108 protein-coding genes (2 of these 108 only partly in view) are annotated in these 113,041 nt (G+C 58.6%); 42 read left to right on the top strand and 66 right to left on the bottom strand.

The genetic code is table 11. From position 1 onward, the window contains the following. The 4 genes from CPPEL_RS01595 to pcaD all read left to right on the top strand — a co-directional run. Window positions 1-517: the 3' end of a solute symporter family protein gene (locus CPPEL_RS01595; protein WP_123959502.1), read on the top strand. It extends 1,109 nt beyond the left edge of the window; only the last 517 of its 1,626 coding nucleotides appear in the window; its start codon lies off the left edge, out of view; its stop codon occupies window positions 515-517. Window positions 518-687: 170 nt separating this feature from the next. Further along, entirely contained in the window at window positions 688-1,629 is a 942-nt protein-coding gene (locus CPPEL_RS01590; RefSeq protein WP_123959501.1) for a hypothetical protein, read from the top strand. Continuing rightward, the gene (locus tag CPPEL_RS01585) at window positions 1,626-3,542 is read left to right on the top strand and encodes a YhgE/Pip domain-containing protein (RefSeq protein WP_123959500.1); all 1,917 of its coding nucleotides are present in this window, start codon (window positions 1,626-1,628) and stop codon (window positions 3,540-3,542) included. The genes CPPEL_RS01590 and CPPEL_RS01585 overlap by 4 nt, the downstream gene beginning before the upstream one ends. Before the next feature lie 31 nt (window positions 3,543-3,573). Further along, complete coding sequence (gene pcaD, locus CPPEL_RS01580) at window positions 3,574-4,335, top strand: 3-oxoadipate enol-lactonase (protein ID WP_123959499.1); 762 nt, start codon at window positions 3,574-3,576, stop codon at window positions 4,333-4,335. A 1-nt stretch (window position 4,336) separates the two neighbouring features. Here the strand turns inward: pcaD and CPPEL_RS01575 are convergent, their stop codons facing one another. After that, entirely contained in the window at window positions 4,337-5,758 is a 1,422-nt protein-coding gene (locus CPPEL_RS01575; RefSeq protein ID WP_123959498.1) for an MFS transporter, read from the bottom strand. A gap of 16 nt (window positions 5,759-5,774) precedes the next feature. After that, complete coding sequence (locus CPPEL_RS01570; protein WP_123959497.1) at window positions 5,775-6,764, bottom strand: nucleoside hydrolase; 990 nt, start codon at window positions 6,762-6,764, stop codon at window positions 5,775-5,777. Between the two features lie 67 nt (window positions 6,765-6,831). Here CPPEL_RS01570 and CPPEL_RS01565 point away from each other — a divergent pair, with 67 nt between their 5' ends. Beyond that, complete coding sequence (locus tag CPPEL_RS01565; protein ID WP_164470344.1) at window positions 6,832-7,647, top strand: alpha/beta fold hydrolase; 816 nt, start codon at window positions 6,832-6,834, stop codon at window positions 7,645-7,647. On the opposite strand, the gene nagE is transcribed toward CPPEL_RS01565, so the two are convergent. After that, on the bottom strand, window positions 7,644-9,209 hold the full coding sequence (gene nagE, locus CPPEL_RS01560) for an N-acetylglucosamine-specific PTS transporter subunit IIBC (protein ID WP_123959495.1): 1,566 nt from the start codon (window positions 9,207-9,209) through the stop codon (window positions 7,644-7,646). The genes CPPEL_RS01565 and nagE overlap by 4 nt on opposite strands. 276 nt (window positions 9,210-9,485) lie before the next feature. On the opposite strand from nagE, the gene CPPEL_RS01555 reads away from it, so the two are divergent. Continuing rightward, entirely contained in the window at window positions 9,486-9,674 is a 189-nt protein-coding gene (locus CPPEL_RS01555) for a DUF4236 domain-containing protein (RefSeq protein WP_164470343.1), read from the top strand. Between the two features lie 7 nt (window positions 9,675-9,681). Here CPPEL_RS01555 and CPPEL_RS01550 read toward each other — a convergent pair whose 3' ends face one another. Beyond that, a complete protein-coding gene (locus CPPEL_RS01550) occupies window positions 9,682-11,097 on the bottom strand; it encodes an Hsp70 family protein (RefSeq protein WP_245990473.1) in 1,416 nt (471 codons plus the stop codon). Here CPPEL_RS01550 and CPPEL_RS01545 point away from each other — a divergent pair. Next, complete coding sequence (locus tag CPPEL_RS01545; protein WP_123959492.1) at window positions 11,090-11,422, top strand: hypothetical protein; 333 nt, start codon at window positions 11,090-11,092, stop codon at window positions 11,420-11,422. The genes CPPEL_RS01550 and CPPEL_RS01545 overlap by 8 nt on opposite strands. An 11-nt stretch (window positions 11,423-11,433) precedes the next feature. Here the strand turns inward: CPPEL_RS01545 and lysS are convergent, their stop codons facing one another. After that, window positions 11,434-12,990, bottom strand: a complete 1,557-nt coding sequence (gene lysS, locus CPPEL_RS01540) for a lysine--tRNA ligase (RefSeq protein WP_123959491.1) — start codon at window positions 12,988-12,990, stop codon at window positions 11,434-11,436. A gap of 121 nt (window positions 12,991-13,111) precedes the next feature. On the opposite strand from lysS, the gene CPPEL_RS01535 reads away from it, so the two are divergent. Continuing rightward, a complete protein-coding gene (locus tag CPPEL_RS01535) occupies window positions 13,112-14,389 on the top strand; it encodes a dicarboxylate/amino acid:cation symporter (RefSeq protein ID WP_123959490.1) in 1,278 nt (425 codons plus the stop codon). Here the strand turns inward: CPPEL_RS01535 and CPPEL_RS01530 are convergent. The 12 genes from CPPEL_RS01530 to dacB all read right to left on the bottom strand — a co-directional run bounded on the left by CPPEL_RS01530 (window position 14,386) and on the right by dacB (window position 24,433). After that, complete coding sequence (locus tag CPPEL_RS01530) at window positions 14,386-15,156, bottom strand: pantoate--beta-alanine ligase (RefSeq protein ID WP_123959489.1); 771 nt, start codon at window positions 15,154-15,156, stop codon at window positions 14,386-14,388. The two genes, CPPEL_RS01535 and CPPEL_RS01530, sit on opposite strands and share 4 nt — an antisense overlap. A gap of 4 nt (window positions 15,157-15,160) precedes the next feature. Next, window positions 15,161-15,778: a 6PGD fold domain-containing protein gene (locus CPPEL_RS01525; RefSeq protein ID WP_123959488.1), complete on the bottom strand. Its 618-nt coding sequence runs from the start codon at window positions 15,776-15,778 to the stop codon at window positions 15,161-15,163. Further along, window positions 15,775-16,527, bottom strand: coding sequence for a DUF6779 domain-containing protein (locus CPPEL_RS01520; RefSeq protein ID WP_245990472.1), 753 nt, complete (start codon window positions 16,525-16,527; stop codon window positions 15,775-15,777). Before CPPEL_RS01520 ends, CPPEL_RS01525 begins: the two co-directional genes overlap by 4 nt. Window positions 16,528-16,537: 10 nt before the next feature. Further along, on the bottom strand, window positions 16,538-17,005 hold the full coding sequence (locus CPPEL_RS01515; protein WP_123959486.1) for a DUF3180 domain-containing protein: 468 nt from the start codon (window positions 17,003-17,005) through the stop codon (window positions 16,538-16,540). After that, the gene (gene folK, locus CPPEL_RS01510; RefSeq protein ID WP_123959485.1) at window positions 17,002-17,484 is read right to left on the bottom strand and encodes a 2-amino-4-hydroxy-6-hydroxymethyldihydropteridine diphosphokinase; all 483 of its coding nucleotides are present in this window, start codon (window positions 17,482-17,484) and stop codon (window positions 17,002-17,004) included. Before folK ends, CPPEL_RS01515 begins: the two co-directional genes overlap by 4 nt. A 6-nt stretch (window positions 17,485-17,490) precedes the next feature. After that, a complete protein-coding gene (folB, locus tag CPPEL_RS01505; protein WP_123959484.1) occupies window positions 17,491-17,856 on the bottom strand; it encodes a dihydroneopterin aldolase in 366 nt (121 codons plus the stop codon). Continuing rightward, window positions 17,849-18,667 carry a dihydropteroate synthase gene (folP, locus tag CPPEL_RS01500; protein WP_123959483.1) on the bottom strand — a complete coding sequence of 273 codons (819 nt, stop codon included), beginning with the start codon at window positions 18,665-18,667 and terminating at the stop codon, window positions 17,849-17,851. Before folP ends, folB begins: the two co-directional genes overlap by 8 nt. A gap of 5 nt (window positions 18,668-18,672) precedes the next feature. Continuing rightward, a complete protein-coding gene (gene folE / locus CPPEL_RS01495; RefSeq protein WP_123959482.1) occupies window positions 18,673-19,239 on the bottom strand; it encodes a GTP cyclohydrolase I FolE in 567 nt (188 codons plus the stop codon). Further along, window positions 19,240-21,609, bottom strand: coding sequence for an ATP-dependent zinc metalloprotease FtsH (gene ftsH, locus CPPEL_RS01490; protein ID WP_123959481.1), 2,370 nt, complete (start codon window positions 21,607-21,609; stop codon window positions 19,240-19,242). Between the two features lie 96 nt (window positions 21,610-21,705). Then, window positions 21,706-22,290, bottom strand: a complete 585-nt coding sequence (gene hpt / locus CPPEL_RS01485) for a hypoxanthine phosphoribosyltransferase (protein WP_123959480.1) — start codon at window positions 22,288-22,290, stop codon at window positions 21,706-21,708. A 2-nt stretch (window positions 22,291-22,292) separates the two neighbouring features. Further along, window positions 22,293-23,192: a tRNA lysidine(34) synthetase TilS gene (gene tilS, locus CPPEL_RS01480; RefSeq protein WP_123959479.1), complete on the bottom strand. Its 900-nt coding sequence runs from the start codon at window positions 23,190-23,192 to the stop codon at window positions 22,293-22,295. Beyond that, window positions 23,192-24,433 carry a D-alanyl-D-alanine carboxypeptidase/D-alanyl-D-alanine endopeptidase gene (gene dacB, locus CPPEL_RS01475; RefSeq protein WP_123959478.1) on the bottom strand — a complete coding sequence of 414 codons (1,242 nt, stop codon included), beginning with the start codon at window positions 24,431-24,433 and terminating at the stop codon, window positions 23,192-23,194. The genes tilS and dacB overlap by 1 nt, the downstream gene beginning before the upstream one ends. 72 nt (window positions 24,434-24,505) lie before the next feature. On the opposite strand from dacB, the gene CPPEL_RS01470 reads away from it, so the two are divergent. Together CPPEL_RS01470 and CPPEL_RS01465 are read left to right on the top strand one after the other, a co-directional pair. Next, entirely contained in the window at window positions 24,506-24,982 is a 477-nt protein-coding gene (locus tag CPPEL_RS01470) for an inorganic diphosphatase (RefSeq protein ID WP_123959476.1), read from the top strand. A 1-nt stretch (window position 24,983) separates the two neighbouring features. Then, window positions 24,984-25,271, top strand: coding sequence for a rhodanese-like domain-containing protein (locus CPPEL_RS01465; protein WP_164470342.1), 288 nt, complete (start codon window positions 24,984-24,986; stop codon window positions 25,269-25,271). Window positions 25,272-25,303: 32 nt separating this feature from the next. On the opposite strand, the gene ppk2 is transcribed toward CPPEL_RS01465, so the two are convergent. Then, window positions 25,304-26,200, bottom strand: coding sequence for a polyphosphate kinase 2 (gene ppk2, locus CPPEL_RS01460; protein WP_123959472.1), 897 nt, complete (start codon window positions 26,198-26,200; stop codon window positions 25,304-25,306). A 152-nt stretch (window positions 26,201-26,352) separates the two neighbouring features. Further along, window positions 26,353-27,993 (bottom strand): chaperonin GroEL, encoded by a 1,641-nt coding sequence (gene groL / locus CPPEL_RS01455; protein ID WP_123959470.1) that lies wholly within the window; start codon window positions 27,991-27,993, stop codon window positions 26,353-26,355. A gap of 215 nt (window positions 27,994-28,208) precedes the next feature. Here groL and CPPEL_RS01450 point away from each other — a divergent pair, with 215 nt between their 5' ends. Together CPPEL_RS01450 and CPPEL_RS01445 are read left to right on the top strand one after the other, a co-directional pair. Beyond that, window positions 28,209-29,540, top strand: coding sequence for a dipeptidase (locus CPPEL_RS01450; RefSeq protein ID WP_123959468.1), 1,332 nt, complete (start codon window positions 28,209-28,211; stop codon window positions 29,538-29,540). 257 nt (window positions 29,541-29,797) lie between these two features. After that, window positions 29,798-30,274 (top strand): acetyl-CoA acetyltransferase, encoded by a 477-nt coding sequence (locus CPPEL_RS01445; RefSeq protein ID WP_123959466.1) that lies wholly within the window; start codon window positions 29,798-29,800, stop codon window positions 30,272-30,274. Here CPPEL_RS01445 and CPPEL_RS01440 read toward each other — a convergent pair. Genes CPPEL_RS01440 through CPPEL_RS01425 form a run of 4 tightly spaced genes read right to left on the bottom strand, consistent with a single transcriptional unit; the run spans window position 30,251 to window position 33,462 of the window. Then, window positions 30,251-31,480: a glycosyltransferase 87 family protein gene (locus tag CPPEL_RS01440; protein ID WP_123959464.1), complete on the bottom strand. Its 1,230-nt coding sequence runs from the start codon at window positions 31,478-31,480 to the stop codon at window positions 30,251-30,253. The genes CPPEL_RS01445 and CPPEL_RS01440 overlap by 24 nt on opposite strands. Beyond that, on the bottom strand, window positions 31,467-32,594 hold the full coding sequence (locus CPPEL_RS01435) for a glutamate--cysteine ligase (RefSeq protein ID WP_123959462.1): 1,128 nt from the start codon (window positions 32,592-32,594) through the stop codon (window positions 31,467-31,469). The genes CPPEL_RS01440 and CPPEL_RS01435 overlap by 14 nt, the downstream gene beginning before the upstream one ends. 51 nt (window positions 32,595-32,645) lie before the next feature. Further along, entirely contained in the window at window positions 32,646-33,203 is a 558-nt protein-coding gene (locus tag CPPEL_RS01430) for a LytR C-terminal domain-containing protein (protein ID WP_123959460.1), read from the bottom strand. Continuing rightward, window positions 33,196-33,462: a DUF3263 domain-containing protein gene (locus CPPEL_RS01425; protein ID WP_123959458.1), complete on the bottom strand. Its 267-nt coding sequence runs from the start codon at window positions 33,460-33,462 to the stop codon at window positions 33,196-33,198. Before CPPEL_RS01425 ends, CPPEL_RS01430 begins: the two co-directional genes overlap by 8 nt. Between CPPEL_RS01425 and CPPEL_RS01420 the strand changes: the two genes are divergently transcribed. Genes CPPEL_RS01420 through CPPEL_RS01395 form a run of 6 tightly spaced genes read left to right on the top strand, consistent with a single transcriptional unit; the run spans window position 33,461 to window position 38,835 of the window. Continuing rightward, window positions 33,461-34,042, top strand: coding sequence for a peptide deformylase (locus tag CPPEL_RS01420; protein WP_123959456.1), 582 nt, complete (start codon window positions 33,461-33,463; stop codon window positions 34,040-34,042). The two genes, CPPEL_RS01425 and CPPEL_RS01420, sit on opposite strands and share 2 nt — an antisense overlap. Continuing rightward, window positions 34,042-34,992, top strand: a complete 951-nt coding sequence (locus tag CPPEL_RS01415; protein ID WP_123959454.1) for an N-acetylglutamate synthase, CG3035 family — start codon at window positions 34,042-34,044, stop codon at window positions 34,990-34,992. The genes CPPEL_RS01420 and CPPEL_RS01415 overlap by 1 nt, the downstream gene beginning before the upstream one ends. Before the next feature lie 10 nt (window positions 34,993-35,002). Beyond that, on the top strand, window positions 35,003-35,779 hold the full coding sequence (locus tag CPPEL_RS01410) for an exodeoxyribonuclease III (protein WP_123959452.1): 777 nt from the start codon (window positions 35,003-35,005) through the stop codon (window positions 35,777-35,779). Beyond that, on the top strand, window positions 35,776-37,272 hold the full coding sequence (gene cls / locus CPPEL_RS01405; RefSeq protein WP_123959450.1) for a cardiolipin synthase: 1,497 nt from the start codon (window positions 35,776-35,778) through the stop codon (window positions 37,270-37,272). Before CPPEL_RS01410 ends, cls begins: the two co-directional genes overlap by 4 nt. A gap of 16 nt (window positions 37,273-37,288) precedes the next feature. After that, entirely contained in the window at window positions 37,289-37,837 is a 549-nt protein-coding gene (locus tag CPPEL_RS01400) for a hypothetical protein (protein WP_123959448.1), read from the top strand. Further along, window positions 37,837-38,835: a PrsW family intramembrane metalloprotease gene (locus tag CPPEL_RS01395; protein ID WP_123959446.1), complete on the top strand. Its 999-nt coding sequence runs from the start codon at window positions 37,837-37,839 to the stop codon at window positions 38,833-38,835. The genes CPPEL_RS01400 and CPPEL_RS01395 overlap by 1 nt, the downstream gene beginning before the upstream one ends. Here the strand turns inward: CPPEL_RS01395 and CPPEL_RS01390 are convergent. Continuing rightward, entirely contained in the window at window positions 38,783-39,988 is a 1,206-nt protein-coding gene (locus tag CPPEL_RS01390) for a multidrug effflux MFS transporter (RefSeq protein ID WP_245990471.1), read from the bottom strand. The two genes, CPPEL_RS01395 and CPPEL_RS01390, sit on opposite strands and share 53 nt — an antisense overlap. 60 nt (window positions 39,989-40,048) lie before the next feature. Between CPPEL_RS01390 and CPPEL_RS01385 the strand changes: the two genes are divergently transcribed. Next, window positions 40,049-40,996, top strand: a complete 948-nt coding sequence (locus CPPEL_RS01385; protein ID WP_123959444.1) for a Na/Pi symporter — start codon at window positions 40,049-40,051, stop codon at window positions 40,994-40,996. Window positions 40,997-41,018: 22 nt separating this feature from the next. On the opposite strand, the gene CPPEL_RS01380 is transcribed toward CPPEL_RS01385, so the two are convergent. Beyond that, window positions 41,019-41,522, bottom strand: coding sequence for an NUDIX domain-containing protein (locus CPPEL_RS01380; protein WP_123959443.1), 504 nt, complete (start codon window positions 41,520-41,522; stop codon window positions 41,019-41,021). A 60-nt stretch (window positions 41,523-41,582) separates the two neighbouring features. Between CPPEL_RS01380 and CPPEL_RS01375 the strand changes: the two genes are divergently transcribed. Genes CPPEL_RS01375 through CPPEL_RS01365 form a run of 3 tightly spaced genes read left to right on the top strand, consistent with a single transcriptional unit; the run spans window position 41,583 to window position 46,185 of the window. Further along, window positions 41,583-43,013, top strand: coding sequence for an MCP four helix bundle domain-containing protein (locus CPPEL_RS01375; protein WP_123959441.1), 1,431 nt, complete (start codon window positions 41,583-41,585; stop codon window positions 43,011-43,013). Then, window positions 43,013-43,969 carry a glutamate ABC transporter substrate-binding protein gene (locus CPPEL_RS01370; protein ID WP_123959439.1) on the top strand — a complete coding sequence of 319 codons (957 nt, stop codon included), beginning with the start codon at window positions 43,013-43,015 and terminating at the stop codon, window positions 43,967-43,969. Before CPPEL_RS01375 ends, CPPEL_RS01370 begins: the two co-directional genes overlap by 1 nt. Beyond that, the gene (locus tag CPPEL_RS01365; RefSeq protein ID WP_123959438.1) at window positions 43,966-46,185 is read left to right on the top strand and encodes a serine/threonine protein kinase; all 2,220 of its coding nucleotides are present in this window, start codon (window positions 43,966-43,968) and stop codon (window positions 46,183-46,185) included. The genes CPPEL_RS01370 and CPPEL_RS01365 overlap by 4 nt, the downstream gene beginning before the upstream one ends. On the opposite strand, the gene CPPEL_RS01360 is transcribed toward CPPEL_RS01365, so the two are convergent. Beyond that, on the bottom strand, window positions 46,182-47,213 hold the full coding sequence (locus tag CPPEL_RS01360; RefSeq protein WP_123959436.1) for an HNH endonuclease signature motif containing protein: 1,032 nt from the start codon (window positions 47,211-47,213) through the stop codon (window positions 46,182-46,184). The genes CPPEL_RS01365 and CPPEL_RS01360 overlap by 4 nt on opposite strands. 111 nt (window positions 47,214-47,324) lie before the next feature. Between CPPEL_RS01360 and CPPEL_RS11395 the strand changes: the two genes are divergently transcribed. Continuing rightward, a complete protein-coding gene (locus tag CPPEL_RS11395; RefSeq protein WP_123959434.1) occupies window positions 47,325-47,645 on the top strand; it encodes a DCC1-like thiol-disulfide oxidoreductase family protein in 321 nt (106 codons plus the stop codon). On the opposite strand, the gene CPPEL_RS01350 is transcribed toward CPPEL_RS11395, so the two are convergent. Both CPPEL_RS01350 and pta read right to left on the bottom strand, forming a co-directional pair. Beyond that, on the bottom strand, window positions 47,608-48,807 hold the full coding sequence (locus CPPEL_RS01350) for an acetate kinase (RefSeq protein WP_123959432.1): 1,200 nt from the start codon (window positions 48,805-48,807) through the stop codon (window positions 47,608-47,610). The genes CPPEL_RS11395 and CPPEL_RS01350 overlap by 38 nt on opposite strands. Further along, the gene (gene pta / locus CPPEL_RS01345) at window positions 48,808-50,205 is read right to left on the bottom strand and encodes a phosphate acetyltransferase (protein WP_425453817.1); all 1,398 of its coding nucleotides are present in this window, start codon (window positions 50,203-50,205) and stop codon (window positions 48,808-48,810) included. A gap of 189 nt (window positions 50,206-50,394) precedes the next feature. Between pta and CPPEL_RS01340 the strand changes: the two genes are divergently transcribed. After that, a complete protein-coding gene (locus CPPEL_RS01340) occupies window positions 50,395-51,747 on the top strand; it encodes an FAD-dependent oxidoreductase (protein ID WP_123959428.1) in 1,353 nt (450 codons plus the stop codon). Between the two features lie 90 nt (window positions 51,748-51,837). Then, complete coding sequence (locus CPPEL_RS01335) at window positions 51,838-52,332, top strand: GNAT family N-acetyltransferase (RefSeq protein WP_123959426.1); 495 nt, start codon at window positions 51,838-51,840, stop codon at window positions 52,330-52,332. Here the strand turns inward: CPPEL_RS01335 and CPPEL_RS01330 are convergent. Next, entirely contained in the window at window positions 52,322-53,440 is a 1,119-nt protein-coding gene (locus CPPEL_RS01330; RefSeq protein WP_123959424.1) for an ATP-grasp domain-containing protein, read from the bottom strand. The two genes, CPPEL_RS01335 and CPPEL_RS01330, sit on opposite strands and share 11 nt — an antisense overlap. Window positions 53,441-53,495: 55 nt before the next feature. On the opposite strand from CPPEL_RS01330, the gene CPPEL_RS01325 reads away from it, so the two are divergent. The 3 genes from CPPEL_RS01325 to CPPEL_RS01315 are packed head-to-tail and all read left to right on the top strand — an operon-like array spanning window position 53,496 to window position 56,345. After that, window positions 53,496-53,999 (top strand): phosphoribosyltransferase, encoded by a 504-nt coding sequence (locus CPPEL_RS01325; protein WP_123959422.1) that lies wholly within the window; start codon window positions 53,496-53,498, stop codon window positions 53,997-53,999. Between the two features lie 19 nt (window positions 54,000-54,018). After that, window positions 54,019-54,813, top strand: a complete 795-nt coding sequence (locus tag CPPEL_RS01320) for an ABC transporter ATP-binding protein (protein ID WP_123959420.1) — start codon at window positions 54,019-54,021, stop codon at window positions 54,811-54,813. Next, window positions 54,801-56,345, top strand: a complete 1,545-nt coding sequence (locus CPPEL_RS01315) for a hypothetical protein (RefSeq protein ID WP_164470341.1) — start codon at window positions 54,801-54,803, stop codon at window positions 56,343-56,345. Before CPPEL_RS01320 ends, CPPEL_RS01315 begins: the two co-directional genes overlap by 13 nt. Here the strand turns inward: CPPEL_RS01315 and CPPEL_RS01310 are convergent. Beyond that, a complete protein-coding gene (locus CPPEL_RS01310; RefSeq protein WP_123959416.1) occupies window positions 56,342-57,631 on the bottom strand; it encodes an adenylosuccinate synthase in 1,290 nt (429 codons plus the stop codon). The genes CPPEL_RS01315 and CPPEL_RS01310 overlap by 4 nt on opposite strands. Window positions 57,632-57,687: 56 nt before the next feature. On the opposite strand from CPPEL_RS01310, the gene CPPEL_RS01305 reads away from it, so the two are divergent. After that, window positions 57,688-58,470: a hypothetical protein gene (locus CPPEL_RS01305; protein WP_123959414.1), complete on the top strand. Its 783-nt coding sequence runs from the start codon at window positions 57,688-57,690 to the stop codon at window positions 58,468-58,470. On the opposite strand, the gene CPPEL_RS01300 is transcribed toward CPPEL_RS01305, so the two are convergent. From CPPEL_RS01300 to CPPEL_RS01225, 16 genes are all read right to left on the bottom strand, one after another. Further along, window positions 58,456-61,401 carry a choice-of-anchor M domain-containing protein gene (locus CPPEL_RS01300; protein WP_123959412.1) on the bottom strand — a complete coding sequence of 982 codons (2,946 nt, stop codon included), beginning with the start codon at window positions 61,399-61,401 and terminating at the stop codon, window positions 58,456-58,458. The genes CPPEL_RS01305 and CPPEL_RS01300 overlap by 15 nt on opposite strands. Next, on the bottom strand, window positions 61,401-62,237 hold the full coding sequence (locus CPPEL_RS01295; RefSeq protein WP_123959410.1) for an anchored repeat-type ABC transporter permease subunit: 837 nt from the start codon (window positions 62,235-62,237) through the stop codon (window positions 61,401-61,403). Before CPPEL_RS01295 ends, CPPEL_RS01300 begins: the two co-directional genes overlap by 1 nt. Beyond that, window positions 62,234-62,941: a metal ABC transporter ATP-binding protein gene (locus tag CPPEL_RS01290; protein WP_281270497.1), complete on the bottom strand. Its 708-nt coding sequence runs from the start codon at window positions 62,939-62,941 to the stop codon at window positions 62,234-62,236. The genes CPPEL_RS01295 and CPPEL_RS01290 overlap by 4 nt, the downstream gene beginning before the upstream one ends. Then, complete coding sequence (locus CPPEL_RS01285) at window positions 62,925-63,626, bottom strand: choice-of-anchor M domain-containing protein (RefSeq protein ID WP_164470340.1); 702 nt, start codon at window positions 63,624-63,626, stop codon at window positions 62,925-62,927. The genes CPPEL_RS01290 and CPPEL_RS01285 overlap by 17 nt, the downstream gene beginning before the upstream one ends. Before the next feature lie 70 nt (window positions 63,627-63,696). Then, on the bottom strand, window positions 63,697-65,136 hold the full coding sequence (locus CPPEL_RS01280) for an anchored repeat ABC transporter, substrate-binding protein (RefSeq protein ID WP_123959406.1): 1,440 nt from the start codon (window positions 65,134-65,136) through the stop codon (window positions 63,697-63,699). Between the two features lie 4 nt (window positions 65,137-65,140). Next, window positions 65,141-66,592 carry a choice-of-anchor M domain-containing protein gene (locus CPPEL_RS01275; protein WP_245990522.1) on the bottom strand — a complete coding sequence of 484 codons (1,452 nt, stop codon included), beginning with the start codon at window positions 66,590-66,592 and terminating at the stop codon, window positions 65,141-65,143. 88 nt (window positions 66,593-66,680) lie between these two features. Next, window positions 66,681-67,775 carry an FUSC family protein gene (locus tag CPPEL_RS01270; RefSeq protein WP_245990521.1) on the bottom strand — a complete coding sequence of 365 codons (1,095 nt, stop codon included), beginning with the start codon at window positions 67,773-67,775 and terminating at the stop codon, window positions 66,681-66,683. Window positions 67,776-67,856: 81 nt separating this feature from the next. Then, window positions 67,857-68,933, bottom strand: coding sequence for an FUSC family protein (locus tag CPPEL_RS01265; protein WP_123959400.1), 1,077 nt, complete (start codon window positions 68,931-68,933; stop codon window positions 67,857-67,859). 29 nt (window positions 68,934-68,962) lie between these two features. Next, window positions 68,963-70,591: an alkaline phosphatase D family protein gene (locus CPPEL_RS01260; RefSeq protein ID WP_123959398.1), complete on the bottom strand. Its 1,629-nt coding sequence runs from the start codon at window positions 70,589-70,591 to the stop codon at window positions 68,963-68,965. A gap of 9 nt (window positions 70,592-70,600) precedes the next feature. Next, window positions 70,601-71,746 (bottom strand): acid phosphatase, encoded by a 1,146-nt coding sequence (locus CPPEL_RS01255; RefSeq protein ID WP_123959396.1) that lies wholly within the window; start codon window positions 71,744-71,746, stop codon window positions 70,601-70,603. A gap of 122 nt (window positions 71,747-71,868) precedes the next feature. Continuing rightward, window positions 71,869-72,903 carry a class II fructose-bisphosphate aldolase gene (gene fbaA / locus CPPEL_RS01250; protein WP_123959394.1) on the bottom strand — a complete coding sequence of 345 codons (1,035 nt, stop codon included), beginning with the start codon at window positions 72,901-72,903 and terminating at the stop codon, window positions 71,869-71,871. A gap of 138 nt (window positions 72,904-73,041) precedes the next feature. Then, the gene (locus CPPEL_RS01245; protein ID WP_123959392.1) at window positions 73,042-74,172 is read right to left on the bottom strand and encodes a glycoside hydrolase family 76 protein; all 1,131 of its coding nucleotides are present in this window, start codon (window positions 74,170-74,172) and stop codon (window positions 73,042-73,044) included. A 59-nt stretch (window positions 74,173-74,231) separates the two neighbouring features. Then, window positions 74,232-74,897: a TrmH family RNA methyltransferase gene (locus tag CPPEL_RS01240; protein WP_123961182.1), complete on the bottom strand. Its 666-nt coding sequence runs from the start codon at window positions 74,895-74,897 to the stop codon at window positions 74,232-74,234. Then, window positions 74,884-75,417 carry an orotate phosphoribosyltransferase gene (gene pyrE / locus CPPEL_RS01235; protein ID WP_123959390.1) on the bottom strand — a complete coding sequence of 178 codons (534 nt, stop codon included), beginning with the start codon at window positions 75,415-75,417 and terminating at the stop codon, window positions 74,884-74,886. Before pyrE ends, CPPEL_RS01240 begins: the two co-directional genes overlap by 14 nt. Further along, a complete protein-coding gene (locus CPPEL_RS01230) occupies window positions 75,410-76,495 on the bottom strand; it encodes a type III secretion system chaperone family protein (RefSeq protein ID WP_123959388.1) in 1,086 nt (361 codons plus the stop codon). The genes pyrE and CPPEL_RS01230 overlap by 8 nt, the downstream gene beginning before the upstream one ends. Window positions 76,496-76,504: 9 nt before the next feature. Continuing rightward, window positions 76,505-77,335, bottom strand: a complete 831-nt coding sequence (locus tag CPPEL_RS01225) for a sulfurtransferase (RefSeq protein WP_123959386.1) — start codon at window positions 77,333-77,335, stop codon at window positions 76,505-76,507. A gap of 183 nt (window positions 77,336-77,518) precedes the next feature. Here CPPEL_RS01225 and CPPEL_RS01220 point away from each other — a divergent pair, with 183 nt between their 5' ends. Continuing rightward, window positions 77,519-78,775: a glycosyltransferase 87 family protein gene (locus CPPEL_RS01220; protein ID WP_123959384.1), complete on the top strand. Its 1,257-nt coding sequence runs from the start codon at window positions 77,519-77,521 to the stop codon at window positions 78,773-78,775. Between the two features lie 498 nt (window positions 78,776-79,273). Here the strand turns inward: CPPEL_RS01220 and CPPEL_RS01215 are convergent, their stop codons facing one another. The 3 genes from CPPEL_RS01215 to CPPEL_RS01205 all read right to left on the bottom strand — a co-directional run bounded on the left by CPPEL_RS01215 (window position 79,274) and on the right by CPPEL_RS01205 (window position 83,505). Beyond that, a complete protein-coding gene (locus CPPEL_RS01215) occupies window positions 79,274-79,468 on the bottom strand; it encodes a hypothetical protein (protein ID WP_123959382.1) in 195 nt (64 codons plus the stop codon). Between the two features lie 140 nt (window positions 79,469-79,608). Next, window positions 79,609-82,158, bottom strand: coding sequence for an ATP-dependent chaperone ClpB (gene clpB, locus CPPEL_RS01210; protein ID WP_123959380.1), 2,550 nt, complete (start codon window positions 82,156-82,158; stop codon window positions 79,609-79,611). 84 nt (window positions 82,159-82,242) lie between these two features. Further along, complete coding sequence (locus tag CPPEL_RS01205; RefSeq protein ID WP_245990470.1) at window positions 82,243-83,505, bottom strand: sodium/glutamate symporter; 1,263 nt, start codon at window positions 83,503-83,505, stop codon at window positions 82,243-82,245. Window positions 83,506-83,692: 187 nt separating this feature from the next. Here CPPEL_RS01205 and CPPEL_RS01200 point away from each other — a divergent pair, with 187 nt between their 5' ends. After that, on the top strand, window positions 83,693-84,751 hold the full coding sequence (locus tag CPPEL_RS01200; RefSeq protein ID WP_123959378.1) for an LLM class flavin-dependent oxidoreductase: 1,059 nt from the start codon (window positions 83,693-83,695) through the stop codon (window positions 84,749-84,751). Window positions 84,752-84,761: 10 nt separating this feature from the next. Next, window positions 84,762-85,787, top strand: coding sequence for a ferredoxin reductase domain-containing protein (locus CPPEL_RS01195; RefSeq protein ID WP_123959376.1), 1,026 nt, complete (start codon window positions 84,762-84,764; stop codon window positions 85,785-85,787). Here CPPEL_RS01195 and CPPEL_RS01190 read toward each other — a convergent pair. Continuing rightward, complete coding sequence (locus CPPEL_RS01190) at window positions 85,784-86,575, bottom strand: carbon-nitrogen hydrolase family protein (RefSeq protein WP_123959374.1); 792 nt, start codon at window positions 86,573-86,575, stop codon at window positions 85,784-85,786. The two genes, CPPEL_RS01195 and CPPEL_RS01190, sit on opposite strands and share 4 nt — an antisense overlap. Before the next feature lie 100 nt (window positions 86,576-86,675). Here CPPEL_RS01190 and CPPEL_RS01185 point away from each other — a divergent pair, with 100 nt between their 5' ends. Both CPPEL_RS01185 and CPPEL_RS01180 read left to right on the top strand, forming a co-directional pair. Then, window positions 86,676-86,921 carry a hypothetical protein gene (locus CPPEL_RS01185; RefSeq protein WP_164470338.1) on the top strand — a complete coding sequence of 82 codons (246 nt, stop codon included), beginning with the start codon at window positions 86,676-86,678 and terminating at the stop codon, window positions 86,919-86,921. Next, a complete protein-coding gene (locus CPPEL_RS01180) occupies window positions 86,918-87,994 on the top strand; it encodes an alpha/beta hydrolase (protein WP_123959370.1) in 1,077 nt (358 codons plus the stop codon). The genes CPPEL_RS01185 and CPPEL_RS01180 overlap by 4 nt, the downstream gene beginning before the upstream one ends. Here the strand turns inward: CPPEL_RS01180 and CPPEL_RS01175 are convergent. The 5 genes from CPPEL_RS01175 to dnaK all read right to left on the bottom strand — a co-directional run bounded on the left by CPPEL_RS01175 (window position 87,991) and on the right by dnaK (window position 93,050). Continuing rightward, window positions 87,991-88,884 (bottom strand): Dyp-type peroxidase, encoded by an 894-nt coding sequence (locus tag CPPEL_RS01175; RefSeq protein WP_123959368.1) that lies wholly within the window; start codon window positions 88,882-88,884, stop codon window positions 87,991-87,993. The two genes, CPPEL_RS01180 and CPPEL_RS01175, sit on opposite strands and share 4 nt — an antisense overlap. Before the next feature lie 73 nt (window positions 88,885-88,957). After that, window positions 88,958-89,338 carry a heat shock protein transcriptional repressor HspR gene (locus tag CPPEL_RS01170; RefSeq protein ID WP_123959366.1) on the bottom strand — a complete coding sequence of 127 codons (381 nt, stop codon included), beginning with the start codon at window positions 89,336-89,338 and terminating at the stop codon, window positions 88,958-88,960. 3 nt (window positions 89,339-89,341) lie between these two features. Then, a complete protein-coding gene (dnaJ, locus tag CPPEL_RS01165) occupies window positions 89,342-90,508 on the bottom strand; it encodes a molecular chaperone DnaJ (RefSeq protein ID WP_123959364.1) in 1,167 nt (388 codons plus the stop codon). Between the two features lie 143 nt (window positions 90,509-90,651). Beyond that, the gene (gene grpE, locus CPPEL_RS01160) at window positions 90,652-91,221 is read right to left on the bottom strand and encodes a nucleotide exchange factor GrpE (RefSeq protein ID WP_123961181.1); all 570 of its coding nucleotides are present in this window, start codon (window positions 91,219-91,221) and stop codon (window positions 90,652-90,654) included. A gap of 2 nt (window positions 91,222-91,223) precedes the next feature. Further along, window positions 91,224-93,050: a molecular chaperone DnaK gene (gene dnaK / locus CPPEL_RS01155; RefSeq protein ID WP_123959362.1), complete on the bottom strand. Its 1,827-nt coding sequence runs from the start codon at window positions 93,048-93,050 to the stop codon at window positions 91,224-91,226. 236 nt (window positions 93,051-93,286) lie between these two features. On the opposite strand from dnaK, the gene CPPEL_RS01150 reads away from it, so the two are divergent. Further along, on the top strand, window positions 93,287-93,907 hold the full coding sequence (locus CPPEL_RS01150) for an HAD family hydrolase (protein WP_123959360.1): 621 nt from the start codon (window positions 93,287-93,289) through the stop codon (window positions 93,905-93,907). A 120-nt stretch (window positions 93,908-94,027) separates the two neighbouring features. Continuing rightward, window positions 94,028-95,347 carry an AI-2E family transporter gene (locus CPPEL_RS01145; RefSeq protein ID WP_123959358.1) on the top strand — a complete coding sequence of 440 codons (1,320 nt, stop codon included), beginning with the start codon at window positions 94,028-94,030 and terminating at the stop codon, window positions 95,345-95,347. A gap of 59 nt (window positions 95,348-95,406) precedes the next feature. On the opposite strand, the gene CPPEL_RS01140 is transcribed toward CPPEL_RS01145, so the two are convergent. Beyond that, window positions 95,407-96,990: an inorganic phosphate transporter gene (locus CPPEL_RS01140; RefSeq protein ID WP_123959356.1), complete on the bottom strand. Its 1,584-nt coding sequence runs from the start codon at window positions 96,988-96,990 to the stop codon at window positions 95,407-95,409. A 104-nt stretch (window positions 96,991-97,094) separates the two neighbouring features. Continuing rightward, the gene (locus CPPEL_RS01135) at window positions 97,095-97,631 is read right to left on the bottom strand and encodes a nucleosidase (RefSeq protein ID WP_123959354.1); all 537 of its coding nucleotides are present in this window, start codon (window positions 97,629-97,631) and stop codon (window positions 97,095-97,097) included. 94 nt (window positions 97,632-97,725) lie between these two features. Here CPPEL_RS01135 and CPPEL_RS01130 point away from each other — a divergent pair, with 94 nt between their 5' ends. Further along, window positions 97,726-98,163: a hypothetical protein gene (locus CPPEL_RS01130; RefSeq protein WP_123959352.1), complete on the top strand. Its 438-nt coding sequence runs from the start codon at window positions 97,726-97,728 to the stop codon at window positions 98,161-98,163. Here the strand turns inward: CPPEL_RS01130 and CPPEL_RS01125 are convergent. Genes CPPEL_RS01125 through CPPEL_RS01095 form a run of 7 tightly spaced genes read right to left on the bottom strand, consistent with a single transcriptional unit; the run spans window position 98,066 to window position 104,203 of the window. Continuing rightward, window positions 98,066-98,965, bottom strand: a complete 900-nt coding sequence (locus CPPEL_RS01125) for a sulfite exporter TauE/SafE family protein (RefSeq protein WP_123959350.1) — start codon at window positions 98,963-98,965, stop codon at window positions 98,066-98,068. The two genes, CPPEL_RS01130 and CPPEL_RS01125, sit on opposite strands and share 98 nt — an antisense overlap. Then, window positions 98,962-99,552 carry a sirohydrochlorin chelatase gene (locus CPPEL_RS01120; RefSeq protein ID WP_164470336.1) on the bottom strand — a complete coding sequence of 197 codons (591 nt, stop codon included), beginning with the start codon at window positions 99,550-99,552 and terminating at the stop codon, window positions 98,962-98,964. The genes CPPEL_RS01125 and CPPEL_RS01120 overlap by 4 nt, the downstream gene beginning before the upstream one ends. Next, window positions 99,549-100,733, bottom strand: coding sequence for a sulfate adenylyltransferase subunit 1 (locus CPPEL_RS01115; RefSeq protein ID WP_123959346.1), 1,185 nt, complete (start codon window positions 100,731-100,733; stop codon window positions 99,549-99,551). The genes CPPEL_RS01120 and CPPEL_RS01115 overlap by 4 nt, the downstream gene beginning before the upstream one ends. Then, window positions 100,733-101,632, bottom strand: a complete 900-nt coding sequence (gene cysD, locus CPPEL_RS01110; protein WP_123959344.1) for a sulfate adenylyltransferase subunit CysD — start codon at window positions 101,630-101,632, stop codon at window positions 100,733-100,735. Before cysD ends, CPPEL_RS01115 begins: the two co-directional genes overlap by 1 nt. Beyond that, complete coding sequence (locus tag CPPEL_RS01105; protein ID WP_425453816.1) at window positions 101,629-102,345, bottom strand: phosphoadenylyl-sulfate reductase; 717 nt, start codon at window positions 102,343-102,345, stop codon at window positions 101,629-101,631. Before CPPEL_RS01105 ends, cysD begins: the two co-directional genes overlap by 4 nt. Further along, the gene (locus tag CPPEL_RS01100) at window positions 102,297-102,530 is read right to left on the bottom strand and encodes a hypothetical protein (protein WP_123959340.1); all 234 of its coding nucleotides are present in this window, start codon (window positions 102,528-102,530) and stop codon (window positions 102,297-102,299) included. The genes CPPEL_RS01105 and CPPEL_RS01100 overlap by 49 nt, the downstream gene beginning before the upstream one ends. After that, entirely contained in the window at window positions 102,527-104,203 is a 1,677-nt protein-coding gene (locus CPPEL_RS01095; protein WP_123959338.1) for a nitrite/sulfite reductase, read from the bottom strand. Before CPPEL_RS01095 ends, CPPEL_RS01100 begins: the two co-directional genes overlap by 4 nt. A gap of 289 nt (window positions 104,204-104,492) precedes the next feature. Here CPPEL_RS01095 and CPPEL_RS01090 point away from each other — a divergent pair, with 289 nt between their 5' ends. Genes CPPEL_RS01090 through CPPEL_RS01070 form a run of 5 tightly spaced genes read left to right on the top strand, consistent with a single transcriptional unit; the run spans window position 104,493 to window position 112,128 of the window. Then, a complete protein-coding gene (locus tag CPPEL_RS01090) occupies window positions 104,493-105,854 on the top strand; it encodes an FAD-dependent oxidoreductase (RefSeq protein ID WP_123959336.1) in 1,362 nt (453 codons plus the stop codon). Continuing rightward, the gene (locus CPPEL_RS01085) at window positions 105,809-109,081 is read left to right on the top strand and encodes a heterodisulfide reductase-related iron-sulfur binding cluster (RefSeq protein ID WP_123959334.1); all 3,273 of its coding nucleotides are present in this window, start codon (window positions 105,809-105,811) and stop codon (window positions 109,079-109,081) included. Before CPPEL_RS01090 ends, CPPEL_RS01085 begins: the two co-directional genes overlap by 46 nt. Continuing rightward, window positions 109,074-109,679, top strand: coding sequence for a DUF1707 SHOCT-like domain-containing protein (locus tag CPPEL_RS01080; protein WP_123959332.1), 606 nt, complete (start codon window positions 109,074-109,076; stop codon window positions 109,677-109,679). The genes CPPEL_RS01085 and CPPEL_RS01080 overlap by 8 nt, the downstream gene beginning before the upstream one ends. Before the next feature lie 9 nt (window positions 109,680-109,688). Then, window positions 109,689-110,936: a pyridoxal phosphate-dependent aminotransferase gene (locus CPPEL_RS01075; protein ID WP_123959330.1), complete on the top strand. Its 1,248-nt coding sequence runs from the start codon at window positions 109,689-109,691 to the stop codon at window positions 110,934-110,936. A gap of 13 nt (window positions 110,937-110,949) precedes the next feature. Then, entirely contained in the window at window positions 110,950-112,128 is a 1,179-nt protein-coding gene (locus tag CPPEL_RS01070) for a YibE/F family protein (protein WP_123959328.1), read from the top strand. 66 nt (window positions 112,129-112,194) lie between these two features. Here CPPEL_RS01070 and CPPEL_RS01065 read toward each other — a convergent pair whose 3' ends face one another. Together CPPEL_RS01065 and CPPEL_RS01060 are read right to left on the bottom strand one after the other, a co-directional pair. After that, window positions 112,195-112,353, bottom strand: coding sequence for a methionine/alanine import family NSS transporter small subunit (locus CPPEL_RS01065; protein WP_123932984.1), 159 nt, complete (start codon window positions 112,351-112,353; stop codon window positions 112,195-112,197). After that, window positions 112,354-113,041: the end of a sodium-dependent transporter gene (locus CPPEL_RS01060; RefSeq protein WP_245990468.1), read on the bottom strand. It continues 920 nt past the right edge of the window; 688 of the gene's 1,608 nt are visible here — the last part of the coding sequence; its start codon lies off the right edge, out of view; its stop codon occupies window positions 112,354-112,356. It abuts the gene before it with no gap.

The following is a 113,041-nucleotide window of genomic DNA, read 5'->3' as shown; positions in this document are numbered from 1 at the left end:
TTCGGTGGCGCACGATATTTACAACTCCGTGATCCGCAATGGCGAAGCTACAGAAGAAGAACAGGTTCGCGTTTCGCGCATCACCGTGGTGGTCATCGGCGTGCTCGCCATCGTACTGGGCATCGGCGCTATCGGCCAAAACATTGCCTTCCTGGTGGCACTGGCCTTCGGCATCGCCGCCTCTGCCAACCTGCCCACCATCTTGTACTCGCTGTACTGGAAGCGCTTCAACACCACCGGTGCCGTGTTCTCCATCTATGGCGGTCTGCTTACCAGCGTGATTCTGATTATCTTCTCCCCTGCTGTGTCTGGTACTCCCACTTCCTTCTTGGGCGAGAACATCGACTTTGCCTGGTTCCCGCTGACCAACCCCTCGATCATCGCCATCCCCATGGGCTTTATCTTGGGCATCGTTGGCACCTTCGTGGGCAAGCCCGATAACTTCCAGGGCAAGGCCTCTGAGATGCAGGTCCGTTCCCTTACCGGCGTTGGTGTGGAAAAGGCCGTGCAGCACTAAGCAGCACCAGCAAGCGCTAAGCAACACCAACCCTGGCGCACCTGCCCCGCTTCGGCGGGGCTTTTGCTTGCCAAAATATTGCTTTTGGGCACCTTAGAAGTTCTGATAATCGGGGGTTGGCGAGTAGCATGTCAGCAGATACCACTGCCCTTGACCTCTCGAGAGGAATTATGGATCGACAACGCACATCAACCTCGAAGATGCAGGCAGTCCTCCAAACCCGCGAGCTCGTCTTGGTCAATGGCGATACGGTGCCTGATCTCGATATCCTCCCGGGCTTAACCCTTATGCACTGCAACCCCCTGCTCGATGCCGCCACCCTTGCCATGACCATTGGCGGCAGGCTGGCCAGCAAAAGCGGCGAGGTGCTCGTTCGCAGTGGGCATAAGCGCCTGAGTAACAAGAAGGTTATTCAAAAAAGCATTGCCCTAGCCGGTGTGCCGGAGGTTGATTCCATTGAGCCGCGAGTACCCATCCGCAGCATCGTGCGCGAGCAGGTGGTGTGGACCTCGCATTGGTGGCAGCAAGTGCCCAAAGAGCTCAGCCAAATCGACCGCTATCAGCAGGCCGCCAAGCTCTTAGATTTTCACCTCGACGATGATCAAGCCAAGACCACTGCACCGGCTTCGCTTAATCCGCTGGAATCGTTTCAGCTTCGCATCGTCTTAGCCCTGATCGCACGCCCGGAAGCCTCGGTGTTATTGGTCAATGACATCGACGGGGTGCGCAATGTTGCTCTCCGACGCGAGCTGCTACAAAGGCTGCAAGGCGTGGCCGAAAAGATGGCGGTAGTGGTGTTAAGCACCAATGCGCTTGATAAAGAGCTGTGCCATCACTTCATTGACCTCGATAACAACCCTCTCGGCCAGGCTTTCCAAGCCCCGCCGCAAATCGAGGCTCCGAAGGAGCCAGCTCGGCCGAATAAGCAGATCGATGTGCCGAGCTTTCAAAAGCCGCACCTGGATTATCGCCGCCGCAGTGATGGGCGCGCTGGAACGCAGCGGCGTAGAAGCGATGGCGAGTTCCAAAAGCCCAAGCCGCAAATCGTTGCGCCACCGAAGCGTCGACAAGCTCCCCAATTCCCTCCAAGATTTAATGGACCACGCACATGAACCTCTTTCATATCGGATCTGAGCTTCGCCGCTTTGGCACGGGTAAATTCCCCCTGGCCACCGTGTTTGTGCTCATTTTGATTCCCCTGCTCTTTGGTGGCCTGTTTGTGTGGTCCTATTGGGATCCGGCTTCCAGGGTGAAGGATCTGCCCGTTGCGCTGGTGAATTCCGATGAGGGCGCCAAGATTAATGGCCAAGACGTAAATGTTGGCCAAAATGTTGTCGATACCCTCATCGATTCTGGGCGCGTGGAATTTGAGCAGGTCGATCCCGATGCTGCTCTCAAGGGCGTGAAAGATGGCACCTATTACTTCGCCATCGAGGTGCCCAAGGATTTCTCGCAGGCGGTGGCTACCGTTCAAGAAACCGGCACCCCTGATCGCACCACGCTCACGGCGTTATTTAATAACGCCAATGGTTATCTCGGTGCCGTCATGGGCAACACCATTGTGAGCAATGTGGTGAAAAACATCGATAGCCTGCTTGGTTCCCAAGTCACCGCCAGGCTGCTCGTGGGCTATTCCACGGTGCCCGACCCGGCCGCCCCGCCAGAAAATCCCTCTGCGGCCGAGGGCACCTGGTCGATTGCAGAAGGCATTGATCGACTCGACGATGGCGCGCATCAGCTTGCCGATGGCAGCGAGCAGCTCAAAGACGGTGTGGGACAAGCCAACGATGGCGTAGGCGCGCTTGCCGATGGCCTCAAGCAGCTTCAGGGCGCCACCGACAAACTCGGCGACGGCGCAGGTGAAGTAGCCGATGGCGTGCGCCAAGTGCAGGAAAATGCCGAGCAGCTCGCCGGGAAACAAAAGCTCCTTGCCTCCGCGCTGGTGGATATCGACACCGGTTTGCGCGAGATTGGCACGCCCGAGGCGATGAAGCTGGCCGATCAAACCAAAGGGCTCATCGATGCCATCAAAGAAGGCCAAGACCCCGAATCCTTGGAAAAACTGCAGCTCCTTGCCGCCGGCGCCGCCGAGGTGCAGCGCCAATTGCTTGACCCCCAGGCAGACTATCGCGGCGGTTTAATCAAGGTCCAAGGCGGCACCGATCGCCTGAAAAATGGCACCCAGCAGCTTTTCGACGCCTCCGAGCAACTCACCGTAGGCACCCGCCAGCTTGCCGACGGCACCACGCAGCTCGCCGAAGGCACCGACCGCATGGTGGTGGCCGCCTCCATGCTCTCTGATGGCCTGGTGGAATTAGGCACCGATGGCTCCCAATTAGCCTTGCAGGTAGCAGGTGGCGACGCCGACAAACCAGAACAAGCCACCAGCACCAACCCCGGCCTTCCCCTCTCCGGCATGGGCTTAGCACCCATCTTCATCTCCATGGGCCTCTTTGTTGGCGCAACCACCACCTACATGGTGTTTCGACCCCTGCAGCGCCGCGTGATCGAATCCGGTGCTGCCCCCTTCAAGGTGGTGATGGCCTCCTTCTTGCCCACCGTGATCATCGGCCTGGCACAAGCCACCGTGATGTACTTGGTGCAGCACTTCGCACTCGGGCTTGAGGCGCATCGCGGCCTTGGGCTGCTGGCAGCCATGTACCTATGGTCCATCACAGCCATGGCCATTGCCCAGGGGCTCAACGCCATATTCGGCGTGGCCCTTGGCCGCACCCTCGGCATGGCGCTGATGACACTGCAGATGGTCTCCTCCGGTGGCCTCTACCCTGCAGAAACCCAGCCGGCGCCGCTTCGCTGGTTCCACACCTTCGACCCCATGACCTACTCGGTGAATCTGATGCGCCAGATGATCTTCGAAACTGACCTCTCGGTGGATCACCGCATGTGGATCTCGCTTGCCGTGCTCGTTGGCATTCTGGTGCTCTTCCTCCTCGGCTCCACTTTCGCTGCTGCTCGCGAGCGTCAGATCAAGTACCAGGAGTTCAGGCCGCAGGTGACGGTGTAGGGTTGCCTAGCAACACACTAGGAGGTTCCTCATGGCTATTCTTCACAGCCTGCAATTTGGCTATGGCAACCCAAAAACCATCGTATTTTTGGGTTCCATCGGATCCACCGCACGCATGTGGACCCCACAGCTCGATGCCTTCGCCCCCACCCACCACGTGATCGCCCTCGATCACCGTGGCCACGGCGGCTCCAAGGTCATTGATAAGCCCTGCACCATCCAGGACATGGCCAATGATGTGCTCGATACCCTCGATGCCCTCGGCGTTCGCCACTTCGGGGTTGTTGGGCTTTCTCTCGGCGGCGCCGTGGCGCAATATCTTGCGGCCAATTCCGAGCGCGTGACCCGCTCCGTGCTCATGTGTACCTCGGCTAATTTCGCCGACCCGGAAGTGTGGGCAAAGCGCATCAAGATCACCAAGGAGCGCGGCACGAAAGCGCTGGCAGACGATATTGTGGCCCGCTGGTTTACCCCCAACTACACCGAGCAGCACCTCGCCACCGTGGATCTGTTTAGGCGGATGCTGGCCAATACCGATGACACTGGCTATATCCGCTGCTGCGAGGCCCTGGCCGACTTTGATTTCAGCGATCAGCTCAGCAGCATTAGCGCCCCCGTGCTGGCGATTGCCGGTGCCAATGATGAAGGCACCCCACCTGCAGAACTCGAGGCCATTGCCGATAACGTGGGCGGGCCTTCGATGCTGCAGGTGATTAGCCCCGGCTCACATATTCTCAACGTAGAGGCGGCGAGCGACGTCAACCGCCTGCTTCGCCGCCACTTCGTGGTCTAGGCTATTGCACCCGAGCTGCGCGCTCGCCGCGCACCTTCGGGATGAACAAGCTGGTTGCAACCGAGATACCAAGGATCACCGCACCTGCAATAAAGGCGGTGGTGTATCCGGCGGTGGAATCCGAGCCCTCGGGCGAGCCAGCCACCATGAATACCGGCAGCACCGCGAAGGAGATACCGGCACCGAGGTTAAATGCCGCGGAGTTCATGCCCGGCAAGAAGCCCTCATTATCTGCAGGCGAATTCACCACACCGAGGTTATTGAGCACGATATTGCCAATACCTGCGTAGGTAACACCGAGCAGAATCACCAGCGCCACCAGCATGAACTGCGAGTGCACGCCCACAAAGGCAAGCACTAATAACAGCAGTGCGGAGGCAATATTGCCCATGCGCAAAAGTCGGCCGTAGCCAATCTTTGGTGCAAGGCGGCCAGCAAACGGGCCTACTAGCCAGCCCACCAGCGCATAAGGGGTGAGCATGACCAGGCTGGCAAAGTCAGGCCGCATATCAAAGCCCGCATCGGGGTTCTGGGCCAGCGAGATAGCCACGCCGTTGACGGCGGCGAACACACCGGTCATGGTGAGCACGGTGGTAAGCAGCAGTGCCCAAGTTTCGCGGCGCTTGAGGTACTTTGGCGCCACCAGTGGTTGGGTGTGCTTGTTTTCGTAATTCCAGAAGACGGCAAAAACCACCAGCCCGAGGATGATCAAGCCGAGCACATAGATCCAGTTCGCGGCTCCTGCCTTACCAGCCTCATTTGCGGCCAGGGTGAAGGCCAAGACAGAAACCACGAGGATCGCAGCACCAGTCCAGTCCATGCGAACGCTATTAGAGGGCTTGGATTCAGGTGCCCACTTCACCACTACCAGGCAAGCAAGTGCGCCGATGATGGCGATCAGCCAGAACACCGAACGGAAGCCGTAGTGCTCAGCCATCCAGCCGCCGACGATCACGTCGATACCGGCAATACCGCCATTTACAGCGGCGATCAGGCCAAGCAGGGTGCCAAGGCGCACTTCGTCTTTAACCTGGCTGCGCAGCATGATCAGCGTCATGGGGATGGTCGGGCCTGCAATGCCCTGCAGTGCGCGGGCAAAGAGCAGCACCCAAATATTCGGTGCGAGCGCTGCGAGCACACCGCCTAGCGCCATCACGGCGAGCATGAAGCTCAGCACCTTCTTACGGCCTGCGATATCGGAAAAGCGCGGCAAGAAAAGTCCGCACATCGCACCTGCGGTAAAGAAGGCGGTCTGGGTTAGCCCCACCTTGGCTTCGGTGGTGTCGAGCTCTACTGCCATGGTCTTGAGCACCGGCGAAAGCATCGAGGCATTGAGCTGGAATGCGACGGCTGCGCTGAGCAGCACGAACATCAGCAGCGGCAACCCGCCTTTGCGGGTATCTACTGGGTCGGAATGTTTCATCAGCAGTCTTTCTTTTCTATGCGAAGTTGGTGTTGCCGATGCGCTCAAGAGCGTCCACGAGCAGCGTCCAGAATTTTTCGCGGTCTACATCCATTGCCACACGATGGCGCGGTGTGCCTTCCTGGGCATCGCGAACCCCAAGCCTTGCAGGTTCACCATCATCCCAGGTGGTGCGGAAATCGACGATTGTTTGGCCCCGGGCATAATCGCCTTGGGTTTCTACATAAATATCTGCGGCCACGGTACGCAGCACGCTGGGGTCTGCCACCGCTGCCATGGCCAGCGGATCATGCATGGGCGGGCCGGGATAGCCACGCTCTTGCATATAGGCCTGGCCAAAGAACTCAATGAGCTCAGCTACAAATTGGGATACATCAGTGCCAACGCCTTGAAGCTGCGCTAGACGCTCCGGCACGGCGAGCACCTGGTGGGTGACATCGAGGCCAACCATGGTGATCGGCCACGCAGCTTCAAACACGATGCGCGCGGCTTCCGGGTCGGCCAAGATATTGAATTCGGCTGCCGGCGTCATATTGCCGCTGTGGTGGCCTCCACCCATCAAGGTGATGCCGCCGACGCGCTGGATTAGCTCCGGGTACATGCGCGCAAACAGCGCGATATTCGTAAGCGCACCGGTGGGCACCAGCGTGATCTCGCCCGGGGCGTGCTCGCGCACGAGGTCGGCAATGAGGTTCACGGCGTGGCGTGGGTCAAGCTCTACGCCAGGTGCTGGCAGTTGCGGGCCATCAAGCCCGGAATCACCGTGGATTTCTTCGGGGATAAGCTGCGGGCCAAGCAAAGGCCGATCGGCTCCTGCGGCAAAAGGCACCCCGCTGATTCCTGCCACGCGGGCAAGGGCTCGGGCGTTATTGGTGACCTTCTCTAGGGTTTGATTACCGGCAACGGTGCTAACACCGAGTAATTCGATATCGGGGTTACCCCACGCCAAAAGGAGGGCTACGGCGTCGTCGTGGCCGGGGTCGCAGTCGTAGATGACCTTGGGCATGATGCTCCAATCGCGAAGTTTTGCGGAAAACGCGCGGCCTTCGCTGCGCCACGGCATACTAAAGGCTATGCACCTTCAGTCTCACCGCACGCAACACGAGCCTGGCGCAACCGTTCTCATCGCTCACGGTTTTGCCGAACATCAAGGCCGCTACACACAGCTTATCCATCAACTCAACCATCATGGATTCGACGTGGTCAGCTACGATCACGCCAACCACGGCAGCAATATTGAGCGCGAAAAAGATAAGGCCTGTGTTGATGTAGAAGCATTGATACAGACCCACCTCAAGGCCAGAAATGAGGTGGCCTCCACGATGCGCACCTCCACCATGATTCTGCTTGGCCATTCCATGGGTGGGCTCATTACCGCAGCTTCTACCCTGCAGCACCCCCACGGCATTGGTGGGGTTATTCTCTCTGCTCCTGCGCTTAGCCTGGGCAATGCCATGCCCAAGCCGGTCATGCGTGCTGCCCGCCAGGTGGCGCGGGTACTACCAAGGCTTGGTACTGCGGCGATTCCGCCGGAGCAATTAACTTCCGATGAAGACGTGCAGCGCAAGTATGTTGAAGATCCGCTGAATTGTGTGGGCAAGGTGCCACTGCTGAGCGCTTCTACGATGTATGCCCAAGGCCAGAAGGTCTTAGAACAAAAGCAGCAGTGGCCGCTTTGGGTGCCACTGCTTGCGATCCAGGGCACCTCGGATGAGATTGTGAACCCAGAAGGCACCCGCGAGTTGGTCAAAAGCGCAGAGCGTCGTGGTGTAGACGTGCAGTACTACGAGGTAGCCGGTGGGCGCCACGAGGTGCTTGGTGCACCCTATGACGCAGAAACCACCCCACTGATCATGGGGTGGTTGCGTAGGTTTACCCAGCAGTTCTAGGTGCGGGTTTTCATCTGTCGGCCTACTTCGTCGTAGACGAATTCAACATCGGGGCCGATCACCACTTGCACGTTGTCTTGGGATGGGCGCATCACGCCCACTACCCCGGCGCGCTTGATGGCGGGTTCATCGACCTTGGTGTAGTCCTCTACGTTCACGCGAAGGCGTGTGGCGCAGTGGTCGAGCACCTTGATGTTTTCTGCACCGCCAAGGCCTGCGAGGATCTGCGATGCGATCTGCTCGGTGGAGGCATCGGCTGGGAGTTCGGCTTCTTGTTCGCCTGCTACTTCTTCATTGCGCCCGGGTGTGGAGAGGTTGAACTTGCCAATGAGGAAGTAGAAGATGCCGAAGTACACGCCGAAGTAGATCACGCCGAGCACGATGAGCATCCACCATTGATGCGCCAAGGGGTTGCGGGCTTGGAGCACCATATCGATAAATCCTGCAGAGAAGGCGAAGCCCGAGGTCCACTCAAAGGCTGCGGCAAGGGCCAGGGACAGGCCGGTGAGCAGCGCGTGCACCACGTAGAGGGCTGGTGCGAGGAACATGAAGGAGAATTCCAGCGGCTCGGTCACACCGGTGAGGAAGGAAGTTAGTGCACCGGCGAGCATGAGGGAGCCCACCACCTTCTTGCGGGAGGCATCGGCGCGCAGGTACATGGCCAGTGCTGCACCGGGCAGGCCGAACATCATCACGGGGAAGAAGCCGGCGAGGTAGCGTCCGGTAATGCCTTCTACCTGGCAGACGTTGTTTTCCCACAGGCCTGGGCAGGAAGCGGCGTCGGTGGCGTTGCGTGCGGCCTCGATGGTTTCTGCGCCGCCGAGGAACTTGCCAATGTCGTTCACGCCGATCACGTCGAACCAGAAAATGGAGTTCAGTGCGTGGTGCAGGCCGGTGGGGATGAGCAGGCGGTTGGCAAAGCCATAGATGCCGGCGCCGAGCACGCCCATGCCCTGGATCCATTCGCCGAAGTTAAACAACACATTGTAGATGTACGGCCAGGCGATAAAGAGGATGCCTGCGAGCACGATGGAAAAGACGGAGGTCAGAATCGGCACCAGGCGCCTGCCGCCGAAGAACGCCAGGTAGGGAGGGAGTTTGACGGTGTGGAACTTGTTATAGGTCCAGCCGGCCAAAATACCCACGGCGATACCGATGAGCACATTTTTGCCGTTGATGGCGTCCCATCCGTGCGAGGCCCAGTCGAGGGCTGCGTCACCGGTGAGTTCTGTTGGGTCGCCTAGGCCTTTAAAGGTGGCGACGTTATCGGGCGAGATCAAGGTGGTCACTGTGGCAAAGCCAACCCAGCCTGAGAGTGCTGCGGCGCCGTTGGAATCTTTTGCCCAGCCAAAGGCGATGGCGATGGCGAAGATCCAGCCCAGATTATCCAGCACCGCTTTGCCGGAGGCGATCAACACCATGGATACGACGTTGCCGGAGCCCCAGCCTGCGGGGTCCACCCAGTAGCCAAGGCCAAGCAGGATCGCGGCCACCGGCATCACGGCCACCGCGCCCATCAAGGCTTTGCCTAGACGCTGCAGTTGCGCACTCACCGTCTTCATGGCACTTCCTTTCGTTGAGGGGAAATGCAAGCTTTTCGACGGGACGCGGCAAGAAACTTAAGCGACGCTCTCGCCGAAACCTTGCGCTTGTATTTCTCAGTTTAGCGCCCAAAAACATCAGTTGTCTGACAAATGCGCCAAACTCCTGCTCAAGGCGGTGCCGGGGAGGAATACTAGGCCCCGACCACCCCATGCTATGTACAGGGGAGAACTCCCGGTGCCAGCTTGAAGGATCGCAGTTACTTTCAATAAGTGAACTCGATAAGGAGGCACACAGTGTTTTTTAGTTTCCGTAAAATTCTTCGCCCCACCAGCCGATCAAGAATTATCGTGTCCAGGTCTGGCATTAGCTACTCCTATCGCTTAGGGCCAGTGCGATACACCCGCAATGCCAACGGCTCACGCACCAAGACCATCCATACACCAGTCAAGGGCCTCACCTACCGGCGCACGCGGCGTCGATAAGCTGCTGCTAACACGCATCTCCTGTGCTCACACGCATTCCCTTCAGGCTTTCTTTGGCCTTGGCAATCTCAGCTTCGGACATCACTCCGATTCGCACATTCGAGGTCATCGATTTTCCTGAAGGAAGGTGTGTTCCCTGCACGGTGATCAACCCATCTCCGGCCACATCCACTTCAATTTTGATTGGTTGACCTTTTGGCAGCGCAGGAATTCCAAGAAGCCGTGCTTCTGAACCAGTAATCACCTCGTTTAAGGCCGGATCTTCTGAGGCAATATCACTGGCTTGCTGGTACAAGGTCAGCTCCACTGCCTGCTGATCATCCTCAAGCGTGAGGTAATGGCGGCACGCCGTCTGAACAAGCGGGATGGTCGTGTTCTGTGCGATCACATGATCAATAAATGGCTCCCCGGTGCTGCTGTCATACACCTTGAACCCGATCGCCTTCGGGATCACATTCAATACCTTCTTGGTAGAAAGTGCTGCCAATTGTGCGGCGTCGATCCCCGATGCTCTGGCATATTCTGCAACAGCGGCTTCTGCAGAATCGGCTCCCTTACCTGCGAGCACCTGCAATTGGCTGATGGTCGCAGAAATCGCCGCCCCCTTCGCGATTGCTAAATCCGGCCCGAAGATCCGCGGTATTAGGCCAGTTGCTCGCTGCACCAGGTCACCTACTGCCGCCATCCTGGAAGAACCACCGACGAGGATTACTTCATCGAATTCAAATCCAGGTTGTTTTGCTTCAAACTGCTTAAACAACCGCTCCATGCACAGTTCTGTGCGCTCTAACAAGGGTGCGGTTAATTGCTCGAATTCCTCGCGCGTTACCTTGATCTTCGCCCGGCTCCCGGTATCGCTTGCAAGCCGCACGGTATAGGCCTGCGCTGCACTGAGTGCCTCTTTGCAGGCCACAGCCTGTTCCTGCAACTTGAGCCGGAACGTCTCATCCGCCTCAGCTTCTTCATCAGATGTTGCTTCTATGAACCTATCCAGCAGGTATTCAGATAACATCCGATCCCAATCGGCACCACCGAGTCGAGCGTCACCATCGGTAGCAACAATGTCGAATACATTGTCTTCACCTCGAACAGCAGTGACATCAAAGGTGCCACCACCGAGGTCATACACCAACAGGTTTTTCCCCTTAAGCGGAGCTTGAGCATCATAGAACAGCGCAGCAGCAACCGGCTCCGGCACCAAATTCAGCACCTCCAGGTTGGCAATCTCACCGGCATTCCGGGTAGCTTCACGTTCCTTCGCACCGAAGTACGCGGGCACAGTGATAACCACGGGGGTTTTCCCAGGGCCGTCTTCTACAAGATCAACTAGAGAGCGAAGAATAAGCGAAGAAATCGACTCCGCAGTGAATTCCTTGCCATGGAATTGCCACCGCCTATCTGTTCCCATCTCCCGCTTGACCAAGCCACTCCCTGAGGATGTACGCCTCGTCCTGGCAGCCATCGCCCAAGAGGTTCTTGAGTCGGGAACTCAAGACTATAGCTTGATGCTGAAAAACCAAGAGGTGGCAGAGCAGCTCGGTTGGACGAAGAAGCGCTTTGATCACAAGTTAGATGGCATCTGTAAATACTTTGCCTCTTTTGGTGTGGGTAACACCGTCGGTGCGAAGGATCTTGCGGCATCAAACCGCCGCATCAAGGTGATCCAACATGCGATCGAGGCAAAGCTCATTACTCGCGCTGATCTGAAACTTGTTCGCCAGGCTCAACAGCAAGCAGGTAACGCCTAGGCGCTGCCGGCTTAGCGCTGCTCGGGCTTGACCATCGGGAACAGCACTGTCTCGCGAATACCCAGGCCGGTTAAGGCCATGAGCAGGCGGTCGATGCCCATGCCGCAGCCGGAGGTGGGCGGCATGCCCTGCTCCATGGCGCTGAGGAAGTCTTCATCCAACACCATGGCCTCGTCGTCGCCGCCTGCGGCCAGGCGTGCTTGATCTTCGAAGCGCTCGCGCTGGATCACGGGATCTACCAGCTCGGAGTAGCCGGTGGCGAGCTCGAAGCCGCGCACGTACAGGTCCCACTTCTCGGTCACACCTGGCTTGGAGCGGTGCTGGCGGGTCAAAGGCGAGGTTTCTACGGGGAAGTCGCGCACGAATACCGGGCCGTAGAGCTGGTCGGCGCAGAGGTGCTCCCAGATCTCCTCGACGAGCTTGCCGTGGCCCCAGCCGCCCTTCTCGGGTACTTCCAGGCCGATTTCCTTGGCAATGCCTTTGAGTTCTTCCACGGAAGATTCCACGGTGACCTCGGGCTGGCCGGGGTGCTTGCGCTGTAGCGCCTCGTTTAAGGAGGGGTACATTTCCATGGTCTTCCACTCGCCGCCGAAGTCGTACTCGGTGCCGTCGGCAAGCGTGACGGTGGTGGAGCCAAAGACTTCCTTGGCAATGAACTGGATCATGTCCTGGTAGAGCTTGGCGCCGTCGTCGTAGGTGCCCCAGGCTTGGTAGGTCTCCAGCATGGCAAATTCGGGCGAGTGGGAGGAATCTACACCCTCGTTGCGGAAGTTGCGGTTGACCTCGAAGACGCGCTCCATGCCGCCAACCACGCAGCGCTTGAGGTAAAGCTCGGGGGCGATGCGCAGGTAGAGGTCGATATCGAGGGCATTGGAGTGCGTCATAAATGGACGCGCCGCGGCACCGCCGTGCAGGGTTTGCAGCATGGGGGTCTCGACCTCGTAGAAGTCCTTGCTTTCGAGGAATTTGCGCAGCGCGCGCATGACCTTGATGCGGGTCATAGCGTTGTTGCGGGCCTGTTCGCGCATGATCAGGTCGGTGTAGCGCTGGCGCACGCGGGTATCTTCGCTGAGATCGGCAAAGGCTACGGGCAGCGGGCGCAGCGCCTTGGAGGCCATGTGCCAGCTTTTCGCCATCACAGAAAGTTCGCCGCGCTTGGAGGCGATGACTCGGCCGCGGATGGAGACGATATCACCAAGGTCTACCAGTTGCTTCCACTGGGCGAGGGCGTCTTCGCCTACCTCTGCGAGAGAAAGCATGGCTTGGATATAGGTGCCGTCGCCTTCTTGAAGCGCAGCAAAGCACAGCTTGCCGGTGTTGCGGATAAACATCACGCGCCCGGCAATGGCTACCTCTACATCGGTTTCATCGCCGGCTTCAAGGTAGGTAACGCCCTCAAGCTGCGCTTCGCCTTCTTCGCGGATTTTGAACTTAGCGCGCAGATCCTTGATGGAGGTGCTGCGGTCTACCTCCACCGGGTAGGCATCGCTGCCCTGCTCGATGAGGCGTTCGCGCTTCTCGCGGCGAATTCTTAGCTGTTCTGGGACGTCGTTTTTCTGCTGGCTCACAGCGTTTAAGGGTAGTGCATGCGACAACGCCTACCAACTAGACTGGTTGGTCTTTTGGGAATAGACGTAGCTGTATTAGTGTTTGCACGGTTAACACCAAACATTTTCCAAGGAGCGAAATATGAAGCTCACCAGCTTCGGCGCACAGGTCATCTATGGCCTCATCGTTGGCGTCATCCTCGGCATCTTTGCCAAGAACATGGGTGATGGCAACTGGCTCGCCACCCTCTTAGACACCATCGGCAGCGATTACGTCAAGCTTCTCAAGCTACTTATTCCCCCACTGGTCATTACCGCCGTGATCACCTCGATCTCGAACCTGCGCCAGGTCACCAACGCCGCAAGGCTTGCGGCAAAAACACTGATCTGGTTTGCCATCACCGCCTTCTTCTCAGTGCTGGCGGGCATCGGCGTGGGCCTGATCTTCAAACCGGGCTTAAGCAGCGGCATCGACGCCAACCCCGAAGCCCCCAGCTCAGTGGGCTCCTGGTGGGCATTCATCAACGGCATTGTTCCCAGCAATATTCTTGGACTCGAGGCAAAAACCAAGCTTGTCGACGACACCGCAAGCACCGGCTTGAGCTTCTCAGTGCTGCAACTGCTGGTTATCTCCATCGCGCTTGGCATCGCAGCGATCAAAGTGGGCGAGAAGGCAGAGCCCTTTATCAACTTCAATAAATCACTGCTCGAAATCATCCAGAAGGTGCTCTGGTGGATCATTCGCCTGGCCCCCATCGGCACCGCAGCCCTGATCGGTACCGCCGTTGCCACCTATGGCTTTGATGCCATGGGCGCACTGGGCAAGTTCGTGCTCACCATCTACGTTGGCCTCGCCATCGTCCTAGGCGTGATCTATCCCCTGGCACTGAAGTTCAACGGCATCTCAGTCATGCACTTCTACCGCAAGGTCTGGCCTGTGACCTCGCTTGGCTTTGTTACCCGCTCCTCCATGGGTGTTATGCCAGTAACGGAGCAAACCACCGAGCGCATGGGCGTGCCCCAGTCCTATGCATCCTTCGCAGTACCCCTTGGTGCCACCACCAAGATGGACGGTTGCGCAGCGGTGTACCCGGCAGCGGCCGCGATCTTTGTATCCCAGTTCTACGGCGTGCCACTGAGCTTTTTCGATTACATCCTGATCGTGCTCGTATCGGTGCTCGGCTCTGCCGCCACCGCCGGCACCACCGGCGCAACGGTGATGCTCACGCTCACCCTCTCTACCCTGGGCCTCCCCCTCGAAGGCGTAGGCCTGCTGCTGGCCATCGAGCCGATCATCGACATGGGCCGCACCGCCGTCAACGTCACCGGCCAGGCACTGGTGCCCGTGATCGTGTCCAAGCGAGAAAAGATCCTCAACCAAGAACAATTCGACCGCGAGGTAGAACCAGTAAGTGCCTAAGCCTCAAGGTTTCTAAAACCAACACCCACCGGGACGCCAGCGCTATCGATTAGCCGCACACCACCAAAATCTGCGGCAATCAATAGCCTGGCGTCTCCCTCATCTGGGGCCTGCCCCATGCTCAAGCTGCGAAGCTCCACGTACTCCGGGCTCACACCAGCGGCATCGAGCACACCCCTTGCAGCCTCAAGCACACGCTCAGGGCCATCCTCTGCGGCATGGGCACCAGCGAGCAGCGCTGCAGAAAGCGCCAGCGCTTGGCTGCGATACTCAGGAGCAACCTGGGCATTACGCAAACTCACCGCCACGCCATCAGGCATACGCACCGTGGGCACCGAATGCACCCGCACATTGATGCGCAGATCCGTCAAGGCCTGCTGGGTACGAACCAGGGCCTCGAAGTCTTTTTCGCCAAAAAAGACATCACTTGGCCCAACCAAATTCACAAGCTGAATACGCCTGGTTACTTCCCTTGCCACATCTGGTTCAAGGCCTTGGATATCTAACACCGTGCGAGTAGAAAGCTCAGGGCTTAAAAGCACCGCATCTACGCCCTCGGCAGCAAAAATCTCATTGGGCTTATCAGCCACCACCACAACCACGCCACGATTCAGACGCTTGGCAGCGCGAATCAACGCCACATGGCCTGCATGAATATCAGCACCCAAGGGCACCAATGCCACCGGGCGGCCTTGTTTGGCAAAGGCACGGCCGAGCATAGCGATCTCGGTTTCGTCGAAAAGCTTGGCCTGGCCAAAAGCAAACACTGGGTTACTCCCCCTGGGCCTTCATCGCCCACAACTCGATCTCACGATTACGAAAAAGCTCAGCACTACGCCTGCTCAGCTCAATAAAAAGACGGCGACGCTCAGGCGATTGAATAGAGTTCAACGCCCGCTGCACCTCCTGCACGCTGCCGGGAGGAGCAAGCAAACCACTCGATTGCTCCATCACCTCCAAGGCCAAATCCGGATTGCCCAGCGCCTCAGTGAAAATTGCGTTGGCCTCCTGGGCCACCACCTGGGTATAGGCAGCAAACTGCTGCGCCACCAACAGGCGCTCACGCTGAGAATCCGGCACAAAGACCACCTGGCCGCCCGTTTCGGCGATGAGCAACTCAGCCACAGTGGCGGTGACCTCATCAGAAGCGCTCACCGCGAAGGTGTTCAAGGTCAGCTCACTCAGAACGAAGCGCATCGAAGAAGCAACGCCGTCTAAATCGCCAAGCGTTACGACCTCTTCCGAAGCCACCATCTGCCCCGCCCGCACCGGAACCACGGGGTTAATCACCAGCTCGGCGCGCTCTAAGCTCACAACCTGGTGGCCTACGGCCTCAAGGCGGTGCAGAAGCTCACCATGGCCGGCAATGCGCATCCGGGGTGCGTTCACCGGCGCTGCCTCTTGAGCAACTCTTCTACAGAAATTGCCTCGGAATGCTCATCGCGACGACGACGCCCATGGCGCACCGGCGCCTCAGGCTCGGGTTCAGGCTCAGGATCCTGCTGCACCTGCACCCACGGCACCGCGTGGAAAGAACCGGTATCGAAGTGGTGAGGCGTTTCAGGCTCCGGCTCTGGTTCTGGCTCTGGCTCTGGTTCGGGCTCTTTGAGCGCTGCTACATCAAACTCATGGGTTTCTTCCTCCGGCAAGAGGAAAGAAGAAATCGGCCCACTTGGGTGCGTTGCCCACTGCGAGGGATAGCCGGGTGTTTCTTCTGCTTCATCCTCGGCTGCTTCTTCTGCAGGTTCAAGCTCATGCACGCGAGTAGCGCGGGCTTCTAGCATGGTGGGCTCTTCAAATAACTGCCCGGTGAGATCTTCTAATTGGAAACGCAGCTCATCTAACTGCGCGCGGATCTCGGCGTAGTACTCGTATTCGCGGTGCTGCTCGAGCTCGCGCTCATAGGCCAATTCCTCTTCAAACTGTGCCCGAGATCGCGCCAGCTCCTCGCGAGCCACGATCGCCTGCTGACGGTAACGAACAACAAGCAATAAGCCCAGCGCAGCGGCCCAAAGCGCGGCCAGCAACGCCAGCTTCAACGCATTGAGGTTGCCGGTGACCATCATCACCACGCTGGCAATGAGCGCCAGCACCACTAAGGCGATGAGAACCTTTTGCCCGTTGTCCTTCTCATTCATGCACTCCAAGTTACCGCACAGTCTCACCCTGCGGCGGCGGTGGCACCGAACAGGCACGCTCCAACCACACCCCCGCAGCGCTCACCGCCACACCACCGAGGGCGGCAGCCACCACGAGCGGGGCATCTTCGCCGGCGGCAACCAATTCCTGGGCCTTGGGCAACACATAGAAAGCCCTGCCAATATAGGCGCCACCAAATAGCGCCCCAGTCCACGCAGAAGCCTTTGCCACCACCAATAATTTCGCCGCGGTGACGGGATTGAGCTGAGAGCGATCCTGGCCCACTGCATCTTCTTCCACGCGCTGACGCACCCGAATGGCAGCAAAGCCCACCACCGCTGCAAGCAACCACAAGGTCATGGCCACCGAGGCCGGCACCGTGGGCATATAGCTATAGAAGAATTTGGTCAAAATCCACATGGCCACCGCGGCGAATACGCCCACGGCAATCAAGGCGGGGATACTACTGCGCTTCATAATGGCTCCACCCGCTCAATGCCTGCACCATCGACCTGCTTGAGCAGCTTGGCAATGGGCTGCTCTGCAAGGGTGGCATCCGGTTGGATCTCAAGCCAGGGCAACAGCACGAAGGCCCGAAGGTGCGCACGCGGATGAGGCAGGATCAGGTGAGGATCCTCTTGACGCACCTCTGCCCCATCAACATGGACCTGGATCATGTCCACATCGAGGGTACGCGGGCCCCAACGCTGCTCACGCACACGGTGAGCCTGCGCTTCTAAGTCCTGGCAGCGCTGCAGCAATTGCTCAGGGCTGCCCTTAAAGCTGATGAGCAGCGCGGCGTTATAAAAGTCTGGCTGATCCACCACACCCCAAGGCGGGGTGCGATACAGCGAGGATGCGCCAAGCACCTGGTTGCCGAAGGCATCGCGCACACCGCGAAGCAAGGCGGGACTATCGCCAATATTGGATCCGATGGATAACAGTGCCTCGGCCATGGCAACCTACCTCCTTGAACGCCGCGCCACCACGGCTACATCGGCAAATTGCAGCGGGATCGGCGCCTGGGGTTTATGGATCTTCACCTCACACGCCATGAGCATGCCAAAGCGCTCCATGGCTGTATCGGCGATCTCTGCCGCCACCGTCTCGATCAAATCCCGAGGGGTGCCACTTAGCACCGCGTGGGCCATTTCTGCGAGCTGCCCATAGTGCACGGTGAGGTTGAGATCATCTTTAGCCGCGGCCTCGCGGCAATCGAGCCAGCAGGTGATATCACAAATAAAGCGCTGGCCTTCTCGGCGCTCGTGCTCGAATACGCCGTGATAGCCAAAGGCCTCTAAACCAGTGAGCTCAATGCGATCAGCCACCGAGACCTCCTTGGGTATTCCAGCAGGCAGCAACATCCACCGCATCGCGAGAAATTGCAACATCGTGCACGCGCACGCACCACACCCCGTGGTGGGCGGCAATCGCTGTGACCGCCGCCGTTGCAGGATCGGCATTTTGCTCCAAACCGCGTGCTTGAGGGATAGCCGCAAGGAAACGCTTGCGAGAAGCCCCTAATAAGATGCGGTGTTCGCGGGCCACAAAGCTCGGCAGCGCATGCAATAGTGCCCAGTTATCCTGCGCTGTTTTGGCAAAGCCCAGCCCAGGATCGAGCACAATATCTTCATTGCGCACACCGGCAGCCAGTGCCGCTTCGATGCGCTCATCTAAGCGTTGGTGTACATCGCGCACCACATCGCCACCGTGATCGGCAGCGCCTGCGGCATCGCCAAAACGAGAGGTATTCCAGTGCATCAGGCACACCGGCACGCCAGCCTCGGCCATGACTTCCAACATGTGTGGATCAGCCAAGCCGCCGGATACGTCATTAATCATGCTCACACCGGCTTCTACCGCGGCCGCGGCAACGCTTGCGCGCATGGTATCTACCGAGGTGACAATGCCTTCTTGGCTTAGCGCCTGGATCACAGGCACCACGCGGCGAAGCTCTAGGTCTGGATCTACTCGGCTTGCCCCCGGGCGGGTGGATTCGCCGCCAACATCAATAATGTCTGCGCCTTGGGCAACAAGCGCTCGGGCGTGCGCTACTGCCTTTTCGGGCTCAAGGTAGCGGCCACCATCGGAGAAGGAATCCTCGGTGACGTTAACAATGCCCATCACCTGCGAACGCATAGCCTCTACCCCTTGATCAGGCTCAGCGCCTCAGCGCGCGAAGCTGCATTGCGTTGGAAGCCTCCGCGCACCGCCGAGGTGGTGGTGGTAGCGCCTGGCTTTCTAATGCCACGCATGGCCATGCACAGGTGCTCACATTCGATCACCACGATCACCGAGTGCGCCTGGAGTTTTTCTACCAGCGCATCGGCAACCTGGGAGGTGAGCCGCTCTTGTACCTGGGGGCGCTTGGCGTAGAGATCAACCAAGCGGGCGAGCTTGGAAAGGCCAGTGACCTTGCCGCTCTCGCCGGGGATATAGCCAATGTGCGCTACTCCATAGAAGGGCACGAGGTGGTGCTCGCAGGTGGAATAGATGGGAATATCGCGCACCAGCACCAGCTCACGGTGATCCTCCGAGAAGGTCTTAGACAAGACTTCGGTGGGATCAACGTGCAGTCCGGCAAACATCTCCGCATACGCTCGCGCCACGCGAGCCGGGGTTTCTTGCAGCCCTTCGCGGTCTGGGTCCTCGCCAACAGCCAGTAGCAATTCGCGCACGGCAGCTTCGGCGCGGGCGTGGTCGATGCTCAATTACTGCTCCTTTTTGTCTTCGGGCAGCTCAATAACTTCGGTGGCGTCATCGGCAGGTGATTCCTCCACCGCGCGGTGACGTCCCGATTCATTATCGGGGCGCTCATGCTCAGGCAAACGGAAGCCGATTTCTTCTTTCGGCTCGTAGCGCTCGGGGCGCTGAATATCTCCCAGATGGGAGGCATCGGCCTGGGGATAGTTCTTCATCCCAGGGTGCTCCGAGGGCTTGGGCTGCTCTTGTTGCTGCGGCGGCCATCCCGGTGCCTGCCAATTTGCCGGAGGCGGGGTGCCACCATAGCGCTGCTCGGCCACGGCCGGGCCTTGGGCCGGTGCCACAGGAGAGGCCTGCTTATTCTTTTCTGCCAATTCAGCTTCTCGACGAGCCCTGGCCGCCTTCGAAGCCTCCAACAGGGAGAAGGGCTTGGGTGGCTCTTCGCCACGTTCGATAGCCAGCTCGGTGGGGGTCTTCACCGGCTCGCGGCCGATCTGGCGGCTAAAGCGCACGTCTTGGCCGGGGAAGACCTCGCCTACCTCTTCAGGCTCAATATCTTCAAAGAGCGCCTCAAGATCAGGCCTGCGCAGCGTTTCTTTTTCCAGCAGCTTCGCAGCCAGGCGATCCAGGTGATCGCGGTGACGCTCAAGAATGGCATAGGCACGCTCATGGGCCTTATTCAGCAGATACTGCATCTCTGCGTCGATCTTGGCCGCCATCTCGGGCGAGTACTCCAAGGAACCGCCGCTACCGCGACCAGAGAAGGGATCGCCCTGCTCCTCGCCGTACTTGACCATGCCCAGTGCAGGTGACATGCCATATTCGGTCACCATTGCGCGGGCGATCTTGGTGGCCTGCTCAATATCGGCCGAAGCACCCGTGGTGGGTTCGCCAAAGACCAGTTCTTCTGCCGCACGGCCACCCATGGCAAAGACGAGTCGGGCGAAGAGCTCATCGCGGTTATACATGCCCTTATCGTCTTCGGCAGCAGTCATGGCGTGCCCGCCTGTGCGACCACGGGCCAAGATGGTGACCTTGTACACGCGCTCGATATTCTTCAGAGCCCAGGCGGCAAGCGTGTGGCCGCCCTCGTGGTAGGCAGTGACCTTCTTTTCCTTCTCGGAAATCACCTTCGAGCTACGACGAGGCCCGCCGATCACGCGGTCGGTAGCTTCTTCCAAAGCATCGGCGGTAATGACGTTGCCACCGATGCGCGCCGTTAGCAGCGCTGCCTCGTTTAGTACGTTGGCCAGGTCTGCACCGGACATGCCGGCGGTACGGCGAGCCAGGGCCGTTAGGTCGGCGTCGGCAGCCAATGGCTTGCCCTTGGCGTGCACTTTAAGAATCTGCTCGCGGCCTTTCAGGTCCGGGTTGCCAACGGGGATCTGGCGGTCGAAGCGGCCCGGGCGCAGCAAGGCGGGATCCAGAATATCGGGGCGGTTGGTAGCGGCCATGAGGATCACGCCTTCGCGATCACCAAAGCCGTCCATCTCTACCAGCAATTGGTTGAGGGTCTGCTCGCGCTCGTCGTGGCCACCACCCATGCCGGAGCCACGCTGGCGGCCCACGGCATCAATTTCATCCACGAAGATGATGCAGGGGGAATTCTCGCGAGCCTGCTTGAACAGGTCGCGCACACGCGAGGCGCCCACACCAACGAACATCTCTACAAAGTCGGAACCAGAGATGGAATAGAAGGGCACTCCGGCTTCACCGGCAACTGCGCGTGCAAGCAGCGTCTTACCGGTACCGGGCGGGCCGTAGAGCAAAACGCCGCGAGGAATTTTGGCGCCCAGTTCTTCATAGCGGGAGGGATCTTGGAGGAAGTCCTTGATCTCGTGCAGCTCATCTACTGCCTCTTCTGCACCTGCAACATCGGCGAAGGTGTTGGTGGGCATGTCTTTATTGAGCTCTTTGGCACGAGAATTACCCATACCAAACATGCCCATGCCGCTGCCCTGCATGCGAGAGAACATGAACATCAGCAGACCAAAGACGATGAGCATGGGCAGGATATAGCCAGCCATCGAAAGCAGGAAGGATTCCTGGGTGACGTTGGTGCTGTATTTTTCTGCCTCTGAGCCTTCGACCTTGCTAAAGATCTCCGGTGCTGTACGCGCCGGATACTTGGTCATGATCTGCTCGACGTCTTGCTTGCCATCTACCTCGATTGGCTTATCCAAGGTGATGCGGAGACGCTGTTCGCGGTCGTCGATCTCTACGTCTTTGACGTTGTGATCATCGAGTTGGCGAATAGCTACAGAGGTATCAACGGGCTGATAACCGCGCGCGTCATTGCCAAGCAGGGCAAAAACGTACAGTGCCATGAGCACCGCCGCGGCCACCAAGCCGTACTGCAGGATCTTCTTGTTTTTCATGCACTACCGACGCGCACGCATGCGTCGGCCCTTTCTTGGGTGTAGTTACTTCGACACTGAATCTAACGCCTCAATGGGCCGAAGTGTTCCGGGTGTTTAGGGTTCATATACGCTGCGGCGCAAGCTGCCCACGAAGGGCAAATCGCGGTAGCGCTCTGCAAAGTCCAGCCCGTAGCCAATGAGGAATTCATTGGGTAGGTCAAAACCGATATCCATGAAATCCACGCGGGCCTTGACGGCCTCGGGCTTTCTCAGCAGTGAGATCACTTCGAGGCTCTTTGGCCTGCGGCCTTTAAGGTTGCGCATCAGCCAAGACAAGGTGAGCCCGGAATCGATCACGTCTTCTACCACGAGCACGTTGCGGCCTTCGATATCGCGATCGAGGTCTTTGAGGATGCGCACCACACCCGAGGAGGAAGAAGCATTGCCATAAGAACTCACGGCCATGAATTCCACCTGGGAGGGGATGCGAAGAGCACGTGCTAGGTCGGTGATGAAAAATACCGCGCCCTTGAGCACGCCAACCAAGATGAGGTCTTCTTCCTCGTCCTGGTAGCGATCCGAGATCGCATCGGCCATCTCTTGGATCCGTGCCTTGAGTTGCTCTTCACTGACCAACACGGCTTCGACATCATCGCCGTAGGGGTTATCGGGGACATCGAAGTCCATCGTGTCGTGCATGATTACCTTTCTGATCTTTCCAACCAAAGTGTGCCATCTTTGCGCACTAACGCCAACCTATTTCCCACGTTCACCGCCCCCTGACCGTGCCAATTGCACAATAAATCCTCGGCAGCGTCCAGATGGGCTTTCTTCACCTCCACACCAGCCTGCAATAACATCGAGGCGATCGCCCGCCTGCGCACTGCGCTGGGGACTGTTTGGAGCTCATCTACCTTTTGCGCCCACTGCGTAAGCGCTTGCTCATCTCGGGCCTGCTCTGCGGCCGCGGCAGCCAAAGCGGCCACCGCATCGCCCCCGATGAGTGCCGATAGTGCCGGCATCACCTCTTCGCGGATGGCTACCCGGCGCGAGGTGCTGGCGTTATTTAAGGGGTCATTCCAAAAGGGCAAATCCAGTTCTATGCAGGCACCTACGGTATCGGCCCTGCTTAACGCCAAAAAGGGCCGCCAGAGGCGCACCTGGCCAAGGGTTCTCCACTCGGGCATGCCCACGGCCTTGCCACGAAGTGCACTCAGCAGCAGCGTTTCTGCTTGATCATCGCGGCTATGGCCTACTGCGAGCACCCCACTATCGCGGCTGGCTTTTTCTAAAGCCTCATAGCGCGCCTTTCGCGCCTGGGCTTCAAGGCCTTTACCTTTTGCTACTTCCACCTGCAAGATCCTGGGTGTTGCCCCCAGAGCAGCGGCTTGTTCGGCTGCCCTTTTGGCCACGGCGGTTGAATCGGGGTGGAGTTGGTGATCCACGCACAGGGCTGTTACTTCTGCACCTTCTGCGCGAAGCGCTGCCACGAGGGCAAGGGAATCTGGGCCTCCGGAAAGGCCCACGGCAACGCGTTTGGGTGTGGGGCGCGTGGCGCGTCGACAAGCTAAAAAGTGGGGGCTGTGATCTGGCCAGAACATTAGGAATCACGCAGGGCGCTGGCGATCTCATCCATCTTGCGGCGCGCCCCATCAACGTCTGCGCCATTGGAGATCATGCCGAAGCTGATCATGTGGCCACTTTCGCTTGGCACCACGCCGGCAAGGGCGGCCACTTTGGTTAAGGTGCCGGTTTTGGCACGCACCCAGCCTCGGCCGTCGAGTCCACCAAAACGATCGGCAAGGGTGCCATTAGCCCCGGCGATGGGCAAGGTGGCAAGCAATGGGCGTAGTTGCTCACCGCCTGCGGCTTCGGTGGCGATCTGAGAAAGCAGACGCGCGGGGATGCGATTATCAAGGCTCAAACCGCAGTTATCCACTAATTGCACCCCGGAGATATCCATCCCCGCCTCGCTGAGCACCTCCAGCGTTGCAGCCTGGGGTGCTGCCGGATCGAGTTCCCTGGCAATGGCCTCTGCCATCACGTTGTCGGAATCTTCCATCATCGCACTGATGCGGGTGTCTAAGGCCGGCGATTGGCTGGTGGCGATCACTTCGCCTTCGGCTGCGTCGGTGTAGCCGAAGGTGCCTGCGCCTAAGGTTTGCGCCAGAGTCTTGGCCACGTCTAAGGCAGGGTTGTGGCTGCGAGGCACATCACCGCTGCTTGCACCGACGCGACCTTGGTTAATCATCAGTGACTCCAAGGGTGCCACGTAGCCGCCGTCGATATCCTCGGGGTTCCAGCCGGGCAAAATTTTCTCGCCCGGCCAGGCGGAAGTATCTACCAGCACCGAATTCACTGTGGGCATCTGCTGCTGGATTTGTGTGGCTAGTGCAACGATGCGCTCGGTGTTGAACCACACATCGCCGCTGCCTTCGATCACGATGGAATCTTCGCCGGTTTTCAGCACCTTGGTTTCGATCACATCATCCGGGCCCAGCTTGAGCAAGGCTGCCGCCGCGGTGAGCATTTTGGTTGAAGATGCCGGCACCATCGCTTCTTGGGCATTGGATTCAAAGAGCACCTCGCCGGTGCTGACATCGACGATGCTCAGCCCAAAGCTGCCAAGCGCTGAGTCTTGAGCCAATTTGGCCACCTGGCTATTGAGGTTGAGCTCTGCTGGGCTGCCCAGTGTTTCCATCGCGGCTTGGGGTGCGGCGATCTGTGCGGGAGGGTCTACTTGCAGGGCGTTTTGCTGGCTAATCCACAGCCCTGCACCTGCCGTTAAGGCCACCACTACGCCTGCTGTGAGCAAGGACGTCCACCACTGAGCTTTCTTCATCGGATAACACCTTAGCGCTCGGCTACAATGGTTGGAGCATTTTGTATGACGATCAAGGAAAAAGGAGCGCTCATGAGCGTCGAAGTCACCATCGAGATCCCTAAGGGTTCACGCAACAAGTACGAAGTGGACCACGAGACGGGCAAGGTGTACCTGGACCGTTACCTCTTTACCCCGATGGCCTATCCCCTAGACTATGGCTTTATCGACCACACCCTCGGCGAGGACGGCGATCCGCTCGACGCCCTGGTGATCCTGCCTGAGCCCGTGTTCCCCGGTGTGATTGTCAAGGCTCGCCCCCTTGGCGTGTTCAAGATGACCGATGAGGCCGGCGGCGACGATAAGTTGCTCTGCGTGATCGACGATCCTCGCTACGACCACCTCCAGGACATCGACGATGTTTCCGCATTCCTGCGCGATGAGGTTGAGCACTTCTTCGTGCACTACAAGGATCTGGAGCCCAATAAGGAAGTCACCGGTTCCGGCTGGGGCAACAAGGAAGAGGCAGAAAAGATCCACCAGGAAGCTATTGAACGGTTCGGTGCCTAAGATGCGCGAAGTTTCCGTTGAAGAAGTTCCTGAGGATGCTCAGCTCATCGACTGCCGCGAGGTAGATGAGTTTGCCGAGGTGCATGCCAAGCAGGCCAAGAACATCCCCATGAGCGAGTTCACCTCGCACGTGGAGGAACTTGATCAAAGCCGCGATATCTACGTCATCTGCAAGGCAGGTGGCCGCAGCGCCCGCGTGATCGAATACCTCGCAGCGCGCGATATTGAAGCCATCAACGTTGCAGGCGGCACCGACGCCTGGATCGCCGCAGGGCTACCCACGGCCTAAAAAAAACCCGCCGGAAGGCGGGTTTTTTTCCATTAGTCGCCGATCTGATCTCGGCCGCGCATCACGATATTGGGGTCCGGCTCGCCAACCAAGTCATAGTCTTTGTTGGTGTAGTCGAACTTGTTCAAGATGTAGCGCATGGCATTAATGCGGGCGCGCTTCTTATCGTTGGAGCGGATCGTGATCCAGGGCGACTCATCGGTGTCGGTGTAACGGAACTGTTCTTCCTTGGCGCGGGTGTAATCATCCCACTTATCCAAAGAGGCAATATCCATGGGCGAAAGTTTCCACTGGCGCACTGGATCCACCTGGCGGATGGCAAAGCGGGTGCGCTGTTCCTTCTGGCTCACAGAGAACCAGAACTTGGTCAGCGAAATGCCAGAACCCAAGATCATGTTCTCCAGCATGGGCACCTCACGCAGGAATTCTGCGTGCTGGGATTCGGTGCAAAAACCCATCACGCGCTCCACACCTGAGCGGTTGTACCAGGAGCGGTCGAAAAAGACGATCTCTCCTGCTGCCGGGAAGTGCTGGATATAGCGCTGGAAGTACCAGGAGGTGGACTCGCGCGGCGAGGGCTTTTCTAGCGCCACGGTACGGGCACCACGGGGGTTGAGGTGCTCATTGAAGCGCTTAATGGTGCCACCCTTGCCGGCAGCATCGCGGCCTTCGAACAAGATGATGTGGCGCTGGCCGGTGTCTTTGGTCCAGTTCTGCCACTTCAGCAGCTCGATTTGCAGCGCGCGCTTCACATGTTCGTACTCATCGCGCGTCATGCGCTCTTGATACGGATAATTTTCTTTCCACGTCTCGACCGGGCGCCCATCGGGGGCCAAGAGAACCGGATCGTCCTCATCGGTATCGTCCACGGTATAACCCTCCGTGGCCGCAAGATCGATGACTGGAAGCTCGCCACTGTCTTCGCTCATACCCCCGATAATAGCGCCTTAGCCCAGCCTCTTTTCCCTAAAACCGGGGTATTTTCGCCCCAGCGCACCCTCCCCTGCCCCCGTAGGCACCCCCAAACCCAAAAACTCCCCGGCGAGTGCCGGGGAGTGCTGGCTTGCTGGGCTTGCTGGGCTTAGAAGCCCATGCCGCCCATCTCGTCTGCACCAGGCATTGCCGGTGCTGCGGGCTCGGGCTTATCGGCTACCACTGCCTCGGTGGTGAGGAACAGGGCTGCGATGGAGGCTGCGTTTTGCAGTGCGGAGCGGGTGACCTTAACCGGGTCGTTGATGCCGGCATCCATGAGGTCAACGTACTCGCCGGTGGCGGCGTTGAGGCCTTCGCCTGCGGGCAGGTTGGATACCTTGTCGGCTACCACACCGGGCTCAAGGCCGGCGTTGAAGGCGATCTGCTTCAGCGGTGCAGACAGTGCTTCGCGCACGATCTTCACGCCGGTTGCTTCATCGCCGGCAAGGTCAAGATCGCCGTCGAGCACGTGGGCTGCCTGGAGCAGGGCCACGCCACCGCCGGCAACGATGCCTTCTTCCACGGCTGCCTTTGCGTTGCGCACGGCGTCTTCGATGCGGTGCTTGCGCTCTTTGAGCTCAACTTCGGTGGCTGCGCCAACCTTGATCACTGCAACGCCGCCGGCGAGCTTGGCCAGGCGCTCTTGGAGCTTCTCGCGGTCGTACTCGGAATCGGAGTTCTCGATCTCGGCGCGGATCTGGTTCACGCGGCCTTCGATCTGGGCTGCATCGCCAGCGCCTTCGACGATGGTGGTGTCGTCCTTGGTTACAACAACCTTGCGGGCGCGGCCGAGCAGCGGCAGGTCGGCGGTTTCAAGGGAGAGGCCAACTTCTTCGGAGATAACCTGGCCGCCGGTGAGGATGGCCATGTCCTGCAGTTGTGCCTTGCGGCGATCGCCGAAGCCGGGTGCCTTGACGGCCACGGACTTGAAGGTGCCGCGGATCTTGTTCACCACGAGGGTAGACAGTGCTTCGCCTTCGACGTCCTCGGCGATGATCAGCAGCGGCTTGGAGGTCTGCATGACCTTCTCCAGCAGCGGCAGCAGTTCCTTGATGTTGGAGATCTTGCTGGATACCAGCAGGATGTAGGGATCCTCGAGCACGGCTTCGAGGCGCTCCATATCGGTGGCGAAGTAGCCGGAGATGTAGCCCTTATCAAAGCGCATACCCTCGGTGACTTCGAGGTCCACACCAAAGGTGTTGGACTCTTCAACGGTGATAACCGATTCCTTGTTCAGCTTGCCGCCGCCTACTGCGTACATGGCCTTGGCAATCTGGGCACCGATAGCCGGGTCGGCTGCGGAAATACCTGCGGTGGCAGCGATCTGCTCTTCGGTTTCTACTTCCTTGGCACCGGAAAGCAGTTGCTCGGTGACCTTGGATACGGCCTGCTCGATGCCGCGCTTAATGCCCATGGGGTTGGAGCCTGCGGCTACGTTACGCAGACCTTCGCGCACGAGTGCCTGTGCCAGGACGGTAGCGGTGGTGGTGCCGTCGCCTGCTACGTCGTCGGTCTTTTTGGCTACTTCCTTAACCAGCTCGGCGCCGATCTTTTCATAGGGATCTTCGAGCTCAATTTCGCGAGCGATGGAAACGCCGTCGTTGGTGATGGTGGGCGCACCCCAGCTCTTTTCCAACACTACGTTGCGACCCTTGGGGCCAAGGGTGACCTTCACGGCATCGGCGAGGGTGTTGAGGCCTCGCTCGAGTCCGCGACGTGCTTCCTCATCAAAGGCAATCATCTTTGCCATGTGTTTTTGTGCTCCTTGTTTTTGTTCAAAGACGACACTCACGTCTATCGATCGCTACGTAGCGCCCGCGACGGCGTCGGCTGGCTGAGTGTGCGCCAACCTCACTCGTAGTTGTTGGCACTCGGCTAACCCAAGTGCTAAATCCGTTCTAGCAGTCGCACCCCTTGAGTGCAAGCAACGTTCGCTGGCAGCAGACACGACCTACACTGGCCACCATGAGCCATTCAATCGAAACAATCAAAGACGCCATCTTTGCTCAGCGCGAGCGCGTATTCGAGCAGCTACGACAGCTCACTTCCTATCACTCTGTACATTCCAGCCCTGCCGATGCCGAAGATCATGCCCACGCCTGCGAGTGGGTGCGCGATGCCCTTACTGAGGCAGGCCTGGACGTCACCGTCTACCCCAGCAACGCCCCCACCGTCATTGGCCGCAAGGAGGCCAAAAATGGCGCGCCTACCGTTTTGCTCTATAGCCACTACGACGTGGTTCCTGCGGGCGATCCCAAGGCCTGGATCACGCCCGCTACCGAGCTCACTGAGCGCGATGGCCGCTGGTATGCCCGCGGCGCAGCGGATTGCAAGGGCAACCTGGTCATGCACCTAGCCGCCCTGCGAGAGGTTGGCGATACCGATCTGGGCATCACCTTCCTGGTGGAAGGTTCAGAGGAAATGGGTGGCGAGGAGCTTTCAGCGCTGATCCAATCGCAGCCGGAGTTGTTTAAGGCCGACGTGATCCTCATTGCCGATTCCGGCAATGCTGAGGTGGGAGAGCCAACGCTTACCACCTCGCTTCGCGGCGGCGCGCAGATCACCGTCAAGGTCGACACCCTCCAAGCCCCGGTCCACTCGGGCAGCTTTGGCGGTGCGGCTCCTGATGCCACCGCAGCGCTGATCCGCACGCTCGATTCGCTCAAGGATGCCTCGGGCGCCATCCAGGTGGATGGGCTCGATACCACCCAGCACTTTGAGGGCGCTTCCTATGATCCCGAGACCTTCCGCGCAGATGCCGGCGTGCTAGATGGGGTGGATCTGCTTGGCAGCGATAACCCCGCTGACCTGGTATGGGCGCGCCCTGCGATTAGCATTACCGGCTTTAGCTCCACTCCCGTTGCCGAGGCCGTCAATGCCGTGCCCGCTACAGCTCAGGCCCGCCTGAATCTGCGTGTGCCTCCGGGAATGGATGCCCGCGATGCGGCCGAGAAGGTGGTGGAGCACCTGCAGGCTCATGTGCCTTGGCATGCGCGCATTGAGTGCGAGATTGCCGATGTAAATAATCCCTTCTCCACCGATATTTCCGGCCCGGCGCTAACCCTGCTGAGCAAGTGCTTGCGCGCCGCCTATGGCGCCGAAAAGACCACGGTTGTCGGTTCCGGTGGCTCGATTCCGCTGTGTTCGGAGCTTATCGACGTCAACCCCAGCGCCGAATTGGCGCTGTATGGAGTGGAGGAACCCTTGTGCAAGATCCACTCCCCCAATGAGTCGGTGGATCCCAACGAGATTCTGCACATCGCCACCGCCGAGGCGGCCTTCCTGCGTCATCTCTAATACCCCCGCACAGGGGGTGACTCGCGCCACACACTTGCAGTGGCGTGGGTCATTTTCTATCTTGAATTCCGTGACCTACATCATTTCCCTTCTCGCAGCGCTCCTCGCGGCCGTAGTGGCCAAGCGAGTGCTTTGGGCTACGTACCCTCAAGCGGGAAATTAGGACCGACTCCCCGCTTCGAGGGGAGTGGCCGTTAAACACCAAGGCAACAGAGTCAGTCCACAGTTATCCACCACAACTGATTGGACCAAAGAAAATGATGTTCACCCAAACTCGCACCCAAGATCCATTTGCCGCTCGTTTTGGCAAAGAACTGCCCACCGGCCTGCGAGAACAAGCACAAGGTATTTCCTGGGCTACTTTCTCGGATACCTTCGCCCCCATCGCCGATCTGCGCATCCGCATCACGGAAGTTGAAACGCTGCCCGGCACCTTAAAAAATTTCCACATCACCTTGCTCAACAACACCGAGCAGGGCTTGCAGGAAGAAAGCCACTGCATCCGCAGCAGCGGAGCTGCCATGGCTTGCACCCAATTGCTGGCCGATCGAGGCCGCCGCATTGAGATGCTGCGCTTCCACCAATGCCAGATCTTCGAATCCACCGTCACCTTCATCCTGGCAGGCAACGACATCCACACCCGCTGGGCCATGGGCTTTGGCGGCAGCCCCGAGCAATCTATTGCCGCCGCCTTGAGCACCGCCGGGGAATTACTTTATGGATCGCGCAGCTAGCCCCAGCCAACCAAAGGCCGCGTAGCCTGCGATGGCGATGAGGCCAACGCACACAAAGAGCAGATTCAAAGGCTCGTGCATGAAGGCCTCCCCTCGTATCCTTTGGGCCAGATCCGGAGCCAATGCCTTATTCACGGTGGGCAGAAGCCAGAGGCAGAGCAGCACGATGGAGCAAAAAAGCAGCGCCTGGGACACCACCCAACGGCGCCAGCCATGAAAGCGATAGGCGAGTTCGTCGACAAGCAAGATGAATCCCGCTGCAGCCGGGGCCACCCAAACCCAGTGGTGGTACCAGGCAAATGGCGAAATCAGACAAGCGGCAAAACCGCAAAGTGCCAGTGCAAAAGCCATGTGATCATGGCGGATCGCCCAATAGGATGCGAGCGCGCTAAGCGCCAGCACCAGCAGACTCAAAGCCAGCCACAGCCAGGGGCTATGGGCATCGAAGACGCGGATGAGCACCGATTGCAGCGATTGAGCCCCAGGGTTGGTGTGCTCGCCTACACGGGAAGAATCACTGATGGCGTGAGTCCAAAAACGGCTCGCATCGCGCACAAAGATCAAACCGAGCACCACGGTGGCGGCGAAGGTAGCAAGCGCTACGCCCAAAGCTCGCCAACGGCGCTGGAGTACAAAAAGCAGCAAAAACAGCGCAGGGGTGAGCTTCAAACCGGCCGCAAGGCCCACACCGATACCTGCCCAGCGGTGCTCGCGGGGCAAAAAGTCGAGGGCGATCAGCGCCATGAGCAGCAGATTAATTTGCCCATAGTAGAAGTTTGCGCGGATCGGCTCCGAGGCAAACATGGCGGTGGCAAAGCTCAAGGAGGCAATAAATAGCAGCGGAGTACATTCGCGCCTGCGAGAAAACACCATGAGCACCACTGCAAAAAGCGCAAAGAAATTCAGCGTCTGCCAAGCAATGGTGAGCAGTTGCGGATCTAGCCGATAAAAAGGCGAGAACACCAGACCTGCAAAAGGCGGGTAGGTAAAGGGCAGATCCTTCACAAAAGGCCCCGCATAGAGCGGCTGATGCTCGGCTACGGCCTTGCCACCTAAGGTATAGACCTCCAGATCCACCGGCATCCACTTATTAATCTGCTTTTCCGCCGGGATATAGGATTCGCGAACCAGCACCTTAAAGGCCACCAAAGTGCTCAGCACCAGCAGCAAAGGCGCAGAAAGTAGTGGGCCTTTATCCTTGAGCACTGGCGCGCACTTCCGCAATGGACTGATCTACCACGGCCTGCCAAGATCCACTTTGCTGATACAGCGCACGCTGGCGCTGATAGGGCGCGCCCTGATCCACGATGGTATTAACCAGCAGCAATTCTTCCTCGCAGCCAAGGCGCTTGGCCGTGGGCAGCAAAGTGCTTACCAGCTCGCGCAGCTCATCGCTTACCAGGTGCTCATCGGTATCGCGGGAAGTCACCACAATGGCATCGAGGCCGTAGCGAGCCGCACGCCACTTATTTTCAGCCACATGCCAAGGCTGGAGCACCGTGACCTCTTCGCCGCGAGCTAAAGCCTGATCCAGGTACACCACCAGGCAGTGGGTCAGGGCGACCAGGGCTGCCATCTCTTCTAATTTTGGAGCGGCATCGGATACGCGAACCTCAATGGTGCCCCATTTGCCCGCCGGGCGGATATCAAAGTGCATGGAGCCGGTGTGGCTGATCACCCCGGAGCGATCCTGATCCACCATGAAGTCTTCCCACTCGCCCCAGCTTTGGAATTGATAGGGCATGCCGGCGGTGGGCAGTTGCTGGTAGAGCATGGTGCGATTGGAGGCATAGCCGGTATCTAAGCCTTCCCAACCGGGAGAAGATGCACTAAGCGCCAAAAGGTGGGGATAGTACGTCATGAGCGCATTGATGATCGGCCAAACGCGATCTTTATCGCTAATGCCCACATGCACATGCAGGCCCCAAATCAGCATTTGGGTGCCCCAGAACTGCGTGCGCTCGATAATCTCGTTGTAGTGCCCCTTCTCCCCCACTTTTTGCTCTGCGGATTTAGCAAAGGGGTGAGAACCAGAACTCCACAAGGCCACTTCCTGCTCGTCGGCGGCCTCAAGCAGGGCCTGCAAGCCACGGCGCAAGGCGGCAATGGCCTCGGCGGTGTTCTTGCACACCGGGGTGACGATCTCCACGGTATTGGCCAGGAACTCATGCTCGAACTGCACCTCGGGGTCAATGGCGCTGGCGCGCTCGATTAACTCCTTGGCGGCGGGGATGAGGTCGCGGGTGTGTGGGTCTGCGATGGCAAGTTCCCATTCCACCCCGAGGGTTGGTTCCGGAGAGGCATGAAAGGCCTGGGCCATGAGTAGCCCCTTTCCTAGTGGTGCGTGCTCAAACTCTAAAGGTGCAAATGTTTAGGGAATATTCTTGGCCAACACCAACACGAGGGCATTGGGATCACTGGCAGGCCCGCCCGCTTGAGCTACGCCACCGACGCGGTCGGCGAGCTCTCGAGCTGACTGCTCAGCACCGGGATTCTGGGGGTTAAAGTACACGGTGTTTTGGGGCAAGACGGCATCGGAGAAGTTACCCACCTCGCCTTTTTGCCAGCCCTCTGCGGCCAAGGTATTGGCCACGTCGGCAGCCATGCCCTGCACGGTGGAGTTATTCAGCACCGTTACCTGCTTCACCGGCTGCGCCTGCTCGGTGGGTTCCGGCGATTGCTGCGGCTGCTCGGCTTCTTCGCTCTGCTGCTGCGTCTGCGTTGGCTCTTGGGTTTGTTCCACCTGGGTGGGCTCGACTTCTGCCACGGTGTCTTCTTCGGAGTTGGCGGCATAGATGCCCCAAGCCACGAGTAGCACTGCCACGGCGATCAGAATCATGGCGAGGCCACGCAAAGGGAGGGAGCGTTGCGTGGGTTCGGCGTCTTCGAGGCGGTGGGCGCCACCTTGGTATTCAGATTGCTCAGTCACGCTTGTTCATCCTAGCGTTTGCTCTTGTATCTCGAATTCTGCGAAGCCGCGCACTGAGGCTGGGAAAGCGCTGCATCACAGCGGGCTGGTCAATAGCCACGTTGAGCTGTTGATAATAACGGATCGGCGAGATACCGAAGGTTGCCACGATGGCATCTTCTTTGGCACCTGCGCTTCGAGGTGCCTGCGCTTCAAACTCCAACAGTGCTAGCTGGTGTTGAATTAGTTCGGCATCACTCATGCCTACACTGTAGGGCATGACTGTTCGAGCAATCGTGATCTGCGGCGACCCGGTGCTACATAACCCCACCGAGCCTGTAAGCGAGCCAGCAAGTGAGTTATCCCAGCTCATCGCCGATATGTTTGAGACGATGGAGGCAGCCCACGGCGTTGGTCTGGCCGCGAATCAAATTGGCGTAAACAAGCGCCTGTTTGTATATAACTGCCCCGATGATGAAGGCCACCTGCATCGCGGCTGCATTATTAACCCCACGCTCGAAACTTCCGAGATCCCAGAGACCATGCCTGAAACTGATGGCAGCGATGATGAGGGCTGCCTCTCGCTTCCTGGCGAAAGTTTCCCCACCGGCCGCGCGCAGTGGGCCAAGGTCAGCGGCCTGGATCAGGATGGCAACCCCATTGAGGTAGAGGGCACGGGCTTTTTGGCGCGCTGTTTCCAGCACGAGGTTGGCCACCTCGACGGCTATGTGTACACCGATGTGCTGATTGGCCGCAATGCCCGCAAGGCTAAAAAGACCATCAAGCGCAATGGTTGGACCGAGGCTGGGCAGACCTGGACTCCCGGCATTGATCCCGATCCCTTCGGCTGGGACGAGTAGTGTCGCGCATTTTCCGCTCCGATGAGGTTGCCCCCGGCGACCGGGTGGTGGTTCGCAGGAGCCACAATGACGTCATCGGCCATGTGCAGCACATCGATGAAAGCGGCATTGCTATTCGCCCGCAAAAAGTGGGCGGCTTTGTCTCGAGCCTGCCGGAGGTGTGGATTCCCAGCGAGGATGCACTGATTATTAAGCGGCTAAGCCCGCGCACGGTGCGAAACCGCGATATCCGCGCCATTGAGCTAGCCACCGCCAAGGCTTTTCCGGGCATTGAACACACCTGGTGTGGCCAGTGGTTGCTTCGTGCAGGTGATGGCATTACTGAGCGCTCCAATTCTGCAGCGCCCCTTGGCCCCTCGGCGATGTTTGAGCCGGTGCCGGTGGATGAGATTCGTGCCTTTTATGCACGCCATCAGCTTCCCGCCCGCATCTTGATCCCCGAGCGCATTGCTAAGCCGGCGGAGGCCTTGGTGCAAGACCATGAGCTTGGCCCGGAGATTGTGGTGATGCTGCGCCAGCTTGATGCCATTAGGCCGGTGGCACTTGAGGGTTTTGAGTTCAGGATTGATGATCAGCCGGATGCCGAGTGGTTGCAGATGTATCACTTCCGCGGCAAGCCGCTTCCCGCCCATGCGCTTGAATTGTTGCGCACCCGCATCGATGGCCAGATGGGGTTTGGCAGGTTGGTGCACCAGGGAGAAACAGTGGCGATTACCCGAGGCACCATTAGTGATCACTACCTGGGGTATTCGGCGGTGGAGGTAAAGCAAGCTTTTCGACGCCGCGGCCTCGGCACCGCACTGGGGCAACAAATGTTGGCCTGGGGTCAAGCTCATGGCGCCACCCAAGCCTATTTGCAGGTGATCGCTTCGAATGAGGCGGGCATTCGCTTGTATAGAAAATTGGGCTTCGAAGAACACCACCGACACCGTTACGCCACATTGTCCTAAAGTATTGGCTATGCGCATAGCCAATTGGAACGTCAATTCTGCTCGCACGAGAGCAGACCGCATGGTGGATTTCCTGCGCCGCCAGGATGTGGATGTTCTTGCCGTGCAAGAAACCAAATGCAAAGATGAGCAGTTTCCGCGCGAACGCTTTGAAGCCCTTGGCTATGAAGTGGCCCATTTTGGCCTCAACCAGTGGAATGGCGTGGCCATTCTTTCTCGGGTGGGGATCGAGGATGTGCATACGCATTTTCCCAACCAGCCCGGCTTTGCCAAAGATCCACTGGCACCCCAAAACCTTGAGGCCCGCGCCATCGGCGCGCTTTGCGGCGGGGTGAGGGTGTGGAGCCTATATGTGCCCAATGGCCGCGCCATTGCCGATCCTCACTACGATTACAAGCTGCGCTGGCTGTATCACCTGGGAGAATATATTGCCCAGGAATTAGGCACCCCCACGGTGCTGCTTGGCGATTTCAATATTGCGCCGCGCGATCAAGATGTTTGGGATATCCGCGCCTTTGATGGCCTGACCCACGTCACCGAACCTGAGCGCCAGGCCTTTGAGCATCTGCTCGATACTGGCCTGCGCGTGACTAGCCCCCTGGAGGGCTATAGCTACTGGGACTATAAGGCTGGGCGCTTTGGCAAGAATGAGGGCATGTTGATCGACTTCCAGCTTGCCAGCACCCAACTGGTGCCCAAGCATGCCTTTATCGACGTCGAAGAGCGAAGCGGCAAAGGCGCATCCGATCACGCACCGGTGGTGGTTGATTATGAGGTCAAGCGATGAACTGGCATATCGATATTGCCAATTGGCAAACCATCGGCTTGATCATCGATTACTCCATCAAGATCATCGCCATTGGTTTTGTGCCGGAAGGACGCAGGCCTAGTTCTTCTACCGCGTGGCTGCTTGCCATTTTGCTCTTGCCCTTCGTGGGCTTGCCGCTGTTTTTGCTGATGGGCAGCCCCTATATCAATCGGCGTCGCCACAAGGTGCAGTTAGAGGCCTTGGCGGAGATCCACGAGAAGCAGGATTCCATCCCGGATTTCCCGCCACACGCCAAGATCAACGATGAACTCGAATCGATGATTCGACTCAACCGCACCCTTACCGGCCTGCCCGCCGTCACCGGTATCAATCACGGCCTCTTGCCGGAATACGAGGCCTCGATCATGCGCATGGCCCATGCCGTGGATGAGGCTCAACACTATGTGCACGTAGAGATCTACATTGTGGCCTGGGACGATACCACCGATGTGTTCTTTAGAGCCCTCGAACGTGCCGTGCAGCGCGGGGTGAAGGTGCGCCTGCTCTTTGATCAGGTGGGTTCGTGGAAATACCCCGGGTACCGCAAATTGGGCAAAAGGCTCAGCGCCATTGGCGTGGAGTGGTATCTCATGCTCCCCTTGCAGCCTTGGCGCTGGCGTTTCCGCCGACCAGACCTGCGCAACCACCGCAAGATGCTCATTATCGACGGCAAATTGGGCTTCATGGGCTCGCAGAACATGATCGATTCCTCCTACCTGCTCAAGGGCAATATTGAGGCAGGCAGGCATTGGAAAGATGTGATGGTGGAGCTGTCTGGCCCGGTGGTTTCTGCCATGGACGTGGTCTTTGCCGTGGACTGGTACTTGGAATCCGAGGAGCTGCTCGATTCCGCCGAGCGCCCACCAAACCCCCAACTGCCCGAGCACAATAAGTCCGATGTGAATGTGCTGCAGCTTGTGCCTTCTGGCCCTGGTTATACCACCGAGCCGAATTTGCGCTTATTCAACTCCATCATCCACCACGCCAAGGAGCGTTTGGTGATGTGCTCGCCTTACTTCATTCCCGATGAGTCGATGATGGAGGCCGTGACCAGCGCCTGCTACCGGGGCGTGGAAGTTGAGCTGTATGTAAGCGAAAAGGGCGATCAATTTATGGTCAGCCACGCCCAGTCCAGCTACTATCAAGCGCTGCTGGAGGCTGGGGTGAAAATCTATCGCTACGCTGCGCCGACGGTGCTGCATTCGAAGTATGTGCTGGCCGATCCTGAGCGCGAAGCCGGCGGTGGCGCCGTGGGTGCGATGGGTTCTTCCAATATGGATATGCGAAGCTTTGGCCTCAACTATGAAGTGACCTTGCTCATGGCCCGCGGCAACTTGATTGATCAGCTCACGCAACTCACCGAAGAATATAAGCAAAGCTCAACGGTGCTCACTCTCGATGAATGGAATCAGCGCGGCATCGTTCGTCGATATGTCGACAATATTATGCGCTTGACCTCCGCACTTCAGTAGTGCAGCATCTTTTCAAGTGAGAAAGAAAACGTTTCCAACACAGCAGTTTTTTCCTGCTCTGCTGATTACTCTTGGCCTCGCTGCCACCTGGTCTGTGCCCGCACTGATCAACGAAGCAGTCCCCACGGCCACCGAAGATCCTTCCTCCACCCTCGAAGTGGAATCACCCACAGCCACCGTGAAATTCACCCCACCGAAGGGCTGGCGCGTTGAGCACCAAACCGCGGCAAGTGATATCACCATGGTTCACAGTGACGGCTCCACCATCGACGTCGAGGTGGTCAGCAACGTCAAGGACTTTGATAATTCGGCGCGCAGAAAAGCAGCCGAGCTTGACCGTGCCGGTGTGGCTCTTGCCTATGACGGCGAGCCGATTGAGACGGCCCAAGGCCTCAAGGGCCGAAGCTGCATTGTGTTCCGCGCTGCTGATCAGCACGGCGGCGAGTGCGGCTTTGTGGAAAAAGATGGCGAGATGGTGCTGGTATATAACCTTGCTGCCGACCCAGACAACGCCCCCGATATCGAGCCGCTGATCGATTCCATCAGCATTCAAAAGGAGGCATAATGCACGAATTTTTCAGACCACAAGCCTGGACCTGGTGGGTATTCGTTGTCTCCGTCGCCCTCGGCACCGCCGGGGTAAGCATCGCCGTTGCCCAATCCTTCCAAGCCGCAAGCGAATCGCTGTGGACCATCGCCCCGCTGTTCGCCCTCACACTCGCAATTTTTGTGGGCATCATTTTGCTCAGCGATCCCTACCGCAGCCGCAGACCCTGGGTGCTGCTATTGGCCATGATCTTCGGCGCCACGGTCCCCACCTGGCTTGCCATCCACGCCAATGAGCACATTGTCAGGATCACCGCAGACCTCTTGCCCCAAGGCGTAGGCGCTGCCTGGGGCGCTGCAGCAGCAGGGCCAACCAGCGAAGAATGGTCGAAGATGCTCGGCGTGTTCCTGGTCATGCTCATTGCCTCAAACACGATGCGCCGCCCCATGCACGGCCTACTTGCCGGTGCCTTCGTTGGCCTGGGATTCCAGATCTTTGAAAACGTCTCCTACGCCGCCAACCTGGCCACCGCCGATGCCAATAGCAACTTGCAAGGCGCACTCGGTGTGACCATCCTGCGTAGCCTGGTAGGCATTGCTTCGCACTGGCTATACACGGGCATCATTGGCGTGGGCGTTGCCATCGCCTTGGGCCGAAGCATCAAGCAGCGCTCGCTGCCGGCTCGCATCGGCGCCTTTATCGGCTTCTTCCTGTTGGGTTGGGGCCTGCACTTTATCTGGAATGCGCCTCTAGGCGAAGACTTAGGCATTGTGCTCATGGCCATCAAGATCATCATCTTCTTAGTCATCTTCTCCTTCGTGGCTCGTTATGCCTTCAAAGAAGAACGCAGCTACCTTGAGCAGGCAAGCACCCACCTCACCCAACCAGCACCTGCCGTGGCGGCCGCGATTGCACCACGCAGGCAGCGTCGAAAAGCTCTCAAGGGAAGCGATAAGAAGCAGGTTAAGCGCGAGAGGAAGCAATACCTGGATCAGCTTCAGGCACTCGCGCACTAGCCAGGAACGCGATGGCGCTCATCAGCACCATGCTCAAGGCCATCGCCAACGCCATATTGCCGCCGATTCCCACCAACATGGTGGCGATTCCCGCAACGAGGAATTGCACAAAACCCATGAGGGAGGAGGCGGCTCCTGCATATTCACGCACCGCATCCGTGCCCATAGAAAAAGCATTGCCCATCACCATCGGGATGGGTGCCACGCAGAAAAACAGGGCGGGGAAATACAAGGCCGGAGCCATGCCCAACAGGGTGATCGCCACCAAGGCGATATTGGCCAGCAACAACACGCCCAGGCCAGCGCGCAGCAAAGTGGTTTGGCGGAAGCGATCAATCAAACGGTTATTCAGCAAACCGGTGAGCATCAGCCCCAAAGCATTGCCCGCAAAGCAGAGGGTGTAGATGTGCACGCTAAAGCCCATCACGTCTTGGATCACGAAGGAAGAGGCGGAGATGTAGCTGAAGATGGAGCCGAAGCCGAAAGAAAAAGCCAGAAGCATCTGCACAAAGCGGCGATTGGCCAGCACCGTGCGGAAATTCGCTAGCACCGGGCGGATGCGAAGCGGGGCGCGCTCGTGACGAGTCTCAGGAATACCGCGCCACACCACCAACACCTGCAAAGCAGAAAAGGCCACCAGCACCCAAAAGATGCCGCGCCACCCAATAGGCGAAGCCAGAATGCCACCAAGGACCGGCGCTGCCACGGGGGCGACGGATTGAATCACCATCATCAAGGTAAACGCCTTCGCGGCTTCTGCCCCGCGGGCAAGATCAGGCACGATGGCGCGTGCCAACACCACGCAGGCACCAGAACCAATACCGTGCAAGAGGCGCGCGGCAACCAGCACACCAATAGCCGGGGTCACAGCACAGACGATGCAAGAAATGAGGCTTAATACCGCGCCCACAAGCAAAAGGCGCCTTCGGCCCAAGGCATCAGAGATGGTGCCCACCACGAGCTGGCCTACGGCCATGCCCACCATGAAAGCCGTGAGCGTGAGCTGCACGGAACTTTCGGGGGTACGCAGATCCCTTGCCAATGCCGGCAATGTGGGCAGATACATGTCGATTGCAAATGGTCCCGAGGCCATGAGCAGGGCAAGGCCTGCAAGAAGGCCGGTGCTAATCCTTGATTCGCGCAACAACGCCACCTTTCAATAATGGGGAGTGTTCCACGCTACTCCTTAGGGCATGTAAGAATATGAAGCGGCATGGATGAAATATCGCTCACACGCTTGGGGCAGGCGGCACTCTTCGGCGCGCTGCTTGCTTGCCTATGCGCCATGGCGTTTTGCCTCGGGGTGTTAAGCCAAAGCCTCGGCACCCTCTTTAGCGATACCAGCCGCGAGCTGCTCGCGCGGCCCCAAAGCATGGTCTTTGCCCTGCTCCTCGGCATTGTGGTGACGATCGTGCTGCAATCATCCTCCCTGGCCTCAGTACTCATTGTGAACCTGGTGGCTACTTCGCAACTGCCCACCCAGGTGGCGATCGCCGCGATCTTTGGCGCCAATATCGGCACAGTGCTCACGCCTTTGCTGCTCAGCCTGGTGCTTCGTTCTTCCGCTGCTCGCGCCGTGGCTTGGCAGCATGCCCTGTTTAATCTCGCCGGCGCGGCAACGCTGCTGCCCATCGAGCTGCTCTTTCATCCGCTCTATCACCTGGCAAGCTGGATTGCTCAGCCCGAAACCCCGCACGCAGTTCTAGAGCTTTCCATCGGCACCAGCGCCAACCCCTTCGCCATGGCCTTAAGCCTCATTGCGCTGGTAGCGGCGATGTTTGCTGTGCGCGCCATCGCCGCTCGGCTGTTGCGCGGAACCGGACATACGCTGCACGTTGGCGATACCACCGGCGTGGCCCTAGGTGTGCTCAGCACGATGTTCTTGCAGCTTTCAGCCGCCACCATCGCGTGTACTTCTGGGGTGGCGGCGTCGGGAGCCCTCGATGCCAGGCGAAGCTTGCCTATCGTCCTAGGCGCCAATATTGGCACCACCTTCACCGCCGTATTAGCAGCACTGGCGCTTGAAGGCCCGCTCAGAGAAATCGCGCTCGTGGTGGCCTTGGTGCATCTGCTCTTTAATGTGATGGGCACGCTGTTGGTGCTGCTGATTCCACCGATCCGAAGCCTCTTGGTGCGCGTGGCTAAGGTCTTGGCTGCCTAGGTCTTGACTGCCTAGGTGTGGGCTAGCCCAGCATCTTGGTAGCCCAGGCGCGTAAATCCGGCCAGGCCTGCGCAAAGGCGGGCAGCAAGGCCAATGATGCGACCTCACCTGCTGGCACCCAACGCAGCTCAAAGGATTCCTCATTGGCTGCCACCTTCAGCGCCTCTGGCGCCAGGCCAAGGACCGTGGTGTAGCTCCAATCGCCTGCTAGATCCGGGCGAAGAGGATCGGCGGGAAAAGGGCCTGCGGTAATTTTCGAGCCCAGCACTGCATATTGGGTTGGGTGGATGCCTGTTTCCTCGAAGGCTTCACGCCCGGCTGCTTCTTCTGGGGTTTCCCACACATCGCGGGCACCGCCTGGAAGCGCCCAGGTATTTCCTTGGCTGGTCCACGCGGCCCTGTGCTGCATGAGCACACGGAATTCGGGATCGTCTTGGTGGATGAGGAAAAGCCCGGCGGCACCATAGCGACCCCACATACGCATGCCTTCTGGTCCTGCTGCCCATCCATTGCCTTCGCCAGCCATAGCACCCCATGGTAGCTGCTAAATTAGTTAGCACAATTGTCACATCACGGAGGTTTTCGGATGGAGGATCACTCGACGCTTCGCACGAAGCTTCCTGCGACGTCCTTCAGCCCTGTCGCCGCGGTGGATCAAGATACCGAGGATCATTGGCTCGATCGCATCAGTGCACACCGTCGCCAGCGCCGTAACCGCTGGCAGCAGCTTTGGTACGACTCGGTCAAATACCCAAAGGCCTGGGCTCAGAAGCTTTGGCGCTACCTCACCACCACTCCCGGCAAAATGACGTCCGTTGTGGTGCTATTGACGGTGGCGATGGTGGTTGCTGGTGTGACCATGGCCCAAACCGCAGCCCAACGCCGTGCCGAGCTCGACACTTTGGTCAATAACACCGAGCCGGTGAGCTACCTTGCGCACACCCTGTACTCGGATTTATCCCTGGCAAACACCTTGGCCACCGTCAATTTTGTGAATTCGGCGGAAAGCTCCGATGGCAGAAGGCAGCAGTATAACCAGGCGCTTCAAGATGCAGCAGCGGCCGTGGCTTCCACCGCCGGCGGCATGAACGATAGCGAAGGCCGCCCCATGGAATTGGTGGGCACCATCTCCCAAAAACTGCCGGTATATGCGGGTTTGGTAGAAACGGCCCGCGCCAATGCGCGCCAGGGCAATCCCGTGGCGGTGGCCTATATGTCTGAGGCTTCTACCTTGATGCGTGAGCAGATCCTGCCTGCTGCCTCAGAGTTGTACACGCTCACCGGCGAAACGGTGACCGAGGAACAGCACCATGCCTCCCGCCCGCTTTTGATTCCCTTAGCGGGCCTCGGCCTTACCCTTTTGGCGCTGGTACTGGCCCAATTATGGCTTGCGCGCACCACGCGCCGAAGGCTCAATGCCGGATTTCTGGCCGCCACGGTGTTGCTCGGCGTTGTCACTACTTGGTCGGCTGCGGCTAGCATCGTCACCTGGCAAGCGGGGGTTCGCGGGCATGAACAGGCCATTGCCCCCATGGAGGCGCTTACCGACGCCCGCATTAAAGCCCAACAGGCCCTGTCTTCGGAAACGCTCGCATTGGTTCGCAGGCAATCGCTACAAAACTCGGAACAAAGCTTCGATGCTGCATTGAGGCACGTCGATAGTGCCCTGGAGGATTTTTCCTATTCCCCTCTGGCAAAAGACAATGAGGCCTCGATTGATCAGGCCCGCGAGGCCACCGTGCAGTGGTCAAGGGAGCATGCGCGCATTGCCGAGGCAATCAGCACCGGCGACTTCGATTCCGCATGGAACGCCACGAATGAACGCGACCAAAGTTTTGAACAGCTCGATCAAGCGCTTGCCTCCATCATCAGCGATACGCGAAGCGCCACCCGCTCCTTTATCGAGCGCGGCATCGTCGCATCTTCGCTGCTGAGCCTTGGTGTGCTCATCATGACTGGCCTTGCCATCATCGCCGTGTGGGTTGGTATTCGCCCCCGACTTCAGGAGTACCTCTAATGCGCCGCATGTTGCCACTGCTGCTTTGTGCCCTAGCGGCCTGCGCTGCCCCAGAAGCGCCCTTGGAAGAAGCACCCACTCCCCCGGCTGCCCTGCCGCTACCGGAAGGCGCGGTGGAAATCCCCGCCTCCGAGATCCGCACCCACGAGTTAATTACCTCGAATCTTCTGGGTTCGCTGCGGCCGAATGAGCAAGACATTCCAGAGATTAAGCAACGCGGGCGCTTGGTTGTGGGCGTGGATCAATCCCAAAACCTTTTAAGTTTCCGCGACCCGGCTACCGGCGAACTCAGCGGCTTTGAAATCTCTTTAGCCAAGGAAATTGCCCGCGATATTTTTGGCGATCCCAATAAGGTCGAGTTCCGTTTTGTGGATTCAGCCTCGTGGATTCAATCGCTTGAAGATCAAGACGTAGACTGCGTGATTCGCTCAGTCTCTATTACCCGAGACCGCCAAGACCAGGTCTTCTTTTCTACCCCCTACCTCACCGGCGATACCCAACTGCTAAGCGAGCGCAATTCCGGCATCGAGCAGGCCGAAGAGATTGGCCAAGGCACCGTGTGCGCCGCCGAGGGGGCTACTGGTGTGCAGCGCATTGCCAAAGCCGCTCCCGATTCCACTTTGCTCATTGTGCGATCCAGCGCTGATTGTTTGCTTGCCTTGCAGCAAAACCAGGCCGATGCCATTGTCTCGGATAACACCATTTTGTCTGGCATGGTGGCCCAAGATCCCTTGACGCATATTGTGGGCGATCCTCTTGCGCAAGAAAGCTACGGCGTTGCCTTTGCTAAACCTGGTGCGCGCCATAACACCGAGGGGCTTATCCGTCAGGTAAATGCCACCTTGGAGCGCATTTACCGCGATGGCACTTGGGAGAAGATGTATGAAGAGTGGTTCGGGGCCTATCTTCCAGCGCAGGAGCCACCCGCGCTGAATTATCGAAAGGAGCAGCCATGACAGAGCCACATACCGAGGCTGTCCCCTTCGACCCCTTTGCGGATGATGAAGATGATCTCACCGGCATCGTCGCCGAGCTACAGCCTGAAGATTATCGCGCGCAGGTAGGCATTCGTGCCCGAGAGCAGGCGCTTTCTACTTTCCGCAGCCAGAGCAAGGAAAGCCACTCCGATCGCACGGTGGCGAATGGCATGGTCACCTTGCCTTTTATTCCGCTGATTCCGCTCGAAGATGCGCTCAAGGAGCCGGGCGAGCCAGCCCCGCAGCTCAGCGCCGGCGATGTGGTGGCCGGGCAGTATGAGATCGCCGGTGTGATCGGCCACGGTGGCATGGGCTATATCTACCTGGCGAATGATCGCAATGTTTCCGGGCGCATGGTGGTGCTCAAGGGCATTCGCGCCCAGGCCGAGGCGCAGCAGATCGGCGCCGCGGAGGCCGAGAGGGAATTCCTGGCAAGTATTAGCCACCCGGAAATTGTGAAGGCCTATAACTTTGTCGACGATCCGCGCGTGGGCGGGCTGATCGTCATGGAGTATGTGCCAGGGCCTTCTTTGAGCTCCCAGCAACAAAACCAGGAAAACGGGGTATTTTCCCTCGATGTTGCCATTGGCTACATCCTGGAAATCTTGCCGGCCTTGGAGTATCTGCATTCCCGCGGTGTGCTCTATAACGACCTCAAACCAGACAATATTATTCTCACCGAGGATCAGGTAATGCTGATCGACTTGGGTGCGGTTTCTGGCATTGGTGCCTTTGGGTATATCTACGGCACGAAGGGTTTTCAGGCGCCGGAGGTGGCCACGGAGGGACCGTCGGTAGCTAGCGACATCTTCACCATCGGCCGCACGTTGGCCTCGATGGTGGTGCACATGCCAAAAGAAGATGGGGTAATGCAAGATCTTCCGACCCCGGATGATGAGCCTCTCTTTGCGCACAATATGTCGCTGTATAGGCTTCTAAGGCGCGCCACTGATCCTGACCCAAAGGAGCGTTTCCAGGATGTGCGCACGCTGGAAACCCAGCTCTATGGGGTGCTTCGCGAGTTCCTGGCCGTGCATCGCGATGAGCAGTTCCCGGCGCAACATTCGCTCTACTCTCCGCAGCGTTCCACCTTTGGCACCAAGCACTTGGTCTACCGCACGGACCAGCTTATCGACGGCATTGAGCGCAGCGTCAAGATCACCAGCGAAGAGATCAATGCGGCCTTGCCGGTGCCGCTGCTTGATCGCAGTGATCCCGGTGCGAGTTTGATTAGCGGCTCGTCCTATTCGGAGCCCTCGGAGGCTTTGGAAACGATGCGCCAGGCGATGAATCAGGAGGAGTTTGCTACCTCTAAGGAAATTCCGCTGGCCGTGGTGCGTTCCCTGCTTGACCTTGGTTTTATCCGCGAGGCACGCTCCTGGCTAGAAAAGCTCGACTCCACCATGGATACCGATTGGCGCCATATTTGGTATTCGGGCATCACCCATTTGCTTCTCGACGACTACGCCGGCGCCCAACACGCCTTTAACGAGGTATATAACGTCTTGCCGGGCGAGCCCGCCCCCAAACTTGCACGCGCCGCGGTATCGGAACTGCTGTTGCAGGATAGGGGCAAAAATAACACCAAGTTGCTGGACTCTTCGGTGGCGCTTGCTGCCGCGAACCTTGAGGGCGAAGCAATTGCCGAGGTGGGTGGCACGTGGAGGCATCTGGCGAGCAAGCCGGAGATTTTGCGCTTTAAGGCGATCTATCTTTATGCCTTGGTGTGGAAGACCAATCCCACCACTGTGTCTTCTGCTTTTGGTTTGGCACGCCAGTTGATGGCCGAGCAGCAGGTGGATATGGCTGTGGCCACGCTCGATTCCGTTTCTCCTGCCTCTACGCACTATCGCATGGCGGAGTTGACCGCGATTCTGCACTTGATCAGTGGTGAGCTCACTGAGTCTCGTATCCGCAGGGCGGCACGAAGGATCGAGGCGATTCCTAATAATGAGGCTCGCTTCTTGCAGATCAAGGTTGCCGTGCTCAACGCAGGGCTCAATTGGCTGCGTGAGCATCAACTCGACGCAGCCGCAGCCGCCAGCGATTTGCTTGGTTACCCCTTTACCCAGCGTGGTTTGCAGGTTGGTTTGTATGAGTCTTTGCGCACCCTGGCTCGAAGTGCCCCGAATGCCCACCATCGCTATGCCTTAGCCGATATGGCCAATAAGGTCCGCCCGATGACGTGGTTCTAGGGAGGTATCGGCCCGCCCGGCAAGGTGGTGACGCTGTGTTTGCCTAGTTCCCAGGTCACTGCGGCGTGTTCGTCGATGGAGCAGTGCACTTGCTTGGAGGTTTTGAGGTTGTGGTGGCGCCGGCAGAGCATCTGGGCATTTGCGGGTGTGGTTTTGCCGCCTCGGTCGAATTCCACCACATGGTCAATATCGCAGGCGTACTCGGGCACCTGGCACCCTGGGTAGCGGCAGTGCCCATCGCGGCCGGCAATATAGGCGCGCATCTTTGGGCTAAAGCGATAGGCGTTGGTGGCCTCGTCGCGCTGGAGAAGGCGCCTAGCTGCATGCTCGCGCAACCAGGTCGCCTCAACGTGGCTAAAGCGCGCCCCGCTGGCGCGGCAGAGCTGCCCAGCAGTGTTTTCATAGATATTGATGGTGACCTTGCCGCCGATGAGCGCTAAGAAGATCTCGCCTAGGGGCTGTTCGCTCGATGCAGATTTTTCTCTGAGGGTTTGGCGTATGAGTTCCGCGGTGCCGGAGCTGGTGATTACTCCGATAGCGACGCGACCATCACCATTGGATCGGGTCCAGATTTGGTCTTCTTCTTCCTCGACCGGGGTGGGCACCTCGACTAAACCGGCAATAAAGGCACGGATTTTCCTTGGAGAAGGAATGTCTTCGTTTTCTACCCTGGGGGTGAGGAAATCTGCCAGTGCTTCGTCATAGGACTCGGCATCTTCTACGAAATTTAGCGCCGAGCTAATGGCAAGGATTCTACGCATATCCAAATGCCAATAGCGCCGGAACACTGCCATGAGTTTGGGCATGTGTTGAAGTGTGTACACCGCTAAGAAGCGGTTTAACACAGCCTGATCGCTCATGCCTAGGCTTGCCCCAACATCGCGGGCTTCCCATTCCCAGTTGGTGCCGGCAACCTCTGGTGTGGCTTGTTCCCACATGAGGTATTCATAGCGGCGGATAAACGCGCCTTGTTGGGCGAGCTCATCGTCGAAATCGCAAATCTTGTAGTTTGCCTCTTCTTGCATCATCCACCCCCTTGTCGTTCATACGTTCTAACACAACCTTAAGCCCCCACCCCCAACCGCACAAGGGTTTTTTAGAACATTTATTCGATATTTACTTCCTGTTAACCTCTTGCCATGGGAACCTTCGTCTACGACGCGGACTGCGGGCTGTGCACCCGCCTGGTGAACTTTTGTAAGCCGCGCACCACGGCGTCATTCGCCACAACCTGGGATACCCAGGTAGACCTGAACAGCACAGCACTTTGGGTTGAGCAAGGCGAAGAGTACGTCGAACATGAAGCAATAGCCCAACTGCTATTACACATGAAAAAGCCCTGGCCATTGCTGGGGCAGCTCATCAGGCTACTGCCCTACCCGGCCAGGGCTTTTTATCGCTGGGTGGCTCGCAATCGGCCTACTACTTGCAGGCAAGCTCCTGGGCGTAGCGAGCGATAGCCAGCTCCTCATTCGTAGGAACCACAAAGACCTTAATGGCGGAATCATCCGTAGAGATCTCGCGCGGGCCAGTGTTGGGCTGAGCATTGCGCTCAGGGTCAATCTTGATGCCAAAGCCTTCCAAGTGGGCCAGGGCATCTGCGCGCACGTCTACGTCATTTTCGCCAACGCCAGCGGTAAAGGTAATGGCATTCACGCGACCGAGGGCGATCATATAAGAACCGATATAGCGGCGTAGCTGGTGGATGTAGATGTTGTAGGCCAACCATGCGTCCTGGTTTTCATCCTCAATCATCTTGCGCAGCTCGCGGAAGTCATTCACACCCGAAAGCCCCTTCACACCCGAGCGCTTATTCAGCATCTGGTCAATCTCATCGATGCTCATGCCCGCGGTGCGGTATAGGTGGAAGACGATACCCGGGTCAATATCACCCGATCGAGTACCCATTACCAGGCCAGCAAGGGGCGTCATACCCATGGAGGTATCAATGGCCTGACCACCGCGGATAGCGGCACAGGAGGCGCCATTGCCCAAGTGCAGCGTGATCTGGTTGATCGCCTCGGCGGGCAGATCCAGCAGCTCCGCTACCTTCTTGGATACATACTCGTGGCTGGTGCCGTGGAAGCCATAGCGGCGCACGCCATGCTCCACGGCGGTTTCAGCCTCGATGGCATACAGCGCAGCGGCCGGTGGCATGGAGTGGAAGAAGCCGGTATCGAAGACGGCAACGTGCGGCACATCCGGCAGGATTTCGCGGGCAACCTCAATGCCGTCGATATTGGCCGGGTTATGCAGCGGAGCAAGCGGAATGAGGTCGCGCACCATGTCGACGATTTCGTCGGTGATCACCTGCGGTGAGGAAAAGAGGATGCCGCCGTGAACTACGCGGTGCCCCACAGCAACGATGTCTGCATCACGCGGACCGCACTTGTGCTCATTCATCAGCTCAAAGGCGAGCGCAAGGCCAGCAGAGTGATCGGGAATGGGTGCTTCTACCTCGTGCTTTTCGCCGGCGTGCTTGAGGGTCACCTTGCCTTTGGGCTCGCCAATCTGCTCGACCAAACCAGAGGCGAAGGGCTCATCGGTGGCGTGCTGGGTTGGATCAACCAACTGGAATTTGATGGAGGAAGAACCAGAGTTTAAGACGAGAACCAAAGACATTTACTTTCCTCCTGCCTGAATGGCGGTAATTGCCACGGTGTTGACAATGTCGGGCACGGTGGCGCCGCGCGAGAGGTCATTCACAGGCTTGTTCAGACCCTGCAAAATCGGGCCCACGGCGAGTGCGTGGCCGGTGCGCTGCGCTGTTTTGTAGCCAATATTACCCGCTTCGAGGTCGGGGAAGATAAACACATTCGCCTGACCTGCCACCTCAGAATCGGGCATCTTCTTCTTTGCCACCGACAGGTCGCAGGCGGCGTCGAACTGCAAGGGGCCGTCGATCTTGACCTGCGGATCCAGCTCACGGGCCTTTTCCACGGCCTGGGCCGCACGGTCCACATCGGGTCCAGAACCTGAGGTTCCGGTGGAGTAGCTGAGCATGGCCACGCGGGGATCGATGCCGAACTGCGCTGCGGTGCGTGCGGAAACCACGGCGATTTCTGCAAGCTGCTCGGCGGTGGGGTTTGGGTTGACGGCACAATCACCAAAGGCCCAGAGTCGATCACGCATCACCATGAGGAAGATGGAAGAAACGACGGAGGTGCCGGGCGAGGTTTTGATGATTTGGAAGGAAGGCTTAATGGTGTGCGCGGTGGTGTGCGCGGCACCAGAGACCATGCCATCGGCGAGGCCTTTATAAATCATCATCGTGGCGTAGTAGGAGATGTCTTTCATGGTCTCGCGCGCCTGCTCGATGGTGACGCCCTTCGACTTACGCAATTCTGCAAATTCTTGGGCGAATTCCTCGGACTGGGGATCATTCTCAGGATCGCGGAAATGAGCCTCGCTGAGGTTAAAGCCAAGCTCTTCGGCGCGGCGCTGAATGGCATCGGGGTCACCCAAGATGGTGAGCTCGCAAACCTTTTGCTCAAGCAGCAGGTGAGCGGCTTCGAGGATGCGATCATCGTCACCTTCGGGCAAGACGATGTGGGCGGGTTGCTGGCGGGCTTTATCTAGAAGCCAGTGCTCAAATACGGGGGCGCTCATTACCTGGCGCGCATCGGCGGAGGCAATTGCGCTGCGGATCCTTTGAATACCTTCGGCGCTAATGGCTTCTTCTGCGCTGAAGGTGGCCGCCAGGGTAGCTTCCAGTGCGGCTGCTTCCTGTTGGGCGAGGTCGATGTGCACACCGGGGGCGTCGATAAGCAAAAGGAGCGGAACGCCCAGCGCCGAGGCTGCTTTGGCATCGAAATCGACGTTGCCGGAGCCGACCAGGAGCACTTCACCGGCGGCGAGGGGATCCTGGGCAAGGATCGCGCCAAGCTCGGGGGTATCTTGAATCAGCTCGCGCACCTGCAAACCGAGCTGATCTGCGAAAGCGTCGAGGTTAAAGGAGTCAAAATTCCGGCCGGCGCGGGTAAGCAGCACGGAGGTGGGCTGATAATCAGTCACGGGCATCCTTTCATTCATCGCGGCATGGTGCACCGCATGGCATCAACCACACAGCTTACAGCTTTGAGCCCCGCATCACAGCGTGATGCGACAACCACGGGTTTTATCGTAAGAAAGGGTGCGACCCCGGCTAGATTCCTAGCAATACCAGCGCGTAGACTAAGCAAAACTATTAACTACTGAGAAGGAAGATCTGTGTCTACATTGCGTGTTGCTGTTGTTGGTGCCGGGCCCGCCGGGATCTACGCCTCGGACCTGTTAATCAAATCCGGCCAAGACGTCACCATCGACCTCATCGAACGCATGCCAACACCCTTCGGCCTAATCCGCTACGGCGTCGCACCAGACCACCCACGCATCAAAGGCATCATCACCAGCCTGCACAACATCCTCGACAAACCACAGATCCGCCTCATCGGCAACGTCGACGTCGGCAACGACATCACCATCGATCAACTCCGCGAATACTACGACGCCATCATCTTCGCCACCGGCGCCACCGATGACCGCGACCTTAACATCCCCGGCACCGACCTAGAAGGCTCCTACGGCGCCGGCGAATTCGTCGGCTTCTACGACGGCAACCCCGACTTCCAACGCACCTGGGACCTAAGCGCCGAACGCGTTGCCGTCATCGGTGTCGGCAACGTCGCATTAGATGTCGCACGCATCCTTGCCAAAACCGCCGACGAACTCCACACCACCGAAATCCCCGACAACGTCTACCACACCCTCAAACAAAACCAGGCCAAAGAAATCCACGTCTTCGGCCGACGCGGCCCAGCCCAAGCCAAATTCACCCCACTCGAACTCAAAGAACTCGACCACTCCGACACCATCGAAGTCATCGTCAACCCCGAAGACATCGACTACGACGACGCCTCGATTACCACCCGCCACGAATCCAAATCCCAAGACCTCGTCTGCCAAACCTTAGAGGCCTACGCCATGCGCGAACCCAAAGGCGCACCCCACAAACTGTTCATCCACTTTTTCGAATCCCCCACCGAAATCCTCGGCACCAACGGACACGTCACCGGACTGCGCACCGAACGCACCCAACTCGACGGCACCGGCAACGTCCAGGCCACCGGCACCACCACCGACTGGGACGTCCAAGCCGTCTACCGCGCCGTCGGCTACCGCTCCACCCCCATTACCGGCGTGCCCTTCGACACCACCACCCACACCATCCCCAACGACGGCGCCCACGTCACCACCACCGATGGCGAACCCATCCCAGCCCTCTACGCCACCGGCTGGATCAAGCGCGGCCCCGTAGGCTTAATCGGCAACACCAAATCCGACGCCAAAGAAACCACCACCGCATTGCTAAACGACTGGAACCAAGGCCACCTCACCCCAGCACCCAACCGCGACCCCCAAGCCATCATCAACCACCTGAGCACCAACAACATCCCCATCACCACCTGGGACGGCTGGTACCAACTCGACCAACAAGAACGCACCCTCGGCCAACAAGAAGGACGCGAACGCAAAAAAATCGTCGAATGGGACGAGATGGTTAAGCACGCTCGTATGAACTAGGCCACAGAGCAGGCCTCCCCAAATTATTCGGTCACACTTTGCCCGTTTAATTTGGGGTTTTGTCTGTTTCTGTGGCTAAGGTGTCTGCTCATGTCGTTTATCTTTGCCGTTTCCAATATCTCCGAGCTCAGCCCCCGCGAGCTCCACGAGCTGTATAAGCTGCGCACCGACGTCTTTGTGGTGGAACAACAATGCCCCTATGAGGAGATCGACCACATCGATCCCCTGAGCACCACCTTGCACGTGCGAGCCTTCGAAACCGGCCAGCCCAATCAAATCCTGGGCACCGCGCGCGTCTTTCCGGATCAAGTCGATGGCCGCGAAGTGACCAAGCTGGGCCGGTTCGTACTCAAGCCCTCTCATCGCGGCACCGGCTTTGGCGCTGAACTGATGATCAATGCGCTTCGCCTCGCCTTCGAGCGCGAACCCATGCGCGCCGTATGGATCGCAGCCCAAGAACCGCTCAAAGGCTATTATGAGCAATTTGGTTTTGAGCAATGTGGTGAGCTTTTCGACGACGCCGGCATGGCCCATGTGCCAATGCTGCTCAGCGAACGCAAGCTGGCCGCAATGTTTAGTGATTAAGCAGAATCTCGCGCACCTTAATCGCACGCTCCCATGCCTGATGGATATCATCGGCCGTGGCCATCGCCACCGTGCCACCATCGGTGCTGAAGTGAATATCGGATTCGGGCGTGCTCAGCGCCTGGGCGAATTGTTCGCGCGGAATATCAGCGGGCACGTGACTGCTAAAGGCGCAGGCGCCTGGGCTGATCAGCGTGGCGTCGATAGGCAAACCGAGGATCGCGCGCGCATGCAGCTCGGATTGGGAAAAACGCTGGCTGACGCGGGTGACGGTACCGCTTGGCATCGGGCGCGGCGAGACGCCTGAGAAATAAATATCCTCGCCCACCAAGAACAATTCCACGGCAAATAAGCCTCGGCCGCCAATGGCATTACTAATGCGGGCGGTGACGCTGCGGGCATTATCTAAGGCCCGCTCTGGCAGATGCAGCGGCTGCACGGAGCCTAGGAGCTCGCCGTGTTCATGTTGCTGCGCAATCGGCTCGCAAAACCAGGTGGCAAGTTTGCCATCGGCGGGGTTAATGGAGCGAATGGCCAGCATGAGCACCGCGGCATCGAATTCCACAAAGCGCTCAATAATCGCACGCTGGCCTTTGAGGTGCTTCCAGGCAGCGCCCACATCGCGTTGGTCACGCAGCACGAAGGTGGTGCCGCCACCAGTGTTTTCCACCGGCTTAGCCACGCAGGGAAAGCCCAAATCTTCGGTGGCTTGGGCGAATGCTTCGAGCGTATCGGCAAAAGCAAATTTTGAGGTGGGTAGACCCAATTCTTCGCACGCAATGCTGCGCATGACCTCACGGTTATAGGCCGCCTCGATGGCACGCGAGCTCGGTGCAACGCTGCCTGGATACTCTGCTTCGATGCGCTGCAATGCTGCCACCGATACCCGGTCGCTGGCTGGCACCACAATATCGGGGCGGATCTCTCGGACGATCTCGAGCAGATGCTCGTGTTCTTGGGGCAGGGTGGCTTCTCCAAGAAGTTCCACCTCTACGCCCAGGCCGGAAAACGCTCGTGCGAGGTTATGGCCTAATTCGCAGGCTCCCAAGATCAGCACCTTGGTTGGGTCGCTGCTTGCGGGCGTAGAGATAAACGCAGGGGTGAACATAGCTCTAGGGTACAAGCTAGTGGGGAAAATCTGCCCACCGCGCTAGAGTTTATACATGGCTTACCACGCAGATTCTTCGGATCTTGAAAATAAAGAAGTGCTCACCTGGGAAGGCTTTGGCAAAGCCAACCGTGAGCTTGCCCAGCAGATCGTCGACTCGGGCTTTAACCCAGACATCATCATAGCCGTCGCGCGCGGTGGCTTGGTGCCTGCCGGTGCCCTCTCCTACTCCATGGGTGTGAAGCTTTCCGACGCCATCAACGTGGAGTTCTACACGGACGTGCATGAAACCTTGCCAGACCCAGTGCTACTGGAACCGCTGCTCGACACCAACTCCATTGCCAATAAGAAGCTGCTGGTAGTAGACGATGTTGCAGACTCTGGCCGCACCCTGGACCTGGTGCTCAAACTCTTGCAATCCCATGGCGCGGAAGTGCGCTCCGCGGTGATCTATGGCAAGAGCCGCTCGGTAGTCAGCCCGGATTATGTGTGGAAGCACACTGATGAATGGATCGTTTTCCCCTGGTCAGACCAGCCACCGGTAGAGCCTTCTTTGTAATTCCACTACCTTGGGCTGCATGGATGCCCCTCACATCGAACCCATCGTAGAAGATCCAACCGCCCCTGCCTTGGCAATGCGGGGGTTAAGCAAGCACTTTGGCAAACAGGTTGCCGTAAACAACCTCAACTTAGACGTGCCCCGCGGCAGCTTCTATGGCATCGTCGGCCCCAACGGCGCCGGCAAAACCACCGCCATCACCATGGCCACTGGTTTGCTTAGGCCCAGCGCCGGCAGCGTGTGGATCGATGGGCTTAATGTGTGGGAAGGCCAGGGCTTAGAAGCCAAGCAGGCCTATGGTTTGCTTGCCGACGACCTGCCCACCTTTGACAGGCTCAGCGGCATCGAATACCTCCAATTGCTCGGCGCCCTGCGATCCATGGATGAGGCCACCGTGGCTCAACGCAGCGAATCGCTTCTACAGGCCCTAGACCTTGAAGATGCGGGGCCGAAATATATTGCCGACTACTCCGCCGGCATGACCAAGAAAATTCTGCTCGCCGGGGCCATGCTGCACCGGCCCGAAGTACTCATCCTTGACGAGCCTTTAGAGGCCGTGGATCCCGTTTCGGCGCGAACCATCCGCCAAATGCTCAGCGCCTACGTGGCTGCCGGGCGCACGGTGATCTTGTCCTCGCACGTCATGGAAGTCATTGAGGGGCTTTGTAGCCATGTGGCCATCATTGCCGATGGCCAGGTGCGCGCCTCTGGCACCTTGGATCAGGTGCGAATGGGTGAATCGCTCAGCGAAACCTTCATCCACCTCATTGGCGCCCGCGAGCTCGACGATTCTTCCCTGGGGTGGCTGCGTTGATCAAAGCCCTCCTTTCAGCCCAATTCACCTTATGGAAACGCCTGATTAAGGCTCAAAAGACCACGCTTTTTCAAGTAATCCTTATCCCCCTCTATACCGTGGGTGCGGCAGTGGGGCTGGCCTTCGTGCTGGCCTTTGGCGAAAATAGCCCCTTGGTCCTCGTGTCTTCCGTGGGCGTGTTGGTGCTGTGGATGTTCCAATACACAGCACCTTCGCCCGAGCACCAGATCGACTTGGAAAAGTGCATTGCCCTGCCCCTGGATCCTCGGCGGATCCGCCCGGCGATGGTGGCGGTAGAGATGATCCAATCCCGCGGTTTTGTCGCCATATTGTGCTCAATCATCACAGCCATCGGCGGAAGCATCGGGCTTGCCGGCAATGGCGTTGCCATCGTGGTCTATGTGCTGGGCATTGTGGTGTCTTTTGCCACCGCCATCGTGGGCACCGCAGCCATCCGCACCCTGGTCAGCAGCGGCAGCGAACGCTCAAGGACAATGCGCGGCCTTGGCGGGGTCATCGTATTTTTGATCGCCTACTTCATCGTCATCGCCAACGGCGATGTCACCCAACTCAAGCTCGATCAATACTTGGCATGGACGCCCTTCGGCGCAGCCGTTGCCCCCACGCAATATCTTGTGCAAGGCAATCCAGTGCTCGCGCTTCTAAGCGCCCTCCTCGCACTGGCCTACCTCGCAATCGCCTGGTGGTTGCTGCTCAAAGGGCTGCGCAGAGAGCTCAGTGAGATCTCTGTGAGCGCGGGCGCGGCGTCGAAAAGCTCAAGTGCACAGCTACTCGTTCCTCCCCTGCGCTTTACTGCCTTCGGCGCGCTGCTTTCGCGCCAGCTTCGTTACCTCAAACGCGACTCTCGCATGGTGATCGTGCTGACGACCATGCTGATTATGATCACCGGATTTTTTGTCTTCGGCGTCATATCGGAAGGCGGAATGCACTGGGTGGCTGCCTATTTGGTGATCATGATGCCCACCCAAGGTGCGAATCTTTTCGGCTATAACGGTCCGGCCAATAATACTGTGATGGTCACCCCGACCAAGCCATCGCTGCAGCTCAAGGCAGAAACGATGGTCTTTGGGATGCTGAGCATGCTGCTGGCGGCCGGCTACCTTCTGGCACTAGGCGTGGTGGAATCCTTCGATGCCGTATGGCTGGTCGTCGCCGTGACCGTCATCTGTGGCGTAGTTTGCTCGATGATGATCTCCGCGGTGCTATCGGCCTATAACCCCTACCCCACCTCCAAGCCGGGCACCGCGATGATGAAGGATCGATCGGGGCAAAACTCCAACGCCTTCATCGGCTCGCTGGTGTGCTTAGCTGGCGTGGTGCCCCTGATTGGGCCAGGCTTTGCACTCATGCTCTACGCCGTCAATAACGATGCCCTTGGGCTTGGCATTGGCGGCGCGCTGCTGAGTGTGGTGATGAGCGCCGTGGGTTATGTGGTGGGCACGAACGCGGCCTCAAAGAAGGCCGATAGCTCCATGCCCGAGATTTACTCCCAGGTGCGCAACTGGGTCTAGTTTTCCATCACGTCGTGCACCACGATGGTCTGGTCACGGCCGGGGCCCACACCGATATAAGAGATGCGGCAACCCGAAAGCTCTTCTAAGCGGCGCACATAGGCCTGGGCCTTTTCGGGCAGCTCATCAAAGGTGGTGCAACCGGTGATGTCTTCTTCCCAGGCGGGCATCGTCTCGTAGATCGGCTCCGCGTGGTGGAAATCCGATTGGGTGGTGGGCATCTCGTCGAAGCGCTTGCCATCAACGTCATAGGCCACACAAATCGGGATCTCGCCAATGCCGGTGAGCACATCGAGCTTGGTTAGGAAGAGATCAGTAAAGCCATTGACGCGGGAGGCGTAACGGGCGATCACCGAGTCATACCAACCACAACGACGCTTACGGCCAGTATTCACACCAACCTCGCCGCCGGTGGTTTGCAAGAACTCACCCCACTTATCAAAGAGCTCAGTGGGGAAAGGACCCGCGCCCACGCGCGTGGTGTAGGCCTTAATAATGCCCAAAGAGCTGGTGATCTTGGTAGGCCCAATACCTGCGCCCACACAAGCGCCACCGGCGGTGGGGTTAGAAGAAGTAACAAAGGGGTAGGTGCCGTGGTCCACGTCGAGCATCGTGGCCTGGCCGCCTTCCATGAGGATGTGCTTGCCCTCATCCAATGCGCGGTTGAGCTCAAGTTCCGACTCAATCACCATCGGGCGTAGGCGATCGGCGTAGCCGAGGAAGTACTGCACCATCTCGTCAGCCACGATGGCCTTGCGGTTATACATCTTGACCAGGATCTGGTTTTTCACATCCAGCGCCGATTCGATCTTCTGGCGCAGGATGGACTCGTCAAAGACGTCTTGCACGCGGATACCCACGCGCGAAACTTTGTCGGCGTAGGTGGGGCCGATGCCGCGGCCAGTGGTGCCGATGGCACGCTTGCCCAAGAAGCGCTCCTGGACGCGGTCGAGGATCTGGTGATACGGAGCCACCAGGTGCGCATTAGCAGAGATGCGCAGGCGCGATGCATTGGCGCCGCGGGCCTCCAGGCCGTCGATCTCCTCGAAGAGTGCCTCAAGGTTGATAACCACGCCGTTGCCCAGGACGGGGATTGCGTTTTCGGAAAGCACGCCCGCGGGCAGCAGCTTGAGCTCGTATTTTTCACCGCCTACGACAACCGTGTGGCCAGCATTATTGCCGCCGTTCGGTTTGACTACGTAGTCGACTCGACCACCGAGAATGTCAGTGGCCTTGCCTTTGCCTTCGTCGCCCCATTGAGCGCCCACAATTACGATTGCCGCCATGGCTCGTCCTTTCGTGAAAAATGCCGGATACCAGTGTAGCGCTAGAATCAATGCCCATGCGCCATGTGATCCTCAACTGCGGTGTGGCACCGATCGAAAGCCCGGAAGCCTATGAGCTCTCCGCGGTGCCCACACGCGCGGAACTGAAAATCCTCAACACCATCACCAAAGAAGTTCTGCCCGAAGATCCCACCCCCTCACTCGAAGAAATCGCCGCCTCCCCCGACGTCGCTCACCTGGGAGAACCCGGTTTTGCACCACAGCTTATCGACGACCCCCTGCGCTTTATCGTCCACGGCGATGACGCGGCGCTCGCGGCCATCATTACCCGGCTGATGCGCATCGACGCCCTCTGGGCAGAAGTAGCATTCCTGCCCAGCAAAGAATCTGCACTAGCCAAAGCATGGAATCTGCCAGCAGACCGAGACTTCGCCTTCGATGCTCCCGTGAAACCAAAGCCTTTGATTCGCGATGACGCAGGCCAGGCCGTAGCCCACCAAGCCATCATTAGCGACTGGGACGATAAGAAGCTCGACGGCGAAATCATCGTCGACGATGCCGTCTTGCTGCGAGGCAAACACTATGGCGCGGCACTGATCTCCACCATGGACGCCCCAGGCGTGGCAGGCCAAGTGATCTTAAGCCCCGCCAACCCCACAGGGCTGCTTGGCAAATTCCGCCAAGCCTCGAAACGCGCCAACACCACCTACACCGGCAGAGCCATGCAAGCAGGTGGCGCCAATCTTCGCATCAGCATCGACGGAGTATCGCGCAAGCGGCCAGTACAACGGGCCACGTTCTACCGCCACCTGCGCGACCTACAATCAGTCCGTCTTTGACCTGCGCGAATACAGGTACACCACTAGCGCCAGCAACAAACTAAAACCACCAACGCCGAGCAGCACGCCACGCCATACCTCCAAGCTGCCTTCTTGAGCAGCCTGCCGCGATAGAGGAGGCTTCGGCCCTTGAGCCAAAGGCGCGTTCGCAGGTAGCGGAGGCGCAGGGCGAGGCATCGCTGCCGCTTTCGGCGGCGCAGGCGTGGAGCCAGCCTTGGGCACTGCAGCCGGACGCGGAGGCACAGCCTTTGGTGGCGCGGCCTGGGGTTGGGCGGCTTGGGGCTGCTTCGGGGTTTGGGGTTGCTTCGTGGTTTGGGGTTGCGCGGCCTGGGGTTTGGTGGTCTGGGGTTGCGTGGCTTGCGGCTGTGCCGGAGAGGTCTGGGGTTGCTTCGGGGTTTGCGGCTTCTCGCTCGTTGGCTGTGGAGGTACCGGCTTCTGGGTTGCCGTAGGTTCGGTGGTTTCTTCTACCACCTCTTCTTCCTTGGGCAAGTTGCCCACCTCAAAGGTGGTATCCAGGAAAGCCTGCTCAGTCTGACCCTGCTTATTTACCCAGCTATAGGCAAAACGAACCTCATACGTACCTGGCTTGTTAAACCAGAAGGCCTTATGCGCATGCGTAAAAGCAGGCAGAGCAATCGAAGCACTCGGATCCGCCGAATCAAGCTGACGCTTGACCTTCATATCCTCACTAGCACTCAGCACCAGGCGCCCGCCCTGAGGGGCACTGAGCACCGAAGCGATAGAGAAATCCGTGGTGGGATAATCGGGATGCACCGCTTGGAAATCAAAGGCCTCATTCGAAATTCCCGGCCACGGCATGCGACGATCTTGCACCTCCGGCAGCACAAAGGCACCATCGGCAAAATCATCGAGCTCTAACGCCGAAGCATCATCGTGCCAGGCACGTTGCGGCACCACGATAAAAAACGTTCCAGATTCCCTACGCACAGGATTTGCTGGATCCGACTCATCTTTGAGATACGCCAAGGCATTGCCATCAATGGTGCCCAGTGCCATATCCAAGTGCCCAGAGCGGATACGGTGCAGCGCTGGTACTTCAGGCTCCGGCGTACTCGTGGTTTCGGTCGGTTCTTCAACCTCTTCAACCTCTTCAACCTCTTCAGATGGTTGTTCAGTCTCCTCCACTACTGGGGCCTCGGAAGTCTCCGGGGCAGTCGTCTCATCCGGTTGGGTTGGGGGATCCTCGGGGGCGTCGACAAGCTCTGGGGCATAAGGATCCCAGCCGCTTAGCTGCGGTGCAGCCTCACACGATGGTTGAGTTTCCGGCAGGCGCTCTTTCACGCCGGCGCGCTGGCGCCACTGATTAATCACCTGATTACCAACGAGGAAAATGGGCGAATAGAACTCATAGCGCGGATCGGTCTTGTGAAAGACTCGCACCGAACCATCCTCGGTATAGACGCCCGGGCGGCTCATCATGTACTGCACGTTATGGCGCTGCGCACCGAGAAGCTGCAAGGGAGTGGAGGTGGAATTTGCATTGGTGGCAATGGACGCAAAACGATCACCATCGCCTGCACCCATCGCATACACGCCACCGCGGGGAGTATTCACGCCGGGCTCCACAATCACCTGCTGCTCGGAAAGCTGGGCAAGGTCCAAGTCGGAGGTATCAAAGGCATAGGAAGGCGTGGGGCCGCCGGGCGTACCCGTCATCCACACCAACCTGCTGCCCGCAGCTCGCGCAAAGTTGGAAAGATATGGATCATTGGGCGCAATACATTTTGTTGCGCTATCGGGCACCTCAATAACCACGGCATTTTCAAGCGTCTTGCCATCGACATGGGTTTTCAGCGTAACTTCGGGATCTTTCAGCAGTTCCTTGCCGGTATATCCCACATCCACTACCACGTCACCGCTACCAATTGGCGGATCAGTTTCAAAATACTCCCGCTCCACCATCGCTTTAACCTCTTCAGATTCAAGCTTCGGAGCCTGCTCGCTCAACACCACCTTGGCGGGCTCGCCAGTAGGTTCACTCAAGCCCATTTCCTGGCGAATCGTCTCTGCACGCTTGCCATAATTGCCAATGCCCTGAGTGGTGCCCGGCAAAAGACCCACATGGGAATCCTCACCAACCAGCCAATACTGCGTTACCGGCGCTGAGCGTTCCACCGAGCCGTCATAGTGCCTGCCTTGAGCCTGCCAAGCCAGCTTGTACACGCCGGGTTGAGAAAAGGTCCAGTTCATGTGCCCGTGGCCACCTACCCCAAGGGAGGTGCTGCGCAAATCCTGGGAGCCAATAATGCGCGTTGCCCGATCCCACTGCGGGAGGTAGTTGTAGATATTCATATCACCTGGGCCTTCAAATTCCACCAGGTCGAGCTGCACGGAATTGGCAACAAAGTCGGTGGGCACCTTCCACTCATGGTGGGGATCAAAAGCGCCCAGACCAGCCCAGATCGGCAGCCAGCGATTGCCGTAGTTTTCAAAAGGCGCACGCCACACAATGGAGCCGGGGGCGCCGAGGAAGCTCAAGGCGGGATCATTAGGCACCACAAAGCGCGACACCTCTACCCCATTATGATTATCTGGCCCAAGGCGCATACATGCGGAATCTTGAGCAATCACCTTCGTATTATTTACCGCCATCACATCAAGATTGCCTTGATCATTGCGGGTGACATATCCGGCATCAATATGGGAGTGATAGAGCAGGTCGCGTCCGGCACAGGGGTGAAGCTGGCCAGTATCGCTTCCTTGGGCATCAAAGAAGTGCTGATCTTCCGGCAACACAGTAAAGGCCTCACCCGTGCCGGGTTTATGGGTACTGCCGTTGGTACTTTCATCAACCAGGTTAATAAGGTTTAAGCCAGGACCTGGCAAAAAGAGTGCAACCAGGAGCGCCAAAACACCCAAGGTGGCGAGCATTCGAAGGCGCATAGGGGTGCGAAGAGCAGAGAAATTCATCAGCGATCCTTAAGCAACGGCTGTAGTAACCAAACAAAGAAGAACATGACGGTGGAGCACAACACGATGGAGGCACCGGCGGGGATATCCAGCGACCATGCTGCGTAAATCCCAAGAATTGAGGCAGCAATACCCAACAACATTGCGCACAACATCATCGGCAGGAGGCGTCGACAAAGCAGGCGCGCCGTAGAAGCCGGGGTAATCAGCAAAGCAAGCACCAAAATATTGCCAACGGTATGCACCGCCACCACCACCGAAACAGCAACGGCGGTATATAACAGCACATCAAGCACCACCACCGGCACACCGGCGGCGCGGGCAAGCTCACGATCCAAACTGGCAAAAGCCAACTCGCGGTGGATCGCCGCCAGCAACGCCACAATGACCACCGCCGCAATGGCAGCCATCCACAACTGTTGGGCACTCACACCAGTGATGGAACCCGAAAGAAAACCCTCCAAGGAGCCCGCATAGGCCTGCGTTCTCGAAAGCACCACCAGGCCAATGGCGAAGGCTGCCGCAAAGAACACACCAATTAAGGAGTCCTCTTTTAGTGCTGATTTATGTGCAAACAGCGCAACCAGCAGCGCCACACTCAAACCACCGATGAGGCCGCCAAGCACCAAGGAGCCTCCAAGCACAAAGGCAATGGCCAAACCGGGAAACACAGCGTGAGCAATGGCGTCGCCGGCAAACGCCATGCCGCGCAGCACCATGTGGGTACCTACCACCGCGCACAGTGCTGCACTGAGCACCGAGATCAGCAGCGCCTTAGGCAAAAAGGCCAAGGCAGGGTTTTGTAGGTCTGCAAGAAATTCCCAAGGAGTAATCATGCCGCCTCCTCCACCTGGCGCACATAGGCACGAACCATCGAGCTTTGGGCACTTAAGCCAAAGCCTTTCTCCCACAGCGCCGGATCCTGCAGGAGCTGCACACTGCCTTGGGCAACCACCTGTTTGTTGAGCAGCACCATCGTTTGGGCCGTTGCAAGCGCCGAAGGAATGTCGTGAGTAGAGATCACCACGAGGGTGTCTTCTAAACCAGAAATCACCTCTTGGATCAGCAACTGGCTTGGAACATCCACGCCATTAAAAGGCTCGTCAAGGAGGAGCAACTCCGGCTGATCCACTAGGGCACGCGCGAGCAGCAGCCGCTGGCGCTGCCCACCTGAAAGCGCAGCGATGGAACGATCATGCAGATGACCCATCTGCACCAACTCCAAGGCCTCCTGGGCTTGGTCTGCCGCCTTCGAGCGGCGCCACATGCCCCGGATTGCGCCAGTTTTTACTACATCGAGGCAGGTCATGGGATAGGACCACTGAAACTGCGACATCTGCGGCACATAGGCGCGCTGTGAGGGCGCACGAACCACACCCCGATAGGGAATCAAGCCCATGATGCTTCGAAGCAAAGTGGTTTTCCCTGCCCCATTCGGCCCGAGCAGGGCGCACATGCCCGGTTGCTTGAGATGCAAGTGGACATTGTCAAGTACGGTCCTGGCTCCAAAATTGACGTGGAGGTTATGAATTTCTAGCACGAACCCTCCAAATCACCAGCAGCAACAACACCACACCGGCTAGGGCAAACAGCAGGTACTTGGTGTAGCTTTCTTGCTCGCTATGGCCTTCCCACTGCGCTGATTGCGCGGCCTGAATCGCAGATTCGCTGGTATCTCCCACCGCAAAGCGAAGATCAGCCGTGGCCTCCTGGGTACCGGCAGTGACCTTGATGCGCACCAGGTGAGTACCGGGTTGGCTAAAAACCCAATTGGCATGGGCGTGGGTGCCATTATCTACCCACGCGCTATCGCCGGGTGCTAAAAACAGTGGCTCGGGACCGCCAAGGCCACCGTCTTGCAAAAACAGGGAGAAGGTTCCAGGGCCTTGGTGGCCGAGGAACTCAAAATTCACTCCCTGCTCTGCCACGCTTGCTAGCTCCGGGGCCTGGGTATTCCAACCCAGCCAGGGAACCTGGGGCTTTTCGGTTTGAGGAACAACCCACACCGTATCGCCTGGCTTTGCACCAGTGAACTCGAAATCTTTGCCTTCTGGCAGTTGCTGTGTCGCTGCATCGCCGAGGCTAAACACCACGTCCTGGGCATCGCGCCACTGGGCGGGCACGACGGTGTCGTCGCGAAGCTTGAGCACAACCTGGCCATCTTCTACCTGGGGGCCGAAATCGGCGTGGCCTTGTTCAAAAGCCGCGGCATTGGCCTGAAGCATTGTGCACAATGCAAATAAGACACTGAGCAAGAAGGCAGCTAATTTTTTCAGATTCATCGCTATTACTTTCCTATCCAAGACATTGTTCTAAGGTCGAAGCATTGTGTTCTAGCAGGGTGAGATACGTCGGTGTTTGCTCGCCCAATGCATCGCTATGCAAGGTGCACACCTCAACGCCTTGATCGTGAGCCACCGATTCCAGCGTCTGGCTGCGGCTTGCTTCTCGCGGATCAATAAACACCGCAGGCACTTCTAAATCACGCAATGTTTGCTGCAGGGCGGCAACATCTCTTGGCGAAACCGACGTCGGCACCACACCGGCAACCTCTAAATCCATGGCCTGGGCAAGATAGCCAAAGCCATCGTGGGTGCTCAGAAGGTGCCGATGAGCTGGGGCGATGCCATCGATATGCTCATGCATGCGAGCTTCTACCTCATCCAAGCGCGCAATATATTCCTTTTGGCGCCCCGCATACGCTGCGGCGTTGGCCGGATCTTTTGTGCTTAACGCCTGGGTGATGATCTGCGCCATCGCGCGCGCATTGCTCGGATCAAGCCAGAAGTGCGGATCCACATCACCGTGGACGTGCTTGCCCAATACCGCCTGGTGCAGCAAGTACACCGGCTGCTGGGGCCTGCCTAAGAAGCGATAGGCCGGATCTGGCGGGATTAATTGCAGCGTTTGCGCCGGCACGGCAATCACCGCCTCATCTGGATTGGGCGCTTGATCGCCCACAAACCCCAAGGACGCAGTATCAAGATTGACGGTGATATCTTCATGGCCTTGATCCAGCACCGATAACCCTTGAGGTGCTACACCAACCACGAAGCGGAAACGCTGCGTGGCAATCGGCTGCGCTTCGCCTTCATCGGGAACGAATGCTGCCTGTAATTCCAGCTCATATTCCCCGGCCTTTTCAAAGGCCCAACTGACGTGGGTATGGGCATTTTCTGGCAGCGTAGCCACCAAGGAGGTGTCTTTGGTGCTCAGCAAACGCTCGGGGGCTCCGAAGGTGCCGGTAATAAAGGCCTCTAAAAACCCAGGGCCTTGGGCATCTTGAATGCGAAGCTCAACGTGGCCTTGTTCTGGCCTTTCGCCTTCTACCCTAAAGCCTAACCACACCGTATCGAGCGCCGCTTTTTCAATCAGCGGCAGATGATAGCCGCCGGCTTTGGGCAGTTCTTGGCCAATGACCACTTGCAGCGCACCGGGTTTGGTGTTGGCCTCTAATGCGCGGCCTAGGGATTGCTGTTCAAGCAATAAGCCATTACTGAGCACCACATCGGCATTGGCGATGGTGCGAATGCTGCTTAAGCGGGGCTCAAAAATATGAGGATCCGCCGTCGCCGGCATCACGCTATGCACATCTGCATCGCCACCAGCGATATTGCTGGCAATATCGGCGATGATCGGCGTGCTCGCTGCAACCTGCAAGCGCTCCTGCTCAAAGCGAGGAGCGCTACAGGTGGTGAGCAGGCAAAGCGCCAGCACACTCAACGTCTTGTTCATCTACCTAGAGCTTTTCCTTACGCGCTGCATACAGCACTGCGGCACCAAGGAGCAGCCAACCGGCACCGAGGGTCAAAATGGCACCGGTGAGCGGGCCGCCGGCGGTATTTGCCAACGATCCCCGGCCGGCACTTGCACCTGCAGCAGGAGGTACTGCCGCGCCTGCGGCAGCGGTGGTGGTGCAGGAATTGGAAACCTCGGAGCCGAAATCGAAGTGGCCATCATCGGCATTGCCTGCGCCATCGACAACAAAGTGCAAGGTGGCTTGGCCTTGCAGGCTCTGGCCATCGCCGGTGGTGGCCGTTTGGGTGATGGTCACGTCATACTGGCCGGGAGCATCAAATACCCAGGAGGGGTGCACGTGGGAGTTGTGTGGGATTGCCACCGAGCCACTAAAGCCGCTGGCATCGCCGTGGAACCAGGTGGTGGCTCCGCTTCCGCCGAGATCGCCGGGAACAAATACCTCCATCACGCCGGGGCCTTGGAATCCGGTGATTTCATAGGTCACCGACTCAACGCCTTGCTCAAGCAAGGAAGGCGCCTGAGTATTGGCGCCTAACCAGGGCACGCCTGCTTGCTGTACGCTGCCGATGGCCCACACTTTGGACCCTTGCGCGATGCTGCCAACGCTTTGCTGCGTGGTAGTTGCTGCGGCGCTGCCGAGGCCAAAGAGCAGCTCATCGGTGCTGCGCCACTGCCCTGGAGAGGTGCGGTCATCGCGGATCTTTGGTTCGAGATGCGCCTCGCATACTTCTTGTTCTGCCTCTGGGGCGGCTTCGGGCACATCGGCTACCGGCTGCGCTTCTTCTTGCGCCACCGGCTGTTCTACTGCATCGCCTACCTGCCAGGTGTAGGTGCGCGGGGCGGAACGAAGCCCACCGCCAGTTTGGGCCACGGCTACTTGCATGGTGTAGGTGCCTGGCTGTTCAAATAGCCAGTAGGCGTGGGTGTGTGCAGGTTCGGGCTGGGTGCGCACCGATCCGCTTTGCAGCTCTAGGCCAGTGTTGAGCAGTGGCTCGATACCACCGCCGAGGCCTGATTGGGTAAAGAGGAAAATTCTTCCTGGCCCTTCAACGCTTTGGAATTCCAAATCGATGGAGCCAAGGCCTGCTTGGGCTACGCCGAGGGTATCCCAGCCGGGCCAGAGCAGGTTGGGATCTTGGCTCAGTGGAAGGAGGTATCCGCCTAATTCGAGGCCTGGCACATTATCGCGGTATGCCTCTGGCTTTACCCGGAAGATGGCGCTTTCGGGCGCGCGCTGTACGTGCTGGCCGGTGATGTCTTCTTTGAGGTTCAGGTGGAGGCTGCTGCCATCTGAGCTGACGTTGAATGCATCAACGTGGCCGCTATCAAAAACGATGGGGTCTTGTAATTCTTGGGCCGAGGCCGGTTGGGCAAGAAAGGCCATCACGATGAGGGTCGTGAGTATGCCGATCAGCCTGCGAGATTGCAGCATCACTATACTCCTACTGAAAAGGATTCCTTTTAGCTAGAGTATGGCGGATCTTCAGCCTTGTTGCAAACTGTTTTCAGTTTATTGCCATTTAGGGGTCGAGCACCTCCGGCGGGAAGGCGGGCGAATGCGAGGTAGGCACCAGCGCCGCCACCGCCGACTCACGCGACATGCCGCACACCTGCAGCAGATCGACGATAATCGAGCGCGACTGCGCCAAAATCACCTGCGCGGACAGCACATCCGTTGCCACATCCACACCCACGCGCGCACCTAAGCCCCTAAGCCGCTTGACCAATTCTGGAATCTCCCTGGCCTCTTGCACTTTCCCAGGGCGAGCATATACATCGGCTAGGCGCTCAGTAATATCCGCCAACTCATCAATGATGGCGATCTGTTCATCGGTGACCTTATCCCCGTCTTCTGTAAGCACCTGCGCCCTGCGCGCCAACACGCGGGTATTGCGAATGACGTTATCCACCGGGGCAAGAATCCTGGCAAAGGAACGAACTCTACGTTTGGAGGCCCACAGCAGCGGCGACACCCTCGTATCTTCCTGGGCAGACTTTGCCGCCTCAAGCATCGCGTTGATGGCCCCTTGAGAGCCACGCACCTGCTTGAGTGCCGAATAAATCGAGGCATGATCACCGCGGGGCAAGGCGGCAGATACGTCTTTGAGCACCGAAGATGCCAAGCGCAGCACCTTCGTTACTTCACGCCTGCCACCAGCAAGCGGCGAATGTGGCAGAAGCGCCATCACCACGATGCCCACCACGCAGCCGATCACAGCATCAAACATTCGCTCCGGACCTGCGGCAGAACCGGGAGGCATGATCGTGGCAATCAAAATGGAGCCAATTGCCACCTGGTTAATCAGCAACTGGCTTGAAGAAAGAAACGTTGCCACCACCAAAGACACAAAGATAGCCAAAGCCATCTGCCAGGAGCCGCTGCCAATGCCTAAGATCAGCAGATCGCCCAGGCCAACGCCGAGGGAGCAACCAATGGAAAGCTCCACTGCCCTTTTGAGGCGATTACCGCTGGATAAACCGAGGATGATAATCGAGGACATCGGGGCAAAGAAGGGGCGCTCGTGGCCGAAGACCGAATGAGCGATCCAAAAGGCAAGCCCTGCTGCGATGGACGCCTGGATGATTGAAGAAAAACTCCGGCGCAAGCGCAGCATACGATTGTGCAAGGAGTGATCAATCTCCCTTAAGTACGCCGACGTCCGTGAGGTTTGCTTTCCCATACCCTCCGACTGTACCTACTCGGCAATCGGCGCCAAGGCCTCCATGGCCGATTCGCGCGAAAGCCCACAGACTTGCAGCAGATCCACAATCAGCGCGCGAGTTTGCCCCAGCATCACCTGAGCCGGCAGGACATGATCTAAGGCCACGTCTCGCCCGGCGCGCGCCCCGATCTCTTGGAGCTCTCTGCTCAAGATCGGGATTTCTGTGCTCTCATTGCCTTGGCCAAAATACAGCTCGCTCAAGCGATCACTCACGGTAGCGATGCGGTGCAAGAGGTGCAGTTGCTCCCCAGAGGGAGTATGCCCCAGTTCGGCTAAGTGGCGTGCGTGGCGGGCCAGCACGCGGGTATTGCGGATGGCGTTGTCTACTGGGTTCAGGATGCGAATCAGCGATTGGATCCTGTGGCGTTGGGTCCACAATAATGGCGAGACATTCAGGCTTTCTTTGCCCGAATTGGCTGCGGCGATCATGGCATTGATCTGGCCTTGCGTACCGCGGGCCTCGCGCAGAGCCTCGGCGATGGCGTCTGCATCCGCGCGTGCGGCAGCATCGGATACCTGGTGGAGCACCTGGCCTGTAATGCCCATGATTTTGGCGATCTCTCGGCGCCCAGAACGAAGGGGTGATTCCGGCACCACCGCCATTACCGCCAGGCCTACTACCCCGCCAATAAAGGCATCGACCATGCGGAAGGTGCCACCGGAAGTACCCGGCGGCAGGATCGTTGCCACCAGCACCGCCGCGAATGCGGCCTGATTAGCCAGCAACACGCCGCGATCGATCACCGTTGCCACGGCAATAGAAGCCATGACCGCCACGGCAATCTGCCAAGAGCCGGTGCCGACGGTGGCGATGAGCAGATCGCCTAAACCAACCCCGAGGCTAACGCCGATCACCAGCTCGAGGGAACGTCGAAAACGCTCCCCGCCGGTGGTGGATAAGACGATGACTGCGGCCATGGGCGCGAAGAAGGGCTGCTCATGGCCGAGTTGCATGCCCAGCAAATACGAAAGCCCGGCGGCAATGCCCGCCTGGATCACGTACAACCAATTCGAGCTGAGCCGAACCAGGCCTTGGCGCAGCCGGCTCATGCCTCGAATTCTTGCCCAGGTATTGGGCATTAGGCCGGGGTTACGCGGTGATCACCCGCGCGGGTAATAAAGCTGGCAGCCTGGCGGAATGGTGTGTCTGGGCTGAGCACATTATCGGTGTACCACCAGTTGGCTTGCACGGAATCTTCGCGCACCTCCACTGCCATATAGCCGTGGAATTCAAAATCGATGTACTTAAACCAGGTATCCGCGCTGCGCAAAATATTTGCGCCGGTGCGGGTGGTTTGGCGCGAAATTGGCTCCAGTGCCTGGCTGGGGGCCAGTGCTTCGTAGGCGCCTTGGGCGCTCACAGAGGGGGTAACAAATTCGGCTGCTGCCACTCGCGTGTCGCTTCCCTCGCGGTAGCCCTGGATATTGCGTGGAATTTCAGAGGCCCAGGAGGAGTGAATATCGCCGGTGAGGAACACGACGTTGGCGTCTTCAGCGATGGCGTCGATAAGCTGCTGGCGCTCGGCCATATAGCCATCCCACTGATCGTTATTAAGGGCAATGCCCTGCTCAGGCAGGCCGATCTGCTCGATCAACCAACGCTGCAAACGCTCGTCGAGCCCAGGGGGCAAGGTCATGGGCGCAAACATCACCGAATTAGCAATGACCTGCCAGCGGGCGTTGGAGGCATCGAGTTCCTCGCGGAACCATCCGAATTGATCCTGGCCCATCATGGTGCGTTGGGGATCATTGGATTCCAGCCCGAAGCTCGCCTTCTTATCGCGATAAGTGCGCAGGTCAGGAACGATGACGTCCATCAAAGGGCCGAAGGAGAAGCTTCGATATACAGGCTCGCTAGCTTTTCGACGCACCGGCATCCACTCCAGGTATGCCTGCGTGGCAGCGGCCCTCAAAGCCTCAATATCATCGCCTGGCTCAAAAGAATCGCCGGCGGCACCATCGCGCCACACATTATCGGCGAATTCATGATCATCCCAGATCGCAATCATGGGCTTGACCGCATGCAAATCAGCCAAATCAGGATCCAGGTGATACCAGCCCTGGCGGATGCGGTAATCCGTCAACGTGGTGGTGCGCTGCGGCGGTTGCACCTTGCGCACCTGCGTCTTGTGGGCACCGAGATACTCGCCGGTGGCGTACTCATAGGTGTAATCGCCCAGGTGAAGCACGAAATCGAGGTCCATGCGCTCTGCCATCGCGCGGTAGGCGCGGAAGTAGCCTGCCTCATAATTGGAACAGGACACCACACCGAAGCGAATGGCTTCTACTGCCTCTGCGGGGGCGGTAAGGGTATGCCCGGTGCGCGAAGTCTGATCCAGGGCATGGAAGCGATAGAAGTAGTGCGTATAGGGCTCGAGGCCGTCAACGTCTACCTTGACCGTGTGGTCACGTTCGGCACCGGTGGTGACTTCACCGCTGGCCACGATGTTATTGAAGGCATCATCGCGTGCCACTTCCCAGCGCACCGCGGTGGGAGCACCCACACCCGAACCGGGGGTGGCATCGGGCTGTGGGGTCACGCGCGTCCAGATAATCACCGAGTTTGGCTCTGGATCACCAGAGGCCACCGAGTGCTGGAACGCCCCCTCCTGCGCTTGGGCTCGTGCCGTGGTGTGGCTTACGGCTGCCACGGCAGAGGTCGATGCCGCAAGCTGCAAGAAGCGACGGCGGTTCAGTGCGAAGGACACGGGTTCTCCTTAGTTTAAGACGGTCACGGTACCATCGGCTGCGACGTTGATCTGCGCATTCATGGCTTTGGCCAGGTTGATCCGCTGCCATGAACCCTCTTGGTGATCCAAAGGCATTCCGGCAGGGCCTGCGGTTTGCACAAGGATCGAAGCCCTTTGATCGTAGCTAAGCTCCGGAAACACTCCTAGTAGCAGATCTGGAGCCTGCTTGGGCACGTTGATCGGCGCATCTTGGGAAGCAATCGGGGTAAAGCCATAATTCATGCGCTCGGTATATAGCGCTACCGCCCGATCCGGATCCATCGCCTCTGCATCCACGCACTCGCGTAGCGTGGCACCGCAGCGCCATTCCAGCTCCGCGCGGATCTCTTGGCCGACAAGCTTTAAGTTTTCGCGCATGCGCGGATCATTCCAACGATCCGCCGCGGCAGCATTGCCCGTCATACGTCCACCAATCACATCCAGGGGATAGTGCACGCCGAGCACCATGCGGTGATAGCCAGCCTCGGAACCGCGCTCGAGAAGCTGCGGGGCAGCCTCGGGCACGAGCACCGCCAACAGCGTGGTGGTCCAGGCGGCCTGGTTGGTGTGGCCGGAGGGGAAAGACTTTGAGGTGGGATAGATATCCTTGCCCTCTACGTCGTAGCGCTTGATCTTATCTGGGTGGGCAATATAGGGGCGCTCGTTAGCAAAGATGGCCTTTTCAATGAACGTGGAGCTCGCTAGCCCGCCCGCCCTGGCGAAAATGCCATCGAACATCATCTTGGTTTTAGGCAGGCGGCCTTCTGCAAGAGCATCGCGGAAATGCTGACCCAAGGTGGGACCGAAGGCATCGGCGAAGTGGCCAAGCACGCCCTCGGTATCCGTTGCGGCATCGCTTTGAGCCCTAGCAATGGTGTCTGGATCGGCGTAATTATTTACCTCGATCACCTGCTGCAGGTTGGATTCCATCACATCCGGGTACTCGGCATTCAGTGTGCGGAATTCTGAAACCACTTCGGTATAAACCCAATCCGGGTAGGAGCTACGGTCGGATTCATAGGGCAAGTAGGCATCAATACCGAAAGGCTCGGGCTGCGGAGCCGGTTGTGCATGGGCATGAGGGGCGAGGAGGAGCATGGAGCTGAAAAGCGCGACACTGAATCGGCGAAGCATTCTTTTTCCTTGAGGTTGGGGAGCAACTCTGAAGGTATTGTTTCGCGCCTTGAAGGCCTCCGCGAGCGATCACCCCCGCTTGAGCATAAAAAAAGACCCCCGAAGGGGCCTTTTTCTTCTGGCTACTTGCTTACAGTGGTGCCAACAGAGTGCAGATCGCGGCAAGCCTCGATCACGCGCTCGGACATACCCTGCTCAGCCTTCTTCATGTAGGAGCGGGGATCGTAGACCTTCTTGTTGCCCACTTCGCCGTCGATCTTGAGCACGCCGTCGTAGTTAGCGAACATGTGGCCAACCACGGGGCGGGTAAAGGCGTACTGAGTGTCGGTGTCGACGTTCATCTTGATCACGCCGTAGCGCAGTGCCTCTTCGATCTTTTCCTTCTCGGAGCCGGAGCCACCGTGGAAGACGAAGTCGAAGGGCAGTGCATCATCGCTGAGGCCCAGCTTCTTGCGGGCAACCTTCTGGCCTTCAAGCAGCACCTCGGGGCGCAGCTTGACGTTGCCTGGCTTGTACACGCCGTGGACGTTGCCGAAGGTGGCGGCCAGCAGGTAGCGGCCATTTTCGCCGGTGCCCAGGGCATCGATGGTCTTTTCAAAATCCTCAGGGGAGGTGTAGAGGTTGGCGCCAGCCTTGGCCTCAACGCCGTCTTCTTCGCCACCGACGACACCGATCTCGGCTTCGAGGATGATGTGTGCGGCCTTTGCCTTTGCCAGCAGTTCCTGGGCGATCTCGAGGTTCTCATCGATCGGCACTGCGGAACCATCCCACATGTGGGACTGGAACAGGGGCAGCTCGCCGCGGTCGACGCGCTCCTGGGAGATGGCCAGCAGCGGGCGGACGTACTCGTCCAGCACTTCCTTCTGGCAGTGGTCGGTGTGAAGCGCCACGTTGATGCCGTAGTTCTTTGCAGCCTCATGAGCGAATGCAGCGAGTGCCACAGCGCCCTTGACCTTGTTCTTTACCGCCAGGCCGGAACCGAACTCGGCACCGCCGGTGGAGAACTGGATAATGCCGTCGGACTCAGCTTCTGCGAAGCCCTTGAGTGCGGCGTTGATGGTCTCGGACGAGGTGCAGTTGATGGCCGGGAAGGCGAAGCCGCCTTCTTTGGCGCGGTCGAGCATCTCGTTGTAGACCTCAGGAGTTGCGATAGGCATATAAGTGACCCTCCAGTCGAGCGATTCAGTCTGTCACTATGTAAGTATGCCAGCGAAACTGCTGTCCCGCTTGTCCGTTTGCTAAAAATCACGCCCATAAAGGGAGAGAAATCCCACACATTCGGGCATGGACAAACACTAAGCGGGCACTTCGGACACGCGAGCTGCTGCTTCGAGCAACATCCAACCGGAAAGCTGCACCGAAAGGTCGCGCTCGTCAATGCGCACCACGCGCACAATATCTGAAAGCGACGATCCCCCAACACCGAAGTTACGGGGCAAACGGGCATCCTCGGTCCAGTCGGTGGGGAAAACCGGCAGCCCATCCACTTCAAGGCGGTGAGCCCACACACTTTCAGCGGAAGCCAAAATCAAACGGCGCGCAATCTTCTTGGTTGCAATATTGGCGTCATTATCTTCGGGGATTCGCATTACCAAATCCGCCAAATAGCGCACGAGAATGCCCTTAAATAGGCCACCATCGCCATCGCCCGTCTTCCAATCAATCACACCGCTATTGGTGGCCATCTCCTTTGCCACGGCGTGAACTAAGGAACGCGCATGGGTGAGATATCGCACGGAAGCCTCATAATCGCTTTCGCGCAGTGCCTCTGCAATCTCAATACACGCGCCAATCACCACACCCTGGCAATAGGGGTGCGTTGGCTTGACCACCTTTGGGCCTTCCATGCTCATGCGGATGCCATCCATAATCAGGCCATTGGGCGCTAGAAGATGATCGATCATCCAATCCACCAGGCGGCGGGCGGTAGCAATATCGCCATTGCGCGCGGCCATGATTGCCGCCGGACCATTGGTGGGCACATTAAAGAAGTGCTCGCCTTCGCGCCACGGCAACACACCCGTGGTGGGGTCGACGCCGTCCATAATATTGCGCTCAAGCTCGCGCAAATATTTTGGTTTGCTCTTCGATTCCAGCTTGCGCACGCGCGCTAAAGCAAGCGCCAGCCAGAGCTTATCGTCGTAATACTTATTGCGGGTCAAACGACCCAATTGGCGCACACGTAACCCTAAGACGGTGCGACGGATACGGGTCTTGCGCACCTTTGTGCCGCGGCGCGTGGCTGCGTCGACAAGGCAATCCAAATAGTGCGCCTGCCACCAATAATGCCAGCGGTAGTGCAGCTTCTCTTTGGTATTTGGCGGCCAGGCCACTACGGCGAGGTTGGTCTTGGGCAAAAGCCACAGTGTCTGCGCATGGCGCTCATTGATGGCCTGCTCGGCAAGATCGGCTCGATGCAACCACATTTCGGGCACAACAACCTCATTCCATCAGGTATAGACACAGTTTGGCAGCCAGTATAGCGCTACCAGGCCTTGCTCAAATCTGCATGCTGGCGAATCCACGCATGCATCGCAATACCGGCAGCCACACCAACATTAATGGATCGTGTGGAACCAAATTGCGCAATAGAACAGGTCATCGCCGCTAGATCGCTTGCATCCTCGGACACACCAGGGCCTTCCTGTCCAAAAAGCAACAAGCAGCGCTTGGGCAACTCCGCAGTTTCCAAGGGCACTGAGCCGGGGGTGTTATCAATTGCCACCACCACAATGTTTTCTTCCCTAGCCCACTGCATCAGCTCCGCGGTACTGGGGTGGTGCATGAGGTGTTGATAGCGATCCGTAACCATCGCCCCGCGACGATTCCACCGCTTGCGCCCAACAATATGCACCGTATCTACCGCGAAAGCATTGGCTGTACGAACAACGGTGCCGATATTGGCGTCGTGCTCAAAATTTTCAATGGCAATATGCAGCTCATGGCGGCGAGTATCGATATCGCTCACGATGGCTTCGCGGCGCCAATAGCGATAGGCATCGACCACATTGCGCCTATCGCCTTCTGCCAACAACTCTGGATCAAAGCGGGGATCATCAGCCGGCTGATCCGGGTGCTCTACTTCCCAAGGGCCAACGCCGTGGCGGGATTCGCCCCACTCGGTAGGGCCTGGTTGATCACTCAAGACCAAGATCTTCCAACCCCAAAATGTATCGATACTCAAGGCCTTCAGCGGCAATCACATCGGCTGCACCAGTATTGCGATCCACCACGGTAGCCACGCCCACGACCTCGGCACCGGCCTCTTTGAGTGCTGCCACGGCCGTCAGCGGGGAGTTGCCGGTAGTGGTGGTGTCTTCTACAACGAGCACCTTCTTGCCCACCACATCGGGGCCTTCAATACGGCGCTGCATGCCATGCTTTTTTGCTTCCTTACGCACCACAAACGCATCAATCGGGCGGCCTTGTGCATGCATGATGGCGGTAGCTACCGGATCAGCACCCAAGGTCAGGCCACCGGCAGCCACATAATCCAAGTCGGCGGTGAGCTCACGCAAAAGCTCACCGATGAGCGCAGATGCCTCATGGTGCAAGGTGGCGCGACGCAAATCGACGTAATAATCGGCCTCTTTGCCAGAAGATAAGGTGACCTTGCCGTGCACCACCGCAAGCTCTTGCACCAATTGCGCCAGTTGTTGTTTCTTATTCATCGTTTGCGTCCTTTTCTAAGGGGTCGGTGCCCATCTCGCGGGCAATATCTTCAAAAATGCTCGAACCTTTGCTCAGATCCCGAAGCACCCTCGTGCCCTGGAAATCACTCGGCGCAGGCTTTTTGCCAGTACCGATGGGTTCTACCTCATCGCCGCCGAGGGGCCGCTGCTCAATTGCACCTTTAGCTATTGTGGCACTCCTGCTCGGAAGCTCCACCACCACCGGCGATTCTTCAACCTCCGGCACGGCGATGGCGGGTTCTTCGGGCGCTAATTCCTGGGCATCCGGTGCAGGTGGCAGCGGCCTGGTGGGGTCAATCTCTGCGTACTCCACACCTAAATCCGTATTGCCACGACGAGGCAACACCATGGCGGCATCGGCAAGCAGGGACAATGCCTGCGCAGCCTCATCCCATTCCTGCGGATGATGCCCGCGAATGAAGGTAGCCAACACCCAATCGGCCTCGCACCACACCTGCTGTACTGCATCAGGCAGGCTATTGAAGGCCTGATCGGCTCGTTGGTCGAGCACCCTTTGCACCGCACCCTGATCGCTGCCATAGATATAAAAACCACCGCGGGAGGCGATGCGCACCAGTTCTTCTGGCGGGGTATCCTCGCGGCTTGCCCACAGCAGGTGCTCTGAAAACGCACTGCGGCGGGCAGCCATCATGGTGGTGCCGGCGATATCGAAAAGGCGCACCTCATTGCCGCCCACTACCCCACTGACCACATTCTTGGCCGAGCCTTCTGGGCCGCGTTCCCATTCCTGGGAGAGCAATTCATCGCCATTGCTAAACGCAAAGCCCTGCTGCGCAGCCCACTGACGCTTCTGCCTTCTGGCAGAGCCAGGAAGCCCTGCGAAGCGCGGAGTTTTTATCGGGCTCGCCTGCTGCTGCTCTGGCAGTGGAGGGCTGGCTAAATCTTCGGGACTTTCAATTTCCTCTTGGCCAAGCTCCGCGTTGGGAGTGGGTGCCTCGGGCGAAACGACGTCACGTTGGCGGCGGGCGCGTTGGACGTCGAAAAGCCAAAGGGCTACGCCCAGTAGCCCAAGGAGTGCTGCGAGGAAAAAGAGCATGGGTTTAGTTTAGTCGCCGCGCTCCACGGGGTTGCTTTCATCGGCGCACCACTGCGACCAACCGCCGATATAGTGGCGCGGAATGCCGATGCCGGCCATCTCCATAGCCATGATGACCTGCGCAGAGTGGTTGCCGGAACCCGAATAAATGATCACATCCTCTGCCGACTCAATTCCCGCCTCGTGGAAAATCTTGCGCAATTGCTCAGGGGATTTGAAGGTGAGATCCTCATTGAGCACCTCGCGGGTGGGGATGTTGATCGCGCCCGGGATGTGGCCTGCCTTGAGGTCGAGGAACTCTTTGCGGCCGGCGAAACGGTTGCGCTCACGGGCATCGAGCAAAATGCCGTCGTGGGCTTTTACATCCTCGATGGTGGCCGTGGGCAGTTGGCCGGGATTGGAGGTGATATTGGAAAAACCGCGAGGATTACCAGGGCCGCCGATGAGTTGATGGCCGGTGGCTTCCCAACGGGCCTGGCCGCCGTCGAGCACCACTACGTCTTGCACGCCCGCCCACTTGAGCACCCACCAGGCGCGCGCCGCGTAGAGCCCACGGAAATTGTCGTAGACCACCACTTGGCGATCATCGCGAAGGCCCCAACGATTAAACCAACGATCCAAAATATCGGTGCTGGGCAGGGGGTTACGGCCCGAAGATGAGCCGGGAATGCCGGCCAGAGCCGCTGCTGGGTCGCAGAATTTTGCGGTGGGGATGTGCTCGGAATTGAACTGCGCAAAGCCGCCGCCTTCGTTTGCGGACCACAGGCTGGCCAGCAGAATGTTGTTGCTGCCAGAGTGAATTCGTTGGGCAAGTTCTTCAGCAGAGATAGTGATGCTCATGCACCCGATACTAAAGGGGGCACCCGCGGAATGCTCATTGGAGTAAATTGAGTCACATTTTTAAGCTTTTCGACGCCACGCGAACCCATAGGCAACACAAACACCACGAGCAACTACCATAGACAAAACAACCCAGCCCCCAGGAGAACTAGACCCTTGCATAATCGCGACCACGCCCCACTTATGAAGAAATCGACCTGGGCTTTCGCAGCGATTATTGCATTTTTCGCCACCTGGTTTGTGCAGTACCGATGGCAGGTAGATGACTTCGCCTCCCTCTGGCTAGCCGGCAAAATGGTGGCCGAAGGCATCGACCCCATTCACATCTACGACTACGACCCCCAGGATTTCAGCAGCCTGGGCGCAGGCCCTTGGACGGATCTCGCACCAAGCATCGCCGATATCGCACCCCATCCCCACCCCTATGTGCATATCCCAGCCGTTGCGTGGTTTTTTAGCCTGCTTGCCAGCATCGGCATCAGCGCACAAGCCGCCGCACTTGGGCTGACCTACCTCTCCTGTCTTGGCTGCGCCGTGATCGCCGCAAGTGCCTACTACCTCTGGCGCGGACACACCGCACCCATCCAGGCAGTACTGCCAGGCATGGTGCTGCTACTGATTTCTTTCCCCCTGCAATTTTCGCTCTGGATTGGGCAGACCACGCCATTAATCGTGGCGGCTGTGGCCTATGCCCTGGCGATGGCGCAGCATCAACCAATCCGCGCGGGGCTAAGCCTTGGCATCGTGGCCGCCATTAAGCTCACCCCGCTGGTGCTGATTGTGCTGCTGCTGTTCTTCCCGAGCCGTAGAAGAGCCGCGTTTGTAGCCGGAAGTGCCGCATCGGCGGTGGTGATCCTATCCTTTATTGCCTTTGGGCCGGAGGTCTTTAGCGCCTGGATTCAACGCATCAGCACCATCGGCGATCAAGTCCAAGTCGGTGGCGCGAACCTTTCGCTCTACTCCCAACACTTAGGCGAAAAGGTAGACGACTCCCTAGTGGTGAGCAGCCTCGATGGTTCAGAAGTTCCCACCGGGCTCAAGGTGCTTAACTATGGCCTAGCCTTCGGTGCTGCAGCGCTCGCCGGCATTGCTGCGCTACTCAACGAGCGCCGCCGCTTCGCAGTGCTCGCCGCCGTGGGATATGTATGCACCGTGAGCTTTAGCTCAATTGTGTGGGCTCACTATTTTTGCGTGGCTGCCCTGCTTATCGCCGGCGCCTTCGCCATCAAAGGCCCCTTACGCGAACTTGCCTGGGCACTCGGCGCCGTCGCAGTGGCAATGTATCTGCCACCCCTGGCAGGCACCTTAGGCACCGAAGGCCCCACCTTCGGCGGAGAAAACACCATGTACATCACCACCATCGCACTGCTATTTGTGGTGCCGCTGCTGGTGATTGGCGAGGCATTCGTGCAAGCCCCCGGCAAACACCGAAGGGCCTAAGATCGCGGAGTTTGAGACGTGAGAATCAGCAATCTCTGCTATTCAAACGTGGTAGCTATCAATAGTTCAGGAACTCACAACACTCAACTCAACCAATCTCGTTTTACCCGAGGGCGCAGTGTTTGGGCTCATCAGCCCAAATGCTGCTGGATCTTTCGTACCCAACCTCCGGCAAGGTTGAGGTGTAGGGGCGCGAAAGATCCGCCGGCAAGTAGGAAATCTGCCTGGGTAAAACCAATTGGATTCCCACCCGAACGCACGGGCAACATTCAAGGCGTGGTCGGCACGGAGATCCAGGCGATGAGGAAGTCATTGGCAGACACCCTCATGCCTCCCCGCTGATCCAAGCAGATCTCAACAGTTTCCGAATTATTTTCCACCGTAGGCGGATTGCGGAAGATGAAGCACACTTGTCTGCAGAGCCGATGATCCGCAAGTTGCTGGAAAATAATGCCAGCCTCAGCGCGGCGGATCGACCTGTAACAAGGACGTTCTGTCTTATTGGAGGTTCTGCCCGAAATCGGCCTTAGTGGAACGCCTCTTCGGCGTCAGGAAGTAGGCAACGACAGCCACACCCAGTGATGCGATTATTGTTGCTGCGTACCCCTTTTCAAAGCTGAACCAATCAAAGGCCAAGCCCAGAATCGGCAAGGTAAACATAAAGGTCAAGAGCGCAGAATAGTAGCGGGTCATGATCATCCTTTCCTGGCGAGCATTGGTCTGAATCGCCAGAGTACTTCAAAAAAAAACGCCCGCTACCCCCGGGCTCCAAGAAGCATTGGCGCGCAGAATCGCTGTGAAGCGTTCCTGCGCGCCAGGGAATCCGGTTGGATTTAGCGAGCCTCTACATCCAAGTGCTCGCCACCGTCGGCAACATCCACATGCACGGTATCGCCGTCGCGGACCTCGCCGGCTAGCAGCCTCTTGGCCAGTTGATCGCCAATGGCCTGCTGGATCAGGCGACGCAAAGGACGTGCGCCGTAGGCAGGATCGTAGCCACGCTCGGCAAGCCACAGCTTGGCGGCATCGGAGACGTCCAGGATCAAGCGGCGGCCTTCGAGGCGCTGTGCAAGCTGGCGAAGCTGAATATCCACGATGCTGGTGAGTTGATCTTCGCTCAGCGGATCGAAAATCACTACATCATCAAGGCGGTTAACAAACTCCGGCTTGAAGGCGTGCTTGACGGCATCCATCATCTGCTCACGCGTACCACCGGCGCCGAGGTTGGAGGTCAAGATCAGCACGGTGTTGCGGAAGTCCACGGTGCGGCCTTGGCCGTCGGTAAGCCTGCCCTCGTCGAGCACCTGCAAGAGGATATCGAAGACGTCCGGGTGAGCCTTTTCTACCTCGTCGAACAGCACGACGGTGTAGGGACGGCGTCGCACTGCCTCGGTGAGCTGGCCACCTTGGTCATAGCCGACGTACCCGGGAGGGGCACCAACGAGGCGAGCCACGGCGTGCTTCTCGCCGAACTCCGACATATCGATGCGGACCATGGCGCGTTCATCATCGAACATGAACTCCGCCAACGCCTTGGCAAGCTCCGTCTTACCCACACCTGTAGGTCCAAGGAAGAGGAAGGAACCGGTGGGGCGATTCGGGTCGGCAACACCGGCGCGAGCACGGCGCACAGCATCGGATACTGCCTGCACAGCCTCGTGCTGGCCTACCACTCGGGCACCCAATTCCAGCTCCATATTGAGCAGCTTCTGGGTTTCGCCCTGCAGCATCTTGCCGGCAGGAATACCCGTCCACGCAGACACAACCTCGGCGATGGTATCCGGGGTGACTTCCTCCGAGATCATCGTGGTATCCACGGTATCGGCCTCGGCTTCTTCCACCTCTTTTTCCAGCTCCGGGATGCGTCCGTAGCGCAGCTCAGCTACTCGGCCATAATCACCATCGCGCTCGGCAATCTCAGATTCCTGGCGCAGCCGCTCCAGTTCCTCTTTGGCCTCGCGCACCTTATTTACGGCACCCTTTTCGTTATTCCAGCGTGCTTTGAGTTCGCCGAGGGTTTCGCGTTCGTCGGCAAGCTCTTGGCGCAGCTTTTCTAAACGTTCCTTGGAAGCGGCATCGGTTTCCTTGGCCAACGCCATCTCCTCGATTTCGAGGCGGCGCACGATGCGCTCAAGCTCGTCGATCTCCTGCGGGGAGGAGTCGATCTCCATGCGCAGGCGCGATGCTGCCTCATCCACCAAGTCAATGGCCTTATCCGGCAGGAAGCGGGAGGTGATGTAGCGATCCGAAAGCGTTGCGGCTGCCACCAGTGCGGAGTCTTGGATGCGCACACCGTGGTGCACCTCGTAGCGCTCCTTGAGGCCACGCAAGATACCAACGGCATCTTCTACCGAAGGCTCACCAACAAAGACCTGCTGGAAACGACGCTCCAGCGCGGCATCTTTTTCGATGTACTTGCGGTACTCATCCAGCGTGGTGGCACCCACCAGGCGCAGCTCACCGCGAGCCAGCAAAGGCTTAATCATATTGCCGGCATCCATCGCAGAATCGCCGGTGGCACCGGCACCAACGATGGTGTGCAGCTCGTCAATGAAGGTAATGATCTCACCTTCGGCGCTCTTGATCTCGTCTAAGACAGCCTTGAGGCGCTCCTCGAATTCGCCACGGTACTTCGCACCGGCAACCATCGAGCCAAGATCCAAGCTAATTAAGGTCTTGCCCTTCAAGCTTTCAGGCACATCACCTGCAACGATGCGGCGAGCAAGCCCTTCGACGATAGCCGTTTTACCAACGCCGGGCTCGCCGATGAGCACCGGGTTGTTCTTGGTACGGCGCGAAAGCACCTGCACCACGCGACGAATCTCAGCATCGCGGCCGATCACCGGGTCAATCTTGCCCTCGCGTGCGCGAGCAGTGAGGTCGGTGGAGTACTTCTCTAATGCCTGGAATTGGCCTTCGGGGTCCTCGTTCGTGACCTTCTTATTGCCGCGAACCGAAGGGAAGACACCCTTGATCACGTCGTAGGTAGCCCCACGCTTGGTCAATAGCTCGGCTGCCTCCGATTTGCCGCGGGCAATGCCTGCGAGCAGCACTTCGGTGGATACGTATTCGTCGCCAAGCTCTCCTGCTAACTCCTGTGCAGCATTGAGTGCGTTCAAGGCATCCCGGTTAAAGTTCGGGTTGGCCATATTGGCTCCCTCGGCGCTGGGGAGTTTATCCACCAGCGCGCGTGCCTCTTCGAGCACCGTCTGAGGGTCTACACCGGTAGCGCGCAGCACCGGGATGGCAATGCCATCTTCTTGGCTCAAAATAGCCGAAAGTAAATGCTCCGGGCGTATATCGGGGTTGCCCTTTGCCGAAGCCTGCTGCAGCGCTTGCTGCAGGGCTTCCTGTGTTTTTGTAGTTGGATTAAATGCGTTCATTGTTGTTGTGTCCTTTCTTTATGCGGTTTCCTACCGCACTCATAGGACACAACGCTAAGAAAGTTGAGTTTGTTCCACTCAAGTTCAAGATTTTTGCCGCGTCCACCCTAAAAGGAAGGGAAGCGCCACAATCACCAACGCAGCCGCCGTGCCAGCTATGCCTAAGCCCAGCACAAAGCCACCAATCACGGCCAGCGGAGCAAGGATCGTCATGCCAATTTCAAAGGGGGCAAATCCGACATAGGCCACGCCATACTCACTCAAAGCGCCGGACCTGAGATCTGGGTCTACGATCTTGAGCAGCGCAATGCCAGTTGCCACCGCGGCAGTAGCCCAGCCCCAGCCGAAGAGGCCTCGCTCGAACCACTGCTCGCCAAAGAACTTCGGGGCGATTACCAACGTGAACACCAGGCAGTAGATCACGCCGAGGACAAAGAGCAGCAGCAGTGGCACCAGGTAGCTGGCAACGGCCGCGGGCACGATGGAGGCGATGCCGAAGGCGATGAGGAAATCGGTGGATCCGCCGAAGATGGACTTGACCGTTTGGGGGTCAAGATAGTGCGGGCGGCGGATGACCTTAAGAAAGATCACGCCACAGATACCGGCCACAAAGGACAGGGCAAACAGCGGGATGGACACGCTTGGGAAAAGCGCGCTAATGCCCTGCTGGGCAAGGTAGGCAAATAGGACCGTGACCACGATAAAGCCGAAGTGCAAGGCCAGGGGCTCAATGCTGGAGGGGTTCGTGGTTGCACTGCCGATGGAGGGGCGATTTTCGCGGTCTTCGTAGTGACCACTGCGAAGCTCCCAGGGAAGTTCCTTGGGCAAGGTATTGGTGCGCCCGGTACGGATGGCCCAGTTGGCCATGATGATGCCGCCGACGATGGCGGCAAGCGTACCCACGGTGGCAGAGGTAAAGCCGAGCGAGGCGGCAACGCCGGAATCGTCGAGCGCGCTTCCCACTGCTGCTGCGGTGCCGAATCCGCCCACAAAGCCCACGGGCAGCATCATGCCAAACCAGTCTTCTGTGCCCCAGATGGGCGCGACGAAGAGCACGCCGACGAGGATGAAAATGCCCCACTGCCCTAGGAACATGCTGGTGGAAAACGCCCACATATTGCGAGCCTTTGCAGCTTCACCTGCATTGAAGTTCATGGTGTATGGCATGGAGGCAAAGACCACGGCGATCAGCAGCGTGGAGTATGCGCCGAGGTTATCGGAGAAGGGGATGATGCCGAGCACTTCTGGGCCAAGGAGGAGGCCGAGGAGCCCGGCGGTGATGGATGCGGGGATGAGCAATTTGCGGAACCAGGCGAAGTGCCTGCGCATGAATGTGCCGACCACCATCAAAATTTAGATGAATCCGACATCTTCCATCATGGTAAATGGGGTGAATTCCACGAGGGTTCTCCTTTGGGTAACAAGGGTCTAAGCACATAGTAAATTGGCGCAACTATGACACAGCATTCGGGTGCCTGAGCTGCGAAAAGATAAGGGCTTGACATTTTGTTGATACATCACCTATCATGGCGGCATGAAAGCATTCGGATTCCTCAGTTTCGGCCACTACAACCTCAACGGACACCCCAACGGCAAAGAGACGCTCAAACAAGCAATCGAGCTCTCCCAAGCCGCCGATGAGATCGGCGTGAACGGCGCCTACTTCCGCGTCCACCACTTCGCACCCCAAAACGCCTCCCCCATGCCACTGCTCGGCGCCATCGCCGCTACCACCAAGCACATCGAGGTAGGCACCGGCGTGATCGATATGCGCTACGAAAACCCGCTTTACCTCGCAGAAGAAGCAGCGGCACTCGATCAGATCGCCGATGGGCGCGTAGCCCTAGGCGTATCGCGTGGATCGCCCGAACCCGCAGAACGCGGCTGGGAAGCCTTCGGCTACGCAGGTTCCACCGACCCCCGCGGCGCAGATATTGCCCGTGAGCACTACGAGAAGTTCCTCAAGGCAGTGCGCGGCGAAGCCATGGCCAAGGCAGCGGGCGCAGGCGCACAATACCCGCAGCTCTACCGACCCGGCGCCGAGCTGCCCGTATTACCGCACTCCCCTGGTTTGGATCGGAGGATCTGGTGGGGTGCAGCAACCCACGCCAGTGCCGAGCAGGCAGCGCGCGAAGGCGTGAATCTGATGAGCTCCACCCTGGTGCTCGAAGCCACCGGCCAAAGCCTCTCCGAACTCCAGGCCGAGCAAATCGAGCGTTATCGCGCAGCGTGGAAGGAAGCAGGCCACGATTGGGCTCCTCGCGTATCGGTGTCTCGCTCCGTATTCCCCGTGCTCAATGATCGCGACCGTCAGCTCTTCGGCTTCGGCGGGACGAAGGATTCCATCGGCATGATCGACGGCACCACCGGCACCTTCGGGCGTACCTACGTTGATGAGCCCGATAAGCTCATCGAGCAGTTGTTAGATGATGAAGCCGTGCAGGCAGCAGACACGCTCATGCTCACCATCCCCAACCAGGCCGGTGTGGAGATCAACCAATCCATCCTTGCCAACTTTGCCGAACATGTGGCTCCCGCACTTGGGTGGAAGCCCAATCAAGCAGGACCAGTTGAAGGCTATAGCGTGCAGTAATCTATAGAGCGTGAATACACCAACCGTTGCGCAGCGCCTCGCAGATCAACGCGAGGCGCTGCGCTCGGCTGCGTTTGGCCACCACCGCTTTGGCGAGCAACTCACAGACGCCACCATCGCCGCCAGTGAACGAGACCTAAGCCAGCAGGTGCGAAAGCACGCCCCGGCCATCGCTGCCTGCGGCATTGACTACGTCGACGCCGCCCGCATTAGCCAAGCCATCCGCGATCTCTGCCCCGATCTTCCCTTTAGCGATGTGCTTGAGGCAGAACGCCATATCCAAGCCACAGCGAAGGCCCTTGAGGGCGCTGTCCCAGAACCACTCATCCGCGCTAGGGTGCTGCACACGGAAAAACGCGCCCGCCGGATCACCGTGGTTCGCTTGGCAGCCGAATCCTCGCTGCAGTACCAACCGGGTCAATACGTGCCGGTTACCGATATCTTTGGCAATCGCCGCTACCTCTTTCCAGCCATTCCGGCCAACGATGCCGGGCAGGTGGAATTCCATGTCTTTGGTGAATGCAATGCGCGCCTAGGAGATCAATGGCTGATCGGCCAAGGCCGAGGTGGTTTTTCCTATGATCCAGCCCTAGATAATCTGCTCATCGCACATAGCACCGGGCTTGCTGCATTGCGCCCAATTATTTTGGCGCTGTTTTCCCAACCCGATCCCCCGCGCACACAGGTCGCCTTCGCAGCGGACTACCCCGGCGAGCTCTATGAGCTTGCAGGCCTGTGGCAAATAGCCAGCGCCGCCCCCTGGCTTATGGTGATGCCCATTGTGCGCAATGAGGAAGATGATTGGTGGGTTCGCCCCACCTCCCATTCCCAACCACCGCGCGGCCTACACTTACCGCAGGTAGGCCAGGCTGGCGAGGTGCTCGCAGGCTATGGCAGTTGGGGGGATCGCAATATCCTCATCGCCGGCCCCGAATCCGAGGTGCTGCAAAGCCAAGAGGCCTTAATCCAAGCAGGTGCCCCACCGGAACAGGTCGCTACTCAGCATTTCACCTTCACGCCATTTTGGCGCAGCTAAAGCACCGGTAGGGTCTTGCGCACCTTGGCTACCTGCTCAGGATCAATGTCTACTACAAGCAATTCCGGATCAGCACCGGCTTCTGCCAGTACCACGCCAGTTGGATCCAGCACACGCGAATAGCCAATGCCCGTCGGGGCCTCTTTGGGGCGATCATCTTGAGGTTTTGCTTGGCCACAGGCAACCACAAAAGCGGTGCTATCTAAGGCGCGGGCGCTGCTGAGCAGGCGCCACTGACGCAACTTATCTTCGCCATCATTCCAGGAGGCGGGCACCAAGATCACTTCCGCGCCGTCTCGTGCGAGCTGGCGGAACTGCTCCGGGAAGCGGATATCGAAGCAGGTGGCGATGCCGAAGGTGACGTCGAAAAGCTCAAAGGTGCAAAGCTGCTCGCCTGGGCGCACCGTATCGGATTCGCGATAGCCAAAGGCATCATAGGTATGGATTTTGCGGTACTCGGCCGTGGCCTGACCGCGCACAATGGCAAGATTGTCAATGCGGTTAATGGTCTTATTATCGCGTTCTACCTGATCAGCGGGGCTAAACATGCCTAGAACGATGGTGATGCCAAGGTCTTGAGCCAGCGTCTCAACCTCGCTTGCAAAAGGCCCCTGGGGGGATTCGGCCTGGGTGTCTAATCTGCCGGTGCCAAAGCCTTGCATGGTGGCCTCGGGGAACACCACCACCTGCGCGTTTTGCTCCGCAGCTCGGCGGGCATAGTCGGCAACGAGCTGAAGGTTTTCCGCCTTATCGGCGCCGGAAGTAATTTGTGCCACAGCGATACGCATATTCCACAGCCTAGCTACTTATCCACAGATTTGGCAGTGGTGCAGAAAAATTTTCCCTCAGCGCTTGGCACCACCACGCGGCGGCATCAACCATGAAGGCATGCACGTTACTTCGCAATTACTCCAACACCTACAGTTTCGTCCACTACAGCCAAGCACCGCCCACATACGCCCAAGCCTGAGCGCCCAAGCTCTCGGCGCGCTTGAGCAACGCCTAGAACAAGCATTGCGCAAAAACCAGGAGCTTATCGACGTCTCCTGCCTCGACATCGCAGCCCTTGTGCACAAGATGTACCGGATGGATCAGCAACTCGGCCAAGCGCTCAGGCGCAAGGATCTGCCATGAGCACGCCACTTCAAGCCTCCGAGTTAGCCGCAGCCGCCGCCACGCATCACCACAACCGCGCCAGCATGCTCGAGGTGGCCCAAGCCCATACCCAGCAGTGGAAGCAGGGCTTTCAATTCAGCAGCGGCGAGGCGTTCGAGGCCGGGCAGCGCATGCTCCTAGGCCAATTGGCGCAGTGGCAACACACCGGCGGGATCTATGAAGACATTGCCCAAATCCTGCAGCTCACCAGCACCGCCCAGCGGGAATTAGAGCAGATTCTCAACACCATCACAGGCCTGCCCCAACAGGTGTTTAATGCCATCCCAGGGGTGGCCACGCTCTATCTGGGGCTGCACTTCATGGGCCAAGAACTCGATCGTGCCTGCGCCACACAGCTCAATGCCTTATGCGCCCAGCCGGCAGCAGATGTGGAACTGCCCGAAGATCCAGAAGCAACAATTTTGCAGATCGGTCATGGCACCGCCGTGGTGGCCTATGGCGATCTTGAGCACGCCTCATCCATTGTGACCTTGGTGCCTGGGGTGGGATCCTCCGATCCAGAGCACTGGCCGGCAAAGCTAGAAGAGGCCAAAACCGTTGCCGCCTCAACCGGTGGCGCTGCCATTGCGTGGATGGGCTATATTGCTCCACCGCATGTGCTTGGCGGCATCGCCACCGAGCCCGCGGTGGTAGGTGCCGAGGATTTGCAGCGTTTTCAAGCATCGCTGCGCGAGCAAAATCCCCACGCCAAGCTCGTGGTGATGGGCCATTCTTATGGTTCAGTGCTCACCGGCCATGCGGCCAGGAAAGGCCTGGATGCCGACACCATCATTTATGCCGGCAGCCCCGGTGTGCCCGGCTATCCGCACCACCGGCACACCAAGGTCATTGCCGTGATGAACCACGGTGATCCAATCGGGCTCAGCGGCACCAACCAAGGCGCCATCCATGGCATGGATCCTGCTGCGCTGAGCTATCGCAGCGAAAAATGGAATCTTCCGCGCCTAGGGCACAGCTATGCGGCGCACCCTGAATTCCTTGAAAAACTCAACGAGGAAGTAGCCAGCGCGCGCCCACAAGCACCGGATTAGTCGAGGAATTTCGCCAGCGCAGAAATAGAGGGGCACACATACCAAGCACCGGAGATGGCCTCGGTAAATCGGGTGATTTGATCGCGCGGGCCGTTATCGGCACCGGCCATGCGGCGCAGCATTTCTTCCATGCGCCACTGATCAAAGCTAAAGCCAACGAAGACGGTGCCGTGGTCACGGTGATCACCATAGGCGACATTGCGGCGGTAGATATCGAGTTCTTCGCCATCAACTTCCACCACGGTGCGGGCCACGTGGGAGGAGTCGGGCTTTTCTTCATCGTCGAGTTCGATGCTCTCGGCTTTGGTGCGCCCCATGGCCAATTCCTGATCAGGCACCGGTAGTGCTTCCCACTCCTGCGACTTATGGCGCCACAACTGGAACAGCAGCACCGCCGAACCGGCACCCGGTTGTCCATCGGGTACGGCGATCACGCTGGGGGCTTCAAGCGAACCTGGGTTTTCGGTGCCATCTTCAAAGCCGGTGAGATCGCGATTGGATTCATAGACCCAGCCGGTGGTCTCTGTTTTTAACACCAGCACATCTTTTAAGGTTTTGAGCAGGTGCTTGACCACGTCAAAGGTTTGGGAACGCGAAGATGCATGCACCCAGAGCCAACCATCGTGTTGGGTAGCCGGCATGCTAAAACCATCGGGGCCTTCGATGGGTTCAGAAAAGTCGTGCACATTTTCTGGCACGTCTTCTGCGGGGGCAAGCGTTGCCCACACGCTCGGACGAATACCCAGCACCACGTTGGCGCCGGCGGTGGTGGGGACGTTGATGGCCTCGGCGATGGCTTTGAGCGCTGCCGAGCTTGGCTCCTTGAGATCGAACTCGATAAACGAGTGGTCGGTGGTGCCGATTCCTAAAATTCCGCTTTGATGAAACACCCCTCTCATCCTAGTCGCAATAAAAAACCCAGGGCTTGGTGCTCAAGACCCTGGGTTTGGTTGCTGCAGCGTGTTATTTGCTGCGGCGCCGGCGCGGTTCCCACATCACCACTGCTGTTGAGCGCGGAACATGGACCAATTCGCCTCGGCGCCCGCCGCGTTCCAGGCGATCAATTTCTTCCTGCGCCTTATCAAGCTGCGCTTGAAGCTCAGCGTTTTGCTTCTTGAGCTCGATAATGGATTTGATCCCGGCAAGATTGACGCCTTCTTCTTGGCTGAGGTGCTGCACGGTGCGAAGCAGCTCTACGTCGTGAAGCGAATAGCGTCGCCCACCACCGCGGGTGCGCTTTGGGGTGACGATGCCCAGGCGATCATAGGTCCGCAGCGTCTGTGCATGCATACCAGCGAGCTCGGCGGCTACGGAGATAACAAAAACCTCTTCCGTCTCGCGCATGGTTTAGCTCCAATCCTTCCTCGGGTCGAATCCGGAATCGCGTTCGGCTTGGGCGTAGGCGCGCAGGGCGCTTGTCGACGCCGCGTCCAGATCCTTCGGCACCTTCACTTCCACCTTGACCAGCAGATCACCTGCCTTGGCCCCCTTGCGCTGAATACCACGTCCGCGCACGCGAAGGGTGCGCCCATTGGGTGTGCCAGCGGGGATCTTCACCCTCACCGGTTGCTCCAGGGTGGGAACGGAAATGGTGTCGCCCAAGGCGAGCTCGGCAAAGCTCACCGGCACGGTGATTTCGAGGTTATCGCCGGAGCGCTGGAAGATCCGATCCTTTTTCACATGCACGGTGACGTAGAGATCGCCCGAGGGCCGCCCATTGCGCCCGGCCTCACCTTGGCCAGCGAGGCGCACTTTTTGTCCATCGGTCACACCGGCTGGGATCCGAACCGTGATGGTGCGGGTGCGGGTCTTGGTTCCGGTGCCACCGCAGTCGGGGCAGGGATCTTCGATCTGTTCACCGGTGCCGCCGCAGTAGGGGCACGGCGCAGACATTCCAAATGCGCCCTTTTGCTCAGAGACGAATCCGCTACCACCGCAATGGCTACAGGTGGTGACGTTGCCGCTCTTAGAGCCGGAGCCGTGGCAGGTTTCGCAGGGGGCTTCAGCGGTGAGCTGAATTGGCATCGCTGTGCCCTTGGCTGCTTCGCGGAAGTCCAGCGTTATTTCGGTTTGGACGTCCGATCCCCTCGCCGACCGATTCGGTTTGCGAGCAGCACCGCCGCGGTTGAAAAAGCTACCGAAGATATCCCCAAGACCGTCCTCTTGAGCAAACCCTCCTCGTTGCCCGAAGATGTCGCCCAGATCGAACCCTTCTTGAAACCCTCCGGCGTAACCGGACCCCGCTTTCTTTCCGAAGCCACGGAATCCGCCGCTTGCGAGAGCTTTTTTAAATTCGTCGTATTCTTTACGCTTTTCTGGGTCGCCAACCACGTCATAGGCCTCGGCTACTTGCTTAAAGCGTTCCTCGGCGGCCTGGTCCCCGGGGTGGGAGTCAGGGTGGTTTTCGCGCGCTAATTTGCGGTAGGCCTTTTTAATGTCCTGCTCGCTTGCGGAGGACGAAACCCCCAAATCGGCGTAATAGTCTTTTTCTGCCCATTCATTTTTTGCGGCCATAAGCTTGTTCTCCTCCTTTCCGGGAACGGTGTTCTCGGACTAAGTGCTAATAATTTTGTTTATCTAATTGTGTGAGCTAAAAAATGGGGCGCTGCTCAAAGGTTGTATAGCTCTGGCAGCGCCCCGATAAGTCCTAGAAAGTATTAGGACGGGTCGGCGATAATCACCATCGCGGTGCGAAGGAGACGATCGCCCATGAGGTAACCGCGCCGAAGCACAGTCCCCAATACTTTTTCCTCTCCTTCGGAGAGATCCTGCACAGCCTCGTGGCGCTCGGCATCAAAGGCTTCGCCTTCTTCACCGAATGCCTTGACCTTGAGGCCATCCATCACGGCAAGCAGCTTGTCGCGAGTAGATTTCAGCGGCCCTTCGAGGTCACCGTGCTGTTCTGCAAGTTCAAGATCATCCAGGATAGGCAGTAACTGCACTACCACCTGAGACTTGGCTACCTCCACGCCCTGGGCGCGTTCGCGTTCGGTGCGGCGGCGGTAGTTGGCGTACTCGGCGGTGACCCTTTGCAGATCCTCGGTGCGCTCGGCCAATTGTGCGTCGATGCTTGGCTCAGCGCTATCAGCTAATGCTGCATCCACATCGGCTTCGAGCGTTGGGTCGAGATCATCGGATTGCATCGCCCGATCGGCGGCAGCCTCAGCGGATTCTGCCGAGGTTGCCTCCGGATCAGTGTGCTCCGGATCGCCGGGGTTATCGGGCATCGTCACTTCTTCTCATCCTCCTCGTCCACAACCTCAGCGTCGACTACGTCGTCGTCGCCTGCGGCCTGGGCGTCGTTAGCGTTTGCAGCTTCAGCTTCGTAGATGGCCTTACCCATCTCCTGGGAAACCTCAGTGAGCTTCTCTACCGATTGCTTGATGGCCTCGATATCGTCACCCTTGAGGGCTTCGTCCACAGCATCTGCAGCCTCGGTCACCTTGGTCTTGACGTCCTCGGAGACCTTCTCGCCGTTTTCTTCCAGGAAGTTACGGGTCTGGTATGCCATGGTCTCGGCGGAGTTGCGGGTCTCTTGCTCCTCGCGACGCTTCTTGTCTTCCTCGGCGTGAGCCTCGGCATCCTTGACCATGCGGTCGATCTCTTCTTGGGAAAGACCGGAGCCATCCTGGATCTTGATGGTGTTTTCCTTACCGGTGCCCTTGTCCTTAGCGGTGACGTGCACGATGCCGTTGGCGTCGATGTCGAAGGTCACCTCGATCTGGGGCACGCCGCGCGGTGCAGGTGCAATGCCGCCAAGCTCGAAGGAGCCGAGCAGCTTGTTGTGTGTAGCCATTTCGCGCTCGCCCTGGAAGACCTGGATCTGCACCGAAGGCTGATTATCGTCAGCGGTGGTGAAGGTCTCGGAACGCTTCGTGGGGATGGTGGTGTTGCGCTCGATGAGCTTGGTCATCACGCCACCCTTGGTTTCGATGCCAAGCGACAGCGGGGTGACGTCGAGAAGCAGCACGTCCTTGACTTCACCGCGCAGCACGCCGGCCTGCAGGGCAGCACCAACGGCCACAACCTCGTCGGGGTTCACGCCCTTGTTGGGCTCCTTGCCGCCGGTGAGTTCCTTGACCAGTTCGGTCACAGCGGGCATACGGGTGGAACCACCCACGAGCACCACGTGGTCGATCTCGCCAACAGAAATGCCAGCATCCTTGATCACCTGGTTGAAGGGAGCCTTGGTGCGATCGAGCAGATCCTGGGTGATGCGCTGGAATTCGGTGCGCGAAAGGGTTTCATCCAAGAACAGCGGGTTCTTGTCTGCATCAACGGTGATGTAGGGCAAGTTGATGGTTGCCTGCTGGGAGGAAGACAGTTCGATCTTTGCCTTCTCGGCAGCCTCACGCAGACGCTGCATTGCCATCTTGTCCTTGGACAGATCCACGCCGTGGGCAGACTTGAACTTCTCTACCAACCAGTCCACGATGCGCTGATCCCAGTCATCGCCACCGAGCTCGTTGTCGCCAGCGGTAGCGCGAACTTCCACCACGCCATCGCCAATTTCAAGCAGGGAAACGTCGAAGGTGCCGCCACCGAGGTCGAAGACCAAGATGGTTTGTTCCTTCTCGCCCTTTTCCAGGCCATAGGCCAAAGCAGCGGCGGTGGGCTCGTTGACGATACGCAGAACGTTCAGGCCTGCGATCTGGCCAGCTTCCTTGGTTGCCTGACGCTGTGCATCAGAGAAGTATGCCGGCACAGTAATAACAGCATCGGTAACTTCGTCACCCAGGTAGGATTCAGCGTCTCGCTTGAGCTTCATCAGCGTGCGGGCGGAGATTTCCTGCGGGGTGTACTTCTTATCGTCGATCTCCACGTTCCAGTCGGTGCCGATGTGGCGCTTGACGGAGCGGATGGTGCGATCAACGTTGGTCACGGCCTGGTTCTTAGCAGACTGACCGACGAGCACCTCGCCGTTTTTAGCGAAGGCCACCACCGAAGGGGTGGTGCGTGCACCTTCAGAGTTAGCGATGACGACGGGGTCGCCACCTTCAAGAGCAGTAACCACGGAGTTCGTGGTACCAAGGTCAATACCTACTGCGCGTCCCATAATAAATGTTCCTCCAATTGTTCGTTGTTTATAAAGTTGATTCGCATCCACTCAACTTCTGGTGCTCGACACTACCAGAGCCTTGAGCCGATGTCACTCAAGTCAACGGCCTAGGGCCCAAAGTTGTTCCCACTAGACTCAACTTTTTTGAACTTTTTTCAAATTCGCTGGTCAGCAAGGTGAACTTTTGTTAAACAGCCGCGACTTTTGGCAAGAAAGCGGATACGGTGAAGCTGATGAACACCTTTAGTAACTACAGCGCCGTCATTTTCGATTTCAAAGGCACCCTCGCCAACGATGAGCACATCGTAAAGAAGGCCTATTCCACCGCCCTCAGCGATCTTGGCGTAGAGCCGATCGCCGAAGGAGAATTCCCCCGCGGCAGAAATGACAAAGATATTGCCGCCAAGCTCGGCGAGCCCCGCGGAGTTGATCCCCAGTTACTCATTGCCGGTTTTGTAGAAAACTACCGCGCGCTGAGCAATCAAACCTTGCTCGCTGGTGCAAAAGAGCTGCTGCGCACCTTGCACGAGCACGGCATCAAGCTCGCCCTAGCAAGCGGCACCGTAAGGGAATTAGTAGAGCCGATTCTGCAGCGCAATAATGTGCTCGATCTTTTCGACGCCATCATTACCTCCGAAGACACCGCCATGGGCAAGCCTGACCCCCAGGGCTTCCTGCTAGCAGCCCAAGAACTCCAAGTGCCGCCCAATAAGACCCTGGTGATTGAAGATTCCAAAGCTGGCGTACTAGCCGCCCAGGCCGCAGGCATGGATGTTATTAGCGTCGAAGATCTGCCGGGCGTCCCCTATGCATCGCTGGTGGAGCTTCATCAGGAAGCCAAGCAGCTTCCCTGATCTGCGCGCGGGGCAAGCATCCACCTGAATTGACCTGTTTTTGGCTTCAAGGTTACAGCTTGATTACAAATCCCCCGCTCAATAGCGTGTTTTCGCTTGCCTTATGGCAATCTCTTTCGGGTGACTGAACAATACTCAAATCAAGACCGCGACCTGACTCAAAGCCTTGAGCGCGCCGCCGAAGGGGAAGCAAGCCCCAAAGGCCTCGATACAAAGCTGCCCGATTCGGCACCGCCGCTGGATCGCGCCGTGATCCTTGGCCGTGATGGCCGTTGGATCGCCGGTTGGGCATTGCGCTTTATCATCGTGGTGGTAGCAGCACTGCTGATTTGGAAAGGCCTCCAGGCAGTATGGATCGGCCTCTTGCCGGTGCTCTTAGCGCTGCTGGTATCCACGGTGCTGTGGCCGCCGGTGCGTTGGCTACGCAATAAGGGCGTTCCTGCCGCCTTATCGGTGGTATTGGTCATGCTCGGCTTCTTCGCCATCATCAGTGGTGCGGTCGCCGCTATGGCCCCGAGTGTTCGTAATCAATCCAAGGATCTCGTAGCCAAGGCGGAAGAAGGCGTTCAGCGCCTCACCGAATGGGTGCAAGGCCCACCACTGAATTTGGATACCTCCCAATTCGATGGTGCGCTTAAAGACATCACCAATATGGTCCAGGAGCGCTCCAGCCAGATCGCCTCGGGCGTGTTTGCTGGGCTTTCCACCGCCGGCACGATCGGCATGACGCTGATCTTGATGCTGATTCTTACCTTCTTCTTCCTCAAAGACGGCACCAAGTTCTTGCCCATGATTCGCCGCGCCACCGGCCCTAATGCTGGCTGGCACCTCACCGAGTTGCTCAACCGCATCTGGAATACCCTCTCCGGCTTCATCCGCACCCAGGCAGTGGTTTCTGGTGTTGATGCCATCTTCATCGGCATCGGTTTGCTCATCTTGAATGTGCCCTTGGCCTTGGTGCTTGCCACGCTTACCTTCTTCGGTGGCTTCATTCCGATCGTGGGTGCCTTCACCGCAGGTGCCCTTGCCGTGATCGTGGCACTGGTAAGCAATGGCGTAACCAATGCCCTCTTCGTTTTGGCCCTGATCATCGCTGTGCAGCAGATCGAAGGCCACGTGCTCCAGCCTGTGCTGCAGTCGAAGGCCATGAACCTCCACGCCGCCATCGTGCTGCTGGCTGTGACCTTGGGCTCCACCATCTTCGGTGTGGTTGGCGCCTTCCTGGCAGTGCCCATCGCCGCCACCATCGCCGTGGTCATTCGCTACCACTTTGATTTGGTAGCACTTCGAGCCGGTGAGATCACCACCGACGATATTGAGTTAGCCACCAAGGCCGAGGCCGATACCGGCGCAGGCCTAACCCTTGCCGAGCGCCTTGAAAGGATCAGCTTGCGTAAGAACTCGAAGGTGAAAACCATCGAGGAATCCGATCCAGAATAGGATGAGGACAAAAAGAAATGGCGCTCGAAAGAGCGCCATTTTTTATTGCCTGCAGCGGCTTAGCCCCACACACCGTTGAGGATCAGCACGCATACTGCGGATACGGCCGCAGCGGCAGGAAGGGTAATGACCCAGGCCATGGCGATGGGCTTCATGAGCTTCCAGTTGGCGGCGCGGTTGACAATGCCCACACCGAGCACGGCGCCGATCAGGATGTGCGTGGAGGAAACAGGCAAGCCAAGCACCGATGCGAGCATCACCACGCCGGCTGCAGAAAGCTCGGCGGCGAAGCCGGAGGCGGGGTGCATCTTGGTCAGGCCACTGCCCACGGTTTGGATAACGTAGCGGCCGATAAACCACAGGCCGGAAATCAAGGCCACACCACAGGTGACCATGGCCCAGGTGGGCACGGCTGCCTTGGAGTTGATGTCGTTGGTTTTGAGCACGTCTAGCACCGCAGAAAACGGGCCGATGGCATTAGCAATGTCGTTGGATCCGTGCGAGAAGGCGAAGGCCGAGGCGGTAAAGACCTGCATCCAGGAGAAGATGATGAAGGTGGCTCGGGAAAGTTCTTGGTTGCGCAGCGAGCGCGACATCACGCCAACGGCCATCCACACCACCACGGCGATCATGGCCAGGATGAAGATGTTATTCCAGGTGGTGAAGTGCAGGTTGAGGTTTTTTAAGCCCTTGAATAGCAGCATGGCACCGATGAGCACGGAGCCACCTGCGGCGATGAAGGGCACCCAGTTTTCCAGCGCCTTGTGGGTATCGAGCTGGTTTCGGCGGGAGTTGATCTTGTAAAGGTTGCGGTAGTAATCGCTTTCGAGCTGATCGGGCTCAAAGTCGGCGGCCTGGATAAGGGCTGCGTCGCGGGTCATGGCGTTGGTGTAGGCCAGCTGCTGGATTTCATTGAGGCGCTCGTAGGAGGCCTTGAAGTTCTTGTGCAGTGCGAGGCGATCTTCTTTAATCTTGCGCAGTTCATCATCGGCAGAGTCGTTGTAGCCGAGCACCTTTTTCTTAATAAACCCGAATAGCGCAAGTGCGACGAGGCAGCCGAGCACTGGGGAAAGTACCCAGGACACCGCAATCTGGCCGATCTTGTTCCACTGCACCATTTCCCAGCCACCGAGGCCTTCGGAAAGGCCCAAGCACAGCGCAGCGCCGACGATGCCACCGACGATGGAGTGGGTGGTTGATACCGGCCAGCCCATCCTGGTGGCGATCAGCAGCCAGACTGCCGCACCGAGCAGCGAAGACATCATGATGAAGGCGAATTGCATTGGTTGGAGATCAATGCCGTTGAGATCAACGATGCCGGACTTCACGGTGTCGGTCACTTGCCCACCGGCAAGAACGGCACCGGAGACCTCAAAGACGGCCGCTACCAGCAGGGCCTGCTTCATGGTGAGGGTGCCGGCACCGACTGAGGTGCCGAAGGAGTTGGCGACGTCGTTGCCGCCAATGTTGAAGGCCATGAATACGCCGAACACGATGGTGGTGATCAGCACTGCACGGTTTGCTTCGGGTGAAACATAGCCGTTGGCCCAGAGGAAGAAGGCGAGCACGGTAATACCGAGCATGCCGCCAAAGGTGAGATGCCAGTATTTGTCGTTGGATGTATCCGCCGCACTATTGGACATGGAAGGGTCACTTTCACGTTGCGATGTCGAGAGTCTCGAGATGACTATGCACAGTAAAAGTGAACGGAAAATGAACTGGGGGTAGTAGCTTTTCGACGCCCACGCTAAAGCTTGGCTATGGCATCGGCCAGGCGTTGCGCCCCCAGCTCTACTGCCTGCGCCCAGGTGCGTGCTGCTTGCTCGTCGGCGTTGTCGCTGACCTGCTTAATCAGGGTGCAGGGCACCTCGAAGGCCGCGCAGACTGCGGCGATGGCATAGCCTTCCATATCGCATAGATCTGCCCTTGTTTGTAGGGCCTGGCGTTGTTGGCTTGAGCCAATAAAGCTATCGCCGGTGGCAAGCCGTGCCTGGGGCAAGCCGGTGATGGGTGACAGGGTGATGCGGTTGGGTATGTCGAGTCCGGTGATTGCCTTGAGCGTTTCGGTATCAAAGTCATGCTTGATTACCTCAGTGATTTCGAATTCGCCGCTCATCGGGGCCAGGGCGCCGGCTGTGCCGAAGTTAATCACACGATCTGGGGTGGAGCGCGATAATTCCTTGCACAGGGTAATAGCTGCAGCAAGGGTGCCGATTCCGCTGATAACAACGGGTTTATCCAGGTACTTTGCTTCTGCTTCGGTGGCTGCGATGTAGAGGGGCATGCCACAAACCGTACCACTTGGTCTAGAAAGTGCTTCCTTCCTGAACCACTTAGTGCTATATTTGCAGACTAGTTAGTCTAGAAGGAGGATCCTCATGCTTCGCATCGCAGTTGTCGGCGCAAATGCCACTGGCCTTTACCTCTCGGACCTCCTCATGTCCTGCAAGCGCCCCATGCACATCGACCTCATCGATCAAGCCCCAGCACCTGCAGGCCTCGCCCCCTATGGCAAGGGCAAGCCAAGCGCCTCTACCGTGCGCTTTATCGGCAACGTGCCCGCGGATACCGAATTAGACTCCCTCTACGACCTGGTGCTCGACACCAACTTCCAGGTGGAAATCGAGGCCAAAGCGCGCGTATCCAAAGCCATCTTTAGCACCTCCGGGAATCTGAGCGACCCCCTCAAGGCGCTTCAGGCCCGTGGCATTGCCACCACTACCTGGCTTGGTGGATTAAATCTTCCTGCCGGATATTCTCTGGCTCAGTGGCACGCACTACTCGCGACCGCAACGGGCGCTCCTGTTTGCTTCTAATAACGCTTCGAAGCGTTACCCCCAGGCCAACGGCCAGCAAGATCAACTTCAGCGGCAGGCCTGGCACGTTAATCACCATCAGCGCAGTGCCCACCAGCCCACCAAGGGCGGTGGGGTTGATGCGTGAAATGAGCCAGGCGGCAATAGGTGAGGTGATCGCGCCACCGATGAGCAGCGCGATGATCGCGCCAATATTTTCTAACAGTGCCTCGCGCATACCGAAGGCAAAACCAAGAGTGGCAGATAGTGACACAAGAAATTCCGCGGCGCTGACAGTACCTACGATCTTGCGCGGGGATTGCCTGCCCATGCTCAAAAGCGATGAGGTGGTCACAGGCCCCCAGCCACCGCCACCGGAGGCGTCGATAAAGCCACCAAAAAGCCCCAAGCAACCAAGCACTCCGCCACGATAGGAACGATGCACGCTGCGCGCCTTGCCGCGGGCAAAACGCCACAAGAGGTTCACGCCAATCAGCGCCAAGATGGTTTGGGTAATTGGTCTTGCCGCCTCAGTGGAAAGCTGCGTGAGCACATTGGCACCTAGGAAGGCGCCGATGGCCCCGGGCACACCAATTTTCAGCAGCACCTTGGCATCCACATTGCCAAATTTCCAGTGGCTAATCCCAGAACATAACGTGGTGCCCACCTCTGCGGTGTGCACCACCGCGCTGGCCTGGGCAGGGCCAAGCCCTGCCAAAAAGATCAGCATGGAGGTAGAAAGCGCACCGAAACCCATGCCGATGCCGCCGTCGACAAGCTGGGCTGCAGCACCAGCGATGGCAATGACTAGCAGCTTTTTCATACTGCCTCCTCAAATCGGGCGCGGATAATGGGCGAAAGTTTGATGCCAAGGGGCTGATCAAAGATGACCTCGCCGGGATAATCAGCCTCGCGGGCTTGGGCAAGTAATAGGCCATCGGTGACAAACAGTGGGATCACATGCAGGCGGGGATGCTTGCGGCTCAGCGCGCGAAGCTCAGCCACTCCCCCTTGGGTGGCGGCCACCTCCAACCAGCCCAAATGCTGAGCTAGTGCTTGGGCCTCGGTGCTGCGCTTGGATCCCACATGAAATAGCACCGGGGTGGCTTGTGGCTTAGGCAGCGCGGCGATAATGTCCTGGCCCATCCCCAGGGGGCGAGCCAGGGTGATCGGGGCAAAAGCCTCGGCCTCGCGCGCTGCCTGCGGTGCGTCGAAGCGGGCATGGAAGGCGTTGCTAAACAGCAGCGGCACGACCACCAGGTGTTCCTGGAGCCGCTTTGCAACAGCAGCCAAGGTGTCTTCGGAAAAATCCAAGTAGGCAACGGCCTTGGCGCCGGCTTGAAAGCTCAGCGTTGCTACATCGGCACCCGGATGGCGCGAACCGTGCGCGAGTGTGACCAGCGCGCTCACGAAAGCCCCGCAGCCAATGTGTCGCCGCTGTGCTCGTCGACGAAGAGCATGGCGCCCACCTTGCCGCGGGCAGCATAGGCCTCGATGGGAAGCGGGCGGGCAAGCAGCACGCGCACCTTGGCAATATCGTTCAGCTCCAGGGTAGGTGCCTCAAGGATCTTGGCTTTTTGCAGCGAGGATCCATAACGAATGGCCACACGCTGGCCTTGGCGCAGGCCCTGCTCGTGCAGGCTTACCACGGTGGCCTCAAATTCGCGCACGTCTTCCGGGCGGTGCTCGTCGGTGATGAGATCCCCACGGCAGAGGTCAATATCATCGGCAAGGCGCAAGACAATGGAATCGCCTGCATCACCGACACCACCATCAATACCGACGACTGTGCTGCGACGATGCCCCGGCAGCAGCACCTCATCGCCTACGCGCACGCGCCCGGTGTGCACCTGGCCGGCATAGCCTCGGTAATCGCTGGCGTGGTCGCGGATCACGTACTGAATGGGGAAACGGAAATGATCAAAATCCGGCTCCGGTAGCTCAATATGCTCCAACAACGACAGCACCGTGGGGCCTTCATACCAGCTCATATTGGAAGAAGGCTCGGCCACATTATCGCCGCGCAACGCAGAAATGGGCACAGCCTTGGGGCGCTGGATGCCAAGTTGTGCAGCGAGCGCGTGGAACTCGGCCTCGATGGCTCTAAAGGTGGCCTCATCAAAGCCAACCAAGTCAATCTTGTTTACTGCCAGGATCACATCATGCACACCCAGCAGCGCAGCCACCTGCGCGTGGCGGCGGGTTTGTTCCACCACGCCGTGGCGGGCATCGACGAGCAACACCACTACCTCGGAGGTAGAAACGCCGGTGACGGTATTGCGGGTGTACTGCACATGGCCTGGAGTATCGGCGAGGATAAACGCGCGTTTGTCAGTGGCGAAATAACGATAGGCCACATCGATGGTGATGCCTTGTTCGCGTTCGGCACGCAGGCCGTCGACAAGCAAAGAAAGGTCAAGGCCTTCAAAGCCACGATCGGCGGAGGTGCGCTCTACGCTGGCGAGCTGATCGGCGAGCACAGATTTAGTGTCGTGCAGCAGACGGCCAACGAAGGTGGATTTGCCGTCGTCGACGGATCCTGCGGTGCACAGGCGTAGGGTTTGGCGCTGGGCAAGGGCGGTGAGAGTCATCAGAAATAGCCTTCCTTTTTACGGTCTTCCATGGCAGATTCGCTGAGCCTGTCGTCGGCGCGGGTCGCTCCCCGCTCGGTCATGGTGGAGGTGGCTACCTCGGCAATCACCTCTTCAACCGTGCTGGCCTGCGAAAGCACCGCACCCGTGCACGACATATCCCCCACCGTGCGATAGCGCACCTGCTTGGTTTCTAAGGGTTGGTCTTGGCCACCCCAAGGACCTGGGCTCAGCCACATGCCGTCGCGCTCGAAGACCTCGCGCTCATGGGCAAAATAAATTGGAGGCAATGCAATGTTGCGGGCGGCGATATATTCCCAAATATCCTGTTCCGTCCAATTGGAGATCGGGAATACGCGCACGTTTTCACCAGGCTGATGGCCGCCGTTATAAAGGTTCCACAATTCAGGGCGCTGCCGGCGCGGATCCCAACCACCAAAAGCATCGCGCACAGAAAACACACGTTCTTTTGCCCGGGCTCGCTCCTCATCGCGGCGAGCCCCGCCAAGCACTGCGTCATAGCCGCGGGCTTCGATCGTCTCTACCAGCGGCACAGTTTGCAGCGGATTGCGGGTGCCATCGGAACGTTCTTGCAACTCGCCTCGATCAATCCAGTCCTGCACATACGCCACATGCAAACGCGCCCCGGTGCGCCGAACCAGATCATCGCGAAATGCAATCACCTCGGGGAAGTTATGGCCAGTATCAACGTGCAAAAGCTCAAAGGGCACCTTTGCCGGGGCGAAGGCACGCCGGGCGAGCTCGAATACCACCACCGAATCCTTGCCACCGGAAAATAGCAGCGCAGGGGTATCAAATTGCCCGGCTACCTCGCGCAAAATATGGATGGACTCGTTTTCTAGATCTTGTAAGTGCGGGGTGAGGGTTTGAGTGTTCATGAGCGAGCTCCTTCTACATGCAGGCCACATTCGGTCTTCTTATGCCCGGCCCAACGCCCAGCGCGCGGATCATCCCCGGGGCTTACCGGAAGCGTGCAAGTAGCACAGCCAATGGAGGGATAGCCCTGGGTAGTCAGCGGATGGCGAATCAGGCCTTCGGATTGGATAAATGCCTCGGTATCTTCCAGCGACCAATGAATCAGTGGAGAGATCTTCCAACGCCCAGCCGCATCCTTGCTCACGCCAGGAGCATCGGCCCGGCTTGGCCCATCGGCGCGGCGGATACCAGTGACCCAACCGGCGTAGTTGGCCAAGGTGTTGTGCAGCGGTGCTACTTTGCGCATCTGGCAGCAAGCACCGGGATCTCGCATATAGAGCATGGGGCCATACTTTTGGTCTTGTTCTTTTTTGCTCAGCTCGGCGGTGGCGCGCACGAGTGTTTGGGGATAGCGCTGCTCTACCGCGTCTGCCACCTCAAGAGTTTCCGGGAAGTGGTACTCGGTATCTAAAAAGAGGAAGTCTGCGCGGGGAAGATAGCGGTTGGCTAACTCTGCCAGCACCGTGTTTTCCATAGATAACGTCACCGCGATAGGACCTTGGACATGCTCATCGGCCCAGGTGAGGATCTCTTCTGCGCTTTTGACGGCGCTATCGAGTGCGTGGTTCATGCTTTGACCTTCGCTACGGATCGGGCGATTGCCTCGGAGGTGGATAGGGCTGGTTCGGGCTGGTGCTCGGGGGCGTTTTGGCCGTGGAAGAGCACCTCAAACACGCGCAGGCAGGCAACACAGCTCCAGGCGAAGTCGCTTTCTTCTGCCGGAAAGAGTTCTTCGCTGGCGCAATAGGGGCAGTGCAATGGGTGGTTGCGGTTAGGGTTTGGTTTGCGACGAAATTTCATTGCAGGTCCTCCTCGCTGGCGCGCAGTACCCAATCACGGAACTGCTCGCCTTCTTCGCGTTGCTGCTTGAACTTCTCCACTACGCGCACCACATAATCGCCAAGCTCGGAGGCGATTACCTTGTGCCCACGCAGCTTCCTTCCCCACTCCAGGCCCAGTGCGCCACCGAGGTGTACTTGGAAGCCTTCAACGCGGTTGCCTTCGGCATCGGTGACGGTTTGGCCTTTGAGCCCAATGTCTGCCACCTGCGTGCGAGCACAGGAATTGGGGCAGCCATTCAGTGAAATCTTCAAGGGAACGTCAAGATCACCAAGGCGAGCTTCGAGCTCGTCGACGAGCTCAATGGCCCGGGCTTTGGTGGTAACGTGCGCCAGCTTGCAAAACTCCAAGCCGGTGCAGGAGATAATGCCGCGGCGAAATTCACTCGGCGTGGAGTACAAGCCGGTGGCATCAAGGGCCTTGGAAAGCGCAGCAACGTCGCGTTCTTCTACATCGAGAAAGAGCAGTTCTTTATCCGGCGTAGTGCGGATGCGCTGAATGCCAAAGGCCTCAGCTACCTCGGCGATCTGGATGAGCTGTTCGCCAGTGGCGTGCCCAACGGTGGGTTTCACGCCCACATAGAAGCGACCATCGCGCTGCTGATGCACACCGATGTGGTCACGCGCACCCTGGTGGATGGGGGCAGAGGGGCCGTCGATAAGCGGGGCTTCTAGGTATTCCTCTTCGAGCACCTGACGGAATTTTTCAATGCCCCATTGGGCCACGAGGAATTTTAAGCGGGCGCGATTGCGCAGGCGCCGAAAGCCATAGTCGCGGAAAATGCCTGCTACACCAGCCCATACTTCCGGTACGCGCTCAAGTGGAACCCATGCACCTAAAGAGCGCGAAAGCATGGGGTTAGTGGATAGCCCACCGCCAACAAAGCATTCGAATCCGGGCCCATATTCTGGGTGTTCAAGGCCGATAAAGGCGACGTCTTGAATTTCGTGGGTGACGTCTTGGCGGGCGTTGCCGGAGATGGCCGACTTGAACTTGCGCGGTAAGTTTTGGAATTCAGGCCGCAGCAAATAGTCCTCGACGATGGCATCAATTGCCGGGGTGGCATCGATGATCTCATCGGCGGCAACCCCAGCGACCGGGGAGCCTAGGATCACGCGCGGGACATCGCCGCAGCCCATGAGGGTGGAAAGGCCTACCGCCTCAAGCCGATCCCAGATTTCTGGGACATCTTCGATGCGGATCCAGTGCAGTTGGATATTTTGGCGATCGGTGAAATCGGCGGTGGATCGGGCGAAATCCCGGGAAATTTCTCCCACCACGCGAAGCTGCTGTGGGGTCACACGCCCGCCGTCGAAGCGCACGCGCATCATAAAGAACTCATCTTGGAGCTCGGAATTATCTAATTGCCCGGTGAGTTCGCCGCCGAGATTTTGTTTGCGTTGGGTATACAGCCCGAGCCACTTAAAGCGCGGGGCTAAGTCTTCTGCGGGGATCGAGGCGAAGCCTTGTTTTGAGTAAATGTCGATCACGCGCTGTTTGGCGGAGAGCCCTTCATCTTCTTGTTTGATGCGCTCGTCGTCGTTTAAGGGTGTGGTGCCGTCGATCTTCCACTGCCCTTCGGGCTTGCGTGGGCGAGCCCTTTGGGTTCTAGGTTTTGCCGTGGTGGTGGTCATGGTGTGTTCCTTTTCATCGGGTGCCACATGTACTGCTTCATGGGCTGCCGCATGTACTGCTGCATGGGCTGCAATGCGTTGCTAAGGAACAATAGCCATACCGACTAGTCTATTTGGTACATACTTTCCGGTCTGCCAGCCTTTTATACACTGTGACCTGCTAATAAAAAATTTTTGACAGCGTGAATAAATACTGCAATGAATGAAAATACGGCTATAAATTGCGTCAAACAAGCCGTCATGCGTAATTTTCTAGACCACTTAGTCCATTTCTTTGAAAGGAACCTTTATGCCAAGCCTTCGTGTTGCTGTTGTTGGTGCCGGGCCCGCCGGGATCTACGCCTCGGACCTGTTAATCAAATCCGGCCAAGACGTCACCATCGACCTCATCGAACGCATGCCAACACCCTTCGGCCTAATCCGCTACGGCGTCGCACCAGACCACCCACGCATCAAAGGCATCATCACCAGCCTGCACAACATCCTCGACAAACCACAGATCCGCCTCATCGGCAACGTCGACGTCGGCAACGACATCACCATCGATCAACTCCGCGAATACTACGACGCCATCATCTTCGCCACCGGCGCCACCGATGACCGCGACCTTAACATCCCCGGCACCGACCTAGAAGGCTCCTACGGCGCCGGCGAATTCGTCGGCTTCTACGACGGCAACCCCGACTTCCAACGCACCTGGGACCTAAGCGCCGAACGCGTTGCCGTCATCGGTGTCGGCAACGTCGCATTAGATGTCGCACGCATCCTTGCCAAAACCGCCGACGAACTCCACACCACCGAAATCCCCGACAACGTCTACCACACCCTCAAACAAAACCAGGCCAAAGAAATCCACGTCTTCGGCCGACGCGGCCCAGCCCAAGCCAAATTCACCCCACTCGAACTCAAAGAACTCGACCACTCCGACACCATCGAAGTCATCGTCAACCCCGAAGACATCGACTACGACGACGCCTCGATTACCACCCGCCACGAATCCAAATCCCAAGACCTCGTCTGCCAAACCTTAGAGGCCTACGCCATGCGCGAACCCAAAGGCGCACCCCACAAACTGTTCATCCACTTTTTCGAATCCCCCACCGAAATCCTCGGCACCAACGGACACGTCACCGGACTGCGCACCGAACGCACCCAACTCGACGGCACCGGCAACGTCCAGGCCACCGGCACCACCACCGACTGGGACGTCCAAGCCGTCTACCGCGCCGTCGGCTACCGCTCCACCCCCATTACCGGCGTGCCCTTCGACACCACCACCCACACCATCCCCAACGACGGCGCCCACGTCACCACCACCGATGGCGAACCCATCCCAGCCCTCTACGCCACCGGCTGGATCAAGCGCGGCCCCGTAGGCTTAATCGGCAACACCAAATCCGACGCCAAAGAAACCACCACCGCATTGCTAAACGACTGGAACCAAGGCCACCTCACCCCAGCACCCAACCGCGACCCCCAAGCCATCATCAACCACCTGAGCACCAACAACATCCCCATCACCACCTGGGACGGCTGGTACCAACTCGACCAACAAGAACGCACCCTCGGCCAACAAGAAGGACGCGAACGCAAAAAAATCGTCGAATGGGACGAGATGGTGCGTCATGCCCACGCAAAGGCTCTAAGGTAAACAACGTGCAAACTACCCTTGGCATCATCGGCATCGTATTGTCCCTTCCCGCGTGGGGGATGTTCATCGCCGCGGTCGCTCGGCTCTATCGCCTCATCGGCAGCGGCCGCCCCTCCCCTGGGCGCAGCGATCAACCACTACGACGCCTCGCAGTGATGCTCAAGGAAGTCTTCTTCCACACCGAAATGATGCGCAAACCAGCGGTGGCAATTGCCCACTGGTTTGTCATGTTGGGCTTCATCATCGGTTCCCTGGTGTGGTTCGAGGCCTATATCCAAACCTTCGACCCCGCCGGCGGTTGGCCGCTGCTTTCTTCCTGGAGCATCTACCACTTCCTAGAAGAGGTCTTAGCCATCGGCACGGTTGCAGGCATTACCTTCCTGTTTGCCCTTCGCTTGAGCATCGGCGGGCGTAAGCGCCTTGCCCGCTTCTACGGCTCGAACTCCATTGCCGCTTTCTTTGTAGAGGCCGTGGTGTTTATCGAAGGCGCCGGCATGCTCTTAGTCAAGGCCGGCAAAATCGCCACCTATGGCCACGCCACCTGGGCAGACTTCCTCACCCGCCACATCGCCACGCTCCTTCCGGCTTCGCCAAACCTGGTGAGCATCTTTGCTTTAGTCAAGCTCTTAAGCGGCATGGTGTGGCTCGTGGTGATCGCATTGAACCTGCGCTGGGGTGTGGCCTGGCACCGCTTCTTGGCATTTTTCAACATCTTCTTCCGCCGCAATATCGACTCCAAAGCACTCGGCGGCCTGCCCACCATCGATTTGGAGGAATCGGTGGGCGTGGGAACGCTCGAAGATGCTCCCTGGAAGATGCTTCTCGACGCCACCACTTGCACCGAGTGCGGCCGCTGCCAGGAACAATGCCCCGCATGGCATACGGAAAAACCCTTGAGCCCCAAGATGCTCATGACAGATCTGCGTGATGCGGCCATCGGAGGTTCACTCGGCCCGATCGTCGGTGATGTGATCAGCGAAGACGTGCTGTGGAGCTGCACCAATTGCGGTGCCTGCGTGGAGCAATGCCCCGTGGATATTGAACACCTCGACCACGTTTCCGCCATGCGCCGCTTCCAAGTGTTGGCCGAATCCCAGTTCCCCTCCGAGCTGACCAGCCTGTTTAAAAACCTTGAAACCAAGGGCAACCCCTGGGGCCGCAACGCCCGCGAGCGCGCCACTTGGATTGAAGAGGCACGCCGCGATGGCCTCGAAGTGCCGGTCATTAGCGAGGGCGTAGAAGAATTCGAGTACCTCTTCTGGGTTGGTTGCGCCGGCGCCTTCGATGATGAAGCCCGCAAGACCACCCGCGCTGTCGTGGAATTGCTGCATACCGCTGGCGTGAAATTCGCGGTGCTTTCCAAGGACGAAACCTGCACCGGCGACCCGGCGCGACGCGCGGGCAACGAGTTCCTCTTCCAGATGCTGGCCACCGAGAACGTGGAAACGCTCAACGCCGCCTTTGAGGGCATGCCCAGGCGCAAGATCATCACCACCTGCCCGCACTGCTTTAATACCCTGCTCAACGAGTACCCGGACTTTGATGGGCACTTTGAGGTCTTCCACCACACGCAGTTGCTCAACCGCCTGGTGCGCGAAGGCCTACTCAAGCCCGTGCCGCGCAGTGCAGAAAACCGCAAGCCGATCACCTACCACGATCCCTGTTTCTTGGGCCGCCACAACAAGGTGTTTGATCCCCCGCGCGAACTCCTCGGCGTTTCCGGCGTGCAGCTTCAAGAGATGCCTCGCAATAAAAACGAGGGCTTCTGCTGTGGCGCAGGTGGCGCGCGCATGTTTATGGAAGAAACCATCGGCACCCGCATCAATGAAAATCGTGCCGCCGAAGCAGTGGGAACGGGTGCGGAGGAAATCGCCACAGGCTGCCCCTTCTGCAACACCATGCTCACCACGGGCGTCAAAACCCAAGAGTCCCGCCCGGCCGTGAAAGACGTAGCCCAAATGCTTCGCGATGCCGTGCTTATCGACGGCCAACTGCCGCCTCGTCACGAACCTGCCTTCTTGGACGAGCCGATGCGCAGGAAAACGGAAAAGCCACAGACGCCTCCTACCCCAGAATCTGCCACCCAAAGCAAGCCTGCCCCTGCCGTGCCAGCTCCCAGTGGGGTTACACCGCCAGCACCAGCCGCACCTCCTGTGCCAGGTGGGGCAACGCCTCCTGCACCTGGTGGGGCAACGCCACCGGCACCAGGTAAAGCCACACCTCCAGCACCCGGTGGAGCCACGCCTCCTGCACCAGGCGGAGCGACGCCTCCTGCCCCAGGTAAAGCGACGTCTCCCGCACCCGGCGGAGCCACACCCACTGCCCCAGGTAAAGCGACGCCTCCCGCACCCGGCGGGGCAACGCCTCCTGCGCCAGGTAAAGCCACACCACCAGCGCCACCCGTGCCTCCCGCTCCAGGTGGTGCAACGCCTCCGGCACCAGCCGCGCCTCCTGCACCCGGCGGGGCAACGCCACCAGCGCCAGGTAAAGCCACGCCTCCAGCACCCGGCGGAGCGACGCCTCCCGCTCCAGGTAAAGCAACGCCACCCGCTCCGGGCAACGCCACACCACCTGCCCCAGGTAAAGCCACGCCTCCAGCACCCGGTAGTGCAACGCCTCCCGCGCCAGGTAAAGCAACGCCACCAGCACCACCCGTGCCGCCCGCACCCGGTGGGGCCACACCCCCTGCGCCAGGTAAAGCCACGCCACCAGCGCCCGGCGGGGCGAAGCCACCGGCACCACCCGTGCCTCCAGCACCCGGTGTTGCAACGCCACCCGCTCCGGGCAACGCCACACCACCTGCCCCAAGTAAAGCCACGCCTCCAGCACCCGGTAGTGCAACGCCTCCCGCGCCAGGTAAAGCAACGCCACCAGCACCACCCGTGCCGCCCGCACCCGGTGGGGCCACACCCCCTGCGCCAGGTAAAGCCACGCCACCAGCGCCCGGCGGGGCGAAGCCACCGGCACCACCCGTGCCTCCAGCACCCGGTGTTGCAACGCCACCCGCTCCGGGCAACGCCACACCACCTGCCCCAAGTAAAGCCACGCCTCCAGCACCCGGTAGTGCAACGCCTCCCGCGCCACCAGCGCCACCCGCTCCGGGCAACGCCACACCACCTGCGCCGGGTAAAGCAACACCACCCGCACCCGGCAACGCCACACCACCGGCACCACCGGTGCCTCCAGCGCCTACACTTAATCAGCAGCAGGAGGAGGAAAATGACTAACCCGTATTCACCCGATTACCGAATTGGCGACGAAGAACGTCGACAAGCAATGGAGCAACTTGGTGCCCACTACGCCCAAGGGCGCCTGACGTTTGTGGAATATGACGAGCGCGTGCAGCAAGTGGCTGCGGCCACCATGCGAAGCGAACTGCTTCAGATGTTCGACGATCTTCCCCAGCATCAGCGCGCTATTGCTCCAACGCAGATGTACAGCTTGGAGGAGATCGAGGCTTCGCGGAAGTCGGGGCGCAATATCCGTGGCGGGATCATGGGTTTAAGTTCCGTCGCTGTGCTGGCGCTTATCTCGGGTTGGGAGCAGCTTGCTCCGCTCTTCTTCCTCATCCCAGCCGTGTACATCCTGCTCTATGTGATGAAGGTAGGCCCTGCTTCTTGGCATGCCCCAAGCCCTAAGCAGTTGGAACGGCAGCGCATCCGCGAAATCACTGCCGCACAGCGCCAGGAAATTGCGGCCTTAGAGGCTCAGGCTCAAGCGCAAAAGGCGCAGCAGCGCGCCCAGCGCAAGATGCGTCGCGAGGAAATGAATACGGCGGCAACAGAAATTGCCTCTGATGTTCTCAAGCGCTTCCGTCAGCGCTAACATGTGGGAATGAGCAGCAACGAGAACCAGCGTCGCATTCGCCGCACTTTTGACCAGTCCGAGAAGCTAAAAGATGTGCTCTATGAGATTCGCGGACCAGTGACGGCGGAAGCCGAGCGCATGGAGCTCGACGGGCACCGCATTCTAAAGCTCAACACCGGTAATCCCGCCGTCTTCGGCTTTGAGGCACCCGATGTGATTATGCGCGACATGATCGCCGCGCTGCCCACCTCTCAGGGCTATTCCACTTCTAAGGGCATCATCCCTGCGCGCCGAGCCATTGTGACTCGCTATGAGGTGATCCCCGGCTTCCCCTCCTTCGACGTGGAGGACGTTTATCTGGGCAATGGTGTGTCAGAGCTGATTTCCATGACCACCCAGGCCTTGCTCAACGACGGCGATGAGGTGCTCATTCCCAAGCCGGACTATCCCCTGTGGACGGCCGCGACTTCCCTGGCCGGTGGTAAGCCGGTGCATTACCTGTGCGATGAAGAAGACGATTGGAACCCTTCCATCGAGGACATCAAATCTAAGGTAAATGAAAACACCAAGGCCATCGTGGTGATTAACCCGAATAATCCCACGGGTGCGGTGTATTCGCGCGAGGTGCTGCAGCAGATCGTGGACATTGCCCGCGAGCATGACCTGCTGATTCTTGCTGATGAGATCTATGATCGCATCCTCTATGACGATGCCGAGCACATCTCCATTGCCACCCTGGCACCCGACCTGCTGTGCATCACCTACAACGGCTTGTCTAAGGCCTACCGCGTGGCTGGCTACCGCGCCGGCTGGATGGTGGTGACTGGTCCCAAGCAGTATGCACGCGGTTTTATTGAAGGCTTGGACTTGCTCGCCGGTACTCGCTTGTGCCCCAATGTTCCAGCCCAACACGCCATCCAGGTGGCATTAGGCGGTAGGCAGTCGATTTATGATCTCACTTCCGCCTCCGGCCGCTTGACCGAACAGCGCAATGTCACTTACGAGAAGCTGAACCAGATCCCTGGCATTAGCTGTGTGAAGCCCATGGGCGCGCTCTACGCCTTCCCGAAAATCGATCTCAACTACTATGATATTCATGACGACGCCCAGCTCATGCTGGATCTGTTGCGCGCAGAAAAAATCTTGATGGTGCAAGGCACCGGCTTCAACTGGGATAAGCCCGACCACTTCCGAGTAGTCACCCTCCCCTGGGCCTCCCAGCTCTCCGAGGCTCTGGACCGCCTAGGCAACTTCCTCGCCGACTATAAGCAATAAGGAGCATCAGCCAATGAGCAAGTCCCTACCCCAGCGCTTGCTCATCATCTTTCTTCTTTGCTGCACGCTCGGCACCGCGATTGGCCTCGTCGTATTTTGGCCACGCACGGCCCCCGAAGTTGCCCCGAGCTTTAGCCAAACATTCAGCCTTGGGCAAAAGCTTGTCGACGCCACCGTCGTCGCCGTCACCGAGGGCAGTTGCACCAGCGATCAGGTGGGTCAGCGTTTTAGTACCTCACCGCGCCACATTCCAGGCCAAGACGCCAATTGCACCTGGGTCATTGCCGAGCTCGCAGACGGCGACAGAACCTTAATCCTGAACACCGGAACCCCCGGCGAGCCGGATCTTGAAGTAGGCCAACACATCTTGCTCAATGAGCAGCTCGCGTTCGTGGATTTCAAACGTGATACCCCGCTGCTGCTATGGGCGCTGCTGACCATCGCCGCTGTCAGTGCCCTTGCGTTATGGCGAGGGGTACGCGCAATCATTGGCCTGGTTATGGCAATGGCGGTGGTGGCGATCTTCACCCTGCCGGCGCTTGCCAATGGCACCAATCCGGCAGCCGTGGCGTTGCTCAGCGGCTCAGTGATCCTCCTGCTCGCCGTTTTCTTTGTGCACGGCATGAATTGGAAAAGCGCTTCCGCATTAGCAGGAACGTTGACAGCCCTATGCGTTGCCGCAGCCCTGGCGCAGCTTTCGCTCCAACACACGCATGTTCGCGGCTTGGGCCAGGAGGATAACCTCCAAGTCCTGCTGTATTTGCCGGAAGTATCTATTCAGGGGCTCATGCTGTGCGGTTTTATTATCGGCGCCTTGGGAGTGCTCAATGACGTGACTATTGCGCAGGCATCCACGGTGCAAGAACTTTCCTCCCTAGACCCCAAGGCACGTCCCCTGCGCCTTTTCTTTGGCGCCATGAAGGTGGGGCAAGATCATATCGCCTCCATGATGTACACCTTGGTTCTGACTTACACCGGCGCATCTTTGCCGCTGCTGTTACTCCTCAGCCTTTCTGAACGCTCCCTGTCGCAGACACTCACCAGCGACGTCATGGCCACCGAGTTGCTGCGTTCAGCGATCGGCATCTTGGCGCTCACGCTTGCCGTCCCCATCACCACCTTGATTGCCGCTTGGACTACGCCCCGAGAACACAAAGCCCCTCGCCACGCGCGGCATAGGGCTAGGCCATAGAACTCAGCGGGTACAGGGGTTCGTCGAAAAGCAAAAGCCCGAGCCGAAGCCCGGGCTGTTGTTGCGTTATGTGCGTGTGTATTGGGGGAGATCATCAAGATCAGCGGCGCCTAGTGTTCCAATCGCCTCGTCATCAGTGCGAGCCAAGTGGATTGCAGCAACCAGCAGCAAACCCCACACCACTGCGAGGTAGAGCACCATCACCACGATTGTTGTTGTCGACATTTACTTGCGCTCCAATCGTGCTCGACGCTCATTCAAAGACTCATAGGGGTTATCCAGATGCTGGCCAAAAGGCGCGCCCTTACCCGTTAGAGGAACACCGAAGTCTCCCTGCGGCGGACCATCGACGATGGTGCCCTTTGGCCACGGAATCTTCGACATAATCAGCGCCCCGCCGTAGAGGAAGATAGCCAAGCCCCAGCCAAAGATCAGGACCTTGCCACTTGGATAGCCCTCATAGCCTTCGCTGAGCAACGTTGCTACCTCCAGCACGAAGGTGGTACCCAGCACGATGGGAGTAATCACCATCAGCGAGAGATCCCACCAGCGACCAAGGCGGATGGAGCTAACGGCATTGACGTGGGCGCGCAGCTCAGGCAGGCGCTTGAGTATCCAGCCGATCAGCACAATGGACACCAGCGCGATAAAGACGATGCCCACCACGTTGACGAACTTATCCACAATGTCCAAGGTGGCAAGGCCGGTGGTGACGGGGAAGAACACCATGGACGGAATGGCGCAGGCAATGCATACGAGCACCGATGCGCGGCGGCGACCCAGGTGGAGCTTTTCTTGGATGCCAGCAACGACTACTTCCACGATGGTGACCAGTGAGGTGAAACCAGCGAGGAAGAGTGAGCCGAAGAACAGCACGCCGAAGAAGGGGCCGCCTGGCATCGCGTTGATGATG

Source organism: Corynebacterium pseudopelargi, from assembly GCF_003814005.1.
In the GTDB taxonomy this organism is placed as follows: domain Bacteria; phylum Actinomycetota; class Actinomycetes; order Mycobacteriales; family Mycobacteriaceae; genus Corynebacterium; species Corynebacterium pseudopelargi.
This window is presented reverse-complemented; position numbering and strand designations above follow the sequence as displayed.

What these genes read in the sequence shown, in the direction of transcription:
- CPPEL_RS01590 (WP_123959501.1), top strand. Translation starts at nt 688, where the DNA reads ATGGATCGACAACGCACATCAACCTCGAAGATGCAGGCAGTCCTCCAA.
- CPPEL_RS01585 (WP_123959500.1), top strand. Translation starts at nt 1,626, where the DNA reads ATGAACCTCTTTCATATCGGATCTGAGCTTCGCCGCTTTGGCACGGGT.
- pcaD (WP_123959499.1), top strand. Translation starts at nt 3,574, where the DNA reads ATGGCTATTCTTCACAGCCTGCAATTTGGCTATGGCAACCCAAAAACC.
- CPPEL_RS01575 (WP_123959498.1), bottom strand. Translation starts at nt 5,758, where the DNA reads ATGAAACATTCCGACCCAGTAGATACCCGCAAAGGCGGGTTGCCGCTG.
- CPPEL_RS01570 (WP_123959497.1), bottom strand. Translation starts at nt 6,764, where the DNA reads ATGCCCAAGGTCATCTACGACTGCGACCCCGGCCACGACGACGCCGTA.
- CPPEL_RS01565 (WP_164470344.1), top strand. Translation starts at nt 6,832, where the DNA reads ATGCACCTTCAGTCTCACCGCACGCAACACGAGCCTGGCGCAACCGTT.
- nagE (WP_123959495.1), bottom strand. Translation starts at nt 9,209, where the DNA reads ATGAAGACGGTGAGTGCGCAACTGCAGCGTCTAGGCAAAGCCTTGATG.
- CPPEL_RS01535 (WP_123959490.1), top strand. Translation starts at nt 13,112, where the DNA reads ATGAAGCTCACCAGCTTCGGCGCACAGGTCATCTATGGCCTCATCGTT.
- CPPEL_RS01520 (WP_245990472.1), bottom strand. Translation starts at nt 16,527, where the DNA reads ATGAATGAGAAGGACAACGGGCAAAAGGTTCTCATCGCCTTAGTGGTG.
- CPPEL_RS01515 (WP_123959486.1), bottom strand. Translation starts at nt 17,005, where the DNA reads ATGAAGCGCAGTAGTATCCCCGCCTTGATTGCCGTGGGCGTATTCGCC.
- folK (WP_123959485.1), bottom strand. Translation starts at nt 17,484, where the DNA reads ATGGCCGAGGCACTGTTATCCATCGGATCCAATATTGGCGATAGTCCC.
- folP (WP_123959483.1), bottom strand. Translation starts at nt 18,667, where the DNA reads ATGCGTTCGCAGGTGATGGGCATTGTTAACGTCACCGAGGATTCCTTC.
- ftsH (WP_123959481.1), bottom strand. Translation starts at nt 21,609, where the DNA reads ATGAAAAACAAGAAGATCCTGCAGTACGGCTTGGTGGCCGCGGCGGTG.
- hpt (WP_123959480.1), bottom strand. Translation starts at nt 22,290, where the DNA reads ATGCACGACACGATGGACTTCGATGTCCCCGATAACCCCTACGGCGAT.
- tilS (WP_123959479.1), bottom strand. Translation starts at nt 23,192, where the DNA reads ATGTTCTGGCCAGATCACAGCCCCCACTTTTTAGCTTGTCGACGCGCC.
- dacB (WP_123959478.1), bottom strand. Translation starts at nt 24,433, where the DNA reads ATGAAGAAAGCTCAGTGGTGGACGTCCTTGCTCACAGCAGGCGTAGTG.
- CPPEL_RS01470 (WP_123959476.1), top strand. Translation starts at nt 24,506, where the DNA reads ATGAGCGTCGAAGTCACCATCGAGATCCCTAAGGGTTCACGCAACAAG.
- CPPEL_RS01465 (WP_164470342.1), top strand. Translation starts at nt 24,984, where the DNA reads ATGCGCGAAGTTTCCGTTGAAGAAGTTCCTGAGGATGCTCAGCTCATC.
- ppk2 (WP_123959472.1), bottom strand. Translation starts at nt 26,200, where the DNA reads ATGAGCGAAGACAGTGGCGAGCTTCCAGTCATCGATCTTGCGGCCACG.
- groL (WP_123959470.1), bottom strand. Translation starts at nt 27,993, where the DNA reads ATGGCAAAGATGATTGCCTTTGATGAGGAAGCACGTCGCGGACTCGAG.
- CPPEL_RS01450 (WP_123959468.1), top strand. Translation starts at nt 28,209, where the DNA reads ATGAGCCATTCAATCGAAACAATCAAAGACGCCATCTTTGCTCAGCGC.
- CPPEL_RS01445 (WP_123959466.1), top strand. Translation starts at nt 29,798, where the DNA reads ATGATGTTCACCCAAACTCGCACCCAAGATCCATTTGCCGCTCGTTTT.
- CPPEL_RS01435 (WP_123959462.1), bottom strand. Translation starts at nt 32,594, where the DNA reads ATGGCCCAGGCCTTTCATGCCTCTCCGGAACCAACCCTCGGGGTGGAA.
- CPPEL_RS01420 (WP_123959456.1), top strand. Translation starts at nt 33,461, where the DNA reads ATGACTGTTCGAGCAATCGTGATCTGCGGCGACCCGGTGCTACATAAC.
- CPPEL_RS01425 (WP_123959458.1), bottom strand. Translation starts at nt 33,462, where the DNA reads ATGCCCTACAGTGTAGGCATGAGTGATGCCGAACTAATTCAACACCAG.
- CPPEL_RS01410 (WP_123959452.1), top strand. Translation starts at nt 35,003, where the DNA reads ATGCGCATAGCCAATTGGAACGTCAATTCTGCTCGCACGAGAGCAGAC.
- cls (WP_123959450.1), top strand. Translation starts at nt 35,776, where the DNA reads ATGAACTGGCATATCGATATTGCCAATTGGCAAACCATCGGCTTGATC.
- CPPEL_RS01395 (WP_123959446.1), top strand. Translation starts at nt 37,837, where the DNA reads ATGCACGAATTTTTCAGACCACAAGCCTGGACCTGGTGGGTATTCGTT.
- CPPEL_RS01385 (WP_123959444.1), top strand. Translation starts at nt 40,049, where the DNA reads ATGGATGAAATATCGCTCACACGCTTGGGGCAGGCGGCACTCTTCGGC.
- CPPEL_RS01380 (WP_123959443.1), bottom strand. Translation starts at nt 41,522, where the DNA reads ATGGCTGGCGAAGGCAATGGATGGGCAGCAGGACCAGAAGGCATGCGT.
- CPPEL_RS01375 (WP_123959441.1), top strand. Translation starts at nt 41,583, where the DNA reads ATGGAGGATCACTCGACGCTTCGCACGAAGCTTCCTGCGACGTCCTTC.
- CPPEL_RS01370 (WP_123959439.1), top strand. Translation starts at nt 43,013, where the DNA reads ATGCGCCGCATGTTGCCACTGCTGCTTTGTGCCCTAGCGGCCTGCGCT.
- CPPEL_RS01365 (WP_123959438.1), top strand. Translation starts at nt 43,966, where the DNA reads ATGACAGAGCCACATACCGAGGCTGTCCCCTTCGACCCCTTTGCGGAT.
- CPPEL_RS01360 (WP_123959436.1), bottom strand. Translation starts at nt 47,213, where the DNA reads ATGATGCAAGAAGAGGCAAACTACAAGATTTGCGATTTCGACGATGAG.
- CPPEL_RS11395 (WP_123959434.1), top strand. Translation starts at nt 47,325, where the DNA reads ATGGGAACCTTCGTCTACGACGCGGACTGCGGGCTGTGCACCCGCCTG.
- CPPEL_RS01350 (WP_123959432.1), bottom strand. Translation starts at nt 48,807, where the DNA reads ATGTCTTTGGTTCTCGTCTTAAACTCTGGTTCTTCCTCCATCAAATTC.
- pta (WP_425453817.1), bottom strand. Translation starts at nt 50,205, where the DNA reads ATGCCCGTGACTGATTATCAGCCCACCTCCGTGCTGCTTACCCGCGCC.
- CPPEL_RS01335 (WP_123959426.1), top strand. Translation starts at nt 51,838, where the DNA reads ATGTCGTTTATCTTTGCCGTTTCCAATATCTCCGAGCTCAGCCCCCGC.
- CPPEL_RS01330 (WP_123959424.1), bottom strand. Translation starts at nt 53,440, where the DNA reads ATGTTCACCCCTGCGTTTATCTCTACGCCCGCAAGCAGCGACCCAACC.
- CPPEL_RS01325 (WP_123959422.1), top strand. Translation starts at nt 53,496, where the DNA reads ATGGCTTACCACGCAGATTCTTCGGATCTTGAAAATAAAGAAGTGCTC.
- CPPEL_RS01320 (WP_123959420.1), top strand. Translation starts at nt 54,019, where the DNA reads ATGGATGCCCCTCACATCGAACCCATCGTAGAAGATCCAACCGCCCCT.
- CPPEL_RS01310 (WP_123959416.1), bottom strand. Translation starts at nt 57,631, where the DNA reads ATGGCGGCAATCGTAATTGTGGGCGCTCAATGGGGCGACGAAGGCAAA.
- CPPEL_RS01305 (WP_123959414.1), top strand. Translation starts at nt 57,688, where the DNA reads ATGCGCCATGTGATCCTCAACTGCGGTGTGGCACCGATCGAAAGCCCG.
- CPPEL_RS01300 (WP_123959412.1), bottom strand. Translation starts at nt 61,401, where the DNA reads ATGAATTTCTCTGCTCTTCGCACCCCTATGCGCCTTCGAATGCTCGCC.
- CPPEL_RS01295 (WP_123959410.1), bottom strand. Translation starts at nt 62,237, where the DNA reads ATGATTACTCCTTGGGAATTTCTTGCAGACCTACAAAACCCTGCCTTG.
- CPPEL_RS01285 (WP_164470340.1), bottom strand. Translation starts at nt 63,626, where the DNA reads ATGCTTCAGGCCAATGCCGCGGCTTTTGAACAAGGCCACGCCGATTTC.
- CPPEL_RS01280 (WP_123959406.1), bottom strand. Translation starts at nt 65,136, where the DNA reads ATGAACAAGACGTTGAGTGTGCTGGCGCTTTGCCTGCTCACCACCTGT.
- CPPEL_RS01275 (WP_245990522.1), bottom strand. Translation starts at nt 66,592, where the DNA reads ATGCTGCAATCTCGCAGGCTGATCGGCATACTCACGACCCTCATCGTG.
- CPPEL_RS01270 (WP_245990521.1), bottom strand. Translation starts at nt 67,775, where the DNA reads ATGCTGCGCTTGCGCCGGAGTTTTTCTTCAATCATCCAGGCGTCCATC.
- CPPEL_RS01265 (WP_123959400.1), bottom strand. Translation starts at nt 68,933, where the DNA reads ATGAGCCGGCTGCGCCAAGGCCTGGTTCGGCTCAGCTCGAATTGGTTG.
- CPPEL_RS01255 (WP_123959396.1), bottom strand. Translation starts at nt 71,746, where the DNA reads ATGCTTCGCCGATTCAGTGTCGCGCTTTTCAGCTCCATGCTCCTCCTC.
- fbaA (WP_123959394.1), bottom strand. Translation starts at nt 72,903, where the DNA reads ATGCCTATCGCAACTCCTGAGGTCTACAACGAGATGCTCGACCGCGCC.
- CPPEL_RS01245 (WP_123959392.1), bottom strand. Translation starts at nt 74,172, where the DNA reads ATGTGGTTGCATCGAGCCGATCTTGCCGAGCAGGCCATCAATGAGCGC.
- pyrE (WP_123959390.1), bottom strand. Translation starts at nt 75,417, where the DNA reads ATGAATAAGAAACAACAACTGGCGCAATTGGTGCAAGAGCTTGCGGTG.
- CPPEL_RS01230 (WP_123959388.1), bottom strand. Translation starts at nt 76,495, where the DNA reads ATGCTCTTTTTCCTCGCAGCACTCCTTGGGCTACTGGGCGTAGCCCTT.
- CPPEL_RS01225 (WP_123959386.1), bottom strand. Translation starts at nt 77,335, where the DNA reads ATGAGCATCACTATCTCTGCTGAAGAACTTGCCCAACGAATTCACTCT.
- CPPEL_RS01220 (WP_123959384.1), top strand. Translation starts at nt 77,519, where the DNA reads ATGAAGAAATCGACCTGGGCTTTCGCAGCGATTATTGCATTTTTCGCC.
- CPPEL_RS01215 (WP_123959382.1), bottom strand. Translation starts at nt 79,468, where the DNA reads ATGACCCGCTACTATTCTGCGCTCTTGACCTTTATGTTTACCTTGCCG.
- clpB (WP_123959380.1), bottom strand. Translation starts at nt 82,158, where the DNA reads ATGAACGCATTTAATCCAACTACAAAAACACAGGAAGCCCTGCAGCAA.
- CPPEL_RS01205 (WP_245990470.1), bottom strand. Translation starts at nt 83,505, where the DNA reads ATGGTGGTCGGCACATTCATGCGCAGGCACTTCGCCTGGTTCCGCAAA.
- CPPEL_RS01200 (WP_123959378.1), top strand. Translation starts at nt 83,693, where the DNA reads ATGAAAGCATTCGGATTCCTCAGTTTCGGCCACTACAACCTCAACGGA.
- CPPEL_RS01190 (WP_123959374.1), bottom strand. Translation starts at nt 86,575, where the DNA reads ATGCGTATCGCTGTGGCACAAATTACTTCCGGCGCCGATAAGGCGGAA.
- CPPEL_RS01185 (WP_164470338.1), top strand. Translation starts at nt 86,676, where the DNA reads ATGCACGTTACTTCGCAATTACTCCAACACCTACAGTTTCGTCCACTA.
- CPPEL_RS01180 (WP_123959370.1), top strand. Translation starts at nt 86,918, where the DNA reads ATGAGCACGCCACTTCAAGCCTCCGAGTTAGCCGCAGCCGCCGCCACG.
- CPPEL_RS01170 (WP_123959366.1), bottom strand. Translation starts at nt 89,338, where the DNA reads ATGCGCGAGACGGAAGAGGTTTTTGTTATCTCCGTAGCCGCCGAGCTC.
- dnaJ (WP_123959364.1), bottom strand. Translation starts at nt 90,508, where the DNA reads ATGGCCGCAAAAAATGAATGGGCAGAAAAAGACTATTACGCCGATTTG.
- grpE (WP_123961181.1), bottom strand. Translation starts at nt 91,221, where the DNA reads ATGCCCGATAACCCCGGCGATCCGGAGCACACTGATCCGGAGGCAACC.
- dnaK (WP_123959362.1), bottom strand. Translation starts at nt 93,050, where the DNA reads ATGGGACGCGCAGTAGGTATTGACCTTGGTACCACGAACTCCGTGGTT.
- CPPEL_RS01150 (WP_123959360.1), top strand. Translation starts at nt 93,287, where the DNA reads ATGAACACCTTTAGTAACTACAGCGCCGTCATTTTCGATTTCAAAGGC.
- CPPEL_RS01140 (WP_123959356.1), bottom strand. Translation starts at nt 96,990, where the DNA reads ATGTCCAATAGTGCGGCGGATACATCCAACGACAAATACTGGCATCTC.
- CPPEL_RS01135 (WP_123959354.1), bottom strand. Translation starts at nt 97,631, where the DNA reads ATGCCCCTCTACATCGCAGCCACCGAAGCAGAAGCAAAGTACCTGGAT.
- CPPEL_RS01130 (WP_123959352.1), top strand. Translation starts at nt 97,726, where the DNA reads ATGCTTCGCATCGCAGTTGTCGGCGCAAATGCCACTGGCCTTTACCTC.
- CPPEL_RS01125 (WP_123959350.1), bottom strand. Translation starts at nt 98,965, where the DNA reads ATGAAAAAGCTGCTAGTCATTGCCATCGCTGGTGCTGCAGCCCAGCTT.
- CPPEL_RS01115 (WP_123959346.1), bottom strand. Translation starts at nt 100,733, where the DNA reads ATGACTCTCACCGCCCTTGCCCAGCGCCAAACCCTACGCCTGTGCACC.
- cysD (WP_123959344.1), bottom strand. Translation starts at nt 101,632, where the DNA reads ATGAACACTCAAACCCTCACCCCGCACTTACAAGATCTAGAAAACGAG.
- CPPEL_RS01100 (WP_123959340.1), bottom strand. Translation starts at nt 102,530, where the DNA reads ATGAAATTTCGTCGCAAACCAAACCCTAACCGCAACCACCCATTGCAC.
- CPPEL_RS01095 (WP_123959338.1), bottom strand. Translation starts at nt 104,203, where the DNA reads ATGACCACCACCACGGCAAAACCTAGAACCCAAAGGGCTCGCCCACGC.
- CPPEL_RS01090 (WP_123959336.1), top strand. Translation starts at nt 104,493, where the DNA reads ATGCCAAGCCTTCGTGTTGCTGTTGTTGGTGCCGGGCCCGCCGGGATC.
- CPPEL_RS01085 (WP_123959334.1), top strand. Translation starts at nt 105,809, where the DNA reads ATGGGACGAGATGGTGCGTCATGCCCACGCAAAGGCTCTAAGGTAAAC.
- CPPEL_RS01080 (WP_123959332.1), top strand. Translation starts at nt 109,074, where the DNA reads ATGACTAACCCGTATTCACCCGATTACCGAATTGGCGACGAAGAACGT.
- CPPEL_RS01075 (WP_123959330.1), top strand. Translation starts at nt 109,689, where the DNA reads ATGAGCAGCAACGAGAACCAGCGTCGCATTCGCCGCACTTTTGACCAG.
- CPPEL_RS01070 (WP_123959328.1), top strand. Translation starts at nt 110,950, where the DNA reads ATGAGCAAGTCCCTACCCCAGCGCTTGCTCATCATCTTTCTTCTTTGC.
- CPPEL_RS01065 (WP_123932984.1), bottom strand. Translation starts at nt 112,353, where the DNA reads ATGTCGACAACAACAATCGTGGTGATGGTGCTCTACCTCGCAGTGGTG.